This window comes from Flavobacterium lotistagni, from assembly GCF_011392125.1.
GTDB classification, from domain to species: domain Bacteria; phylum Bacteroidota; class Bacteroidia; order Flavobacteriales; family Flavobacteriaceae; genus Flavobacterium; species Flavobacterium lotistagni.
Map to the genome: position 1 here is coordinate 57672 of NZ_JAAJBU010000007.1, position 115343 is coordinate 173014.

Below are 115343 nucleotides of genomic sequence, written 5' to 3' on the forward strand. Positions count from 1 at the left end.
GTCAAAGAAAATCTTGATAAAATCAACAAACCCACAGCGCCTGTAGCCGAGATTAAAATTGGTGCCACAGCTCCTGATTTTACAGCACCAACACCTGATGGAAAAAAAACATCACTAAAGCAAAACCTAGGCAAAGTAACTATCGTTGATTTTTGGGCTTCATGGTGCAAACCGTGCCGTGCCGAAAACCCAAATATGGTGGCGCTCTACAAAGAATTCCATGCAAAAGGTTTGAATATCGTTGGTGTTTCGCTAGACGATGAAGCCTCTAAATGGAAAGAAGCTATTGCCAAGGATGGGCTAACCTGGACACACGTTTCTAACTTAAAAAACTTCGAAGATCCGATTGCTAATACTTATGGCATTCAATTGATACCATCGACATATATTCTTGACGGTTCCGGAAAAGTAATCGCCAAAGATTTACGGGGCGCTGAACTCAAAGCCAAAGTAGCTTCTTTGTTGAAATAATTAGAACTAGCTTTATCATTAATAGAGAAATCTCCAAGCGGGGATTTTTTTATGCTCTTCAATCTCAACTCATTAAAAATTAGTTTAGATTTAAGTGAAAGATTAATTTGCAAACACCAAAACAGTTTCTATATTTGCAAGCGCTTTTTAAGCAAGGGGAGATACTCAAGCGGCCAACGAGGGCAGACTGTAAATCTGCTGGGAGACCTTCGCAGGTTCGAATCCTGCTCTCCCCACAAGTATTTAAAAAAGAAAAAACCACAAACTCGCTTGATGGTTTTTTTTGTTTTAAATGCTTGAGTAAGGGGCCACCCTTACGGATCATGAAATAATCCTGCTACTGAATTTTTGTAAAAACCCGCTTGATGTTTTTTTTGTTTTAAATGCTTGAGTAAGGGGCCACCCTTACGGATCATGAAATAATCCTGCTACTGAATTTTTGTAAAAACCCGCTTGATGTTTTTTTTGTTTTAAATGCTTGAGTAAGGAGCCACCCTTAAAAAAGGATCATTTGAAAAATAATCCTGCATACTAGAATAAATCTTCAACAAAAACCAATTAGGAAACCTTGTAAAATTTCAGCAAACCTAGGCTTGATGGTTTTTTGTTTTAAATGCTTGTACAAGGTTTCCCTTAAAAAGGATCATTTGAAAAATAATCCTGCATACTAAAATAAATCTTCAACAAAAACCAATTAGGAAATCTACCAGAATTTCAGCCTAAAACTAGCTTAACGCATATCTTAAATTTATATCAATTCAAGAATGCAAATCGAATCACAATCTGTCTAAAATCAAATGTTAAAGTCAAATTAAATCCTGAAGTCCACTATATTTAATTGTTACTTTTGGAGCTATTGCCAATACAGGATTTTCTATGCAAAAGCTTTACTTTACGACACTTGTTTCCTTTCTTTTATTCGGTGCTAAAACCTTAGCACAACAACCATCCAAACCCGATGCAGTAGCGATTCACCAACAAATCCAGAAATTGAATTTTTTGGGTTCGGTGCTTTATATTGCGGCACATCCTGACGACGAAAACACAAGACTTATTTCTTATTTATCTAATGAGAAAAAAGCCAGAACCGGTTATTTGTCATTAACTCGAGGCGATGGCGGACAAAACCTTATCGGCCCAGAACTTCGCGAATTGCTTGGAGTCATTCGCACGCAAGAACTCATTGAAGCCAGAAAAATAGACGGCGGTTTGCAATTTTTTTCACGCGCCAACGACTTTGGCTTTTCTAAAAACCCGGATGAAACCTTATCGATTTGGAATAAAGATGAAGTGCTTAGCGATGTGGTTTACGTGATTCGAAAATTCCGCCCAGATGTAATCATCAATCGTTTTGATGCGCGTTCTCCGGGAACTACGCACGGACACCACACTTCTTCGGCCATGCTGAGTTTAGAAGCTTTTGAGAAAACCAACGACCGTAGTGTTTATCCTAGCCAACTTTCTTTAGTAGAGCCTTGGCAACCCAAACGGATTTACTTCAATACATCTTGGTGGTTCTACGGCAGCAAAGAAAAATTTGAAAAAGCCGACAAATCCAACTTGACTGAATTGAGCATTGGGGTTTATTATCCATCTTTAGGAAAATCCAACCAAGAAATTGCTGCACTCTCCAGAAGCCGTCACCAATCGCAAGGCTTTGGCAGCACCGGCACGCGCGGAGAAGAAATGGAATACCTAGAATTTCTCAAAGGCGACGCTCCGAAAGACAAAACCAACTTATTTGAAGGCATTGATACCAGCTGGAATCGGGTGAATGGAGGAAAACCAATTGGCGAACTACTTGCCTTAGTAGAGAGAAATTTCGACTTCAAAAACCCATCAGCGAGTATTCCCGATTTGGTTAGGGCTTATGCAATGATTATGAAACTTGATGATGCGTACTGGAAAAACATCAAATCCGAAGAAATCAAGAAAATTATTGCCCATTGCGCCGGATTGTACCTCGAAGCCGTGGCCAAAGATCAGGAAATAACTATAGGCAACAAACTCTCTTTGAAAATCGAAGCTATTAATCGCAGCCCAATTCCGATGCAACTGCTTAGTTTCAGTACATTTCCGGAAAGCCAAACTGAACAAAAATCCATTAACTTAAAACCAAATATTTCACAAAGTTTGACCACTGAAATTCCTTTGGGTGCGAATCTCAATTATACGCAACCGTATTGGCTCATCGAGAATGGAACTGTTGGCATGTACCGTGTGAACGATCAGAACAAGATTGGCCTTGCTGATATTATTCGTGAGGTTAAAGTGATTTTCAACATTCAAATCGGCGAAGTGGTGATTCCGTTTGAGCGCGAAGTAATTTATAAGATGAATGACGACGTGAGGGGCGAAGTATATCAACCGCTCGATATTGTGCCCGATGTTACTACTTCGATCAGCAATAAAGTAGTTTTGTTCAACGACGGCAAAACCAAAACTATAGCAATAAAAATCAAGGCTGGAAAAGACAAAGTCAAAGGCGAAGTACAACTCGAAATGCCTGACAACTGGAAACATTCCCCAGCATCCATTCCGTTTGAATTGGCATTGAAAGGCGAAGAAAAGACCGTTACTTTTGAAGTTGGTGTGCCCAAAAATGCAGACGAAATTTCAGTCAAATGTATTGCCACCGTTGACGGAAAACGCTTTGACAAAGAACAATTCAGCATCGGTTACGAGCATATTGCCAAACAGCAAGTACTGAAAACTTCCGAGGCGAAATTCCTCAAACTCGACATCAAAACCGGAAAGGAAAAAATCGCATACATCATGGGCGCCGGCGACGAAATTCCGAAATTCCTAAGTGAGATGGGTTACGAAGTATCGATCATCAAACCTGAAGAAATCACGGCCGAAAAATTACAGAATTTCAATGTGGTCATGACAGGAATCCGTGCCTATAACACCATTCAAGCGTTGGCTTTCAAACAGCAAATTTTGTTCGATTTCGTTAAGGCAGGACACACAATGATTGCACAATACAACACCTTAGACGATTTCGTTACACCGAACATAGCGCCTTACCCGATGAAAATTTCGCGCGACAGGGTCACCGAGGAGAACGCCCCAGTGACTTTTTTAGCGCCGGAACATGCTGTGTTGAACATCCCAAATAAAATCACGTCCAAAGATTTTGAAGGCTGGAAACAAGAGCAAGGTTTGTATTATCCGAGCGAATGGGACGCAGCTTTCACCCCAATAATTGCTGCCAATGACAAAGGTGAAACGCCCAAAAAAGGCGCTATCTTGATCGCTAAACACGGAAAAGGCCATTATATTTACACCGGTTTGAGCTTTTTTAGGGAATTGCCCGAAGGCGTTTCTGGCGCTTACCGTTTGATGGCCAATCTGATTTCATTAAAATAACCGTTATGAACACACGCAGCAGTTGGAAAAAAAGTTACACTTGGGTTTTGGTTGCCAACGCCATCTACATCCTGCTTTTTTGTTTAATCATGCTTATTTTCTCTTAGTATGCAACAGTTAGATTGGATTGTACTTTCGGCCACCTTACTCTTTATCGTGTTCTACGGCGTCTGGAAAACCAAAGGCAGCCAGAATGTAGAAGATTATATTTTGGGCAACAACCAAACGCCTTGGTATGTGGTTGGGCTTTCGGTGATGGCAACACAAGCCAGCGCGATTACTTTTTTGTCTACACCCGGACAAGCTTATCACGACGGTATGGGTTTCGTGCAATTTTACTTCGGTTTGCCACTGGCGATGGTCGTGATTTCTTTTACGTTCATTCCGATTTATCACAGGCTCAAAGTTTTTACGGCTTATGAGTATTTGGAGGAACGTTTTGACTTAAAAACCAGATCGTTGGCTTCTATTTTATTTCTGATTCAGCGCGGCCTCGGAACTGGTCTGACCATTTACGCCCCTGCCATTATTTTATCTGCTTTATTGGGTTGGAACCTGACTATCATGAACATCGTCATCGGTGTACTGGTGATTATTTACACTTTTGCCGGCGGAACTAAAGCCGTGAACGTGACGCAGAAACAGCAGATGTTCGTTATCATGACCGGAATGTTTGCGACATTTTTTCTGATTTTGCACTTGTTGCCCAACGACATGACTTTTAGTAACGCCTTGCACATAGCAGGTGCCAACCATAAAATGGATATTGTAGATTTCTCGATCGACCCGGAAACACGTTACACCTTCTGGAGCGGAATCACCGGAGGTTTCTTTTTGGCGCTTTCGTATTTCGGAACCGATCAATCTCAAGTAGGGCGGTATCTTTCGGGCAAATCGATTCGGGAAAGCCAAATGGGCTTAATCATGAACGGATTCTTGAAAGTGCCGATGCAGTTTTTTATCCTGCTCATTGGCGTGATGGTTTTTGTGTTTTTTCAGTTCAATCCGGTGCCGCTGAATTTCAATCCGAACAATCGCATCGTCGTTGAAAATTCTCCTTACAAAGCCGAGTACGAAGCCATTGAAAACAAACTCAGCAAATTATCGGAAGAGAAAAAAGAAATCAACCTGATTTACATCGATCACTTAAACCAAAACTACGACAACCCGATTTTACGCAAAGAACTCGTCGCGATTTCAAGCAAAGAAAACGATTTAAGAGACCAAGCGCGTGAAGTCATTGCCAAGGCCGACCCAAAGGCCGAAACCAACGACAAAGATTATGTGTTTATCCATTTCATCTTGAATTATCTGCCCAAAGGTTTGATCGGATTGTTGCTCGCGGTGATTTTATCGGCAGCGATGTCATCAACAGCTTCAGGGCTTAACGCCTTAGCTTCGACCACAGCAATTGATATTTACAAACGCAATGTCGGCCCAGGAAAAACCGAAAAACACTTCGTCAACGCGACACAATTCTTCACTTTACTTTGGGGTGTGATTGCAATTTTGTTTGCTTGTGTCGGAACACTTTTTGAAAACCTGATCCAACTCGTGAATATCGTCGGTTCTATTTTTTATGGCACTGTGCTCGGGATTTTCTTGGTTGGTTTTTACATCAAATTTGTGCAAGCCAAAGCTATTTTTTGGGGTGCGGTCGTGAGCCAATTGTTGATTTTTTATATCTATTATCTGGATATTGTGAGTTTTCTCTGGCTCAATTTCATCGGCGCACTGCTCACGGTTTGTCTTTCGATGATTTTACAAATCAGTTTTGGTAAGAAAGAAATTCAGGAATAAAAAAATCCGCTTCGGTTAGGAAACGGATTCTTAAGAGTTCAAAATGATGGATTATTTCTTGCTCCACTCGGCAATACTGTCGTTATTCATTTTTACGTAATCGTCGTTTTTGGCAGCAGTAGCAGCGGCTAAGGAAATTTTTGCGGTTTCTATAGCACCTTTTTTATCTCCTAATTTAGCTTGTATCAAAGACTTTTGGCGCGTGTACCAAAACGGTTTGTCTTTGTTCATGTCAATGGCTTTGTTGACATATTCCAAAGCTTTGTTCAAATCGCCGTTTGACTGATAGAAATACTGGGCTGAAGCAAAATAATCCCCTGAAGTCGGACCGGCCATTACTTTTTCAATACTGGCCATGGCCGTTTTCTGTGTTGGCACTTCAAACTTGAGCGATACAAGGGTTTTATCCCAAGACAATTCTAAATAACCGAAATTATTGTCTAATCCGTTCACTCCGATGGTTAGTGTTTCAACAACGTTGTTCAACATTTTGGCATCAACATTTGTAGAAAGTGCTACTTTGTTGACATTCCAATTCTCTGGTGTTCCCCAGTTGTCGGTGTCGGTGTAGAAGATCACTTCCCACATATCGACTTTGGGTGTAGTAAACAAGGCGTATTTTCCTTTTTTGAGCGTTTGCCCGTTAATTACTACGTCATCAGAAAAAGTGACCATGGTGTTTTGGTTGGCACCGGTACGCCAGAGTTTTCCGTAAGGCACTAAGTCTCCGAAAACGGTTCTTCCCTTTTTACTCGGACGAGAATATTCAACGGTTACTTCAGTAAGCCCGACCATTTGCGTCAAAGTAGATTTCGGGCTTGGCGCAGGCGTTTTCACTTGGGCCGAAACATTCAAGGCAGTGCAAGCGACTACCAAGGCTAAAATAATTTTCTTCATAGGGTTTTGTGTTTTAGTTTCTTCAAAAGTAAGGATTCGAACCCGCAATTCTGTTAAGGATTCCTTAATTGAAAATATTTTTTGTTTAACTTATAAAACAAAAGATTAAACATTATATTTACAGTCAAATTGCAATTATGAAAGTTTACACCAAATCTTGTGTTCAAAATCTGCCCATCAGCCGTGAACAAGCTTGGGAATTTCTATCTGATCCTAAAAACTTAAAAACAATTACTCCAGATTATATGGGCTTTGAGATAGTTTCCGGCGCAGACAGAAAAATATTTCCCGGACAAATCATTCAATATACTGTAACCCCACTTTTAGGAATAAAAATGCCTTGGGTAACTGAAATTTCCCATGTAATTCCCGGTGAATACTTCGTGGATGAACAACGCTACGGTCCTTATTCGTTCTGGCACCACAAACATTTCTTAAAAGATATTCCTGGCGGAGTAGCCATGGAAGACATTATTGACTACAAATTACCGATGGGTGCTATTGGCCAACTCGTGCATCCGTTTTTGGTGCAGAAAAAACTCGATGAAATTTTTGAATTCCGTCGTAAAAAACTGATTGAACTTTTTGGTAACTGGCAATAAATTCTAGTAATGACAACAATATTCTGGTTCCGACGCGATCTAAGACTGGCAGACAATAAAGGCTTATTCGAAGCTTTGAAGAACAATCAGGCTGTTTTGCCGATTTTCATTTTCGACTCCAAAATTTTGGAACAATTGCCTAAAAGTGATGCCCGTGTCGGGTTTATTCAGGAATTGCTCTCGGGAATTCAATCGGAACTGCAAGCGGTTGGTAAATCTTTGGCGGTATTTTATGGTGAACCTTTGGAGATTTTTAAAAAATTAGTCGCCGAAAACCAAGTAGAAGCTTTATACGCCAACCGCGATTACGAACCTTATGCAAGGCAGCGCGACAAAGCGGTTTACGAGTTTTTGCAATCAAAGAATATCGAGTTCAAAAGCTTCAAAGACCAAGTGATTTTCGAGAAAAACGAAGTGATTAAAGACGATGGCTTGCCTTATGTGGTTTACACGCCTTACTCCAGAAAATGGAAAGAGAACTTCAAAAAAACGAAGCTCGAATCTTATCCTTCGGAGACTTTACTTCGGCACATTCAAGCGCACACCTACCCTTTTTTAAGTTTGAATGACATTGGTTTTGAGAAATCGCAAATTAAAGTGATGCCTTACGACGTTTCCGAAAATCTGATTCGAAACTATGAAGCCACCCGGAACTTTCCGGCGCAAGACAAAACTTCTTACCTGAGCGTACATTTGCGTTTTGGTTCGGTGAGCATTCGGAAAATCGTGGAGAAAGCCATGGCCCAGAAAAACGAAACCTTCTGGAACGAACTCATTTGGCGGGAATTCTTCATGCAGATTCTATGGCATTTCCCGCAGACCGTTACCCGAAGTTTCCGCCCGAAATATGACGCCATTCAATGGAACAACAACGAAGCCGATTTCAAGAAGTGGTGTAAAGGTCAAACCGGTTATCCGTTTGTAGATGCGGGCATGCGGCAGCTCAATGCGACAGGTTATATGCACAACCGAGTGCGGATGATTGTGGCGAGTTTCCTTTGCAAACATTTGCTAATCGATTGGCGATGGGGCGAAGCTTACTTTGCACTTAAACTGCTCGATTACGAACAAGCCAGCAATATCGGCAACTGGCAATGGGCAGCCGGAAGCGGTGTAGATGCTGCGCCGTATTTCAGGATTTTCAACCCGACCGAGCAAATCAAGAAGTTTGACAAAGATTTGAAATACATCAAGAAATGGGTTCCTGAACTTGAAACTTCGCATTATCCGGAACCGATTGTCGAGCATAAGTTCGCACGGGAACGTTGCTTGAAAGTTTACAAAGAAGCTGTGGCGTGACTCCTCTTTAAATTAGGGAAACTCACCTGCCCATCTTTCTTATCACTTCAAAATTCAGTTCGTCAAAATGATGAATCACACGGTCGGCCAAAGACAAATCTTGCAGTTTGGAATTCACGCTCACATATGCCACACAATAAATCCCGGCGGCATTCGCAGCTTTGATACCGTTGGTGCTGTCTTCGATCACGATGCAGTTTTCGACAGGAGTTTGTGAAAGCCGGGCCGCTTCTTCAAAAATGGCCGGATGCGGTTTAGACCTCGGAAAATCTTCGCCCGAAACAATATGCGAGAAATATTGATGCAGTTTGAACCTATTGAAAATCCTTTCGATAGTGACGCGAGCCGATGAAGAAGCCAAAACCAGTTGCATGCCTTTTTCGTGAAGTTCTTTGATGAGCGCTGCTACGCCGTCGAGCAAATACAAATCTTCTTTGGCATCGAACGCGTCGTTGAACAAGTTGCGCTTGGTTTCGACAAGATGCAAAACTTCATCCTCCAATTGGTACAATTCCTTGAGTTTTTCATAGATGTTCTTGGTGGAGTTGCCTGTAAAGGAAGCATACAATTCTGGGGAAACCTCAATTTGAAGTTCCTTGAAATGCTGGTTGTAGGCGAAATGATGCACCGGTTCGGTATCGACAATAACGCCGTCCATATCGAAAATGACTGTCTTAATCATAAGGATATTTGAATTTGGAGTGACTGACCCGAGCGAGTTTTGCGATGCGAATTGTATGGAGCGCAGCGGAATAAGTGCCTTAGATGGTTAGTCATTAGATTCCTCGGTCTTTGGTTTGAGTAAATAACGGATTACGGCTTCCGCAGCGTGCAATCCGAACAAGGCCGGCATATAACTGTTGGTGCCGTAAAACGACTTTTTGAAGTTCGAACCGTCGGTCATTCTCAGACTTGATTCGTCTTGGATTTCTGAGGAAAAAACCACTTTGAGTTTATCGATTTTCACCGCGCGCAGTTTCTTTTTCATCGCTTTGGCCATAAAACAATTTTGGGTGTTGCCAATATTGGCGACTTTGACCTTGCTGGCTTCCATTTTTCCTCCGGCGCCCATACTGGAGATAATTTTTACTCTTTTGCGTTTGGCCGCGATAATCAAATTGAGTTTCGGCGTGAGGCTGTCGATGCAATCCATCACGTAATCGTACTCGGGCGAAACAAGTTCAAAAGCGCGTTCGGGTGAAAGAAATTCTTTGATTCGGGTGAGTTGCAATTCGGGGTTGATGTCGAGCAAACGGTCACCCACAATATCGATTTTGGGTTTCCCGACCGTAGAATGCAAGGCCGGTAATTGACGGTTGATGTTCGTGATATCGACCACATCGCCATCAACAATGGTCATTTTTCCGACACCGGCGCGTGCGATGAATTCGGCTGCAAACGAGCCAACGCCGCCTACTCCTACAATCAAGACGTTGGCGTTTTTTAATCGGTCTAAACCTTCTTTTTTAAAGAGCAATTCTGCCCTTTCTGTCCATGCTGCCATGTGATTATAAATTGATTTTTGATTTGAATACTTGATTAAAATTACTGCGAACCGTTTGTTTCAACAATTCGATTTCCATGTTTTTGTATTTTGCGGCGAGCCCATAAACCTCTCGGATGCTTTCTTCGACCGTATCGGTTTCAAGGAAAAAACGGTCGTTCGGCACACTTGTAAAAACGGTTTCCAATTCTGAATTTCTAAGCAAATATTTCCCGAACGAAATGTAAAAACCGTTATCGAGCAACTGTTTTGCGGTTTCGCTATTTTTTGAAAATCCATGAATGACCATCGGAACGGAAATCTGCAATCTCTTTTTAGTTTCGATGACTTCTTGAAACGCGGCCACGCAATGCAATATTACCGGCTTTTGGTATTGCTCGGCCAAATGCAATTGTTTTTCAAAAACTACTGTTTGTAACTGAAACGGAGTTTCGATGCGTTTGTCGAGTCCGCACTCGCCGACAGCTAAGCAATTTTCTAGTTCGAGTTTGCTTTCCAGAATTTTAAAATCTTCTTCCAAACGGCTTTCAACGATATACCACGGATGGATTCCGATCGAATAATGCGGAATCACAGCGTCGAACTCATGTGGATACTGGTTCACGATTTCCAGAATATCATGACGGTCGGTGAATTGGTGCGTATGTAAATTGAGGTAATCCATCTAGTCGTGAAACTTTTTGACGCCCGCCAAAATGGCTACACCTAAGTCGTTTTCGAGCGGTACAATCGGACACGAGTACTTATGATTGTAGGCGCAATACGGATTATAAGCCGTGTTGAAATCAATTAAAACCGTATCAGATTTCGGGAAACGCATATCGATATAACGCCCGCCGATATAACTTTCCTTACCACAAGTCAGATCAGAAAAAGGCAGGAAAAGATAATCTTCATAGCCCGGTTTTTTAGCCAGTTCGACGTTCTGATATACATTGAGTTTTAGTTTCTTACCGTCGAGCTCGAAATGCAATTCGCCGTACTTGACATACTCCGGAAGCCGCGTCGTGGAAGTTTTCATTTTGAACGGTTTCTCGTTTTGGGCCTTGACAAATTGCGCTAGTACCGCATATTTCTGAGCAATCGGATAGAAATCTAATCCTTTGAACTGCTTTAAATCTTCTTCGGTGAGCGGGCTTTCTTTCGGATCGGCATATTCCTGGTTGAGTTTTTTCTGTGCGGCTTCGGCATCGGCCACCGTCCATTTGGGTTGGGCCATTGCGCCAAAAGCAAGCCACATCAAAATCACCGTGATGGATTTTCTCATTGTTAATTTTTCCACAAAAATAAGGTAAAAGTTCATTGGTGGTCTACCGCACTCGTCACAAAGTTTTACCTTTACGGCGTTCGAAACGCTATGATTAAAAAAGCTTCCCAAAAGTATATCGATAATTTCAGAGGATTTCGCCGCGAGGTCTGGATCCTGGCGATGATTACCTTTATCAACCGCGCCGGTACGATGGTGCTGCCGTTTTTATCGAAATACCTCAAAGAAGATTTGGGCTTTAGCTACAGCCAAGTCGGTTGGGTGATGGTTTGCTTTGGTTTGGGCTCGATGCTGGGTTCGTGGCTCGGCGGGAAACTTACAGATAAAATTGGGTTTTACCGCATCATGGTGTTCAGCTTGTTTACCAGCGGATTGGCCTTTTTCGTGTTGCAATTCATCACTTCATTTTGGGGTTTGTGTATCGGCATGTTTTTAATCATGGTGATTGCCGATATGTTCCGACCGGCCATGTTTGTGTCACTGACTGCTTATGCCAAACCGGAAAACAGAACCCGAGCGCTCACTTTGGTAAGGCTTGCCGTGAACTTAGGCTTTGCTGCTGGCCCGGCACTCGGCGGATTAATTATTATGGGCATCGGTTATAAAGGTTTATTTTGGGCCGATGGCGCGACTTGTATCTTGTCGATTCTGATTTTTGCTTTGTTGGTCAAGGAAAAGAAAAAACCGAAAGATGACACCACCAACACAGCCAATCAAACCGTTCCGGACTCGGTTTTCAAAGACAAGATTTTCTGGATTTTCCTGTTTGTTTGTTTCGCGACTTCGATGATATTCTTCCAGATTTTCACGACTTTGCCGCTGTACCATCACGAGCAGTTTGGCTTGACCGAATTCCAGACCGGACTGATCATGACGCTCAACGGTTTGCTGATTTTCTTTCTCGAGATGCCGATTGTAACCATTTTCGAGCGCAAGCTAGTACCGCGATTGCAAATCATTCTTTGGGGCTCGCTGATGATGTCGCTGAGTTTCTTCACTTTGCTATTTGATAGTTGGGCCGGAATTTTATTGGTCAGCATTGTTTTCATTACTTTTGGCGAGATGTTCATTTTTCCGTTTTCGAATTCGTTCGCAATGAGCCGTGCACCCAAAGGCCACGAAGGCAGATACATGGCACTGTTCACGATGAGTTTTTCGCTGGCGCATATTTCGAGCTCGAAAACCGGAATGGAAATGATTAGCCATTTTGGTTATCAGGCCAATTGGTTGTTCATGGGTTGCCTAGGAATTGTAGCGGTAGTTTGTTGTATTTGGTTGCAGAAACTCTTGCAGCGCGAGCAAAATCTATAAACTATTTCTGAGACTTTTTTTGATTTCGATTAGCGGCTTGTTTGTCGTTATAAGTTGTAGGATGATTTCCTGACGCAACACCTCAATAGGTCGATTGAAATAGTTGGCCCAAGCTTCAGTGGTCAACAAGTTTCTGATTTCTTTGATGATTTTAGCAGTTTCTGGCGCAGTTCGCAGTTGGTATTCGGCTTTGAAATCTTTGCTGTCTTTGTGCGCATAATGGACGTTCTGATTCTCGTCGACGGTGATGAAATAGAGTTTTTCGGTATCGTTATCGGGATAAAACCATTCCCATTGTGCAAAGCCCAAGCGCGTTCTCGATACTTTATTATGGTTGGAGCTCTGCAACCGCCACTTACAATTGGCCGCACGGCCCCAATGGTTTGACAAACGATAAACACCTTCTGATGTGAAGTAATAGCTACTGCCAGATGGGCTTTGGTAGTCTGGCTTCAAACCTTCGATAGCTTGCAGATTCTTTTCTTGGAACACACAAAAAGTGTGGCGGTGGAAATTGTGGCGATTATAAATTTTGGAAGCCATAAATAGCGTAGCTTTGAAATCTTCAATAAAACAAAAGTACGATGGCCAAAGGAATTTACACCGGAATGATAGAAAAAGATGAAAACGGAAACTATTTCTGTGGCCCTTACCTGCTCGATTACAAAAAAGTAAGCAGCGCTTTTAGCTTGGGTGAAAAAATTACTATCAAGTCTGTCATTACCAATCCGAGTGATAAATCTTTTGCCGCTTATTCACAGAAATCAAGTGATTTTGCCAAGGCCAACAATAAAGGCGGCATCGAAAAGCAGTAAACTAACTGTTTGATTTTCAATTTAAACAATTGTCTTACCTCAAATTACTTCCTTAAATTTTAGTTAAATAACGAATTTTATAGTTGTATAACTAAAAATATAGTTGTAGGTTTGGATGGAGTTTTTGTTAGAGAGAATTTGTTCCTAATTTCCGGTTTTTTGCGTTAGGGATAGTAGTGAAAAGCCCGGAGTGAGGGACGAACGAGGACTTGTAACGGATAGCCCGGCCGCAGGCAACGCCCAACTATTTAAAAAAAAACAGATTATGCAAAAATTGACCAATAAAGAAGAAGAAATCATGCACATTTTGTGGAAGCTCGAAAAGGCTTTCGTGAAGGAAGTGATGGCCGAAATTCATGACGAGCAACCGCATTACAACACGCTTTCGACGATTATCCGCAACCTTGAAGAAAAGGGTTTTGTGGCGCACAACGCTTTCGGGAACACGCACCAATATTATCCGGTGGTACGCAAGGAAGATTATCGCAAAAAGTTTATGACCAACGCGATTGAGACTTATTTCAATAGTTCGTACAAAAATATGGTGTCGCATTTCGCCCAGGAAGAAAAGATTTCTGCCGAGGAATTGCGCGAGATCCTGTCGATGATTGAAAACGGAAACCCAAAAAAATAATCGTATGGAAAACTTGTTTCTCTACCTTTTGAAAGCCAGCGGACTCTTGGTAATGTTCTTTATGGCATACCATTTTTTGTTGCGCCGGGAAACTTTCTTCAGCGCCAACAGGTGGTTTTTACTGGCGGGTTTAGTGACTTCGGTAGTTTTGCCGCTAATCACGTTTAAGAAAATCATTTGGGTGGAAGCGCAACCTGAAATGTATACCTATTCAGGGAATATTCCGATGCAGACCATAGCTGAACCACAAGGGTTTGAAATCAATTGGTATTGGGTTTTTGCCGGTGTATATGCGCTGGGAATGTTGGTGTTACTGTTGCGGTTTTTGTTCGATTTCAAGAACCTAAGGTCAGTGTTAAAAGGGAAAACCATCACGCAGCAGGCCGATTTCAAATTGATTGACGTGGATGAAAAAGTAGCGCCTTTCTCCTACTTCAACTACATCGTTTACAATTCGGATTTGTTTGATCAGGCCGAGTTGGCCCATATCCTCGCTCATGAAAAAGTACATTGCGAGCAACGCCATTCGATTGATGTGCTGATTGCGCGGATTTTCTGTATTGCGTTTTGGTATAACCCGTTCATTTGGCTGTACAAAAAGGCGATGTTGCAAAACCTGGAATTTATTGCAGACAATGAAGCCCTAAAACAAATTGAAGACAAAAAATCGTATCAGATCACGTTGTTAAAAGCTACTACACACCAGAATTGTGTAGCCATTACTAATCCTTTTTATCAATCATTAATCAAAAAACGAATCGTTATGTTAAACAAAAATCAATCGAAAAAATGGAATTCGTGGAAGTATGCCTTAATCGTTCCTGTATTAGCTGCGTTCTTACTTTATTTTCAAGTGAATGTGATTGCCCAAGAAAAACAAGGCGCGCCTTTCAATTTCAATCGTGATGGTTTATCGGTGACCATCGATAAAAACACCACCGACCAAGAACTCAAAGCCGCTTCGGAAAAAGCGAAATCAGAAGGTGTTACGCTTAAATTCTCTAAAGTAAAAAGAAACAGTGCCGGGGAAATTACCGGAATCAAAGCAGTTTATAAAGACAAAGCGGGCAACAGCGGTACTTCGCAAACCAGCGGCGACGAACCCATCAAACCAATGCGTTTCTTTAAAGACGATAACGGACAAATTGGTTTTGGAAATGCCAAACAAATTCGAATTATTAAAAAAGGCAACCACACCTCGGATGACGAAGGCGAAGATATTGAAATCCACACTATTGTAGCCGAAGCGCCTGAAGCTCCGGAACCGCCAGAAGCAGTAGAACCTACCGAAGCACCAGAAGCACCAGAAGCGCCTGAATTACCAAGTGACAAGCACATTATCATCAAAAAAATCAAAGACAAAAACGGAAAAATATCGATCACAGTAAATGGTGAAACGATGGATCTTGATGTCGATAAAATCGTAAATGATGCTTTGGCTGATACGAATTTCAGTTTCAACTTTTCTTCGGATGATACGGATGAGGAAATCGCTGAAGAAATGAAAAAGGCCAAAATCCACATCGAGAAAATACGCCCGCAAATGGAACGCGCCAAACGCGACATGGAAAGAAGAAAACCCGAAATGGAAGAAGCCCGCAGGCAAATGGAGGAAGCACGACGCGATATGGAAGATGCGCGCCAGGAAATGGAAAACGCCAGAAAAGAAATGGAACAAGCCAGAAAAGACCTCGAAATGCAGAAAGCGCAATTGAAGCAATCAAAGAAAAAGTAAAACCAATAATTTCATTTTTGCGTCTTGGTGTCTTGGCGAGAACAATCTCAAGAAGATTTCAAGGCGCAATCTTTATAAAAAGGATTACTTACTTTTGAAAGATGAAAAGTATATTTCAAATCCTAGCTAAAATCAACAAACTGCTTTTGCCAAGTTTCACCAAACAGCGCCTCGATGTCAGCAAAGCAAAAAAATGGCAGTTGGCCTTGATGGCTTGGCGGTATTATGTGACCACAAGGGCTTTGGATTAGCGCCGCACCAACCCACTTGAGCAAAATCTCGAAAAACGGTAATGAACTGTGTTTCGGGATTTTTTTATTTGCGACTGTTTCGTGGTCTGATGTTCTCTTGAAAAACACAATCGCTTGTTTATAATACTCTTACGTGGTTTGTTTGGTTTTTATTATTGGTATTGTTCGGTTCAGCTTTTCGCGAAGCACATTTTATCAGCACTAAAATTTCATTCGACTACAGTAAACTTCCATACATCGAAATTTAATGAACTCCGAATGCACAGGGCTGTAAGTTTGCCCCATAAAATTTAAATATCATGAAAATAACAATTGTAGGAAGTGGATACGTTGGGCTGGTTACTGGAGCCTGTTTTTCAGAAGTAGGCATTGATGTTCAATGTGTTGATGTTGATCAAGTGAAGATTGACAACTTAAAAAAAGGAATTATTCCCATCTATGAACCTGGTTTAGAAAAAATGATCACCAGAAACATGGAAAAAGGCAGGTTACAGTTTACGACAAACCTATCGGATGCGCTCCAAGGTTCTGATGTGGTATTTATCTCTGTAGGAACACCGCCTGATGAAGACGGAAGTGCGGATTTAAAATACGTATTGCAAGTGGCACGCGATTGCGGAAAACACATGAACGATTATACGCTGGTCGTTACCAAAAGTACTGTTCCCGTTGGCACTTCGAGCAAAGTCAGAGCAGCCATAGCAGAAGAACTGGCGAAAAGACAAGTAAACCTTCCGTTTGATGTGGCCTCGAATCCGGAATTTCTTAAAGAAGGTGCCGCCATTGATGATTTTCTAAAGCCCGACAGAATCGTCGTCGGAACCGAAAGCTCCAGAGCCAAAGAATTGCTCACCAATTTATACAAACCATTTACGCTGAACGGACATCCGATTATTTTTATGGATATTGTTTCTGCCGAAATGACCAAGTATGCAGCCAATGCGATGCTTGCTACTAAAATCAGCTTCATTAACGACATTGCTAATCTTTGTGAAATTGTTGGAGCAGACATCAATAATGTCAGAAAAGGAATCGGTTCTGATGCCCGAATTGGGAACAAATTTATTTATCCCGGAATTGGTTATGGCGGATCATGCTTTCCGAAAGATGTGCAAGCCTTGATTAGAACAGCCAAAGAAAACAACTATGATTTGCAAGTTTTAAAAGCGGTAGAAGCAGTCAATCAGAAGCAGAAATCAGTACTGTTCAATAAAATCCTGAATTACTATAACGGCGATTTGAAAGGAAAAACCATAGCCATTTGGGGATTGTCGTTTAAACCTCAAACCGATGATATGCGGGAAGCGCCATCATTGGCAATCATTACGCAACTTCTCAAAGCCGGCGCCCAAGTAAAAGCTTACGATCCGGTGGCGATTTCAGAAGCCCAGCATTATTTCGGAAATACCATCTCTTATTATACCGACCAATACGAAGCTTTGATTGATGCCGATTGTTTGGCTGTATTAACCGAATGGCCTGAATTTAAAATTCCAAACTTCAACATCATTAGCAAATTACTCAATACAACTGCCATTTTTGACGGTAGGAATATTTACGATGCGAGAGAAATGAAGAAAAACGGTTTCGAGTACTTCTGTATCGGCGTTCAAACGACAGCACCTGTTTTAGAACCTCAGTTCGATGTTGCTGCACTAAACTAAAACAGTAAGTCTTAAATAAATCCAATCTCGAACATCATGAAGAAAAAAATATTAGTCGTAGATGACGAACGCACTACTTGTGCCTTGTTAGAAAATTTCTTGTCAACCGATTACGAAGTAGTCACTAAAAATTCAGGAATCGAAGCGCTATTTTGGCTTGAAAATAACCTGCCTGACTTAATCATCAGCGATATTCAAATGGCTGAAATGAATGGCTTTGAATTCTTGAAAGAAGTGCGATTGATGGGTTTTACCAAACATACGCCGGTGGTATTACTTTCGGGCAACAAAGAAAGTAAAGAACGCATTAAAGGTTATCAATTGGGTGCGCAAGACTACTTGATGAAGCCTTTCAACCCTGAAGAATTAAAGGAAATTACTCGTAAAAATTTATTTCCAATTCACTACGCCAATACTTGGTAAACCACTGAATTACTTGATTCAACTCAAATCTAGCCACATGACCATACTTTACATAGGAAAATCGGCTGAAACTTATCAGCAGTGTGCCGAAAACAAAGATTGCAATCTCATCGCCGTAACCAATAGCATTGAGTGTTTACAACTGCTGGAGCGCAAAAATGAAATCGATGTGATTGTCTGTTCTTATCATTTGCCGGGCAACACAGGATTGTATTTGTTTGACGTTTTGAATAACAAAGCGCTGTTGAATAACAAACCTTTTATTTTGGTTTCAGATGAATATAACAGTTCGCTTTTTGAAGAGGCGTTTGCCAAAGGCATCAAAGATTATTTTGTTGCTTCGAGCACACCGGTTTCGCAAATCATCGAAAGAGCGCAATCATTGCACAAACTAAAAATTTTAAGTACAGCCGAAGCCGAGCCGTCAGTTGCTCAAGAAAACTACCGATTGCCAATCTCTAAAAGGATTTTCGACATTTTGTTTGCCTCATCGGTGTTGATTTTTATCGCGCCCGTAATGCTCATCATCATGCTGGCCATCAGGCTCGAGTCTAAAGGAAAAGTCTATTATATTTCAAAACGAGTAGGCAGAAAAACGTTTGATTTTTACAAACTTCGCTCGATGCGTTCTGGGTCGGATGCCTTGATCAAAGAACTAGCACAAGATAACAATCAGTACAGCAAAGCCAAAGCAATTCCGACGATTGACTTCGACGCGCCTTGCCCAAAATGCAGCCAATTACCGGCAGGAAACAGTTGTTCGCCAGAGCTTCATTTTGACGGAAAAGCCATTTGTGATTATTGGTACAACACCCAAAAAAATGAAATCGAAAAAATGAATTCGACTTTTATAAAAATTGCCAACGACCCAAGAATCACCAGAATCGGAAAATTAATCAGAAATACCAGTATTGACGAACTACCGCAACTGATTAACGTTATCAAAGGCGATATGTCTATCGTGGGAAATCGGCCGCTTCCGGTATACGAAGCAGAATTACTCACCAAAGACACTATGTCTAAAAGGTTTTTAGCGCCTGCCGGAATCACGGGTTTATGGCAAGTAGAATTAAGAGGACGAGGCGGCGAAATGTCTGAAGAAGAACGCATGCGCCTTGACAATGAATATGCCGACCATTTTACCGGGAACAACTATTCCTTCTGGTACGACATCAAATTGATCTTAAGAACTTTTCCCGGATTAATACAAAAAAGTACGGTGTAATTCAAAAAATAAAATCAATGAAAACTATTTTTAAAACAGCCATAATTCTATCTCTAATATTCTTTCAGATGGCTGAGATGAAGGCGCAGAACGTTACTGAAACCCAACTAAAATCGTCGCATACAAAATTAGCGCTTCCGAGTCTAAAAGTTATAATCGATTCTGCGATAGCCCATAACGGCATGCTGAATTATCGAAAATTAGAAATCGATGCCAAGGATTGTAACTTAAAAAGCAAGCGACAATATTGGACCAGAAACTTCGGTGTACAAGCCGATACCGGATACGGAACTTTCAATAATCTATCCTCTATTAACGGTGATAATTCGACGGTAAACTTGGCCAGTAATACCCAGCAAGTGAATTACAATGTGGGGCTTTATTTGAAAATTCCTGTTTTTGATGTGATCAATCGCAAATCACAAATCAAACAAGCCAAATCAGAACTGGAACAAGCCAAAAGTTTGGCAAAATCACAAGAAGACGAACTCAGAGAAATAGTAATACGTAGTTACGAAGAGTTGTTGCTAAAAGAAAATGTTTTAGCGCTGCGAGCTTCCAATCTGGGCAATGCGAAAGTCAATATGGAAATGGTTGAAAAAGAGTTTAGAAACGGTTTGATTCCGATTTCAGAATATGTGCGCATCTCGGATATGACTTCCAGAATCGCCGCCGAATTTGAACAAGCCAAATCAGAATTTTTGGTTTCAAAAAGACTGCTGGAGAATTTAGCGGGTTTCGAAATTAATTAGCATGCAAACTCAAACTGGTAGATCTTTAAGGGGTTAATTTTTTACTGGTCAGTTCTATATGCTTCAAGAAAGGTTTATTTGCGAATAAGCCTTTTTTTGTTGGATATCGCCACAGCTGCAAAAGCAAATAATCCGGGCACAAAACATTTGCGCTTAGTCAGCATTAAATTTCCATTCACCGACAGATAGCTTCAATCCAACGAAATATAAACTATTTAGGCTGACACGGTTGGTAATTTTGGCCTGTAATTATAGCGGTTTGCTCAAAATGTCGCTTTCAACAAAGTAGAAAATAAATACGAAAACACTAAGAACGAGAATATGAAACTCATCGAATTCATCAAACTAATTTTAAAGCACAAGGTCGCTTTTATTGTGATTCCGATCTTTGTCGGTATACTCGCCATTCTGTTGACTTGTAACCCGAAGTACAGTTACTATTCTGAAACGAAACTCTATACAGGGCTTGCAACTGGGTCGTCGGTCGAAATGGACAAATCGTTCAACTATTTTGCGACCAATATCGCGTTTGATAACCTCATTAACATTATCAACTCAAGAGAAACCCAAGAAGAAGTAGCCATTCGCTTATTGAGCCAACATTTACTGCTCGATAAGCCCAATAGCAAGTTCATCTCCGACAAAACTTTTGAGGAAATAAAAGCGGATATGCCACCGGAAATCTACCGTTATGTTGTAAAATCGAGCAGTAGCCTCGACACCATTCCTTACACTGCCGAAGATGAAGCGGCCGTCAACACGCTACCGGAAAATGTCAGCAGGGCAGCTTACGAACAAACCGTGGCCAATTTGATGAAATTGATGAAGAGCAACAATACCAATTTCGTGTATTCTTTGTTGAACTTCGAACATCCTTATTATTCGTTAGAAGCGATTTCAAAAATAAAAGCGGTCCGTATTTCTACCAGTGATTTGGTGCAATTGAGTTATGAAACCGAAGATCCGGGCGTTTGTCAGCAAACCTTGGCGATTTTTAATGAAGTCTGCATCCGAAAATATAAAAACCTTAAAGAAAGCGGTTCTGATGCGGTAATCAAGTACTTTGAAGTGCAACTCAATAATTCCGAAAATAAATTAAAAACTATAGAAGATCAGCTATTGGCGTTCAACCAGAACAATGGCATTATCAATTATTACGAGCAAAGTAAAGCCGTGGCCAATGTCAAGGAAGACATGGATGTGGAATACAATAAAAAAAGAGCCGAACTGGCCGGTTCTGTGGCTTCTGCAAAAAAATTGGAACAAAAATTAGAAGTACAGGAATTGGTGCAAGAAAAAAGCAATCAGATTCTTGAAAACAAAAAACGCCTCGGAGAATTGAACTATGAAATTGTCATGAATGAAGCCAAATCTGACGATGCTGAAAAATCTCCAAACATTGAAGCGCTCAAAAAACAAGCAGCACAACTGCACAACGAAATTAAATCGAGTGTAGCAAAACTATATACTTTTCAAAACTCAGTAGAAGGCGTGTCTACCGCGAAAATATTACCCGAATGGATGGATAAAATGGTTGAATCTGAAAACCTGAAAGCCAAACTGGAAGTAATGAACAAACGCAATGCAGAGTTCGGACAACAATATGCCAAATATGCTCCTGCCGGCGCCATTCTCAAAAAAATCGAACGACAAATCAATGTGGCCGAACAAGAATATTTAGAAATTCTGCATGGTCTGAATTTGGCCAAATTAAAGTTTCAGGATTCGCAACTCTCGAGTAATCTCAAAGCGGTTGATCCGCCATATTTTCCATTAAAACCGATTCCTTCAAAACGAAAAATAATCGTTGTGGCGCTGGTTCTGTTTAGTGTTATTCTTCTGTTGGGAAGTTTACTCGTGATGGAATTCTTTGACAATACCTTAAAAAATGTAGCCCGCGCAGAAGACAAACTAAAAACTCCGGCTTTGGGAATGCTCGCTAAAGTATTCAGAACCAACAACGAAGTTGATCTTCATGGCATTCAAGACCGACTCATGGAACTCATTATTCAAAATCTGAATCACGCGCTCAAAACACAGCAGCCGTCTGACAGAACGAAAATCATCACAATATTCAGCACCCAAAAAAACGAAGGAAAAACCGTCATCGCCACCAATATTGCCAAGAAACTCAAGGCAGCCGGAAAATCATTGCTCGTGCTCAACCACTGCGATGTTTTAAAACCCAGAACAGGCTCTGAAAAATATCCTTTATTGAGTCGTGTGCTCGGTTATGAAGATCCGCGAATCGACTACGATCATCCTTTTTTAGTCAATCCTGCTGATTATTTAGAGGCTTCCGAGTATTTGAATTATGAAGTGAACCAACAATTTTACAGTTCAAACCACTATGATGAACTCACGATTAAAGGCAAAAACGCTCCGAAAAAACCGCTTGATTATGTAATCATAGAATTGCCTAACATCTTAGATACCAATTATCCGGCAGATTTAATTGCCGCCTCTGATTTGGTTGTTCTGGTTTGCCGATCGAACAGATTATGGTCAAAGGCAGACGAAAATTTATTGAACAATATCAAAGAGCTTACTGCGTCAAAACTTCAGTTCATCATTAATGGCGTGGCCTTGGAAGAAGTAGAATCGCTCTTGGGCGAATTGCCTAAAAAACGATCGAAAGCTCGCAGCAAAATCAAAGACATTGTTCGTTTTCAGTTCCATTTAAAAAATCACATCTAATCGTGCTTATTTCCATCAAAAAAATACTCAAAGAAGACAACTTCTTGTCCTTGGCCGGAAACCTTGTGATTGCTGTTTTCGGACTTGGCGGATTTGCCTTGTTGGCCAGAACTTTAAATCCGGAGCAGTTTGCGCAATGGGTCATCTTTATTTCCGGCGGATCGATGGTAGAAATGGTGCGTTTTGGAATCACCAATAATGCGTTGGTTCGATTTCTATCCGGCGCCTCTGAAGAGGAAAGCGAACAATTAATCGGGTCAAATGTGCTCATCAGCTTGGTAAGCACAGCCGGCATTGCCGCAATTATGATGGCCTGCAACTTTATTTTTGAAGAAGCAATTTCAAGCTCTGTTTATGCCTTATTCTTTACTTGGTATCCGCTGTTGGCTTTTGTAAATCTTCCGTGGAATAATGCAATGATTGTATTGCAAGCCAAAATGGAATATGGTAAAATACTGGGCATTAAAACTTTAAATAGCGGATTATTCTTCTTGTTCTTGATTCTCAACAAGCTAGTGTTCAATGTGACTATCGTACAATTGATATGGGTTTTGATAATTATCAACTTAATCTCAACAGTCATTTGCATTTGTGAAGGTTGGGACGGATTAATATTCATCCGAAAAGCCAATAAAGCTACCAATACCACTTTACTGAACTTCGGAAAATACAGCACTTTTACCTTAATCGGCACCAACTTACTCAGAAACGCCGACTTGCTGATTATCAGTATCAGTCCACTCGGTAGCGCGGCCGTTGCATTGTTCAGTATTCCGCTCAAATTGACCGAATTGCAACAAATTCCTTTAAGAAGTTTTGCAGCTACGGCTTTTCCAAAAATGTCGAAAGCCAGTTTAAATGGAAATGTGGGCGAAGTTCGAAAGCTTTTTTACGACTACTGTGGTGCATTGACTTATTTATTTGCCTTGATGTCATTGACCACTTTTGTATTTGCCGAGCAGTTTGTGATTCTCATTTCAGGATTTCAGTACTTAAACTCTGAAGCCTTTGACATTGTAACACTGGTGCGGCTTTTTTCAATCTATGGATTATTATTACCGATTGACCGCATGACCGGAATTGGTTTAGACAGTGTGAATAAACCGCACATCAACGCCGTAAAAGTAATTATCATGCTGGCGATTAATATCATGGGCGATTTAGTGGCGGTTTTCATTTTTAAATCGCTTGCTGCAGTGGCCATAGCTACACTTTTGTTTACAACCGCAGGAATTGTGGTGGGCGCTTATTGCATCAACAAAGAGTTCGATTTTTCAATCATCGAAATTTTTAAAAGTGGCAACCGATTTTACGCCAATATCTGGAACCAGTTCAACCAAACATTCAGAGGTCTTAAGTTTCTAAAAGATTAGTAATGAACTCATTTAACAACCCAACTGATCCTTTTGAGGCTAATTCAGGTTCGCATCGTTTGGCCAATCGCAATGTTTTTGGAGCGTTTTTCATCAGTATCATTCTGGTGACGCTACTGGTGAGCAAAACCGAAATAATGGGTTTGGTCGGGGTTATTGGGCTGCTTTTTACCTTGGGATTGCTTTACGCTATTTTTACCAAGCCAAAGTTGGGAATCATTCTATTGCTGTTCTTGGGCTTTTTTGTTACCGGGTTGGCCCGATATGTTCCACTAACTTGGGGACTGGCTATTGACGGGTTAATTGTATTAATATATTTGGCTTTGTTCTTTAAGGGCTTCGCTCAGAAAATTCCGTGGCATTTGGCAAAATCGCCCCTTACGCTTGTAGTATCCATCTGGATGGGATATATCTTACTACAAATCGGAAACCCTGAAGCACAAAGTAAAGAAGCCTGGTTTTATGCGATGCGCGGTGTGGCTTTGTATCAGTGGCTTTGTATTCCCTTACTTTTTGTGTTGTTCAATAAGGAAAAAGACTTAAATACCTTTTTTGTTGTTTGGGGGCTGCTTTCATTGCTCGGAACATTGAAAGGTTTTATGCAGTTCAAGTTTGGTGTAGATCCGTTCGAACAAAGATGGCTCGATCAAGGCGGCGCAGAAACGCATGTTCTGTTTGGCAAGCTCAGAGTTTTCTCGTTTTATTCAGATGCCGGGCAATTTGGTGCTTCCCAAGGACATGCCGGAGTAGTATTCGGTATTTTAGCGTTATTCAAAAAAGGAAACTTCAAACTCAAATCTTTTTTTATACTCGTTGCCTTAGCCGGGTTTTTCGGAATGATCATCTCCGGAACCCGTGGCGCTATAGCGGTTCCTGCGCTCGGTGGAATTATGTTCCTGATTCTTAAAAAAAATGCCAAAGTGCTTATTACCGGAGGAATTCTTGGCTTGGCCGTCTATGTGTTTTTTGCCCATACAACCATCGGCCAGGGAAATGCTGAAATACGCAGAATGAGAACCGCTTTTGATCCGAACGAAGCTTCCTTACAAGTACGATTAGAAAATCAGAAAAAGCTAAAAGGTTATTTAGCTACTCGCCCATTTGGAGGCGGTGTCGGAGCTACCGGCAATTGGGGACAACGTTTTACGCCCACCACCTTCTTAGCCAACACCGCGACCGATAGCTGGTATGTGATGATATGGGCAGATACCGGCGCTGTCGGACTTGTCTATTACCTGATAATGCTATTCTTCATTTTGGGTACTGGCGCCTATCACGTCATGTATAAACTAAAAGACGAGTGGCTGAAAGCTCGAATCGCGGCTTTAACCTGCGGCATGGCCGGAATCATGATGGCCTCCTACGGGAACGGCGTCTTCGGACAAATGCCAACCGGTATCCTGATGTACGTGGGTATGGTTTTTATGTTCATCGCTCCCAAAATAGAGCAGCAAAAAACGTCCATTCAACTACACTAACCTGCCATCGGTCGAAATATCGCCTATTCACGAATTTGCTCACCGTACGTTTGTACCGTAAAAATTTATTATTATGAACTATCGAAACCTCAACGACTTAAACACTACTATTCTTAAAAAGCTTCACTTAATTCCTAGAGACTTTGATCTTGTGGTCGGAATCCCTAGAAGCGGTATGTTGCCAGCAAATCTATTGGCATTATACCTGAATCTGCCTTACACCGATATTCATTCTTTTATCAAAGGTTACAGCTACAAGTCTGGCGCAAGAAAACAGTTTTTCAGCGACAATGAGTATAAGAAAATTTTGGTTGTGGATGACAGTATCGCGTCTGGTTCTGCCTTACTGGAAAGCAAAAAAGATTTAGCGCATTTAGAATCAAAATACGACATTAAATACTGTGTCATTTATTATACGCCCGAAAAAGGTGACTTAGCGGATTATGCTTTGGAGGCGGTTCCGACACCAAGATATTTTCAGTGGAATATTTTCAACCACACCACCTTAGAAAAAGCCTGTTTTGATATTGATGGCGTGCTTTGTGTTGATCCGACCGATCAGCAAAATGACGACGGAGTTTTATATCAGTCATTCTTGCTTAATGCCGCTCCGCTTTATATTCCCGGCTGTAAAATCGGGACTATTGTTACCTCCAGACTCGAAAAATACCGCACAGAAACCGAAACTTGGTTGGCCCAAAACGGAGTGGTTTACGACAAATTGGTGATGCTGGATTTGCCCGATATGCAGGCCAGGCAAAAAGCAAACAACCATGCCGGACACAAAGCAAAGGAATACCAAAACAGCCAATACACTTTATTTGTCGAAAGCGATTTAGGACAAGCCAAAGAAATCAATCGCCTTACGAAAAAGCCTGTTTTCTGTACCCAGAATTTTGAGATGGTCTATGATGCAGAATCATTGGTATACAACCTCAAAAGTGGCAAACACCTTCCGTTTTTACGCCGATTCGCTTTAACCGTGAGAGACGGAATTCGAAACAGCAAAAAGCGACTAGAACAAAAGTCAATCGCAAAAACCGCCGCAACTGTCAATTAATTTTTTTTCCGGAAATCAATATTAAAAACCTTTAATTCAAAAGATTATGCATGCGATAGAACTTTTTTTAAGCGGAATCGAGTACAGTGTTTATCTGTATTTTACCCTGTCGTGTTTGTATGTGCTGGTGTTTTCAATCGCAGGGCATTTCTATAAAAAAAATCGCAGCGTTAACGCCAAAGCACCATCCAAAATTGCGGTGTTGATTCCGGCTTACAAAGAAGATGCTGTAATTGTTGAAGTTGCAAAATCAGCACTCAAACAAAATTACAACTCAGAAAAATTCGATGTCGTAGTTATAGCCGATTCGTTAAAAGAATCTACCGTCAAAATGTTGCAATCATTGCCCATCATTTTGATTGAAGTTTCGTTTGAAGAAAGCACCAAAGCTAAAGCCCTCAATCAAGCGATGGCTGAGCTCCAAAAAGTGTATGATTATGCCGTGATTCTCGATGCCGACAATATCATGAAAGCTGATTTTCTAACCAAGATGAATGATGCTTTTGCGCAAGGTTATCAAGTGGTGCAAGGACACAGAAAAGCAAAAAACCAAAACACCTCGTTTGCCATTCTGGATGCTGCCAGCGAAGAAATCAACAATCACATTTTTAGAAAAGGCCACAGAACACTTGGTTTTTCATCAGGGCTTATTGGCTCGGGAATGGGCTTTGACTATACGCTATTCAAAACTATGATGGCTTCCGTAAATGCGGTTGGCGGTTTTGATAAAGAACTGGAATTCAGGTTTGCAAAAAATAACATCCTCATCGAATACTTAGATGATGCGGTCGTGCTGGATGAAAAAATTCAAAAATCGGCTGACTTTTCGCATCAGAGAAGACGATGGTTGTCGACGCAATTTATTTACCTTGAAAAATACTTTCTAACAGGTTTTAAAGAACTCTTGCTTCAAAGGAACTTTAACTTCTTCGATAAGTTATTGCAAATGGTTATTCCGCCGAGAATTCTGCTTTTAGGACTGACGCTTTTAATAGCGTTGTACTACGGCATGTTGGTGTTTGTATTTCAACTTAACTCCACCGTTTTGGCCTACGCATGGTTCGGGAACGTTATCATTACCGTTGTCGCTTTCTTATTAGCACTGCCCAAAACATTCTACAACGCAAACACTTTAAAGGCACTTTTTTCTTTACCGTTGGCATTTTCAAGAATGGCGCTCCTACTCTTTAGACTCAGAGGAGCTAACAAGAAATTCATTCACACGGCGCACGGCACCATCCAAAACTAAAAATCATGAGAATAGGTATAGAAGCCCAGCGATTGTTTCGTCCGCACAAACATGGCATGGACCGCGTGGCACTTGAATTAATTTTGAACCTTCAAGTGATTGACAAAGAAAACGACTATTTCATTTTCGTAAAACCAGATCAAGACCAATCGGTCATTCAGCCTACGGCAAATTTTAAAATTGTAGAAATTCCGGGCGGTTTTTATCCGTGGTGGGAACAGTTCAAATTGCCCAAAGTTGCCCAAGCTTATCAGTGCGACTTGCTGCATTGTACCAGTAATACAGCTCCCAATTTTGGAAAAACTCCTTTAATTACAACACTTCACGACATTATTTATATGGAAGGAAGTTGGTTGAAGTTATTGCTCAATAAGGCATCGTTGTATCAAAAATTCGGTAATTTATATCGAAGAATCATCGTTTCAAAAGTTGTAAAGAACAGCCGTCGCCTGATTACAGTTTCTCATTTTGAAAAAGACAACATCAGCCGTTTTTTCAACCTCAACCACAAACCGATTCAGACAATTCACAACGGTGTAAATCAAAATTTTACGGCTACCCTTGCGGCCGATCAGTTGCTCAAAGTAAAAAAGGCTTATCAGCTTCCTGAAGACTATCTTTTACATATCGCGAATACTGATCCGAGAAAAAACACAAGAGGCGTATTACTGGCATTTGACCATTATCGAAAAGAAGTAAATGCCTCGTACAAACTTGTAATTCTAGGCATTAAAGAAGCCGACCTGGCAACCATTTTAAACGATATCAACGCTGCTCATCTTCGCCAGCATATTGTCTTAACTGGATATGTTTCAGATGAAGATTTACCTGCCATCTATCAGCTCTCAAAGCTGTTTTTGTTTCCGTCTTTGCGCGAAGGATTTGGTATTCCGATTATTGAGGCGATGGCTTGTGGCGTTCCGGTGATTACTTCGAATACTTCTTCTATGCCCGAAGTTGCCGGCAACGCAGCTCACCTGATCAACCCAGAGAAGCCGGAAGAGATTTGCGATGGAATCATCAAAATCACAACGGATGCTAGTTACAAAAACGAACTGGTGCAAAGAGGTTTACTTCAAAGTAAAAAATTCTCGTGGAATAACATGGCACATCAAGTTTTAGAACAATACAAACAACTCTATCAAGAAATTAAAAGCTAAAGTGATGATCAAAGGAAAAGACATTGTCATTATTGGGATCCAACCCTGGGACATTAAAATAGGAAGCAACTGCAAAAATATTGCGCTTGAATTTGCAAAACACAACCGCGTGCTTTACGTAAATCCGCCGATGGATCGCAGCACCAGCCTCAAACAACGAGAAGATGAAAGAATCCAAAAACGCCTGCGGATTGCTGTTGGAGAAAGTTCGGATATAGAAAAAATAAGCGATAATCTTTGGAATCTTTACCCAAAAACCATCGTTGAATCGATCAATTGGATTGGCTCTCACCGAATCTTCAAAATGCTCAACAAGCGCAATGCGAGATTATTATCAAAAGACATCCAATCAGCGGTTGCGCGACTCGGATTTTCAGATTTCATTCTTTTTAATGACAGTTCGATGTTCCTTGGGCTTCATTTAAAGGAAATGCTTCGTCCAGAGGTTTATGTGTATTATATGCGTGATTATCTCGTAAAAGTGCCGTACTGGCAAAAACACGGAGAGCGCATCGAGCCCGAAGTAGTAAAGAAGGCCGATGTGCTCACCACCAACTCAGATTTTTTTGCAGATTTCGGGTTACAACTCAATCCGCACAGCTATATGGTTGGGCAAGGTTGTGATGTTTCTCATTTTAGCGATCCTGACAATTCAATAAAAGTACCGGATGCATTAACTGATATTCCTTCTCCGATTATTGGTTATGTAGGTTCATTAACCTCATTAAGGCTAGATATTGGGCTTTTGGAACACATAGCCAACCAAAAGAAAGATTGGAGCATTGTTTTAGTTGGGCCGGAAGACGAGGATTTTAAAAAATCAGATTTGCACCACATGCCCAACGTTTATTTTCTGGGAAGCAAACCCGAAGCCCAACTGCCCAATTACGTCAAGGGTTTTGATGTGGCTATCAATCCGCAAATTACCAATCATCTTACTATAGGCAACTATCCTAGAAAAATCGATGAATATCTAGCGTTAGGAAAGCCTATCGTAGCCACCAAAACGAAAGCCATGAAGATGTTTGAAAATTGTGTTTATCTGGGCGAAAGCCATGAAGATTACCTCAATTTAATAGAAAAAGCGTTGGGCGAAAACTCTCAGGAACTCATAAAAAAGAGAATCGAAGTGGCGCAAAGCCATACCTGGACCAACAACGTTACAGCTATTTATAATGCGATTCAACAAGCCACCGAAGACAAAATAAAATGGAACTGAAAGAAAAAATAAAATCGAATCAGAAGCTCAAAAAACTGGTGCATTGGTCTATTCTGATTCCGAATCAAACCCGGCCGCGATTGTGGATCAAGTATTTCGTGAATCCGTTTTACCACAAAAAAGGAAAAGGCGCGCTCATCAGACCAAGAACCCGCCTAGACGTGGTGCCTTGGAACAAATTCGAATTGGGCGCTCATTCTACGATTGAAGATTTCTCAGCCATCAACAATGGTGTAGGCCCAGTAATTATTGGCGACCGAACAAAAATCGGCTTGAGCAATACCATCATCGGGCCCGTCACGATTGGAAATGATATTCGTTTGGCTCAAAACATCACCTTGTCAGGATTGAATCACAACTATGAAGACATCAGCATTCCTATTCACCAGCAAGGCGTTACTACAGCGCCGATTCACATTGAAGACCACAGCTGGATTGGAGCCAACGTGGTTGTGGTTGCCGGCGTAACTATTGGTAAACACGCTATTGTAGCTGCTGGAAGTGTGGTTACTAAAGATATTCCTCCGTATTGCGTTGCAGTTGGCAATCCGGCGAGAGTAATCAAACAATACAACTTTGAAAACAATACTTGGGAAAAAATCAAACACTAAAACGATGGAATTAAAACTACTTTTTTGGATATTACTTTTTACGGTATTCTACACTTACATAGGTTATGGCATGCTACTTTTTGTCATTATCAAAATCAGAAGGTTTTTCAAGATCGGCACAACCGAAACCGTTGACGAAAGCTACGAGCCCGAAGTAACTTTGTTTATCGCGGCTTACAATGAAAAAGATTATGTAGCTGCTAAAATGAAAAACACAGCAGAGCTGGAATATCCGAAAGAGAAATTAAAAATCGTTTGGGTTACTGATGGTTCTGACGACGGCACTCCAGAAATGCTCTCAAACTATCCGAATACAACAGTGCATCATTTAGCAGCCAGAAACGGAAAAATTGGAGCCATGAACAGAGGAATGGCTTTCGTCAATACGCCAATCGTAGTTTTTAGCGATGCGAATACAATGCTCGGAAAAGAATCTATCAAACGCATTGTCAGGTTATTCAGCAATGACAAAGTTGGTTGTGTTTCGGGTGAAAAACGAATTTTTAACCAAGACCGCGACGTGGCCTCCGGTGCCGGAGAAGGGCTTTACTGGAAATACGAATCGGCGCTAAAAAAATGGGATGCCGAATTGTACTCTGTGGTAGGTGCTGCCGGAGAATTGTTTGCCATCAGAACGCCTTTATACCGCCACGTTGAAAAAGATACCTTACTCGATGATTTCATGATTTCGTTGCGAGTAGCTCAAGAAGGTTATACCATTCAGTACGATCCGGAAGCCTTTGCCATAGAAACCGCCTCAGCCAATGTAAAAGAAGAGTTAAAACGCAAAATAAGAATTTCGGCAGGCGGTATCCAATCAGTGGTTCGGTTGCGGTCGTTGTTGAATGTTTTCAAATACGGTACCTTGTCATTTCAATACATTTCACATCGGGTTCTTCGCTGGACGTTGGCTCCGCTTTGCTTGCTAATATTAATCCCGACTTCGTTCATTTTAGTTTACCAACAAGGTTTTCTTAAGGTAAGATTGTATCCTATTTTATTTTGGCTACAGCTTTTATTTTACGGTGCTGCGTTGTTGGGTTGGTTTTTAGAAAACAGAGCAACCCGAATAAAAGCACTCTTTGTTCCGTATTATTTCTTCATTATGAATCTTTCTGTGGTCATGGGTTTTGTGCGTTACATCAGAAACAACCAATCTGTGAATTGGGAGCGCGCCAAAAGAGCGGTTTAGGTTTTAGTCATCAACAATACTCATTCGTCAAAAATTGAAAACAGGAATCATCATCATTTGCTACAACAATGAACACCACATTGATCAGGATCTTTGCGTCGGGTATATAAAAAAAATTAAAGAGGTGCAATTCTGTTTGGTGAACAACAGCAGTAAAGACAATACCTACGAACTCTTGAAAGACATTAGTGAAAAATGCGCCAACGTTGCTGTAGTAGACATCAAAAAATACAAAAGCAGTAAATCAGCGGTGAAGGCCGGAGCTCGATTTATGTTCAACGAATACAATTTAAAACAGCTCGGATTTGTTACCACCAACACCTTTTCTAAGTTTGAAAATTTAGGCGCTTTACTCCAGTTTATTCAAAAGCACCAACTGGATATTTTAGGTTATAACGAGAAAATTTTAGCTATGAAAGAAACAAAACCTACCTTTTTCCAAAGCTTATTTCCTGTAGTAGATTATCTGGCAAAAACCAATGAACAGACTGAAATCGCAGCGACACAATATTAACCGCAGCAAAGTAGAATTACAATAAGTTGAGTCGCTTCATCAATTCGGGTCGGTTGGCGCGGCTTACCGGAATCACATCTTTGCCAATCAAAACACTATTGTCTTCGATGTCGATGATTTTTTTGGTATTGATAATAAACGAACGATGCACTTTTAAAAACAAATCTTTGGGCAATTTGTCTTCGATTTTTTTGACTGTCGAATGCACGACGTAGTTTTTGCCTTCGGTTTTAATGTGGATATAATCGCCTTTGGCCTCAACGATATTTACTGCAGCAAATTCAATTTTAATCAAACGACGATCAATGTTGATGTAAAATTCGTTGGCGTTGTCTTCAGCTACTGTTTTATTCGCACTTGTAGAGGCTACGGTCAACTGCTTTGCATTGGCTTTTTGAATGGCTTTCTGGAAGCGATCTTCTGTAATGGGTTTTACTAAATAATCTACGATGCACTCGTACTCAAAGGCTTCGATGGCGAAGTTCTTATCCGAAGTTACTAAGATGACTTTCGGCGGATTTTTGATGGTTTGGATAAAATCGAAACCGGTAAAATCGGGCATGTGAATGTCAAGAAAAATCAAATCAACCGGATGCTGATTCAAATATTTAATCGCCTGCATGGCATTCGAACACTCTTGGACTAATGTCAATTGAGGCGTATTCTCAACCATTTGTCCGATAATCGCTCTTGCCATTTCTTCGTCATCGATAACAATGCAATTCATACCTTAAATCAAAAAATTATAATTCCTGAACAAACTGCTGCATCACATTGAGAATGGTTTCAAAATCAGATTGCAACACCGTACTATTATCTTTCAATTGTATTTCAAATTGTTCAGCAATATAATAACTTTTATCAAGACCCAGCAGGGAAATTTTATGTTTCAATTTATGCACAGACGCAGCCGCCTTCGCCCAATCATTATGATGCATTTGGTTTTGATACAAGGCGATTTCTTCGGGCAATTCTTTTTTTAAAATGGCAATCATTTTGGCTTTAAATTCTGCATTATCGCCTGAAAGTTGTTCGATATAGTGGTTGTTGGGTTGTTCCATTAGTTTTTTGGAAAAGTGAAATAAAAAGTGGTACCGACGTTTTCTTGGCTTTCGAGCCAAATTTTACCGTGATAAATATCAATGATTTTCTTTACAATCGAAAGCCCGATGCCCGATGACGGATCGTTGCTGTGCAATTTCGAGAACACGTCAAAGATTTTATTTTGGTGTTGTGCTGCGATGCCGATGCCGTTGTCTTTGATGTAAAACTGCATTTCTGTTTCGGTTTCCGAGCTGCCGATTTCAATGATGCCGGCACTTTTGTCGTTGTATTTTATCGCATTCTGAATAAGGTTCTGAAACAACTGATTGAACCGAAATTGATTGCCAAAAACCTTAGGCAAGGTATTGTTTATTTTGAGCGTAATGTGCTCAGGAACATGAATCGTACGCACCACTTCGTCAATTAAAATGTTTAAATCGATCACTCGGTCTTCAACTTCTTGCTTTTCGACAGACGAATACACCAAAATCCCTTTGATGAGTGAATCCATTTTTTCAACGTTGGATAAAATAGTGTGCATCGATTTCTTATTCTCTTCGGTCATCATCTCGGCGTTGTCTTCCATAAACCAGTTGATTAAGGTATCAATGCTTCGCAAAGGCGCTTTCAAATCGTGCGAAACCATGTGCGCATATTCATTTAAGGCCTGATTTTGCTTTTCGAGGTTGACCAATAATTCTTCACGTTGCTTGTTGATTTTAATAATTTCAGCGGCTTGTTGCTTGATGTATTCTGAAGATTTTAGCTTATTGGTATTTGAAAATTTATCAACTTCAAGGTTCATCGAGTTTAAAATCGATTCCAGATTTCTGTTGATATCTTTCAGACTTTCCGATTCTTCGCGCAGTTTTTGGTTGGCGGCATAGAGCTCATCCGAACTGATTTTCATGGCGCGTTGCAACATTGCAATTTGCTCCTCATAATTTTCATACGAATTGTCGACAGCTTTAAAAAACAAGTCAATGTTGTTCAGACCGGTGTCTAAATGCTTGGCAATTTGTCTTTTTAATAAGGAGTTCATTATTCGCTGATTAAGGTTAAGGTCATCGTTTGGTTGTGCAATTCACAAGCGGTCTGGCCATGAAATGGAGCCATTTCGCCATAGGAATAAAAACCAGTGATGGCAGTTTGTTTTCCGATGATTTCTTGCACTTGTTCAATTTCTTCTTCGACCCTTTGGTTCATGACCAATTTTCTTCCGATGCAACTGACCAACAAGGCCAATTGTGGAGGCGAATTTCTTTGTTCCATTGCAATTTCAGCAGCACGTTGAGCGCCGGCGGCAATACCATCTACCGAAGCCATCATGAGTTGCACCCGCGAATTGACCGGAACATCGCCGGCCAGTAACATCGAATTATTGTCGTCATGGATATTTAAAATCGTGCGTACGACCGGTTCGCTTTTGCCTTCAGGCGTAACATTCAACGGATATAACAGCGAAGCTTGGGGCAATTCGCTGGCTTTATCACCCAAATAATTTTTGTATAAATCGAGTGCCGGTTGGTCGTCGATCTCGAAAAGTATATTCGATTTTGACCTTGTGATTTTGCGTTCGGGGCCAAACGGAATCCAGCCGCCAAAACTGGCAAAACTAATCTCTAAGGTTTCGCCGTAAAAACCAATCAAAACCACTTCGCCTTCTTTCGGATTTTCTTTGTACGACGCTAAGGTTTTCAGGAATCTGGCGTCATCGCCACACATCCCGCCGGTAATCGAAACCGAATTGGTGAGTTCTTTTTCAAGGCCATCAATCAACGAACTGCCATTGACCATACTGCCTTCAGAAATTACAAACAAATGTTTCAAATTGGCTTTGGGAATCTTATTGTACAGGGCTTCACCGAGTGGTTTTGCTTTTTTATCGAAGTTTAAAATGTTCTCAGTCACGATTTCAAAACTGCTTTTTTCAAACTCAATCGCGGTTACTACAATAGAACCATCGTGTACTTGGTTTTGAATGATTTCACCCGAAGTAGAGCCAAAAACCAGATGTTCGTAGGGAAATTGCGCGCGGATATCGGCGATTACTTCGTCTTGTTCCAACAGAAATCGATTGGCAAAAACCAACACTAATGGATTGTTTAAAACGGTATTCTCTTGAACGAATTTCCAAGGTTGGTTGGCTACTTTTGATGCTTGAACGATTCTCATAATGCAACGAGTTATTTTTTTAGTTTTATGAAGAACGTGGCGCCGCGATTTATTTCGCTTTCAATCCAGATTTCGCCTTGATACAAGTCTATGATTTTTTTTACAATAGACAATCCAAGTCCGGTTGATTTATCGCTCGTTCCTAGTGATTGGAATATTTTGAATATTTTTTCCTGATTGCTTTTGGCGATTCCCGGGCCGTTATCTTTTACCGAAAAAATGTAGTGCTCAGCCGTGAATTGGCAATCTATTTCAACTTTTCCGCTGGGTTTATCAATGTAATTTACGGCATTGCTGATAATATTTTGAAACAATTGTTGGATCCTGAAACGATCAGCTTTGATCACTGGCAAATTATTTTTGATAGTAACGGTGATATGCGACGGAATGTGAATAATATTGATGATGTTCTGAACGATTTCTTGGGTGTTGATGTTTTCTGTTGCTACATCTGCTTTGTCAATTTTGGCGTAGGTAAGAATGCCTTCAATCAGGTAATCCATTTTCTCTACTTTGTTTTCCATCATGCTCAAATACTGCAACGTCTTGGTGCTAAATTCTTTGTCGTTGTCTTCTTTAATCCAAGTCAGTAAAGAATGAATGCTTCGCAAAGGCGATTTTAAATCGTGTGAAACAATTGCGGCGTAATCTTCGAGTTCTTTGTTGCTCTTGGCCAAGCTATCCATCAAGAATTCCCGTTGTTGCTCTAACTCTTTTTTCTTGGTGATGTTTTCCTCGATGGCGAAGAATTTTACGATTTCATTTTTCTTGTTGTACAAAGCCTGCCCTTGGATACTGACCCAATATTTTTCTCCAGACTTTGAATAATTGACGATTTCGCAATTAAAAGGCAACCCTTTTTGGATTCGGTCTTTCAAATAGGCAACCGTTTCTGGGCTGGTTTCCGGGCCTTGCAAAAGATGCCCTGGTTTCTTTCCTTTTATTTCCTCCATCGAGAAACCGGAAATTTGCAAGAAGCTTGTATTGGCCCATTCAATCACACCTTTGTTATCAGTAATGACCACAGCATTGATGTTCTTTTCAGCAATCAGTGACAACATGGTTAATTGTTCTTCTTGCACTTTTTGCTGGGTGATATCCAGGTGTATTCCGATAGAACCTATGTGATTTCCGTTTAGATCGTAATTAGGCGCTCCGCTGATGAGCCAACTTCTTTTTTCTGCATTTTTATTGAGTATTTTTACTTCATAAGAATCGGTAACGCCCTGTTTTCGCGTATCCATTTTTTCGCGAATAATTGCTTGGCTTTCGGAAGGCATCAACAATTCTGCAGCCTTTTTACCCAATAACTCTTCCGAAGAATAGCCGCTCATTTCATTAAAACTGTTGTTCGACAAAGTAATCACATCATTCAAATCAACTTCGAGTAAGCCCAGATTCATGTTGGCGATAATATTCTGGTATTTGGCTTTCTCTATTTCGAGGCTATCGTCGTAGCGCTTTTTAAGAGAAATATCTTCAAGCATTGCGAAGTACTGTTTCACTTGACCGTGTTGGTCAAAAATGGGTTGCCCTTTGGTTCTCGACCAGAAATGGCTTCCGTCTTTTTTACCGTGAATGAGCTCTACTTCAAAGGGTTCACCATTATAAAATGGCGTGAGCATCTTCGGAAAGTCTTCTTTGTTGGTATGCTCGCAAAGTCCAATTTCGATGGGTGTTTTTCCCAATATATATTCTTTCGGATAACCGGTTAGATGGGTGTAGGCATCGTTACTCCAGAAAATCTTACCATCGGGATACGTAAAAACGATTCCGTTTTCGTTAGAACTGGCTACCAGAGACAAACGCTCTAATTCGGCACTATTTCTTTTTTGTTCAGTAATGTCGCGCCCGTAGATATTGATGTATTTTTCGTCTTTGAGGCTTTTGCAGACAAACGAATAATCTTTTGAGCCTGATTGGGCTTCGAAGATAAAGCGCTCTTGTTCAACGTCGATCTTTGGGCTAATGATTTTGAAAAAAGTGGCTGCATCGTATTCTTTGCCTTCGTAAATAAAAGACAAGAGCATTTCAGCGGCGGGGTTTCTTTTGAGTAAATTTCCCTCAAAATCTATTCGAATCAGAGGATCAGGATTTTGTGTCGGAAACAGGGCAATATCGTGAATTTCTTTGTTGGCTTTCTTGAGATCGTTCTTTTGTTGGTTGATGGTCAACAACGTTTCTTTGAGTTCTTTGGCGGATATTTCCTGATTTTTCAGTACGTGAAGTAAATCTAAAAGCGGATCGTGAATCGCGAAATCATTGATGGTCAGATTTTTTTCAACCACCTCATTCATCGAGTTAAACCAAGGTGAACCTACAAATAACAATTGTTTGTTGAGCAGCTCGAACTGCCCTCTTAGTGAAACGTCATCAACATTGCTTTCAATTACTACCAATTGATTACTAAAATGCAATAACTCCTCAAATGTATTGGTTTCGGCATGAGGTCTTTTTAGGTTAAAAAACGCTTTAAAAGAAACATTCGGCTTTAAATAAGGGCAAATTTTTGCAATACTTTTTCCGAATCCTACAATTTGAAAATCAGAGTCGATTAGAATAAAATAAGGGAATAATCTATTGAAAGATGCTTCTTGAAACTTAAATTCTAATCCGTCCATGCTTACCAGCTTACTTTAAATATCTCGTGCGTACTACCTTCGTTTCGAGTTTGCATCAATTCGATGGTGACCGGCGTATCATACATTTTTCCGAGCCCTTGAAGCAATCCTCTTACAAATTCTTGTAAACCTTGGCGCTTGGAAAAATAATGCAACTGAATACTGTTTTCGGTCACGTCGCTAATTTTAAATTCCGGAGGCGTTAGTTTCGGATAAATCAGCATCACCCGATTGTGGAAGTTGGGTAAATTTAATAAAAATTCTTTCAGGTTATTCCCGCCAGATTGCATCAAGCCAGTATATTTTTCTGAGGTTGTTTTGATGACCCACCATTCGCCAAAAGCAATTAAGACCTCACCAACGGTCATGTTCATTTCTTCTGAAACGGCTACGGCTAACTTAAATGTTACGTCATCATCGTAGGGTTCGCTACTGATAAAAAAGTCAATATCGATGCCACTACGCTCTTTAATCACTTCCCATTTTTCTTCACCAAAATTGGCTATGACCAAATCTTCGATGGCTTTGTTGACAATTCCGTACATACTATTTATTGAGAAATTAATTCATTCGCGCTCCAGTACTCCAACATTTTTCGGATGCGGTCAATATAATCTTCATACTTCAAAGGCTTTAATACATAGCCTGCAATCCCGATTTTGTAACATTCCATAACGTCTTTATGATTATTAGAAGTAGTCAAAATAATCGATGGAATATACTTTAAATAGTCGTCGTTCTTTAAAATCTGTAAAAATTCGATGCCGTTAATGCGCGGCATGTTCAAATCTAAGATAATAATGTCGGGAATGGTTTCTTTTTCTTTTAATATCGATAACGCTTCTTCACCGTTGTTGGCTTCAATAATCTTGTGATTCATGTTTAAAGTACTGAGTACTCTGTTGAATTTCATCACTTCGATCGCGTCGTCTTCGATAAGCAGTATATTTAATGATCTCGGCATTTTGTTTAAGTATAGGTCCTCTAAGTTCAAAACTAGGTCGAACCGCCTTTGCGGCCGTTTTTTTTCGTTAAATACCGCTTAAGTGTAGACGAATGGTAGAAAAGTGTAGACGAACAAAACATAAGTGCAGAATCTACCGACTGTTTAAATTGTTAAAGACAGAAGAATTTGTGGTTTAGATATCCAAAGTGAGCTCCGTAGTGGTAATGGAAATCTTTAGTCAGTGATGATTTTGTTATTGAAATCGACTGGATTACATATCCAGAATGAGCTCCGTAGTGGTAATGAAAAGTCTTCAATCTTCGATTGAAGCTTTTTTTATTTTAAAATTTTTTGATGTTGAGCGAGCTCAACATCAAAAAATTTTAAAATAAAAAAACCCGCACTCTCGTGCGGGCTTTCCATTCTTAAGTGACCTCGACTGGATTCAAACCAGTAACCTTCTGAGCCGTAATCAGATGCGCTATTCAGTTGCGCCACGAGGCCTTAATGCGGGTGCAAATATAGGCATTAATCATGCATATGCAAATCTAAATTGAAATAAATTTACTTTTTTTGTTGTGCTGACTATTCGCCGAAAACTTAGGACAATCTCTTTGCTTTGAAACAAATCATTCGAAATACTTTCCTTATAAAGCATGGAACTCACTGCAATTGAAAGTATTTTATTGATTTCTAGTTTTTTGCTATTAAGCAATATCTTGAATTTTCAAAACCTACCGCTTAACTTGAGAAAATGATCGAATTTCAATCTTTTCATCAAGACTATTTTTCTTCATCAAAGCTGAACTTTCGCAACTGAGGAGACTTAAAAAAAGTAATCGCCACTACACCCAAAGTCAAACATCCATCGATAACTTTAGTACTTCAGGCAAAAATAAGACGATTCAGCCAACAGTTGTTAAAACCAGATATTCTGCATCTCGCCAATCGAATCAAACATAGTATTCCGGTACCCAAAAAGGCAATTTATAAATCCGTTGAATGAAACTATCCGGGCTGTCTTGGATAAATATTTCGCTAAAAAAAATTAAAACAGACTAGGTTTTTCAGAAAATGGCTTAATTTCGAACCCGATTTGCAGTTGCAAGAATGTTGTTGATTTATGCCAGAATATTTCCTCAATCAGGAATTTACCAATGTTCATTACCCTACTGATGCTTTTCATTTAAAGGAATTTGAACAGTGCCGTTTTCGGAATTGCAATTTTACTTCATGCAATTTTATCGGAACGACTTTTATTGATTGCCAATTTGAAAATTGTAACTTTAACGGAGCCAAAATCAATCATACCGCTTTTAGAACGGCTCAGTTTTTAGATTGCCAAATCAGAGAGGTGAATTTTGCAATGTGCGATAAGTTAATTTTTGAAATCGGTTTTACTAATTGCACACTAGATTTTTCGAAGTTTTACGCCTTAAAAATAAAAGGAACAGTTTTCAAAAATTGCAGTTTAATTGGCGTTGATTTCATGTCTGCCGATTTGACTTCTGCCGAATTTGAGAATTGTGATTTGTACCGCAGCGAGTTTGATCTGGCCAATGTTTCAAAAGTCAATTTCAAGACGAGTTACAATTATAGTATCAACCCAGAAAAAACAAAAATCAAGAAAGCAGTTTTTGATTTAAAACAAGTAAAAGGTTTGTTATCCCATCATCAAATTATCATCAAATAATAGTGAAGCAAATAAGTTTTGTAAGATTTTTATATATTAAAAAATTTATTAAAAAATTTTAGAGCTAAATAATGTACGTAATTTATTATTTTTAATATTTTTGAACCACTTATCGGTTTCCCAAAATTTTTTCAACCTACAACCTACATTAAAAGCCTTTAGTTGGAAGCCAAACACTAAATGTTTATTTATTTTTTCAATAAAAATGGTTAGATTTTATCCAAACGAAGAGTTTAAAGAAATTATAGTGCCTGTACCTCAAAAACTGCGTTATGCCGTTTCAAACAGAGGTAGGCTGGTTAGTTTTACAGACCGCATCGAAAATGGCAACCTGATCAAAGGAGGCCGATCTGATGGTTATGCCACTTTGCGATATCGCGCCACCGAAAATGGAAAAACCAAAAGCAAAGTATTATTTCTGTATAAAATAGTCGCTGAGTTTTTTCTACCCAAACCGCTAGAAGGACAAGATTGCGTGATTCACCTAGATTATGTTCGCGATAATGACGATGTAAAAAACTTACGCTGGGTGACTTATGCCGAACGTATCGCCCACGGAAAGAAAAGTCCGCACGTAATTAGAGCCAGACGCGAACTAATTGAGCACAACATCAAATCAGATGGAAGTAAACTCACCGCTACAACAGTTATTCGTATTAAGAAAATGCTCAAAAACCCTAAAGGAAGAACTAGAAACAGCATGATTGCTAAACAATTCGGTATTAGTGCAACACATTTGAAACGCATTGAAACCGGGGAAAATTGGGGCCACATTGTGGTGTAAACTTAGAGCTTTTTTTCCATGGTGTAATCTTCCATGAGATAGCCATCGCCAATCGGAATGTCGATTTCTCCGGTTTTTTGGTAACCGTTTTTCAGATAAAACTCATAAGCCGTGTTGTACCGATTCACATTCAACGACACGGCTTTTGATTGGTTCTCAAGGGCCAAACGCTCAACATAGGCTATCAACGTTTTTCCAGCGCCTTTTCCTTGGGCAGAAGGTAATATATATAATTTGTGCAATTTTGTAATAGCTTGCAGATGATCATGCTCACAAGCAGCAAAACCCAAACATCCTGTATCGTCTTTTAGCAGTAGAAACTGATGTCCTTTTTTTAGATTTTCAGACAAAGTTTCATCTGAATATATTTTACCCAACATAAAAGACAATTGGGCTTCAGACAAAATATTACTGTAAGTAACCGGCCAGGTTTGATAGGCAATCTCACGAATAAGCGTAAAATCTTTATTGGTGGCATGAACAATCTGATTCATAACAAGTTCTGCATTAACCATGCACTGTTTGACTTTTGCCGTATTTCTGAATCACAGAGGCTTCAAAGTCGAGCCATTCGCGCCAACGCTTTTCTACATCGATGCCTTGCCCGTATTTGCGTGCGTAACCAATAAAAGTAGTATAGTGCCCGGCCTCGCTTTCCATGAGTTCGCGGTAAAATTTAGAAAGCTCTTCGTCTTTGATGTTTTCTGAAAGCACTTTAAAACGTTCGCAACTGCGCGCTTCAATCATCGCCGAGAATAACATTCTTTCGACAAAACCGGAAACCCGACTACCTGTGTTACTGCGTTTCATGTATTGCGCCAACTCGCCTACGTATTCATCTTTGCGTTCGCGGCCCAGTTTGTATCCGCGTTTCTTGATGATCTCGTGCACCATTTCGAAATGCTCGATTTCTTCCTTAGCCAAAGCCAACATATCGGTCACCAAATCGGGATACTCGGAGTTGATGGTAACAATCGTAATGGCATTAGATGCAGCTTTTTGTTCGCACCAAGCGTGGTCGGTAAGGATTTCTTCAATATCGGTTTCTACGATATCTACCCAGCGCGGGTCGGTCGGAAGTTGTAATCTGAAAGTGGACATAGTGGCTTTATGTTGAATGTTGTATGTTGAATATAAGTGTCGTCAAAATTACATTTTTTAGGGAAATAACCGACAATGAATAGTTGACAGTTCACGGTTAACAGTTTAAAGTTCTTTTCGGAAAGTTGAGCTATAGTTTTTAAATCCAGTTTTTGGAATTTAGTTCTTTTAACCTTGTAATTCCACTGAAAAAGCTGAAAGCTAAAAGCTAAAAGCTGACAGCTCGTTTACGGAAAGTTGAGCTATAGTTTTTAAATCCAGTTTTTGGAATTTAGTTCTTTTAACCTTGTAATTCCACTGAAAAAGCTAAAAGCTGACAGCTCGTTTACGGAAAGTTGAGCTATAGTTTTTAAATCCAGTTTTTGGAATTTAGTTCTTTTATCCTTGTAATTCCACTGAAAAAGCTAAAAGCTGACAGCTGAAAGCTAATCACCATTAATTCCAAAATTCCACCACAACCCTAGCCCTGATGGCAGCGGCATCCTTTTACGGCGCGCAGCAGAGTAAAAGATATAGCGTACAGCAGGTTCCCGGCTTCTGAAACCATTCAACATTCAACATTTAACACAACTAATCTTTCACCCTATTTTTTTCAGTATCGGCTCCGTTGGCATTGTATTGTTGTTTGATTGGCAAAGATTTTCCGAAACTGTAAGTGAAAGTCAAAGCCGCAAAACGCGAATCGGGGCGGTTCCTCCAATTGGCATCGGTGAGTTTGATGTTGCGGATAATACCGTTATTGAGGTTCGAATAGAAAATATCATTGACCGAAAACTTCAAACTGCCTTTACTTTTGAGGATTTTCTTCTGCACGCCCATATTGATATTCGAGCGCGAAAGGAGCACAAATTGCGAGGAAACAATATCGGTGTGATAAGTGCCACTGAGCTCGGCCGACCAATCGTTCTTGAACTTGAAAGTATTATTCATCTGGAAGAACCAAAAACTACCCGACGCATCGAGTGTTTCGGTATAGAGTTGACTTTTGAACCGCGAATGTGTTACTTCGGTGTATGCGGTTGCCGTCCACCATTTGTTGAACGGAATGGTCGCATTGACGTTACAACTAAAGAATTCGCTGCGGCCAATATTGCCCGGCCGGCTGTAATAAATCTGATCGGTGATTTCGATGGTTTCGTTGATTTCGTCGCTGCTACGACCATAACTGAAAGTAGTCGAGAGATATTCCTTATAGCGATAAGATAATTCGTAATTATCTGCAAACGACGGATTCAAATAAGGATTTCCCGAATAAAAAGTAAACTTATCCAGCGGGCTCACAAACGGGTTCAAATCTTGAAAATACGGACGATTGATGCGTTTGCCGTAATTCACTACAAGCTGATGGTTGCCGATGGAATCCATTTTATACTGCACATAAACCGTAGGAAACAAGTTGGTGTAATTCCGTGAAAAACGCGACGAAGGCTTCACCACATTGCCCAGTTGGTTGCCTTTAGAATCAGTATTCTCCACACGCAAACCCAATTGAAAACTAAATCGCTTCAGATTGGTATTATAGTTCAGGTAAGCGGCATTGATGGTTTCGTCGTATTTGAAATGATTGCTGGTGTCGTAATTCGGAACTTCGGCGTCACCAACAATATCGCGGTAATCGGCAATGTTGTCGGTTTTAGAGAAACTCACTTTATAACCGGCCTCGAATGAGCCTTTTTTTAACGGGTGAGTATAATCAGTTTTGAACGAATAAATATCTATATCGGTAGGCAAATCGCCTCGCAAAGCATCCTGACTGCTCAAGGAATTATCAGGTTGGTAAACAAAATTATTGAACTGCTGACGGGTTTGGGTGTCGTAATTTAGATAATCTAAGTCAACAGTAATGCGACGACCAATCGAATCGATATCATGACGGTAATTCAGGTTGAGGCCCAGATTGCGGAATTTTTCGTTTTCGCGGTTGTTGGCGATGATGGTCGAATCTACAATATTGGTTGCATCAGTAAGCACCGAACGTACATCGGATTTCTGTCGGCTCGATTTCAGGATGCCGCTCACACTGAGGCCAAAAGTAGTTTTGTCTGAATAATAATAATCCATGCCGACTTTGGCGTTGCCGGTATTGGCGCTGGTTCTGAGGAAACTATCTTGGTAAAAAAGGCTTTTAGTACTGCCGTCAGGATTTTTGAACCTTCTGAAAATAAACAAATCGTTCAGCGGATTCTGGTTGGCATAGCCCAAATTGCCATAAACACGGTATTTTTCATCCACGTAATTCAGATTCAACCCTTGGCGGAACTGTGACCGTTTTCCTTGCGAAAACCTAGAAGTGACATTGCCGTTAAAGCCACGAGTTTTTGATTTTTTGGTGACGATATTGATGACACCGGCACCACCTGCCGCATCGTACTTGGCCGGCGGATTGGTCATGAGTTCTATTTTGTCGAGCGTGCTGGCCGGAAGTGATTTCAGGTAAGCCTCGAGTTCAGCTCCGGAAAGATAAGTCGGCTTGTCGTCGATGAAAACCTGAACACCACTTTTGCCTTTGAAAGTGATTGTGCCATTTTGATCGACGAGAATGCCCGGCGATTTCTCTAAAACATCTACGGCATCGCCACCGGCGGTTGTAATGAGCGCGTCAACATTGACAACGGTTCTATCGATTTTATTTTCGACGAACGGCTTCCTTTTTTGAACGACCACTTCGTTGAGCAATTTGGTTTCATTTTTTTCCAATCGGACCGTCGGCAACTCCAATTGTTGGTCATTCGCTAGCGCAATGGTTTGGCTTTGAAAAGGTTTGAACTGGGCCTGGTCAATAACCACAAGATAATTTCCCGCTTGCAAGTTCAGAAATTCAAAACGCCCGTCACTTTCGAGAAATTGGCTTTTGACCACTGAGAAATCTTCTGCTTTTTGCAAAACGACTAAAACCGATGAAGTAGCTTCTGGGGTTTCGAACTTTCCGGAAATCTTGGCTTGTTGGGCGTGAACAAAACTAATACAGAGCCAGCTTATCAATAGTAACCAGTTTTTCATCAGTTAGGATTTTAACGTTGGGACAGTAGTAGCCAATTTCAAGCTTATGTTACCGACGAAAACAAAAAACCCACGCGAACTGGCATGGGTAAAGGCATAATGAATCTATTTTTATCGCTGGTAAAGAATCGGATTTAGCGGCGTATTGATAACTTGATCAATCTCTGCACCCGGACACCAAGTTTTCCAATCATTGTGTTGGCCTGAATTACTTGGCGCTTTCAAACGCATGTCTTTGTCCATATAAATAACAGTCATGACTTTTCTGGTTTGATCCGATGCATTGGCTCCGGCACGGTGAAAAATCCAGCCCGAATGAAAACTAACCTCGCCTAAATCAAACGGTTCAATCACATGCTCAAAATCGTTGATTCTTAAATACTCTTTAATTTGGTTTTCACTTTCATCGCTAATCGATAATTCCCTACCTGCTAAAATACTTTGACTTTTGGCGGCAAATTCAAGTGGCCCCATTGCTAAAAGCGTAGCTTGAAGCGGAATCCAGACTGTGATTGTTTTGTCTGATGACAGCGGCCAATAATGCTGATCGGCATGCCACGGTGTAATGCCACCGCCTACTTCTTTAAAAAGCGCTTGATCGTGGTATAATCTGACGCCTTGGGTTTGCATCAAATCGGCTGCGATTTTGGCCAGTCTTTTACTGAACACCAATTTCTGGATAACGTCGCTGTTTTCCCAAAGGTTGAACAACTGTAGGAAAGCCTTTCCATAGGTATTTCGTTGCTCAATGGGTGCAACATGCGCGCTCAATGCTGCCACTTTCTTGCTGATTTCGTTATTGAAATAATCAACAATCTCGGAAGGCAAAACCTTTTTCAGTTTGATGTAACAGTTTTCCTGATAGAACTGAATTTGTTCTGATGTCAATTCAAATGGCAGATCTAAAACCGATAAATCCATAAAACTGTCAACTGTTAACTATAAACCGTTAACTAAAAAACAAACATCGCTCGTTCGCCCATCATTTCGTTGACCTGATCAGCCACTTCTTCAATAATGGCTTCGTTGGTATGGTTCATCAGCACGCGGTCGATAAGTTCAACAATGGTTTCCATATCACTTTCTACCAAACCGCGCGTAGTAATGGCCGGTGTTCCGACACGGATTCCTGAAGTAACGAATGGTGATTTGTCATCAAAAGGCACCATGTTCTTATTAACTGTAATTTCTGCTTTCACTAGTGCGTTTTCAGCTTCTTTTCCGGTAATGCCTTTATTTCTTAAATCGATAAGCATCATGTGGTTGTCGGTGCCGCCTGAAATCAAATCGTAACCTCGTTTGACGAAAGCCGCTGCCATTGCCTTGGCATTTTTCTGTACTTGCATCGCGTAATGGAAAAACTCATCGGTCAAGCATTCGCCAAAAGCCACCGCTTTAGCCGCAATAATGTGCATCAGCGGACCACCTTGATTTCCTGGAAAAACAGCCATATCAAGCAAGTTCGACATCATTTTGATTTCGCCTTTCGGTGTAGTCAATCCCCACGGATTTTCGAAATCTTTGCCCATCATGATCATTCCGCCTCTCGGGCCTCGCAAAGTTTTGTGTGTAGTAGTAGTGACAATATGACAATGTGGAATCGGGTCGTTCATCAAGCCTTTGGCAATCAATCCGGCCGGGTGCGAAATATCGGCGAGCAACAATGCGCCAACACTATCGGCAATTTGGCGGAAACGCGCGAAATCCATATCACGGCAATAAGCAGAAGCTCCGGCGATGATCATCTTTGGCATTTCACGGGTAGCGATTTCCTGAATCTTGTCGTAATCGAATTGGCCGGTTTCTCTTTCAACACCGTAAAATACTGGCGTATACAAACGGCCTGAGAAATTCACCGGAGAACCATGAGTTAAGTGCCCGCCATGCGACAAATCAAAACCTAGGATTTTATCGCCGGGTTTCAAACAAGCGGCATATACCGCAGTATTGGCCTGAGAACCAGAGTGCGGCTGTACGTTGACATACTCGGCACCGAACAAGGCTTTGGCGCGATCAATGGCGATTTGCTCTACCACGTCGACTACTTCACAACCGCCGTAATAACGCTTGCCCGGATACCCTTCAGCGTATTTATTAGTTAGGCAAGAACCTGCAGCTTCCATCACTTGGTCTGAGACAAAATTCTCTGAGGCAATAAGTTCTATTCCGTGGATTTGGCGGTCTTGTTCTTCAAGGATTAAATCGAAAATTTGTTGGTCGTGTCGCATGGTATCTTTTTTAGTTAAAAACAGTCCAAAATTACGAAAAGGGTTTGTTAAATTGGCATATAATGATATATTTGGAAACTGAATTTTCAACAAACAATCAACATCAAAACATGCCAATAACTGCAAACGATCCGAAGAAAAAATCCTGGCTAGAGGTACCCGAACAAACTGATTTCCCGATTCAAAATATTCCTTTCGGAGTGTTTATTACCAAAGACGATGTGATTACCATCGGCACCCGAATCGGTAACTACGCCATTGATCTCGGCGCGTTGCAACAACTCAACTATTTTGACGGCATAGAACTCACTGACGACATGTTCATGCAAGACACACTGAACGATTTCATTTCAGACGGAAAGAAAACTTGGCGTTTGGTGCGCAACCGAATCAGCGATATTTTCGACAGTAACAACCCGCAATTGCGTGATAATGCCGCACATCGTGAAGTAGTGATCTGCCCAATTGAAGACGTAGAGATGCAACTTCCAGTTTTGATTGGCGATTATACTGATTTCTATTCGAGCAAAGAACACGCGACCAATGTCGGGATGATGTTCCGCGATCCGGCCAATGCGCTGTTGCCGAACTGGCTGCATATACCGGTAGGCTACCACGGCAGAAGTTCTACAATTGTGCCTTCCGGAATTCCGGTACACCGACCGATGGGACAGATTTTACCCAATGGCGAAAACACTCCGGTATTTGGGCCCTCACGCTCGATAGATTTTGAACTCGAAATGGGTTTTATTACCACCGATGCCAACATTATGGGCGAAAATATTCCGGTGCATGAAGCCGAAGATTATATTTTTGGAATGGTACTGCTCAATGATTGGAGCGCGCGCGATATACAAAAGTGGGAATATGTGCCGCTCGGGCCGTTCTTGGCAAAGAATTTCGCCACTTCAATTTCACCCTGGATTGTAACCATGGATGCTTTAGAGCCCTTTAGAACCAAAGGCCCGAAACAAGATCCGAACCCGCTGCCGTATTTACAACAGAAAGGCAAACACGCCTACGATATTCATTTGGAAGTTTCAATAGAACCTGAAAATTCTGAAGCAGTTGTGGTTTCGAACTCGAATTTCAAATACATGTATTGGTCGATGAGCCAGCAGTTGGCACACCACACTTCTAACGGTTGCCGCGTGAATTCTGGCGATATGATGGGTTCAGGAACCATTTCCGGGCCCACACCAAACAGTTACGGATCAATGCTCGAGCTGACTTGGAATGGTAAGAATCCGATTAAAATGAAAGACAGCACCGAGCGCAAGTTCATTAACGACAATGACACCGTGATTATGAAAGGCTACTGCCAAAACAAAGAAGTGCGCATTGGTTTTGGAGAAGTTTGCAGTAAGTTGTTGCCGCCTTTTGTGAGAAAATAATTTACAGCCATGGTTGTAGAAATCCAACAGTATAACGATAAGTTAGAACCAGAATACCAAGCTATTGGTAATAAGCTAGCTCAAAAAATCAATCAGGAATTACCGGAAGCAGAAAGTAAAATTTGGCACGCGCATCCGGTTTGGTTTTTAGACGGAAATCCGGTTGTGGGTTACAGCCAGCAAAAAAAAGGAATTCGTTTGATGTTTTGGAGCGGCGCCGATTTTGACGAAACAGCATTGAACGTGAAAGGCGAAAAATTCAAAGATGCTTCGGTTTTCTATCATCATGCTTCTGAAATTGACTTAGATGCCTTAGCCCGTTGGCTCGAAAAATCAAGAGCAATTCAATGGGATTATAAAAACATCGTCAAACGCAAAGGCCAACTCGAACGATTGAAATAAACGCCAATCTAGCACTACTACCCTAGCCCTGATAGCAGCGACAGCCCGCAGCAAAGCGAGGACTACAGCGAATAGCAGGTTCCCGGCTTCTAAAAAAACAAACGCATGAAAAAAATTACTTTCCTCTTTTTTATTTCTCTTTTTATTTCTTGTGGCGTCAAGCAAACCCGCACGATGGTAGCTTCGGGCGATTATGACGAGGCGATTTACAAGGCGGCAGACAAACTCCGTAGCAACAAAGACGCGAAAGGCAAACAAGATTACATTTATTTGCTCGAAGAAGCTTTTGCTAAAGCCAAAGAACGTGATATGAGGGAAATTGCCGGTTGGGGCTGGTTCCGCGATCCGAATCCGGGGAATTTGGAGAACATTTACAATGCTTATGTACGTTTAAATGAAAGACAGGAACTCGTGAGGCCGCTGTTGCCCTTGCGTTTGATTAAGGAAAACCGCGAGGCCCAATTTGCGATGGAAGATTATTCGGAGCAGATTTCCAACAGCAGAACCGCTTTGTCTAAATATTTATACTTGAATGCTGTGGCTGCTTTAATGTCGGGCGATAAGTTGAAATGCCGCCGTGCTTATGACGATTTGGTGTATTTGAATCAGATCAATCCGGGTTTTAAAGACGTGAGCAAACTCATTAACGACGCCAAATTCAAAGGCACTGATTTCGTAATTGTGAGTACCAAGAACCAAACTAACGTCATTGTTCCGAAACGTTTGCATGACGATTTGATGGATTTTAGCACGTTCGGACTCAACCAAAAATGGACGGTTTACCACAGCAACAAACAAAAAGGAGTGAATTATGATTACGGAATTGAAGTGAATTTCCGCGACATCAACATTTCGCCGGAACGCATCAATGAGAGGGAATTCCAGAAAGAGAAAGTCATTAAAGACGGCGTGAAGAAACTACTCGATGCCCGAGGCCGCGAAGTGAAAGACAGTTTGGGCCGCCCGATTTATGTAGACAATATGAAAACCGTGCGCATTGCTATTTACGAATCTACCCAACACAAAGCCGTGCAAGTCGCTGCGAAAGTGGATTATTTTGATTTTAAAAACAATCAGTTGCTACAGAGTTTTCCGTTGGCGAGCGAGTTTGTTTTCCAGCATGTTTTTGCCAGATACCAAGGCGATCGACGGGCTTGCGAGAATGATTATCTGCCGAATTTCGACCGACGCCAAGTGCCGTTTCCAAGCAACGAGCAAATGGTCTATGATTGTGGCGAAGATTTGAAAAACAAGCTCAAAGACATCATCAGCCGCAACGCGATTGTGCGGTAATTAAGCTTTCCGTTCCCCAATCTGCTGGCGCCACATTGCATAATACAACCCTTTTTCGTCAAGCAAATCTTGGTGCTTGCCTTGCTCGATGATGTGGCCTTGCTCTAGCACAAAAATCTTGTCGGCGTGCATAATCGTTGACAATCGGTGCGCAATGAGAATCGTAATTTGGTCTTGTTTCGAAGAAATGTTCCGGATTGTCTGAGTAATTTCTTCTTCTGTGATGGAGTCCAAGGCTGAAGTCGCTTCGTCGAACAACAACAATCTTGGATTTCTCAACAACGCTCTAGCAATCGACAAACGCTGTTTCTCGCCGCCGGAAACTTTGATGCCGCCCTCACCTATTGTCGTGTTGATGCCGTCTTTGGCGCGCGCGAGTAAGTTCTGACAAGCCGCTTGTTGCAACACATTATTGATTTCTTCATCGGTAGCATTAGGTTTCACAAACAATAAGTTGTCTTTAATCGTACCGGAAAACAATTGAGCGTCTTGAGTAACAAACCCGAGTTGTTGACGCAATTCAGTTAGGTTGATTTCGTTGGCATTCTTCTCGTTGTAAAAAATAGCACCTTCTTCGGGTTGGTATAAACCTACCAGCATTTTTACCAGTGTGGTTTTTCCGCTACCCGATGGCCCGACAAAAGCGATCGTTTCACCGGCTTGGGCTTCGAATGAAATATCCTTTACGGCATACGTCGAGGCACTTTGATGGCGGAATGAAATATTCGAAAATTTCAAATGATGAATTGACCCAATTATTTGCGGATGCGCCGGAATGGCTTCACTTTTCGAATGCATCAAATCAGAGAAATTGTCCATCGAGACTTTGGTTTCGTTGTAAGTTGCAATCACATTCCCAAGTTCCTGCAATGGATTGAATAGGAAAAACGAGAAGAACATCAGCGTAATCACATCGCCGGGTTTGATAATGTCGCGGAAAATGAACATATAGAGCGAAAACACCAAACAAGTTCTCATGAAATGCACGGTCGTTCCCTGAATGAAACTCAACGAGCGGATAAATCGTACTTTTTTGAGTTCGAGCCCGAGGATTTTAATGGTTGTAGTATTGAGTCGGTTGACTTCTTGATCGGTAAGACCGAGGCTTTTTACCAGTTCAATGTTGCGTAAAGATTCCGTAGTAGCACCAGCCAAAGCAGTAGTTTCGCGCAGAATTTCTTTGGAAACCACCTTGATTTTCTTTCCTAAAAATGAACTCACTACCGCCACGACCGGAATCGTTGCCAAGAAAATCGGCCCAAGCAACCAATGGATATTCACCGCATAAACCACCACGAAAACAATTCCAATGACGGTTTGAAACACCATCGAAATGGATAAGGTAATGAACTTCTCGCAATCGGTTTTTACTTTCTGGAGTTTGCCTAAAGTTTCGCCGCTGCGTTGGTCTTCGAAATCCTGAAAAGGCAATTGCAAAGCTTTTTGAATTCCGTCGGTATACATGCTGGCACCGGTTCTTTGAATGATGATATTGGTGAAATAGTCTTGAAAGTTTTTGGCTATACGAGAGAGCATTGCGGCTCCCAAAGATAGTCCAAGCCAGAACAGCACCGCACGCACAAAACGGCCGTAATCATTGTGAAAATTAGCAACACCCACACCGCATTGGTTGAGTAGTTTCCCGATAATAATCGAATCACAGAGCGAGAAACATTGGTTGACGGCTGCCAGAAAAAGCGCGAGAAACAATAAGGATTTATGGGCGCGAACGTAAGAATAAAGTAGCTTCATGGAAGTTTTGGAAAATGAAGCCCAAAATTACTACTATTTGCGATTTGGCTTTGCAGGTTGTGAAGATTTTAAGATTTAATCACATCTTGCTGACTTTTGATTTGCCTTATTGAATTAAAATCTTTTTACTAGCCAAAGTCTTTTGTGCTTGATCAAGTAACTGAATTTCATAAACGCCACGTGGCAATTGGCTCACATCGATTTTATCTGAAAATGCAGCGTGATACACTTTTTTACCTTCCATACTGATGAGCGAAATAAAACCATCATGGCGTGCCGAATTCACAAAAAGCTGCTGACTTGCCGGAATAGGATAAACTGAAAATTCAAATCGATTGAAACCCGAAACTGCCAAAGCATCAGGGTTTTTAAGTTCGATAATACGGTCGTCTCCAGCCACAGGTGTTCCAGTGTAATCTTTATTCGAAGTGCATACAAAAACGCGTCCGTCGGGAATGACCAAAACATCACGCAATCTGCCATAAGTATTGGCAATAATCACATTTTGCTGCACGATTTGAGTGCCGTCGTCATTGAGTTTGAGCTGCAGAAGTTGCTTGCCTTTGAGTACCGAAACCAACAAAGAATTGTTCCATTCGGGAATCGCCTCGCTTTGGTATAAATCCATGCCTGCCGGAGCAATTGAGGGCGACCAACTCCAAATCGGCTGGGCAACATTATTGGCATTGCAGAAAGCAATCTCGGCTGTGGTATTGCAAACGCCCTCTACGGTGGGCCAACCGTAATTGCGGTTCATCTCGATAATATTCACCTCATCATTGGCGCTGGTGCCGTGCTCTGAACTGTACAATTTTCCGTTTGCAAAGCACATACCTTGCGGATTCCGATGTCCAAACGACCATATATAACTACCGGCAATTGGGTTGTCTGCGGGAATGCTTCCATCGAGATTCATCCGTAACACTTTACCATTGATGGAAGTCAGGTTCTGTGCTACAGCCGGTGTGGAATAAGTATCGCCCAAGCAAATGAACAGTTTATCATCGAGAATCACCATGCGCGAGCCGTTGTGAGAAACCCCGGAGGGAATGGCACCGAGAATAATCGTAGGGTTGATTAAGGTATTATTGACCGAATCATATTCGTAACGAACAATCTTTGAAGTCGTATTGGTGTTGGCGTAATGCACATAGAGGTAATGATTGGTGTTAAAATCCGGATGCAGAATCATCGAATGCAAGCCAACGCTGAACCCAAAAAGCGATACGTCGGAAATGGCGAACACCTGTTGCATTTCGTAAGTATCGGGATTCATGCGCTTGATATTGCCGGCGAGTTCGGTAAACCAAATCCAGCCGTCGGGTCCGTAAACCATATCCCAAGGAACACTCAGGTTGGAAGCTACAATGGTTTTTTGGATGGTCGTTGCACCGAAAGTTTCCTGCGCAACAATAGAAAAGTTGATGCCCAAGGCCAACAGTGAAATGAGTACTTTGTTTTTCATGGTTTGTTTAGTTTGGTTGGTTTTAGGTAGATTTCAAACGTTTTGAATTTAAGGGTAATACTTTGAAAATCAAACGTTCGAAAATAAGTAAAATAAAGCTACTGACAAGAAAAAAATAATTGGAAACCAATCGCTGAAAGTATATTGAGTTGAAAATTAACATTCCTATTCATAGGGTTTTCTCTCTTCGGCTTGTTATGGAAACATTACTTAACCTTTCAATTCAAAACTATGAAAAACTTAAAATTAATTTTGGCGTCGGCAACTTTTTGCTTCGCTTTATTCTCGTGCTCGGGCGATGACAGCAACAGCAATGCAACATCGAGCAACGTGCAAATCAGCGCGCGGGCCACTTACACCCCAACAGCAGGTCGTTTGGCAGATGTTATCGAACTCACTAGCTTTAAAGTCAACATCCGCGAAATTGAATTTGAGGTAGCCGACAACACCGGAAACCACCACCACCACGAGCACAACGGCCATGATAACGGCCACCATGACGGCGATGACGACCATTACTTTTACAACAGCGATGATTCGACCGAACTGCAAGGCCCATGGGAATTTGAATTGCTGAACCAAACCATGCCGCTGACGACTTTGACAGTTCCCAACGGAACTTATGAGGAAGTCGAATTCAAGATGAGTCCAAGCCTTGATAGCGCTTCATCGATTTACAACAAAACGGTACAAATCAACGGAACCATCAACGGAACGCCTTTCGTGTTCTGGCACAATCTGAACGAAAAATTTGAGATTGACTATGAAGATAACGGACAAGATTTAGTAATTACCAACGGCAGTTATGACGTGGTTTTTAATTTCGACCTCAACGCCATCCTGAGCCATGTTAATTTGAGTGCTGCAGTTGACGGCGATGGCGATGGCACCATCGAAATTGGCCCGGATGACACCGACGGCAATAACGCCTTGGCCACCCAATTGCACCAGCATATCGGCGGTGGATGCCACATTCACCACGGACCACACCATTAACCCAACAATCAATTATATCGTCCAAATAGAGAGCCGTTAGCAATAGCGGCCTTTTTTTATACTTCAAAGTGAACGCTAATACTTCGATAAGATTTCTATTTTTGCGTTAGTTCGTTAACGACTATGAATTCCAAAAACAAAAATACGCTGGCTCATCTTGAGGCCTTAGCCCAACTGATGGATTCGAAATTCCGTGTTCCGGGTACTTCGATGCGTTTCGGTCTAGATGCCATTATCGGATTGATTCCCGGCGCAGGCGATATGGCCGGATTGATGGTTTCGAGTTATATCGTTTTGGTTTTAGCCTTGAACGGCGCTAGTAGTTATGTAATTGCCCGAATTACGCTCAATGTTTTGGTCGACACTGCCATAGGAGCCATTCCGGTGTTGGGCGATATTTTCGACTTTATATTCAAATCGAACCAACGCAATATGAAATTGGTCCGCGAGCATTACACCCAAAACAAACACCAAGGCAGCGCATGGAAAGTGATCATTCCGTTACTTCTATTGATACTGGTTGTAGTTCTATCGTTAATTTGGCTAATTTTTAGTTTGTGTTCTTGGCTGCTGCATCAAATCTTGTAAAGAACTGGAATGTGAACAGCAAATTTTAAAAACAAGACATTGCAACAGTTTCACAAAGAATTCTGCGTAAATTTAGATCATCTAAAATCAACATCATGAACAATTTATTCCGCGGATTACTGGCTGGTTATGGCGCAAAAAAATTAGGAGGCGGCTGCTTAAGTACCATTTTTATTTTTGTGGTTTTGTGGCTATTGCTAGGCAAATGCAGTTAGTTGTAGAATTTCACAATCATCAAAACCACTAGGCTGTACATTTTATTTACTGTATGTATTCGGATGGTTTACATCAATAGACTTAATTCTATCAAAAAATCTTCTGGCATCTATAAGTAAAACCAACTGTAACACACTCAGATTTCGTTCAACTAACGCAAATCATCGTCAATTTCCAGTTATGAAAATCAAAATTATTTTCTTGGTTACAACACTTGCCTTACTACAGATTAGTTGTTCCTCATCTAAAAACAATTATCAAATCACAAAAAAATACCAGCCCGACGATGAAAAACTGTATCGCGAAATTGTAGCTGCCGATTCGATTTTCTTCAACGCTTACAATACCTGCGAGAAAAACCTTGATACTTATGCCGCCTATTTTTTAGACGATATTGAATTCTATCACGACAAAGGCGGTTTGATGACTTCTAAACCCGAACTGGTTCAAGCCACTAAAAAGAATGTCTGCGGAAAAGTGACGCGCGAGTTGGTCAAAGGCAGCATTGAGGTCTATCCGATCAAAAATTTCGGAGCTATTGAAATGGGTTTACACCAATTCCATAACAGTGCTGAGCCGGATGCTGTTTCAAAACCTGCCCGTTTTATGATAGTTTGGAAATTTGAAGCACAACAATGGAAAATTTCGCGCGTGGTGAGTTTGCATTAACTCTATCTGAAAATGAGCAAATAACTTATTTTATGGCTCAAGAAATCGATCTAAAATTGTTGCATCAATGGCGCCATGCGAAACATTGTAAAGACATTTTCCATTTTTAATCAGTAACAATTGCGGCGATTGATGAATCACTTCGAACCGATGAGCAATCTCATTTGAAATATCGCGATGGGCTAACAAATCCAGAAAGTAACAAGCAATTTGCTGGTCTAATCTGAACTGTTTTTCGAAATCCTTTAAAGCCATTTTACTGATGGCGCAACGTGTACTGTGTTTGAAAATCAAGATGGGTTGCTGGCTTGAAGCCGTGATTATTTCATCTATTTGACTCAAACTCGTCAGATTAATCCAATTGAATTTTGATACTGAGTGCTTTTGGTTTTCGGAATTGCTAAAGAAATTGGAAAATAGGCTCATATTGTCTGGTTATAAGTCAACTTGTCGTTAGTCAACACTGAATTTCAGACACTTTGTCTTGATTTGAGTCGTGGAATAACAATTGACAATCGGCAACAAAATTACTTTAAAAACACAACTAAAACCCCAAAAAAAATGAACATCAACAAATTAACCATCAAATCTCAGGAAGCCTTACAGCAATCGCAACAATTGACGCAAAGCCTCTCTCACCAACAAATTGAGAACGAGCATCTTTTCAAAGCGATACTCGAAGTCGACGAAAACGTAACTCCTTTTCTACTCAAAAAACTCAATGTCAACCTAGCGTTATTACAACAAATTCTAGAGAGCACTTTGCAAAGTTTTCCAAAAGTTTCTGGAGCCGATGTAATGCTTTCCAGAACGACAAACGCTACACTAAATGACGCTGAAACCATCGCTAAGAAAATGAACGACGAATTCGTTTCGATCGAACATTTGGTGCTGGCCATTTTCTCATCCAAAAGTAAAATCGCGCAGATGCTCAAAGACCAAGGCGTAACAGAAAAAGCACTCCAAACCGCAATTGAAGAGCTGCGCAAAGGTGAACGTGTGACTTCTGCATCTGCCGAAGAAACTTATAACGCCTTAAACAAATACGCGAAAAACTTGAACGAACTCGCCAAAACCGGAAAACTTGACCCAGTAATTGGCCGCGATGAAGAAATCCGAAGGGTTTTGCAAATTTTAACCCGACGCACAAAAAACAACCCAATGCTCGTGGGCGAACCCGGCGTGGGTAAAACCGCCATTGCAGAAGGCTTGGCTCACAGAATCGTCGATGGCGACGTACCGGAAAACCTCAAAGACAAAATCATTTTTTCGCTCGATATGGGTGCATTGATCGCAGGAGCGAAATACAAAGGCGAATTTGAAGAACGTTTGAAATCGGTTGTGAAAGAAGTCACTGCAGCCGAGGGCGACATCGTATTGTTTATTGACGAAATTCATACGCTCGTTGGTGCCGGCGGAGGCGAAGGCGCGATGGATGCGGCAAACATTCTGAAACCGGCTTTGGCTCGAGGTGAATTGCGCGCCATTGGTGCTACTACGCTCGATGAATACCAAAAATATTTCGAAAAAGACAAAGCACTGGAAAGACGTTTCCAAAAAGTCATGGTCGAAGAACCCGATACCGAAAGCGCGATTTCGATTCTGCGAGGCATCAAGGAAAAATACGAAACACATCATAAAGTACAAATCAAAGACGAAGCAATTATCGCGGCAGTAGAACTTTCTCAACGCTACATCACCAACCGATTTTTGCCCGATAAAGCGATTGACTTAATGGACGAAGCCGCTTCTAAACTGCGAATGGAAATCAACTCCAAACCAGAAGAACTCGACGTGCTCGACCGAAAAATCATGCAGCTAGAAATCGAGATTGAAGCCATCAAACGCGAAAAAGACGAAAGCAAACTCAAAGGTTTGGGCTTAGAATTGGCCAACCTCAAGGAAAGCCGCAACGAAATTTACACGAAATGGAAATCGGAGAAAGACGTCGTAGATAACATTCAGGCGGTAAAAACAGAAATCGAAGACTTTAAATACGAAGCCGAACGGGCCGAACGCGATGGCGATTACGGAAAAGTAGCCGAAATTCGGTACGGTAAAATCAAGGAAGCCCAAGAACGTTTAGATAATTTACAGAAGCAACTCATTGAAAACCAATCCGGTTCTTCGCTAATAAAAGAAGAAGTCACTCGCGAAGACATTGCCGAAGTGGTCGCCAAATGGACCGGAATTCCGGTGACGAAAATGTTGCAGGGCGAAAGAGAGAAATTGCTCAAGCTGGAAGCCGAATTACACAAGCGCGTCGTCGGACAAGAAGATGCTATCGTAGCCATTAGTGATGCTGTTCGCAGAAGTCGCGCCGGTTTACAAGACATGAAAAAACCGGTGGGAACTTTCCTTTTCTTGGGAACGACCGGTGTGGGAAAAACCGAATTGGCCAAAGCATTAGCCGAATACCTGTTCGACGATGAAAACTCGATGACCCGAATCGATATGAGCGAATATCAGGAACGTCATAGTGTAAGCCGTTTGGTTGGCGCGCCTCCGGGTTATGTTGGTTACGATGAAGGCGGTCAACTCACCGAAGCCGTGCGCAGAAAACCTTACTCAGTAGTTTTGCTCGACGAAATCGAAAAAGCGCATCCGGATACTTTCAACATTTTGCTACAAGTACTAGACGAAGGACGATTGACCGATAACAAAGGCCGCTTAGCAGATTTCAAGAATACGATCATCATCATGACCTCGAACATGGGCAGTCACATCATTCAAGAGAAATTCGAGAACATTAAAGGTGGAATCGATGCGGCTACCGAAGCAGCTAAAGTTGAAATTCTGGGCTTGCTCAAACAAACAGTTCGTCCGGAATTCATCAACCGCATTGACGAAATCGTGATGTTTACGCCTTTGACCCATGAAAATATCGTTCAAATTGTCGGATTACAACTCAAAGCTGTAACAAAAATGCTCGCCCAACAAGGCATCACTATGGACGCAACACCGGAAGCCATCGAGTATTTATCAGAGAAAGGCTACGATCCGCAGTTTGGTGCGCGGCCTGTCAAAAGAGTCATTCAGCGCGAAGTTTTGAACGAACTTTCCAAAGAAATCTTGGCCGGAAAAATCACTACAGACAGCATCGTTTTAATTGATGCTTTTGCCGGAAAACTAGTCTTTAGGAACCAAGCCGAACTCGTGAAATAAAATGAATTCTTTCATTAACCGGATTTCACAGATTGTCAGAGATTTCAGTAATCGGAGCCAATCTGTGGAATCCGTGTTTTTTTGTTGGATAAAAACCAATTGTTTGGATTAATTCTCTATTTTTGGAATCGTCAAAACTCAAAACATGAAACAATTACTAATGCTTTTTTTGCTGGGCTTTTCTATTCAAGCCATGGCTCAAGATGCTTCAACCGCTGCACCGACTCCCACTTCAACAGAGAAAACTTATCGCTCAACCGAAGTAGATTTGAAGCCACAAGTCAAAGACGGAAACTATACTTTATCCATGTTTATCAGCGAGAATTTCAAATTTCCGCCGGCAATTAAAAATAAGAAAATTACCATTTTTTCAAGTTTCATCATCGAAACCGATGGCACTATGAATGAAATCAAAGCGTTTCATATCAATGTCAAAGATTACATCGTTACCGACAAAGTAAAAATTGCAACCCAAGATCAAAAAATTGAAGAAGCCGACCAAATCGAAACCATGAAAGGCGAAACGGTACGCGTGCTCAAACTGTTCAAGAAAACTTGGGAACCTGCCGTAAAAGATGGCAAACCAGTGCGTTGTCTATACAATTACCCAATTCATTTCAATATCGAATAACTCGGTTCATGCTTCGGGCCATCAAAAAATACAAAGAGAGTATCAGCTACGGAATTAGTTTAGCGATGCTCTTTTTTTTATTGCGTTGGCTCGAAATCCGGTTGCTGATTTTTGAACACCAGTTTGAAATTTACGCCAGTATCATTGCCGTTTTGTTCACCATTTTAGGCATTTGGATCGCCAATAAAATCACTTCGCCAAAAGTAAAAACAATCATTGTTGAAAAAGAAATACACCGAATCCAGCACGAATTTGTACTGAATGAAAACAACCTGAACTTATACAAAATCAGCAAACGCGAACTCGAAGTATTATCGCTTATCGCTGCTGGAAAAAGCAATCAGGAAATCGCAACTGAACTTTACGTATCAATAAGTACAGTCAAAACACACATCGCGAATTTGTTTGAAAAGCTCAATGCCAAACGCCGCACCCAAGCCATTGAAGCCGCCAAAAAACTACAGCTACTGCCCTAGTACTTTGGTTTGATTTTTAGAAAATCATCCTTAAGTATGACCTTCGAACGCCTACAAAAATTGAATTTTGTGCCACTAATTTAAATTCACGTTTATGAAAAAAATCATTATTACCTACGGATTCATTGCCGGTGTGATAGTTACGGCTTTCATGCTTGTCAGTACCTTGTTGCACTTTAACAACCCAGATTCTCAACCGTCGATGATTATTGGGTTTACCGGAATGTTCATCGCTTTTACCTTTGTTTTTCTGGGTATTAAGAACTTTCGCGACAAACAAAACCAAGGCGTCATTAGCTTAGGGCAAGCATTGAAAATCGGCGCCCTGATTAGCCTTATTGCTTCTACTTGTTACGTCGGTGTTTGGCTGATTGAATATTATTGTTTCTTTCCTGACTTTATGGAGAAATATACCGCAATAGAACTAAAAAATGCCCAACAAAGCGGTCTGTCGGGAGCTGAATTATTGGCCAAAAAAGAAGAACTTAAAATGTATGCCCAATGGTATAAAAGCCCGGTTATGGTAATCCTGATGACTTACGTAGAAATTCTGCCGCTAGGCTTGATTATTGCGCTCATCAGTGCTTTGATTCTTAAGAAGAAGAAGCCAGCTACACTAGCCTAACAACCTCAATCTTATACAATGATGAAACCTAAAAATACTGTACTGATTTTATTGATTATTGTCAATTCGATGGTTTTGCTCGGACAGCTTTGGCCGGAAGGTGCGCCACCATTTGCCCGATTGATCAACATTGTTTTTCTATTGAGCAGCATGACTTTTTTTATCCTTACTTTGAAAAAAAATAAGAATCTCAATTAGTAAAAAATGATACTTAAAAAACAAAACCCAAATTCCTACATCAATCAATAGGAATTTGGGTTTTTGACATTATAACTGTTTACTATTTCTCGCGAGTCAGTGTAATTTCGCCACCTTGAATCAGCTTAACTTCTGATTTGTCTTCGTTGAATTGAATTTCGATTCCGTAGGCTTCGTATTTGAAACGGTCTTTGCCAGAAGGCAACATATAAATTGCGCCTTGTCCGCTGGCGACTGCTTTGAGCATACTGTTCTCTTCACTAAAAACAATCTTGAGCGGAAACTGTTTGCTAGAGAAAGTGCCCAAATAAGGATCGAGAATGACATCTTTTTCAATTTCGCCTTTCGCAGCAGTCCAAGTGTTGTTGGTCACGTTATAATCTGGGAAATGGTGGTTTGGGTCTAAGGTGATGCTTTCGATTTCTTCTGTGGTTCCGGATTTTAAATCCCAAGTGGTGTTGCGCATCCAAACTTCTACCGGCAACTTTATTTCTGAGGTTTTACCACTTTTGGTTTTGATTTGCAAAACAACAGGCATGGCCATTTTCTCTAAGTTGTCGATGGTAATTATCGCGCCTTTAGACGGATCGTTCTTGAGGTATTTTACTTTGCGAATGCCTTGATCCAAACGCCAGTTGTTAATGAACCAACCTCGCCAAAACCAACTCAAATCTTCACCTGCAGCATTTTCTATTGTTCTAAAAAAATCATCTGGTGTCGGATGTTTGAACGCCCAACGGGATATATAAGTACGGAAAGCATAATCAAAACGTTCTGGACCTAAAATTTGATCACGCAACATGCTAAGGCCAAGACCCGGTTTGTAGTAACACAAAAGTCCGATGCTTTCTTCTTTCATTGCATCGGGTGTACTGTAAATCGTCTCCAAATTAGGGTCGGTTAAAAAGATACTGTTGTTGTTCATGTTCTCAGGTGCCGCTTTATATTCGCCGTTATTGAAATCCTGCGAACTCAACGAATTGATGAATGTATTGAAGCCTTCGTCCATCCATGCAAAAATACGCTCATTCGAACCCACAATCATCGGAAACCAACTGTGCCCAAACTCATGATCAGTTACACCCCAAAGATCGCGTCCTTTAGAAGTATATTCGCAGAAAACAATTCCGGGATATTCCATTCCGCCTTCATTTCCGGCCACGTTGGTAGCGGCAGGATAAGGATATTCGAACCAGCGTTTAGAGTAGTTTTCAATAGTAGCTTTGGTATACTCAGTCGAACGGCCCCAAGCATCGTTGCCATTGCTCTCTACCGGATAAGCCGAAATGGCCAATGATTTTTTACCGCTTGGCAAATTGATTCGGGCAGCATCTACAATAAAAGCCGCCGAGGAAGCCCATGAAACATCACGCGCATTTTTGATTTTAAAACGCCAAGTAAGTGTTGGTTTTCCCAAAGGTCGTGATGCCGTGTTGGCAACTTCTTCAGCAGAACGAATCATGACTGTTTTTTCGCTTTGTTTGGCAGCGGCCCAGCGTTTTTGTTGTTCGGCGGTATAAACCTCGGCAGTATTCTGTAATTCCCCAGAACAAACCACGATATGGCTAGAAGGCGCTGTAATAGCTACATCGAAATCGCCATATTCTAGGTAAAACTCTGCGCCGATATACGGATTGGTGTTCCAGCCACGAACATCATCATAGACGCACATTCTCGGATACCATTGCGCAATGGTGAAAATTTTTCCGTTCTTGGTATCTAAAACGCCTGTTCGGTCAGAGCCATACTTAGGCGAAATATAGGAAAACGAAATTTTGATTTTAATACTGCCGCCGTTGGCCTTGACTTCTTGAGGCAATTGCAATTGCATTCTGGTATCAGAAATCACAAACGGAATTTGTTTCTCGGCAGGCTTTCCGTTGGCTGCGGTCAGCATCGTGACTGATTTGATTTTGAAACCGCCATCTAATGTTTCCCCTTTAGCTCCGCCTCTACTGCCCGTAAGCGAAATAATTGCATTGCCACGAGAATCCGCTTTGAAAGCATTTTGGTCAAGGTGCATCCATAAAAACGGCAAAGCATCTGGGCTGTTGTTGGTGTAGGTCAAGGTTTCGGTTCCTTGAATCTCGTTGGTGGTTTCGTTGAGTTGCGCAGTGAGTTGATAATCGGCGCGGTTTTGCCAATATTTTGGGCCGGGTTGGCCGCTGGCAGATCGGGTTTCAGTACCGTTTTTGGTGTAAAATCCCGGAGCAAAAGTATCGTGATAATCGTATTTGGATGCTGGTGCCTGTTGGGCCAGAGCCGATAGAGAATGAAAAACTAAAACCAGCAATAGACAAGCTTTTAGAACAGAACGATGCATAAATGTAGATTTTAAAATTGAACGACCATCAGTCTTGGATATTCTTTTTTGTTACAGCAGATATCCTAATCGAGATGCATTTTTTCGTGTGAATTGGAATCTTTGCTTTTTGGATTACCAACTACACCATCATTGGATTGTTCCATTTCATTTGTAGTTGCCTCAACTTCTTCGATGGTTTTTCGAGACGAACTAGATCTTGCTGTAATTAATTCAAGGACTTTATTGATGAAAAAAGCTCCAAAAATCGAACAAATTAAAACGATGATTAAACTAAACATAGACGTGTAATGATAGCACTAATTGCAGTGATTGACGGTCAAAAAAAATAAAAGAAAGTTATGATTTATCTATTGTTAAGGAATTTTAACAACTTTGTTTTTAAATACAAAATGAACAACCTAACGCTTAATGACTTTTACTGTCTTGATTTGTCGTTCTTTACGAATGGTAAGCAAGTAAGTTCCTGGTTCAAGGCTTGAAAAATCTTGTTGCTGTATATCTTTACCTTCAAAAATGCGTTGCCCTTTTAGGTCTGCTAGCCAAAAGTCTGCAGTATTCATTTCAAGATTAAAATGCAATTGATTAGAAAACGGATTCGGATAAACCGCCAAATCGTCTATAGAATCATTCTGCGTCACCGCCAAATTTCCGATAATAATAACAAACGAATACATATCGGTAAACGAAGCGTTACTGGCCGTGAGCTGAACAGTATAAACCCCATCGGCGGCAAAAATGTGCGTGGGGTATTCTTCGGTGCTGGTGTTACTGGCGCCACTACCCGGATCGCCAAAATCCCAAATGAACGTAGTGGCGTTAGTACTTAAATTCTGGAAAAACACTTCTTCACCAGCGGCCGGATTGACAGGCGCATGAGTGAAAAACGCTGTAGTAGCGAAATCGCGTTGTTGGTCTAAATAAGTTACCTCGGTAGTAACCCAACTACCGGTATCGTTGCTTTGGGTGACGATCATGATCGGTTGTTTTTGCGAAGGATCTAGCCATTTGAATTCGCGTGTAGTAGTAATTGTTCTCGGCAAACCAGTTCCCAAAAGTGCAATAGAATCGTTAGAAACTAGAGTGGTTTTCATTCGCAAAACATTGTTGTAGGTTCCGTATGGTGTTACCAAACTGCCCCAACCGTCAACTTCATTTGTGCGTTGTAAAGTATTTTCTTGGTACAGCAAAGTCGGTACGTTAATGCTGTAAGACGAATTATCGCTGTCGGTATTGCCAAACTGGATCGGAAAACGGTAAATGATGTCGGCATCGGTATATTGATTGGTAATCGGAATTTGAGTGCCATTGTAATTAATGTTGTAAGCACTTCCAACTTGACGCAAATCGGTCGTGGATTTCTTGAAGTAATCATTCGCTGCATCAATACCGACAACTTGTCCCGGCAAATTAAGTGTCGGTGTTTCATTAGTTGTAGACGACAAATTGGTGTTGTTACTATTGAAAATAAAAGGCCAAAGAAAACCCGTTGAAATCGGGCTGCGAAATTGCATTTGGGTTTGCGAAGTTCCTGTCAAGGTTGAAAAATTCCAGTTGAAATTGGCTCCGGTAGTTTCGTAATCTAGAGTCAGTTCGCTTGCAGAGGTGTTGTAAAATATATCCCCAACTACAGCATAATCAGTAGAATTGTATGTAGCTTGACCTCTCGCTTGAAGGGCTGCCAAAGCTAAAAAAGCCAAATAAATTTTTCTCATGATTGTGGTTTTAAAGATTGCAGAAAATTCAAATAAGCAGCACCTCTTTGTAGTGACAAATAATCGAAAACAAGCAAAATCAAAGCCTGAACAATCAACGCCAAACCAATGCCTTTACCTAAACTCATTGATCCGGAAAGCATCCATAAAATCAGGCCTAAAACGATAAAGCCAATTTCAACCTTCCAGAAAATTGCATACTCTTTCAGAAGCAACTCCATTCTCGGAATTTCGTACCGATGGATCTGTTCAAAATCTTTCTGAACAAAGTAACTCACCGAGATTCGATCCATATCACAGCGGGCATACAAAGTCATCCCCGAAATGAGTTCTACCAAACCCAAAGCCAGCAGAACATAGGCCATTCCGTTAAAATAAGAATGCCCTTTGGTTAAGAAAAAAATGGCCAACGCCAGAGAAACAAAACCTAATGCTGTAAAATAAATACTGTCTTTTTTCTGGGCTTTGAAATAATCGTGAACTGCATCTACCATGAGGTTGTAAAAAATTTGAAAAACAAATGTAAAGAATAGAATTTAATTTCAGCCGCAACAGATTCAGTTAATTTATTCAGGAAAACACAACAAATCAACGATAGCCAAAAGCGCCTCATAAAAAATTAACTTTACAATATCTTTAAGAACTCGCCGTTGTTAAAATGACTATCATTGCGATGGCTAAAACCACTGAAAAATACCGGAAAATATGGACCAAATCAAAATACTCTGGGTCGATGACGAAATCGATTTGCTCAAACCGCACATTTTATTTTTAGAGAAAAAAGACTATCGCGTGACCACTTGCAACAATGGCCGCGATGCCGTAGACATCTTCGAACAAGGCAATTTCGACATTGTGTTCCTCGACGAAAACATGCCTGGAATGAGTGGTCTCGAAACCTTGTCAGAAATCAAGGAAAAAAAATCGTCGACGCCGGTGATCATGATTACCAAAAGCGAGGAAGAGTATATTATGGAGGAAGCCATCGGTTCTAAAATCGCCGATTATTTGATTAAACCCGTGAACCCGAACCAAATTTTGCTGAGCATCAAAAAAAACCTCGACCATTCACGCTTGATCTCTGAAAAAACGACACTCGACTACCAGAAAGAATTCCGCAAAATTGCGATGGAAATGGCCATGGTCAACTCGTATGAAGAATGGATTGAATGTTATCGGAAACTACTGTTTTGGGAACTCGAACTCGAAAACATCCAAGACCAAAGCATGATCGAAATTCTTGAGTCGCAGAAAGTTGAAGCCAATATGCAGTTCGGGAAATTCATCGAAAAAAACTATAAAGATTGGTATGTGCCCAAAGCTGATAAGCCGATTCTCTCGCACAATTTGTTCCGCGAATTGGTGGTGCCTGAAATCACCAAAAAAGACCGTCCGATTTTGTTTGTGGTCATCGACAACTTGCGATACGACCAGTGGAAAGCTATTGAATATGTGGTCGCCAACCATTACAAACTCGAGAAAGAAGTGCCTTACTACGCGATTCTTCCAACGGCGACCCAATATGCCCGAAACGCTATTTTTTCAGGATTAACGCCACTGGAAATGGAAAAGCAATTTCCGCAATACTGGAAAAACGACGTCGATGAAGGCGGAAAGAATTTACATGAAGCAGAATTTCTAACCGCGCACCTTAAACGACTGGGTTTGAATATCAAACAGGAATATTTTAAAATCACAAATTTAGCCAACGGAAAAAAACTAGCTGAGAATTTCCGCGCTTTGAAAGACAACGATTTGGTCACCGTAGTGTATAATTTCGTCGATATGCTTTCCCACGCCAAAACAGAAATGGATGTGGTCAAAGAACTCGCCTCAGACGATAAAGCTTATCGCTCGCTCACTTTAAGTTGGTTCCGGAATTCGCCGCTGCTGGAAATCATTCAGCAAGCACAAAAACTCGGTTTCAAACTCATTATCACTACCGATCACGGCACCATTAACGTGAAAAATCCGTCGAAAGTAATTGGCGATAAAAACACGAGTTTAAACCTGCGCTACAAAACCGGCCGAAGCCTCACTTACGAAGACCGCGATGTGTATGCCATTCGAGACCCGAAATCAGTAGGGTTGCCGGCTATCAACATGAGCAGTTCTTACATTTTTGCCAAGAACGACTACTTTCTGGCTTATGTGAACAACTACAATCATTACGTGAGTTATTACCGCAACACTTACCAGCATGGCGGCATTTCACTTGAGGAAATGATTGTGCCTTTGTTGGTTTTTAATCCGAGGTAAATGATCGATTATCAATTTCAGGAGCCGGGAACCTGCTCTACGCTGTAGTCCTCGCTATGCTCCGGGCTGCCGCTGCGATCAGGGCTAGGCCTGTCGGGAAACCGGATGCAATTCCAACAACCAACAACTATCCACCATTGTGTTGAAAAATACCTTAATAAGCCAACTTTAGCTTTTAAAAAACCGATAGATTTTGAACTAATTTTGACGGCGATACAATTGCAAACTCAAAATGAAAATCATATTTTCTCTCGATGAAATCCACTTGGCGGCCCAACAAATCATCGATAGCAGCCCTAAAAAAGTCATGCTGTTCTACGGTGAAATGGGCGCCGGAAAAACCACGCTAATCAAAGCGATTGCACGAAAATTGGGCGTTCACGACACCACCAGCAGCCCGACCTTTTCGTTGGTCAACGAGTACCTGAGCGACACCGACGACTTGGTGTATCACTTCGATATGTACCGACTCAAAAACGAGAACGAAGCCTACGACATGGGCATGGACGAATACCTTTATTCTGACCACTGGTGCCTGATTGAATGGCCCGAGAAAATCCCGACTTTGATTCCGCACGACCACAGCACGATTAAAATAAAAGCCTTGCCCGACGGCCAGCGCGAAGTAGAATTGCGATAAAATCAGTGGCCTAGCCTGAAAAAGTTGGCGGGTTTGAACCTTTTTTATAATTTAGACCGAAATTAGCAAACCGGCACCATGGCGTTAACTCCGTTTACCAAGCAGCAACTGCTTCCGCAAGAAGAAAAACTTGAAATCGCAAAACACAAAAGCGAACTGTTTATAGGTATTCCCAAGGAAACCAGTTACCAAGAACGACGGATTTGTCTCACACCCGATGCTGTCAATTCGCTTACTTCACATGGGCACCGCGTCATGCTCGAAGCCGGAGCCGGGCTCAGCGCCAGTTACACCGACAAAGAATACAGCGATGCCGGAGCCGAAATCACCAACGATACTAAAAAAGTTTTAAGCTGCCCTATTCTACTCAAAGTCGAACCGCTCACCCGAGAGGAAATTAAAATGGTCAATCCTGAAACTATTGTTATTTCGGCCATCCAACTCAAAACCCGCAAAAAAGAATACTTCGACGTACTCATGAAAAAGAAAGTCACCGCTTTGGCTTTCGAATATATCAAAGACGAAGATGGTTCGTATCCGGCAGTGAAATCCTTGAGCGAAATAGCAGGAACGGCCTCGATGCTCATTTCCTCTGAACTGATGATCAACAACCAATTCGGAAAAGGCTTGCTTTTTGGCAATATCACCGGAGTGCCACCTACAGAAGTCGTCATTTTAGGCGCAGGAACAGTGGGCGAATTTGCCGCTAAAACCGCTACTGCCTTAGGTGCGAACGTAAAGGTTTTTGATAATTCCATCACAAAATTAAGACGGCTACAAAACAATTTGACCCAACGCATCTTTACTTCAACCATCCAACCCAAAGCGCTACTAAAAGCGTTACGCCGTTGTGATGTGGCTATCGGAGCCATGCGCGGCAAAGAACGTTGTCCGGTAGTGGTCACTGAAAACATGGTCGAACACATGAAAAAAGGAGCCGTAATTGTCGATGTTAGTATTGATACCGGCGGTTGTTTCGAAACTTCTGAAGTCACTACGCACGAAGTTCCCACTTTCATCAAACACGACGTCATTCATTACTGTGTGCCCAACATTCCGTCGCGTTATTCCAAAACCGCTTCTTTATCCATCAGCAATATCATTACACCATACCTGATTCAAATTGCCGAAGATGGCGGCATCGAAAGCGCTATTCGTTGCAACAAAGGCCTTAAAAACGGAGTATATCTTTACCATGGCATTCTGACCAACAAAGCCATAGGCGATTGGTTTGACCTGCCCGACAGCGACATCAATTTAATTGTATTTTAAGCAAACTTTGCCATACATTTGCGGCCGAAACTTTAGCTTCAAATTCAAATGAGATTACGCCACCGCTTTGCCTATTATTTAGTCGGATTTACTTTAGGACTTTTCTTTATTACAGCGATGTTTATCGGAAAAGATACCCGTTGCAATTATTTTCCCAATGCGCGCGTGTTGAACAATTTGCGCAACAAACCCTTTGAGTATTCAGCAAAAGCCCAAGAAATTCTCGCCCAAAACTGGATAGACAGCACCGACATCAAAAATACCTTGACTTATGGCGACGTCGACTTCGACCGCAGCAACATTGAAGTAGGCAACGGAAAACGCTACATCATTGAAGGGAAAACAACTAAAAACCAACCCATTACACTGGAAGTAATCAACTACGAGAACAAAGCCGTGCTGACTAATATTAGTAAGTTGGGGCAAAAATAATGGCGAAATATTGCCGCCGCACCAAATTTAATTTCTGTCTCCGATAAGGAAAATTATTGTTTATATTTGAAAAATCAAGAGTCAATTTTGAGTCTCTAATATTCATTACAATAATTGCTATGGCGAAAAATTACGCTTTTTGGATATTGATTTTACTAGGCTGTTGGACTGTTAAGGCACAAAACCTCATCAACAACGGAGACTTTGAAAGCGGCAGCAACGGCGTGGGTTTCAATATCAACAGTTCTTTTTACAACGAAATTACGGCTCCATTTTCAGGCAATACCCAACCGGGCAATTATGCGGTAACAAATAATCCGCAGCCGATGAACACCAACTTTTTCATTTCTGGTGGCGATCATACTTCAGGAACCGGAAAAATGCTCGTCGTTGATGCTACCTCTACTGGCGGCGCCCAACGTTTCTGGCGAGCGGGTAGTAATGGCGGCGGGGTTTGCGGGCTTACTGTAGGGGTGAATTACACTTTTAGTTTTTGGGTGAAATCAGTTTCAACACAAGTTTCCGGCCCAGCGACTCAAGCTGATTTTGGTTACCAGGTAATTGGCGCGAGCAATTTTACCCTTATTTCGGGAAGCAACACGGCGCCTTTACCGGCACAAGGTTGGCAGCAAATCGTTCATACCTTCACCGCAACCAATAACTGTGTCAACATCGAAATCTGGGACAACAATACCGCAGCAATAGGTAACGATTTTGCCGTGGATGATTTTTCGCTGACTGGTCCGCCGCAGCCTTTTACATTAAATTATTCCGTTGTCAATCCTTCGTGTTTGGCGATAGCAGACGGAAGTATCGTTGGTTACGGTTCTGGCGGAAATCCTCCGTATGTTTATACTTTAAGCGGTCCGAACGGCAATCAAATCAATGGCACGGGAATTTTCACGGGTTTGGCTACCGGAACTTATTCATTAAATATTTTAGAAGGCGCTGACGGAGAAATCACTATCAACAACATTATACTGTCTTTTCCGCCTGGGCTAACGGTAAGCAATCCGGTTTCGATTTGCCCTAACGCAAGCACCACTTTGACCGTTAGCGGTGGCTCAAGTTATACTTGGTCTTCAGTTCCGTTTGATGATTCGTTGGTGACCAATGTCCAGAATCCGACGGTTTCGCCCGATCAGACCACTACTTACACCGTGGTTTCTTCAAGTATTAACAGCCGCAATTTGGTTTACAACGGAGATTTTTCTTTAGGAAATGTTGGCTTTGTGACTGATTATAACTACTTAAATCCCGTGAATCCAAACGGTGCGCAAAGAGCTTACGGTATCACTACCAATGCGAATTTATGGTCGAATTTTTTCTCTAATTGTACCGATCATACCATCGGAACAGGAAATATGCTTATCGTGGACGGATCGAATATCAATGCCGGAAATGACCGCGTTTGGTGCCAAACTATTCCGGTAATCCCGAACCAGAATTACACCTTTAATTATTGGGTACAAACCGTAGCTTTACCTTCGGTAGCGAATTTAGCAACAGTAATTAATGGACAAACTCTAGCTACACAGACTGCTCCGTCTACCACCTGTAATTGGCAACTGCGTTCTTACACCTGGAATTCAGGCACCAACACTATGGCGCAAATTTGTATCTACAACCGCAATACAGAAGCTACTGGAAATGATTTTGCGCTCGACGATATTAGTTTCACCCCACCTCCAACCACTTGTAATTTATCGGCATCGGTAGTGGTCACGGTCAGTAACGGAACCATACCTGATTTCCCTACTACTCTAAGTCTTTGTCAAGGTGCTCTGGTTCCGTCATTGGAAACAACATCGCCGAACGGAATCTCTGGAACTTGGACGCCTAGTACCATTGACAATAACACTTCCGGCACTTATGAATTTCAGCCTAATGCCAACCAATGCGCAACCAACTTAACTTTGCAAGTAACCGTAAACGAACCCGTTGTTCCCACTTTCAATATCACTAACCCGATTTGCGAAGGAACCACCACCAGTCCGTTACCCACAATTTCGCTAAATAATATTGCGGGTGTATGGACACCGGAATTCGACAATACACAAACTACGTTATACACTTTCAATCCAGCACCAGACCAATGTGGTGGCAGCGCCTTCTTTGAATTGTCTGTAGATCCGCCAGTGGTTCCAACTTTCTCCCCTATAGGCGCATTTTGTAAAGGAAAAGTCATTAACGATCCGTTGCCGCAGTTTTCTACGAATGGCATTTCGGGAAGCTGGACGCCCATTTTCAATACGGAACAAACCACTACTTATACTTTCACCCCTGATGCCGGACAATGTGCCACCACTACTACTCTAGAAGTGGTTATTGTGGAATCGAACTTGACCCCTACTTTTAATTTCGGCCCAAATATAACTACTTGCTTCAGACCGATTGAGGAAGTGCCACCGGCTTTATTGCCCGAAATATCAGACAATGGTATTCCTGGATATTGGACACCGGCTAGTATTAACTATTCGCTTCTCGGGGTTTCTGAATATGTTTTTACACCGATCGTAAATACTTGCGCCTCTAATTTTGTATTGAGCGTCAATGTGGTTGAAGCACCTGATTTTATTGTTAATTCGGGTTGTGTAGGTGATGATTTTGTATTGAGTGTTACCGTATTCGAAATCAAGGAAAACAGTAATTTCACTTGGTACAATGAGCAGAATGAAATCATTGGAAATCAAGCCTCGGTTATCATCACTGAGAAAGGAAAATACAAAGTCGTGAAAGAAACCAACGGCTGTGTCAAAGAAAAAATCATTGATGTGTCGAGTGTGTATTGCAAAATCCCGAAAGGCATTTCTCCGAATGATGACACACTTAACGACTATTTCGACCTGACCAATTTAAACGTGAAACAACTTCAGATTTACAACCGTTACGGCACGGAAGTCTATTCAAAAACGGGTTACAAAAAAGAATGGGACGGAAAAACCAACAGCGGAAAAACCTTACCCGACGGTACTTACTATTATGTAATCGATTTTGAAAACGCACCAACAAAAACCGGCTGGGTTTACATCAACAAATAATCAAACGAAATGAAAAACACGTTCAAAGCCATCGCCATTTTACTGATTCTTTTCAGCCTCGACGCCCAAGCCCAGCAAGATCCACACTATACGCAATATATGTACAACATGAACGTGATTAACCCGGCCTATGCGGGCTCTAAAGAGAATCTTTCTTTTGGATTGCTTTACCGCAAGCAATGGGTAGATATCGAAGATGCTCCGGCGACGTTCTCGTTTTCAGGATCAACTCCAGTGGGTAAAAATGTCGGAATCGGTCTTTCGGTGATTTCCGATAAGATTGGGCCGGTGGAGGAAAACAATGTGTATGGTGATTTCTCTTACACACTGAATTTGGGTGGTGAGCACCGTTTGGCTTTCGGTTTGAAGGCTGGAGCGACTTTCCATAAAGTAGGTTTGTTCAGCGAAATCGGAGACGGAAATGTTCCGGATTTGAACGACCCGGCTTTTCAGGAAAACACCAGCAATACGTTTTTGAACATCGGCTCTGGGGTTTTCTATTACACCCAGAAATACTATGTGGCGTTCTCGGTGCCAAATATTCTCAAATCGACGCATTTGGATTATAACGGAAGAAAATTCGGAGATGAAACCTCACACTATTTCTTGACCGGAGGTTACGTTTTCGATTTGAGCGAGAACACCAAATTCAAGCCTTTTGCGATGGTCAAATCAGCTTTTGGCGCGCCGGTTTCTTATGATATCTCGACCAACTTCTTGTTCAATCAAAAGTTCGAAGTCGGTGCTACTTACCGCAAGGAAGACAGTTTTGGCGCCATGGTCAATTATGCGATTAGTCCGAACCTCAGAATCGGCTATGCGTATGACCACATCATCTCGGATTTGAAAGTTACCACACCATCTTCACACGAAGTTATTTTGTTATTCGATCTGAACTTCCCGAAAAAAGTATCACAATCACCTAGATATTTCTAAAACCAACCTTTCATGAAAAAAACCATCATCGCTTTTAGTTTTTCCCTGTTCAGTTACGGACTGTTGGCTCAAAATTCCGTAACCCAAAAGGCCGACCAATATTTTAATCAATATGAATATGTTAGTGCCGCTGAAGCCTATCTGAAGTTGGTTGAAAACGGCAAGGCAGACGGTTACGTTTATAAACAACTTGCCGACAGTTATTTCAATATGTTCAATACTACCGAAGCTGCAAAATGGTACGCGAAAGCCACCCAAACCAAACAAGATGCGGAAACCTATTACCGCTATGCACAAATGCTCAAAGCCAACGGCAAATACGAAGAAGCGAACAAACAAATGCAAAAATTTGCAGACCAAGCCCCGAACGACCAAAGGGCCAAAGCTTTTAAAGAAAATCCGAATTATGTTCCGAAGCTTTTTGATCTTTCTAAGCTTTATGAAGTCAAAACCGGAAGTTTCAATTCAGACAAATCTGACTTCGGTGCCTTACTGAACAACAATCAGCTGTACTTTACCAGTTCGCGCAATAATTCCCGCAAAGATTACGGTTGGAACAAAGAGCCTTTCTTAGATTTATACCAAGCAGATTTCAACGCAGACCAAACCATCGCCAATGTGCGCAACATCACTGAACTCAATTCTAAATACCACGACGGCCCGGCAACATTGAGTGCTGACGGTAATACGATGTATTTTGCGAGCGACAGTTTCCGCGAATCTTCGTTTGAGAAAGACAGCAAAAACAAACTCAAACTAGGTAGAAACAACTTGTTCGTGACAACAAAATCAGGCGGTAGCTGGGGCAAACCAGTTTCATTACCTTTTAACAGCAGCGAATACTCTACCAGTAACCCGAGTTTAAGCCGCGATGGTAAAACACTTTACTTTTCGTCTAATATGCCCGGAAGCTTGGGTGGTGTCGATATCTGGAAAGTAGCCGTCAATGCCGATGGAAGCTACGGAAAACCTGAGAATCTGGGAGCCAAAATAAATACCGAAGGCAACGAGAGTTTCCCATTTATCGCCGATGACAACACTACACTTTTTTATGCTTCGAGCGGAAAACCCGGACTTGGTGGTTTAGACATTTTTCAGGCCGATTTGAGCAAAGGCTCCGAAGCAGTCAATCTCGGAAAACCCATCAATACTGAAAAAGATGACTTTGCTTTCACCTTCGACAAAAGCCAAAACATCGGATTTCTCTCAAGTAACCGCGATGGCAACGATGACATTTTTGAAGTTCATACCATTTGCAATGTCGATGTAGTGACGGTAGTGACCAATGCTAAAACCGGAGCGATTCTGGCCAACGCCAACGTTTCGATATTAGATGATAAAAAGAATGTCATCGCCACACAAACCAGCAACGATAAAGGCGAAGTAACTTACAAAGTAGATTGTAACAAAGCCTACGCAATTATGGCAGCCAAAGACGGTTTTGAAAGCAACTCATTCGAAGTAGCCAAAAGCAAAGGCGGAACCTTCAATGTGAGCGCGCCGCTTCAACCGATTGATGTGATTGTCACCGAAACCGAGATTGTGCTCAAACCGATTTTCTTCGAATACAATAAAAGTAATATCACCCAAGAAGGCGCTTTCGAGCTAGATAAATTGGTGCAAGTGATGAAAAACAACGAAAAACTGGTGATTCTTGCCAAAGCACACACCGATAATCGAGGCAGCGATACCTATAACCTAAGTCTGTCTGACCGTCGGGCCAAAGCTACTGCGCAGTATGTAATTTCCAAAGGAATTGCTGCCCACCGAATTTCAGGCAAAGGAATGGGCGAAACCGAGCCGAAAATTGATTGCAAGGAAAATTGCACAGAAGAAGACCACGCTGCCAACCGCCGTTCAGAATTTTTGATTGTGAAATAGAATCATCTTTTAGAAAAGAGAAATATTGCTTCTAAAATATATTGATTTAGAGATAATTATACTATTTTTACGCACCACAAGTTAAAATTACATCATGAGAAAACTATTACTACTGGTCGCTGTATTACTTTTTATCAACAGTTTTGGTCAAAATCCGTTATGGAATAAAGTTTCGGAGGAAGCAATAAAATCGTCAGTGAAGATGGAACGTGCTTCTATGCCATCAAAGTTTGAATTGTATTCGTTGAATTTAGACTTGCTTAAATCTCTTTTATTGAAAGCTCCGTTAGATGCTGACAGTACAGTTTCGAATCTCATGATTGCTTTTCCAAATCCAAAAGGAGAATTGAGTGAATATCGAATTTATGAAGCTCCAATTATGGAGAAAGGATTGGCAGATAAATTTCCAGATTTAAAAACATACACAGGAAAAAATATTAAGAATCCTGCTGAAACTATTCGATTTAGTATTACTGTTTTTGGTTTACATGTCATGTCGCTATCGGGTGAAAACGGCACTTTTTATATTGATACCTATTCTAAAGATTTGAAGAATTATATTGTTTACAAAAAACAAGACGTAAATCCGAGTAAATCATTTCAGTGTGGCGTAACAGACAATTCACCTGAAGAATTTAGATTAATTCAAGACCAAATTGAAAAACCAATCCAATACCGAACCAGCGATGGCTTTTTCAGAACCTATCGGCTTGCTATGGCTTGTACTATTGAATTTGCAGCGTTCCATATCAATGCCGCAGGATTGGCCAGTGGTACTTTAAGTCAGAAGAAAGCGGCGGTTTTATCGGCAATGGTGGTTACTATGGCTCGCGTTAATGGTGTTTTCGAAAACGATATGGCCTTAAGAATGAATTTAGTTGCCAACAATGATTTGATTGTTTTTGTTGAATCAGATAGTTTCGACAATTCGAATTCCAGCACGTTAATTAACCAAAGTCAGACCGTTATTGATGCTGCTATAGGTTCATCAAATTATGATATCGGTCATACTGTAAGTACCGGTGGCGGCGGACTTGCGCAATTGAATTCTCCTTGTGGAGGCAGTAAAGCCAGAGGAATTACCGGTCAAGGTTCGCCAGTCGGAGATCCGTTTGATATTGATTATGTAGCACACGAAATGGGTCACCAATGGGGCGCAAATCATACCCAAAATAATGCGTGCAATAGAAATTCTACTACCGCAGTAGAACCGGGAAGTGCTTCAACTATAATGGGATATGCCGGAATTTGTGCACCAAATGTTCAAAATAATTCTGACGCTTATTTTCATACCATCAGTATTTCTGAAATGACAACCTTTATTTCTGGAACCGGAGGAACCTGTGCGGTAGCAGTTGCTAATGGAAATGCGGCTCCAACTGCAAATGCAGGAATTGATTACACGATACCAAAAGGAACAGCGTTTATTTTAAAAGGAGCCGGTTCAGACACCAACGGAGATACTTTAACCTATTGTTGGGAACAAACGAACAACCAAACCAGTACCCAACCGCCTACTCAAACCGCTACTACTGGACCGAATTTTAGATCGATAACGCCATCAACTTCACCGAACCGATATATGCCGCCACTGGCTAGTGTAGTTGCCAATGTTTTGAACCCAACCTGGGAAGTAGTGCCAACTGTGGCTAGAACAATGAATTTTACTTTAACCGTAAGAGACAATAGAACTCCAAATGGCGGACAAAACACAACCGACGATATGGTTCTTACCGTTGCCAATGTAGGTCCGTTTTTAGTGACTAGTCCGAATACTGCGGTATCTTATGTTGGAAATACTTCGCAAACCATTACTTGGGATGTTGCAGGCACTACGGCAAATGGTATTAATTGTGCCAATGTGGATATCCTTTTATCGACCAATGGCGGGCTTACTTTTCCAATAACTTTAGTGGCCGGAACTCCGAATGATGGTACTCAAGCGGTTACTATTCCGAATGTGGCCGGCACTACCAATCGCATCATGATTGCAGGTTCAAATCATATTTTTTATGATGTTTCCAACACTAACTTTACCATTACTGCGGGAACTGCAGACACTACCGCTCCTACACCACCAACACTTGCGGCTTCAAACACTACAAATAACGCAACACTATTAAGTTGGTCAGGAGCCACCGATAACATTGCAGTGGCTAGTTATGTTATTTATAGAAATGGAGTACAAATTGGCACATCGACTGCCACCACTTTCACTGTTACTGGTTTGAGTGCATCAACCAACTATTCTTTTACAGTAAAAGCCCGAGACGCCGATGGGAATCTTTCCGTTGACAGCAATTCGGTCAGCGTAACGACGCTTGCCAATGACAGCACTCCGCCTACTGCTCCTGTTTTAACCAACAGCCTAACAGGCATTACGTCAACTTTTCTCTCTTGGACTGGAGCCACTGATAATGTTGGAGTTGTGAGTTATGACGTGTATCGAAATGGTGTGTTTTTAGTTAACAGAACCACCACCACTTATTTGGTTACAGGCCTAACTGCCGCTACCGCCTACACCTTTTTTGTCAGAGCAAAAGATGCCGCAGGAAATGTTTCTTCAAATAGCAATGTAGTAAATGTTACTACCCAAGCTCCTGATGTTACTCCGCCTTCTGCTCCAACTTTAAGTGCTTCCTCTACAACTTCTAACTCGACAGTACTTTCGTGGTCGGGTGCCACCGATAATGTTGCGATTACTGCATACGATGTTTATCAAGGGGCAACGCTGATCGGAACTACTGCGTCAACAACATACACCGTTACCGGATTGAGCCCGTTGACTTCCTATTCTTTTTCAGTAAAAGCAAGAGATGAAGCCGGAAATGTTTCTGTTTCAAGCAATGTAGTTTCAATAACCACCGCAGCATTTACTTACTGTACTTCGCAAGGAAACAGCGTAGCAGACGAGCTAATTGGCAACGTAACCATTGGAACCATCAACAATACTTCGACTGGCGGAACAGGATATACCGATTTCACTAATCTTTCGACCAATCTTACTTTAGGAAGTACCCCAACGATTTCGATTACACCAACCTGGACCGGAACCGTTTATCCTGAAGGTTACGCTGTTTATATTGATTACAATCGCGACGGAGATTTTACCGATGCTGGCGAAACTGTCTACACCAGAGCTGCTTCGACGACCACACCTATTACCGGCACTTTCACCGTTCCGCTTACAGCTACCTTGGGTACAACTAGAATGCGTGTTTCGTTAAAATACAATGGCGTTCCAACGGCTTGTGAAACTTTTTCTTACGGACAAGTAGAAGATTATACAGTGGTCATTGTGCCTTCGAATACTACTTTAAACCTCAAACTATTTATCGCCGATTACTACGACAATTCTATTGATGAAATGAAAGCGGTTAAATCCAATCAAGGCGTTGGATCAAGTGCAACAGACGTAGATGACATCACTGTTGAATTAAGAAATGCGTCAACATTTGCCACCGACTTCACAACCACTGCAGTTTTACAAACAAACGGAACCGCGGTAGTTACTTTCCCTGCTTTATCTGGTTCGTATTATATTGCGGTCAAGCACCGATCAGCTATACAAACATGGAGCGGTTCGGCAATCACATTCAGTACTTCGAGTGTAAGTTATGATTTTACCAATCAAGCCAACAAGGCCTTTGGTTCGAACATGACACAACTCGAAAGTGGTGTTTGGGGTTTTTATAACGGCGACATCAATCAAGATGAAGTAATTGACAACTCAGATTCTGACACCTTTTTCGTCGACATCGAAAATTCTAATTTTGGTTACTTGAATACCGATTTAAATGGAGATGGCGTAGTTGACAATTCTGATTTAGACAATTTTTATATCAACATTGAAAACTCGGTGTATTCGAATCATCCATAGCAACTCACGCGATTGATAATCTTTTGTTAATTCTGGTTCAAAGCTAGTCAGCGATTTTGTAGCATTATTTCAGATGAATTACATTTGGCGCCAAATGTTAACTTATGAGCCGATTCAAAGAAAACGATTTACCGAAGTCAAAAATCACGGCCAGTTCGCTACAAAAAGCGACTTTAATATTTCAGTTTTCAGCAGCACACCGATGGAAGTTTTTCCTCGGTTTGTTTTTTTTACTGCTGACCGGAGCCACAGCCCTAGCGTTTCCTAAGCTCATGGGCATGTTGGTGGATTGCGTCAAAAACCACGATACAAAACTGGCCAACAACATCGCTTTGGGTTTGGTCGGTATTTTATTTTTGCAATCGTTTTTTTCCTTTTTCAGGCTTTCCCTTTTTGTCAATTTCACCGAAAACACTTTGGCCAACCTACGATTAGCACTCTACGGAAACCTAATCAAATTGCCGATGTCGTTCTTCTCACAAAAGCGCGTGGGCGAACTCAATAGTCGCATCAGCGCGGATATTTCACAAATTCAAGACACACTTACCTCTACTATTGCAGAATTCTTGCGCCAATTTATTTTGATTATTGGAGGAATTATTCTTTTGGCTAGTGAGAGTTTTAAACTCACTTTACTCATGCTGGCGGTGGTGCCATTAGTAGCTGTAGCGGCAGTTATCTTCGGGAGATTTATTCGCAAATATTCCAAAAAAGTACAAGATCAAGTTGCCGAAAGCCAAGTCATTGTTGAAGAAACTCTGCAAGGCATCAGCATCGTCAAAGCCTTTGCCAATGAAGCTTACGAAATTGCGCGCTACACCACCAAAGTGCGCGAAGTGGTTAGTCTGGCCATCAAAGGCGGACAATATCGCGGCTATTTTGCTTCGTTCATCATCTTTTGCTTGTTCGGTTCGATTGTAGCCGTGGTTTGGTATGGTGTACAATTAAGCATCAGCAGAGAAATGAGTGTCGGGCAACTAATTTCGTTCGTATTGTATTCAACTTTTGTAGGTGCTTCTTTTGGCGGAATTGCTGAGCTTTATGCCCAAATTCAAAAAGCCATCGGAGCCACCGAGCGCGTATTTGAATTGCTTGAAGAAACCCCGGAAAAAATTGGACAAACCGAACAAGAATACAAAATCAATGGAAATGTTAGCTTCCAAAAGGTGGCTTTCAGTTATCCGTCGCGCAAAGAAGTTCAGGTATTAAAAGACGTGAGTTTCGAGGCCAAGCACGGTCAAAAAATAGCCATCGTCGGTCCGAGTGGCGTTGGAAAATCAACCATTGCTTCGCTGCTTTTGAAGTTTTATGACATCGATGGTGGAAGCATTCAAATTGACGGCAAAGACATCGGTGATTATCCGTTAGAAGTTTTGCGCGGACACATGAGCATTGTTCCACAAGATGTAATTTTGTTTGGCGGAACGATTCGCGAGAACATTGCCTACGGAAAACCTGGCGCCACCGATGCCGAAATTATCAAAGCTGCCCAACAAGCCAACGCGCTAAATTTCATTGAAAGTTTCCCTGAAAAAATGGAAACCATTGTGGGCGAACGCGGCATCAAACTCTCGGGCGGTCAACGCCAACGCATTGCGATTGCGCGCGCGCTGCTCAAAAATCCGAGTATCCTAATTTTGGACGAAGCTACCTCTTCACTCGACAGCGAAAGTGAAAAACTAGTGCAAGAAGCGCTAGAAATATTGATGGAAGGTCGCACGAGCATCATCATCGCACATCGACTTTCAACGATTCGTTCAGCGGATTCGATTATTGTTCTCGACCAAGGAAAAATTACCGAACAAGGCACACACGCTCAATTAATGGAAATTGAAAACGGGACATATAAAAACCTGAGCCAGCTTCAGTTTAGCCATACATAAAATGACATCTATGAATAAAATTACGCTTATTTTGTTATTGGGAATTTCATTTATTTCAGTAGCGCAAACCAAAAACTCAAAGCCTTTTGTATTGGGTTACACCGACGAGCTGGAATCAAAAATTTTATCCGAGAAGCGAACCATCAATATTTATTTGCCCGAAGGATACAAAGCCAACGACACCATTCATTATCCGGTGATTTACTTGCTCGATGGCGGCGCTGATGAAGATTTTATCCACACGGTCGGATTGGTGCAATACAATACTTTCTCGTGGATTGACCGTATTCCGCAATCGATAGTCGTGGGCATTGCCAATACGGATCGCAAGCGTGATTTCACTTTCCCGACTTTGGTGGAAGTAGAAAAAAAACGATTTCCCACCACTGGCGGCTCGCAAAACTTTATGGACTTCATAGAAAAAGAACTCCAGCCTTTTATCCGAAGTAAATACAAAGGCACTGCGCAAAGTACCATCATCGGACAATCATTAGGTGGATTGTTGGCCACAGAAATATTACTGACACGGCCTGCCTTATTCAATCGCTACATCATCATTAGCCCAAGTTTATGGTGGAACGACGGCAGTATTTTAAAACAAGATTCACAGATTTTAAAAGAAACTTTTCCCCAAAATACAAAAGTTTATATTGGTGTGGGAAAAGAAGGTTTAGCAACTAGTAAAAATCCGCATGTGATGGAAGTTGATGCCAATATCCTAGCCGAGAAACTCCTACAATCCAAAAACAAAAACCTGAAAGTGTATTTCGATTATATGCCTGAAGAAGACCACGCGACTTCATCACATCCAGCTATGTTTAATGCCTTTAGGTTGTTGTATCCGAAGAAAGATTAAACACGAATTCCACGAATTAATTAGTGTAAATTAGTGGAATTTGTGTTTATTTTCTGCATCTGTAAATCTTTGCAACCCGAGTTTATTTTCCCCTTCTGCGGTCGCGTTCGGTTTTTAGCAAAGTGAGTTCGCGGCTGGTTTGTCCGGCTACTGAAGTATTTTCTTCGGCGCGGCGAATCAAGTAAGGCATCACATCGCGCACCGGTCCGAAAGGAAGATACTTTGCTACATTATAACCGGCTGCTGCCAAATTATAGCTGATATTGTCACTCATGCCATAAAGTTGCCCGAACCAAATGCGCGGATCGTTTTTAGCAATGCGTTTCTCTTGCATGAGTTGCATCAGTTTATACGAACTTTCTTCGTTATGCGTTCCGGCAAAAATGGCCATGGTATCGAGGTGTTCTACCATATAATGCACCGAAGCGTCGTAATTGATATCGGTCGCTTCCTTCGAAACACAAATTGGTGACGGATGACCTTTTTCCTCAGCGCGCGCGTTTTCCTTTTCCATATATGCGCCACGCACGAGTTTCATTCCGATGAAAAACCCTTCTGCTTTTGCTACTTCGTGTAGTTTCTTCAGATAATCCAAACGGTCCCAACGGTACATTTGCAAAGTGTTGAAAACAATCGCTTTCTGCTTGTTGTAACGGCGCATCATTTCGGTGACGAGCTCATCGGCAGCATCTTGCATCCAGCTTTCCTCGGCATCAATCAAAAGCGCGACATCTTTAGCGTGGGCTTCTTTACAAACCATATCAAAGCGGTTCACGACTTTTTCCCATTCTATTTGTTCAGCATCATTTAATTTTTCACCGGAACCGAGTTTTTCATACAAATCCAACCTACCGAAACCCGTGGGCTTAAAAACCGCAAACGGAATCGCCTGACGTTCTTTAGCGAACTCAATCGTTTTTAAAGTCATTTCAAGAGCGGCATCAAACTGCGCTTCTTCTTCTTTTCCTTCCACGGAATAATCCAAAACAGACGAAACGCCTTTGGTATACATTTTATCCACTACCGGTAAACAATCGTCTTCATTTACCCCACCACAAAAATGGTCGAAAACTGTCGCGCGGATCAAACCCTCTACCGGCAAATGCGCTTTGATCGCAAAGTTGGTCACGGCAGTACCAATGCGCACTAGCGGCTGACTATCGATGAGTTTGAACAGGAAATAAGCGCGGTCTAATTCGGTATCACTTTTCAGGGCAAAGGCGACTTGGGTGTCATTGAAGATTTTTTCCATGGTAGTTTTGATAATAGGACAAATATAACGACTACGGATTAAAATCTAATCAAAAATTGCCGTATTTTGCGCCCGAAAATTACACAATCCTTTATGTCTGTCCTTCAAGCCAATGGCTATCCGATTTATTTCAACGCGCAAGGTTACGAAGCTTTGAACGCGCATTTGGCGGCCTCGAAATACTCTTCAATCTTTATTCTCACCGACAGCCATTCCAACGAATATTGCTTGGGGAAATTCTTGCCTTTTCTGGCTACGGAAATTGCTATCGAAATCATCGAATTCGAATCCGGAGAAAGTTCCAAAACTATCGAAACCTGCGTGGAAATCTGGAACGTGCTGACCGAACTCGGCGCCGACCGAAAAAGCGTCATTATCAATCTGGGTGGCGGCGTGGTCACTGATTTAGGCGGATTTGTCGCAAGCACTTTCAAACGCGGGATTGATTTCATTCATGTTCCAACCACTTTATTGGCGATGGTCGATGCCTCGGTAGGCGGAAAAAACGGCGTGGATTTGGGCGTACTGAAAAACCAAATCGGCGTAATCAATGTGCCGCAAATGGTGCTGATTGATTCAGATTATCTCGATACTTTACCGCAAAACGAAATGCGTTCTGGTTTGGCGGAAATGCTCAAACACGGCTTGATTTACGATAAAGATTACTGGGAAAAATTTCTTGATTTAAAACAACTCGACGCTCAAGATTTGAATGCGCTGATTTACCGCTCGATCGAAATCAAGAACGAAATCGTAAAGCAAGACCCAACCGAAAACGGCATCAGAAAAGCACTGAATTTCGGGCATACTTTGGGCCATGCGATTGAGAGTCATTTCCTTGAAAACCCTAACAAAAACAACTTGCTGCATGGCGAGGCAATTGCCGCCGGAATGGTTCTGGAAAGTTATTTGTCTTGGAAAAAAGGTTGGATTTCCGAGGCCGATTACCGCCAAATCAAAGACACTATTTCGGGTATCTTTGAACCGATTATTTTTGAACAAGTAGACATTGAACCTATTTTGGATTTGTTGATACACGACAAAAAAAACGAATACGGAACGGTGCAATTCGCGCTCATTGAAGCCATCGGTCAAATCAAAATCGACCAAACGGCTGAAAAAGAATTGATCCTTGCTGCCTTTCAAGATTATCAAGCCTAGTACCTGTTAGGATATCGACCCCATTTCCCTGGGTCAATTACCCTATTTTCAAACCCTTAAAATAATCTGGAAATCTTGACATTTTTTTAATCAAAACGATTGCACAAGAAATATTTTATTTTTTACATTTGCCCTGATGAATAACAACAACCATAACGCCCACGCAGCCTTTGCTGGCAGCGAAAACCACAAATCTTTCCGCAAGATATTGAAGGGCGTTTTGACACCCAATTCGGTTTCGGTTTGGGAAGTGTTCTCCCTCACCAGCTCATTCAACGAAAAATTGCCGATCATTTACGCGAATATCAGGGTTTGAATTTTAGATTCGAAACGGACCACTAGTTCATTTTTAATCTAAAAACCACAGCCTTTCAATGAATACCAAATATTTCGACCTGATCAACCAAACCTATTATTTCCCACAAGCAGAATTCACGCTCAACAAAGACAACCTGTTATTCCACAACATCGATTTGATGAAACTCGTGGAGCAATACGGAACACCGCTGAAATTCACTTACTTGCCGCAAATTTCTAGCAACATCAAACGCGCCAAGAATTGGTTCCGTAATGCGATGGAAAAAAACAAGTACGAAGGGAAATACTACTACTGTTACTGCACCAAAAGCTCGCATTTTTCCTATATCATGAACGAGGCGTTCAAGAACAATATCCATATTGAAACGTCTTCTGCGTTCGATATCAATATTGTCGAAAACCTGCTTTCGGAAGGCAAAATCAGCAAAAGCACTTACGTGATCTGCAACGGTTTCAAACGCGACCAATATGTGGAAAACATCGCGCGCTTGATCAACAATGGGCACAAGAACACCATTCCAATCATCGACAATTACGAAGAACTCGATTTGTTGCAAGCCGAAATCAAAGGCAAGTTCAAAATCGGCATCCGGATTGCCGCCGAAGAAGAACCGAAATTTGAATTCTATACTTCGCGTTTGGGCATTGGATATAAGAATATCGTTCAGTTTTACCGCAAGCAAATTCAGGAAAACCCGAATCTCGAGCTCAAGATGCTGCACTTTTTCATCAACACGGGCATCAACGATACGGCTTACTACTGGAACGAGCTCGTAAAATGTATCAAAGTATACATCGCGCTCAAAAGAGAATGCCCGACACTCGACGGACTCAACATTGGCGGCGGTTTCCCGATCAAGAATTCACTCGCTTTCGAATACGATTACCAATACATGATCGACGAGATCATCAACCAAATTAAAATCGCCTGCGACGAGGAAGAAGTAGAAGTACCGAACATTTTCACTGAATTCGGTTCGTTTACCGTGGGCGAAAGCGGCGGCGCGATTTATCAAATTCTCTATCAGAAACAACAAAACGACCGCGAAAAGTGGAACATGATCGACTCGTCTTTCATCACCACTTTACCCGATACTTGGGCCATCAACAAGCGTTTCATCATGCTGGCCATCAACCGCTGGAACGACACCTACGAGCGCGTTTTGCTTGGCGGCTTGACCTGCGACAGCGACGACTATTACAACTCCGAGCAGAACATGAACGCCATCTACCTGCCCAAGTACAACAAGGAAAAACCTTTGTACATCGGCTTTTTCAATACCGGCGCCTATCAGGAAACCATTGGCGGCTACGGCGGATTGCACCACTGCCTGATTCCACAGCCGCGCCACATCTTGATCGACCGCGACGAAAACGGCATTTTGGCGACCGAGATTTTCTCTGAGCAACAAACTTCAGAAGAAGTGCTCAACATATTAGGATATAATAAAAAATAATTTATTTTTGAAAATGATTTTCAGGAGCTGATTCCTGCTGTACGCTTATATCTTTCGCGCTGAACGCCAGCGCAAAAGGATAACCGCTTCCATCAGGGCTAGGGCTACAGAATCACAAACCACATTATTATGAGTAAAGGACCCATCAGTCAATTTATCGAGAAACACTATTTGCACTTCAATGCCGCCGCACTGGTTGACGCTGCTAAAGGATACGAAGCCCATTTGCTCGACAACGGCAAAATGCTGATTTCATTGGCCGGCGCCATGAGTACCGCCGAATTGGGCAAATCATTGGCTGAGATGATCCGTCAAGACAAAGTACACATTATTTCGTGTACCGGCGCCAACCTCGAGGAAGACATCATGAACCTCGTGGCCCACAATTCCTATAAGCGCGTGCCGAACTACCGCGATTTGAGCCCACAAGAAGAATGGGATTTACTCGAAAACCACTACAACCGCGTTACCGATACTTGCATTCCTGAAGAAGAAGCTTTCCGCAGATTGCAATCGCATTTATACGATATTTGGAACAATGCCGACTCGAAAGGCGAGCGTTATTTTCCGCACGAGTTCATGTACCAAATGATCAATTCCGGCGTTCTGAAACAATATTACGAGATCGACCCGAAAGATTCCTGGATGGTCGCCGCCGCAGAAAAAAACCTGCCGATAGTCGTTCCAGGTTGGGAAGACAGCACCATGGGAAATATTTTCGCATCGTATTGCATCAAAGGTGAATTCAAGCCCACAACCATGAAAAGCGGGATTGAATACATGATGTGGTTGGCCGATTGGTACACTAAAAACTGCGAAGGAAAAGGAATCGGTTTCTTCCAGATTGGTGGTGGTATCGCCGGAGATTTCCCTATTTGCGTCGTGCCGATGTTGTACCAAGATATGGAAATGCACGATGTGCCGTTCTGGAGTTATTTCTGCCAGATTTCAGATTCGACTACCAGTTACGGTTCTTATTCCGGCGCTGTGCCGAACGAAAAGATTACTTGGGGAAAACTCGATATCCATACTCCAAAATTCATTGTTGAATCCGATGCTACAATTGTAGCCCCACTAATTTTTGCTTACCTACTTGATTTATAATAAACTATGAGAAGAATTATTGTTGATTACTCTAAACTGACCAACGAAATCCTTACCTTATTGGTGGAAAAATTCCCTGACGGCTACGATGACTCGAACATCATCCGCTTCCGCAACGCCCACAACGAATTGATTGAAGCCGTAGAAGTGCGCACTGAAGACACGATTTATTTAGTAAAAGTGAGCACCAAACTCGCGAGCCGACTCGAAAAATTTGAAGAAGACGACGATCTAGACGATATCGTAGAACCAATCGATGTGATCAAAGGCATTGATATCGACGACGAAGACGCGCCTTCGGAAGATGATGATGAGGAAGAAGTAGATATCACTAAAGATCCGGGCGGCTCAGACGATGATGGCGATGACGACGACGATGATGAGGACGATGAAGATGATATCGCCGACGACGAAGATGACGACGACGACGAATAAAGAAAAACAAATTATAAATACAACTAAGGAACTTTCGGGTTCCTTTTTTTATCGCTGCACATGATTAGTTCCTTTCCGCCTATTACTAGCCCTAATGCGCAAATCCTGATTTTAGGCACAATGCCCGGCGCGATGTCTTTACAACAACAGGAATATTACGCGCACAAGCAGAACCAATTTTGGAAAATTCTCTTTACGGTTTTTTCAGATGGCATTGTTCCTGAGAATTTTGAGTTTAAAGTCCAACTTATCAAAGAGAACCGAATCGTCCTTTGGGATGTACTGGCAAACTGCGAGCGCGAAGGCAGCCTCGATGTCAATATCAAAAACCATCAGGAGAACGACATTCCGGGTTTGTTGCAGGAATTTCCGGGCATCAGAAAAATCTTGTTCAATGGCAAAGAAAGCCACCGGTATTTCATGAAGAAATTTGGAAACTTAGATGGCATTGAATTCCACGTCATGCCCTCCACAAGCCCAGCCAACACAGTCAAGTTTGAAGAAAAACTAAAGTCCTGGTGCGAAGCACTGATTTAAATTCTTTAAACAACGACTTCCTACAGCGAAGCGGTCTTAAAGCAAAGCGGTCCTACAGCGAAGCGGTCCTCTCAAAGATACCGCTCCACAAAAACCCGCTGGTGGTGGTTCTGATGCCCAATAATCACAAAGCCCAAAGCCCTAACCGACATCGGATGATTGGAAGCGGTGCCTACTTGCAATAAATCTTCCTCAGAAAAACTCTTGAACAATGACAAAGTGGCTTGCCTCACCACGGCCAATTCGGTAAGTAAATCCTGAATGCTACGTGTGTTGGCTCGGGCTTCATCCACATAAACATTCTCGTCGAAACTAGGTAAAGGGGTTTTGTCTTTTCTCGCAAACCGTAACGCCCGATAGGCAAAAATCCGTTCGGCATCAATCAAATGCAATAGAATATCTTTGATTGTCCATTTACCTTCGGCGTAACGATAATCAAATTTGTCCATCGGGATGTTTTGCACGAATTTAATCAATCGATGTACAGATATTTCGAGTTCTTCTATTAGGTTGTATTCGTTGGAAACCGCTGCAATGTATGGCGCGTAGTGTACTGCGTATTCCGTGTTTGGTAATTGATTGACTTTCATTAGTTAAAGTTTTACGCCGAATTCCGGCTGGCATTAATATTTCCGAATAACGAACGGGTGACTAATTTCTGGTAGGTTTCGATTAGTTGGGTATCGGCATTCTCTTGTTTTTGCAACTGACTGATTCGAAGCAGCGCGTACTGCTGAATAGCCAATAACGGCTTGACAATATTCTCACGCATCGCTATGGAAGCCTTGCCGTCGGGATAATTTTCCATAAGTTCGCTATGACCCGCTATTTTAAGTAGTAATCGTTTAGTTTCAAGGTATTCGTTGTAAATAATTTGCCAAAAAGCACCAAATCCCGGATCGTCTTTTAAGTAAGCCGTCAGCGGAAAGAATGATTTTGCCAAAGACATCATACTGTTTTCGAGTAAAGTCCTGAAAAAAAGCGAATCGCGATACAAATGCTGCACTTGTGTCCAACGACCTGATTGCTCAAAATGCTTTAACGCACTGCCAACGCCAAAAAATCCAGGCACATTTTGTTTGAGTTGGCTCCACGAACCGACAAACGGAATCGCTCGCAGTTCTGAAAAATCTAGCGTATCGGAATTGCTTCTTTTACTCGGGCGGCTGCCAATATTGGTTTTCGCATAATAATTTAAGGTACTAATCTGCTCTAGATAAGGAATGAACTTCGGATGCTTCTTGAAATTAGAATATCGCTGATACCCGATTTGCGCCAATTCATCCAATATCGATTTCTGGCTTTCGGTCAACGTCGCTTGCGTTTGGTCAAACAGTTGGTTGCTCACGCCCGCACTGAGTAAATTTTCTAAATTGTACCGGCAAGAATCCGGCGTTCCGAAATTGGAACTGATGGTTTGCCCTTGCACAGTGACTTGAATTTCACAATTTTCGATAGAACGCCCTAATGAAGCATAAAACTGGTGCGTTTTCCCGCCGCCGCGCGCAGGTGGTCCGCCACGACCGTCAAAGAAAATTACTTTAATACCGTATTTTCTGGACACCGAAGTGATATTTTCTTTTGCTTTATAAATACTCCAGTTGGCCATCAGGTAGCCGCCGTCTTTGGTGCCATCAGAAAAACCGAGCATCACTGTTTGTTGGTTACCCCGACTTTGCAAATGCTTTTTATAAATCGGATTGTTGTACAATTGCTCCATAATTTCCGGGGCATTTTGCAAATCATCGATTACTTCAAAAAGCGGCACGATGTCAAGTGTTGGATGTTCCCAATCACAGCTTTGCGCCAAAGCCAAAACCTGCATCACATGCCAAGCGCTTTCGCAATTGCTAATGATGTAACGATTGCAAGCAGGCTCGCCATTCTTATTTTGTATGGTTTTCATCGCATAGAGAGATTCGATGGTCGCGCGGGTAAGGCTACCAAAATTGTCTGCGATTAACTTGGGATAATTTTGCTGAAACAGCTTCATTTTCTCAGTGATCGATTTCGACTGGAAATTCTCATCAACTTTAAACAAATCGGCGAAAACGGCATCGTGAATCTTACTGTTCTGACGCAAATCGAGCGAAGCAAAGTGAAACCCGAACAACTTGACCTTATTGATCAAATCGTTGATCTCATCCAAATACAGGGATTGGTGTTCTTCGATAATAATTTCCCTGATTTGATGCAGTTGTTTTTCAAAAGCAGCTACGGTAATAAAAATAGCCCCTTCGGAATAAAACACCGAGCGATAAATCTTCTGCTCTAAATCGGCAATCAGAACATCAACTTTATTGAAAGTCAGTTTGCGTTTGAGATTGCGAATATCCTTGTAATAATTTTTCAAAATAGACGAGCGCAAACGTTCAGCTACTTGAAGCGTAATCTCCGTAGTAACAAACGGATTGCCATCGCGGTCGCCACCGGGCCAAAAACCTAAATTGAAAATCGGGTTCTTGAGTTCCGCACCGGCAAAAACATTCTTTTGAATATACGAAAGCATGGCACCACAAGTTTGGTAAAAAACGTTTTCAAGGTACCAAGTCAAACTTACCGCCTCGTCGAATGGTGTTGGTTTTTGCTTTTTGATGAAAGGCGTTTTGCCCAACTGCGAGAGCAATTCTTTAATCTTGACCAAATCGTCTTGACGAATCGCGGCCGTTAAATCGGTGATAATGCCCAGCACAGAACCCGGATAAAACTGCGTCGGATGCGCTGTAAGCACCGTTCTGACTTTGAACTCGTTTAAAAAATCCCGAAAAGCCTCGGCCTTACCTTGACCGTCAGCCGTTTCTTTACTGTCGCGCAAAGAGCCTTTTCCTTCCAGGTTATTGACAATCGGAAAGGCGGCATCTTCAATCGCGTCAAACAACACAATCTGACGCTCAATATATTGGATAAAACGAAACAACAAACCGATTTTATGATGCTCGTCGGCATTGTCCAAATATTTTTGATTGAAGAAATTTACAATCTCAATTGGTGTTTCTTGCCGTTGGAAGCCCTTTTCGCAAACTTCGGAAAACAGTGGCAAGAGCACGCCGGTATTGTCAATCGCATCGAAAGGCAAAGTCAAAAACACGCTGTTGTAAACGTGATATTTCGATAACACATTCTGATGGAACCGTTCGATTTTGGTCAGCGTATACATGATAAGATGAATTTGAGCAAAAGTTAACACGAATTCCGCGAATTTACACCAATTCGTCTTCTATATTTTTGGAACTAGTGCCAAATAAAAAACCCCAAGGATTACTTGAGGTTTTAAATATCGTGATTGAAAAGTTTACATGTTCTTGAAAATCGTGTGCATTAGACGCTTTTTGTCGTTGATGCTTTCTTCGAGTGAAATCATGGTTTCGGTGCGGTAAACGCCTTCGATGTCGTCGATCATGAAGATGACTTCTTTGGCGTGCTTGGTGTCTTTCGCACGGATTTTACAGAAAATGTTGAATTTCCCTGTTGTAACCGAAGCCACAGTAATGTATGGAATTTCGTTGATGCGCTCCAAAACGAATTTGGTTTGTGAAGTATTGTTCAGAAAAACCCCAATGTAGGCAATGAACGAATAACCCAATTTGTCATAGTCGAGCACTAACGACGAACCCATAATGATACCGGCGTCTTCCATTTTCTTGACGCGCACGTGCACGGTGCCCGCGGAAATCAGTAACTTTTTGGCAATGTCAGTAAACGGAATTCTGGTATTGTCAATCAACATGTCTAAGATCTGGTGATCTACTTCATCTAATCGAAACTTGCTCATAAATATTGCTAGTGTTATGTTTTGGCTAAATGTAAAAAGAACAGTTGAATTATTCGCTACAAATCCAGAAAATTATTAACTATTTATCCGGCCATTAACAATTTTAATGTTTTTATCTAACCAAAAATCTGCTTTTACATCTAATTTCGGAATATTGTCAGTTGAATCTGAATAAACTGCTCCTTGAGCATCAAATACAACATGCCCAAAATAATTTTCTAAATCTCCAATCTGGGCAAAATATCCGTTAAAGCAAAGCTGGCCGTTAATCAACTCTTCTTTAAATTGAACGGCGAAATTCGTATTTTTTTCAATACCATCATAATTTATCTTGACATTTTTATAAACAATATCAAAAAAAACGACCTTATTTTGAGGAATTTTCAAGTAATCATCCGTTTTATTATGAACTACAACGTTTTCGTTAAGGAATTGTAAAGACGCAAGAAGCGCAATAAATATATATTTCCGTGTTGCTTCGCGCTGATAGTCTTCTTGAAAATGTCCGGCCTCAAACAAAATCGTCGGTGCGCCAAACGATTGGAAAGTATCGCCGACGCAATTCAAATTAAACGCATCGTCAAAACGCCCGACTTGCCCGGGAATGAATTGTTGCAAAACTTCGTTCATAGCAACAATTACCGCTATGGCTTTTTCACGAGTTGCATTTATCTCGCGTTGTAGGTTAAAAGCTGGTGCCAAAAAAGAAACGGTGGCAGGTAAATTCGAATCGCCAACGCCATAAATCGTGCGCTGGTCGTGCAAGTTGAAACAATAATGCGGCTGAAACTCCTCAAAACATTGGCGCAACAACCTGCTTTCGGGCTGTGATAAATTCTGTGCGTCGCGGTTCAAATCTATACCGTTAGCGTTCTCACGTGTATAAGCTTCGGAACCGTCAGGGTTGAGCATGGGCAGAATCATCAAGGTAAAATGCGACAACCATCGTTGGGCCAATGCTTCATCGCTATGCAAAAATTGCAACAAATCGAATACAGCTTTGGTCGTCGTGCTTTCGTTACCATGCATTTGCGACCACATTAAAATGCGCGTATTGCCCTGACCTATTTTATACCTATATAAAGGTTGCCCTAAAACAGAGCTTTCTACGATATCGAGTTGGCCGTCCGTATTCCATTGCTGTAATAAAGGTTCGATGTTGTTCAGTGTGATATAACGGCCTGACAATGTCTTTTCCTGATATTCTTCGGCTAAAAATTGATAATTCATGCTAATGATAAATAATTATGGGCGATACTCGAAACTGTTCTCCGGAATTTTTCCTTTGACGCCAGCAAAATGGGGCAAAAGAATTTTCATATCGGCTTCGTAGTTGCCCGTGGGATAAAAAGGCTGCCCAATTCGCACTTGTTTATTTTGGAAATCGAAAGCCACCGGAATAATAGGAACTTGGGCTTTGACTGCAATATAATAAAAGCCGGTCTTGAGTTCGCTGACTTTCTTTCTTGTTCCTTCAGGAGAAATGGCCATGCGAAAAACGGTTTTGTTTCGAAAAATTTCAGCAATCGCATCTACTCTGTTCAAACCTCCGGTGCGGTCAAGCGGTGTGCCGCCCATCCATCGGAAATACCAGCCAAACGGAAATCGGAACAACTCTTTCTTGCCCACATAATGCATCTCTAAACCCAGAATACCTCTGGTAAAAAGTCCCAAATAGAAATCGTGCCAGCTCGTGTGTGGCATCACCATGAGCACGCATTTTTTAATTTCAGGCGAAACCGTCCCGATTATCTTCCAACCCATCAAACGAAAGAAAATGAACCGATAGAGGCTTTGTTTCATAAGGAAATTGTTGATTACATTCTGGGCAAGTGCTGTAAAATTAACATTTATCTGCTATTTTTGAGAAAAATAATTACAAATGCTGCGCAAGGTACTTAGCTATTTTATTCCGATGCGGGTTTACCGACGAAATTCTGCGCTGAGTAAATCAATTGAAATCAACTGGAACAACGGGCAATTGGTACTCGATTCGCAAAACACGAATTATTCCTACGGCAGCTTGCAGCGGGTGCTTCGAATCGGACTCAAAAAAATCGGCTTCGAGAAAATCAAACCGATGCAAAACCTCTTGGTATTGGGCGTGGCCGGCGGTAGCGTGATTAAAACTCTGGTAGATGAAATCGGTTGTAAAGGCCAAATTACCGGCGTTGAAATCGATTCAGAAGTGATTCAAGTAGCGAATGAGTATTTTCAACTGAACCAAATTGAAAACTTAAAACTAGTGATTGACGACGCTTTCGAATTTGTCTTGAAAACCAAACAAACCTACGACTTGATTATCATTGATGTTTTTCAGGATACGCACATGCCAAATTTTCTGTTCGAGAAATTTTTCATTCGTCGCATTGCCGATTTAGTAAAACCTTCTGGGTTCATCTTATTCAACACTATGACGCTCAACGAAAAACACAACCACCGCAATAATGACTATATTTCGGAGTTTAAACAATTGCCTTTTAAAGTGTTCACCATTCCAAGAATCGAACAGCACAACGAGTTGATTGTGGTTCAAAAAAATAATCCTTGATGCCTAGAAAATCTTTCGTATTATTAATCTCGGTTTTACTCTTGGTAGCCTTCGCTCCTATTAAGGAAAGTAAAACCACGCAAGCTGGAATCAAAATGCAAGATTTCGTCATCGCCATTTCCAAATATGCACGTAGCATCGACTCTAGTTTTATCGTGATTCCGCAAAATGGGCCCGAACTCGCTTTCGAGAAAATGAACCCATCGGGAAAGTTCCGGACGGATTATCTCAAGGCCATCGACGGAATTGCCGTAGAAGATCTTTTCTACAACGAAAAACTCAAGACTGATACTTATCGGCTCAACATGCTGCGGAAAATCAAGACCGAGAAACAAGTGCTTTTCTCCGATTTTATCACTGATGATGCTGCTATAGACAAAGTGAAAACCCTCAACGACAAAGAAGGATTTTTACTTTATCCGCGAGTGAAAACCAACGAGCATTACCGTGAAATTCCGACGAAAATTCCGGGCGAAAATGCCAACGATATTCTCAAACTTAGCGATGCGAAAAATTATCTTTATCTAATCAATCCGGTCGATTCTAGAACCAAACACCTTTTGCTAACTACACTGGCTGCTACAAATTACGATTTAATTACCATTGATTTGTTTTTCAACGACCGACTGCTCACTGCGCAAGACCTCGCCAAAATCAAGACCAAAGCCAACGGCGGCAAACGGCTCGTGATTGCTTATGTGAATATCGGAGCGGCAGAAAACTGGCGGTATTATTGGCAACGCAGCTGGCAAATTGGCAACCCTACTTGGATTAAAAAAAAGTATGCCGGTTATGAAGACGAATTCTATGTGCAGTTTTGGCACGATGACTGGCGGAAAATCATATACGGGAACGAAGATTCCTACGTCAAGAAAATCATTGATGCTGGTTTCGACGGTGCTTTTCTAGACAATGTGGAAGGTTATTATTTCCTATACAATAAGTAGCCTTTAGCTGATTTCCATCATAGAATCGCTGGTAATTTTAACTTAACTTCGCCAAAACAAATGGTTTAACGATGTTTAAAAAATTCGTCCGTATTCTCAGAAAATTATTGCTAGGAAACGTCTCTAGGCTTCCAAAGGCTCGGCTCAACCCGATTCAGAAAAGAATCCTGAACCTGAAATCGATTTGGAACAACGACCACCAAGACGACAACGGCATCGAGAAAATTGTTCGTTTGTTTTTATCCTCATCACAACTGCTCTTTCCGGGAATCTACATCAAATACCTAGCAGCCAAAAAAGGCGAAGAATACCAAGATTTGGCTATGGATTGTTATATCCTGCTCAAAGTGACTTTCCCGATTGTTATTTTGTGGAACCATTGGCAGCAAGAGCTGTGGGCGCTGGGTTTGATGCTTTACGTGTTACTGGAAACCGTGATGTATATCCCAACTTTGATTTTTGCTTCGGATTTAATTTCCAGACCGCGTTCTTACAAACGGTCTATCTTGTTGTTGTTCCTAAATTATATGGAAGTGGTTTTCGCCTACGCGGTGTTGTATTCGCACGGCAATTACCTCAACAAGCCTTTAACCAATACACTAGATGCTGTTTATTTCAGCATCATTACTTCGTCTTCAATTGGTTATGGCGATTTGCATCCGGTGACGGCGACGGGAAAATTATTGGTTTCCTCCCAAGCCTTAATGTTTTTGTTTTTTGTGGTTTTGTTTCTGAATTTCTTCTCTACTCAGATTAAAAGCAAAGGGTATTTTGACCATGAAAACAAAGAGTAAAACACGAATTGCACGAATTTTCACGAATCAACAATCGTGAAATCCTTGGAGTAAAAAAGAATTTTACAGCATTTTCCGGGCGCGCTCCAAATCCTCTGGCGTGTCGATGCCGATACTTACGTGCGAAGTTTCTACCATACGGATGCGTTTGCCAAATTCTAGGTAACGCAACTGCTCTAGTTTTTCTGAAGCTTCCAACGACTTCATCGGTAAATGGTAAAAATCAATCAGCGCTTGTTTGCGAAAAGCATAAATCCCGATGTGCTGAAAATAATGCACCCCCACATTCACTTCGCGCGGATAAGGAATCACCGAACGCGAAAAATAAAGTGCCATACCGTTCTGATCCACGACCACTTTCACATTGTTTGGGTTGTTGATGGCTTCAGGGTCTTGAATTTCGCGCATCAGTGAAGCCAAATCGATTTTTTTATCTGGGTCATTTTTGAAAACTTCGATCACTTTCGCCAGTGATTCGCGGTCAATGAAAGGTTCGTCGCCTTGCACGTTGACTACAATATCCACATCGAGATTTTCGACGGCTTCGGCAATTCGGTCGCTGCCTGATTCGTGCTCTTTTTGGCTCATGATGGCTTTCCCGCCAGCGGACACAATCTCGTTAAAAATCAAATCTGAATCGGTTACCACAAAAACGTCGTTAAACAACTTGGTATTAACCGCTGCGTCGTAGGTTCTGGCAATAACGGTTTTGCCGCCTAAATCCTGCATCAGTTTAGCAGGAAAACGGGTCGAGGCATAACGGGCGGGAATCACAGCGATGATTTTCATTGCAAAGGTGCTAAGGTTCTGAGCGGCTAAGATAGTGAGGTTTTTGTTTTTTGAAGCTATTTCCTGCTGTACGCTATATCTTTTTAAACCTGCCGGGTTTCTATAACCCGGCAGGTTTAAAAAGGATGCCGCTGCCATCAGGGCTAGGAAGTGCTTAGTGCTTTAGTTGGTTCAGATTTAAACCAGTCGTTTCAGTAAATCAAGTAATAAATGTAAAACCTTTGTGATTGTTATAAAATCAACTCATATCAACAGCAAGCAGTTAAAAAAGTAGAACAGCAATAAGACGCAAACCGTCCTCAAAAAAACTCAGGAACTCAGGCACTAAGGAACTAAGGTACTCAAAAAAGAACAACAGCAATAAGCCGCAACCCGTCCTCAAAAAAACTCAGGAACTCAGGCACTAAGGAACTAAGGCACTCAAAAAAGAACAACAGCAATAAGCCACAAACCGTCCTCAAAAAAACTCAGGAACTCAGGCACTAAGGAACTAAGGTACTCAAAAAAAAACAACAGCAATAAGCCGCAACCCGTCCTCAAAAAAACTCAGGAACTCAGGCACTAAGGAACTAAGGTACTCAAAAAAGAACAACAGCAATAAGACGTAACCCGTCCTCAAAAAAACTCAGAAACTCAGGCACTAAGGAACTAAGGCACTCAAAAAAAACCAACCCCAATTGTTTTTTTGTTAGATTTGTAAACCACTCTAACACAACCAAAATGAAAACAAAACTACTTTTCCTTTTTTCAGGCATTTTAATGCTTACTTCTGCCTATTCGCAAACCATCTCGATTTACAACAATATCCTTTTTTATGATGGCTATGCCAGTATCGTTAGTGAACCTGTTCCCGATGGTTTTACGCGGCTCAGAAACGATTTGTATACCACAAAATTATCTGATGAACAACTCGGTGCTATTGGTAGTACATTACAGCTCAATGTCACGATTAGTGCAGCTTGCGACAATTATGACAGAATTGGAAACGTCAATCTGGTGTTGGTTCCCAAAGGCGACCTTTCGTACGATACCAACACCGCACAAAAAATTGAATTGGGGCGTTTCATCACACCGTTCATGAATAAAAATATTTCGCCCACGTCGGTTCCGTATGTCTTCAATATCGATAATGTGGCTAAAATTTTAAAAGACAGCGCGATGAATCTGGCCTACGATTTTTGGGTAGAACTGGAAGTTTTCGGTGTGCCTTATGCCGCACAAACCCAAGTAGCCGGTTGCAGCGGAAGAATCGATGTGTTTTACGGCACGCTAGATTTTGTTACCAACACCGAAACCGCGGCGACTAGCGATACCTTTTTGGCAAGCTTGAATTTCAAAAAAAACCTCAACAATTATGAAGAAGGCGCTACTGATGTTATTGGGCAAACCGTTCGAACCATCAACTATACCTTGCCACAGAACATTAACAACGCACAGTATTACCTGATTACCTCCAACCATGGTGCCAACGCCGGCGGCGAAGAATACAACCGAAGATTCCATTACATATACCACGATGGTGCTCAAATTATTAGTTACCGTCCGGGAGAACCTACCTGTGAACCGTACCGTATTTACAATACCCAACCCAACGGTATTTACGGCCCGACGCCCAGAACTAATGCGCAATGGCAATCTTTCAGCAATTGGTGCCCCGGGTCAGTTATTCCGATTAGAACACTCAATTTAGGCAATTTAACTTCAGGTGACCATTCGTTCAAAATTACGGTGCCCACTGCCCGATTCGTGGACGCGCAAGGCTATATTCCGGTATCGGTTTACTTGCAAGGTGAAAACACCAATCTTGGGCAAACGGCTTTTGAAGCGTACAGTTATGATTTGTACCCGAATCCAAGTTCAGGTGTAATGAATGTAAGTGCTTCCGAAGCCATAAAATCATTTGAACTATGCGACGCGCAAGGAAGAATATTGAAGACTGGAAACAACCCAAGCTCATTGCTAAGGCTAGATTTGTCTGACCAATCCAGCGGCGTTTATTTCTTGAAAATGCATTTCGAAAAAGGAACGCACATTGAAAAAGTGGTAAAAGAATAACTTTGCCAAGGTTCTAGAAAACTCAGGCACTAAGGCACTCAGCTACTCAGGCACTTAAAAAAATCATCGAATAGAAAAAAATTTACAACCTACACCAAAACGAACTCAGGCACTAAGGCACTCAGCTACTCAGGCACTTAAAAAAAACTCTCATCCTTAAACCCAATCAAATACAACTGGTCTTTGGCCCGAGTTACTGCGGTATACAACCAGCGAATATACTCGCGGTCAATAATTCCGTCAGGCAAATAGGGCTGTTCGATAAAAACCGTTTTCCATTGGCCGCCTTGTGATTTGTGGCAAGTGATCGCATAAGAGAATTTCACCTGCAGCGCATTGAAATACTCGTTTTCCTTGGTTTTCTGCAAGCGTTTGTATTTGGTGGTTTCGTCTTGGTAATCTTCCATCACGGCTTCATACAAACGGTTGGATTCTTCATAGGTCAATGAGGGCGATTCGCTGGTAATCGTGTCGAGTAATAGCACCGTTTCAAAAGGCCGTTGCTCGGGATAATCGACCATGCGGATTTTCACATTGGCGAACTTGAACCCGTAAAGCTCTTTGATGTTGAACACTTGCATCACTTCGATAATGTCGCCATTGGCAATAAATCCGGCTGCATCGTTTTCCTTGAGCCAATGGTAATTGTTCTTCACGACCATCAAATAATCGCCGGCAGAAAGATCACTTTCTTTGTCGAGAATCCTTGAACGAATTTGTTGATTGTAGGCATTGGCGCGTTTGTTCGAGCGTACGATGAACGCAGTTTCTTCTATGCTGTAATTGCTGTACGCCGAAAAAATCGCATCCTGAATATCATAACCATCTACCAACCGCACAATGTCGTTGAAGCCTTTGAGCTGGAACTGGAAACGCTCATAAAACTCTTCACGCAAAACTTCGCGCAATTCGGTCGCATTGTACAGAATTCCAGAATTTTCTTCTTGCCGCATCACTTCATCAAGTTCTATGTGATAAATTTCTTTCTGATAGTGCAAACCCAAACCGTCAATATCAAGCGCAGGTGAAAGCGACAAATTCACCGGTGGCAACTGCGCCGTATCGCCGAGTAGAATCATTTTGCAGTTCGCGCCGCTGTAGATATAAGAAATCAAATCGTCGAGCAGCGAGCCGTTTTCGTACAACTTCGAATCTTGGTTCACATCAGAGATCATCGAAGCTTCATCGACAATGAAAATCGTGTCTTTGTGTTGGTTGGGTTTGAGCGTAAAACTCATACCGCCACCGGAATTCTTCTTTGGAAAATAGATTTTCTTATGAATGGTGAAAGCAGGTTTGTGCGAATAATTGGCAATCACTTTCGCCGCGCGACCGGTTGGGGCAAGCAGAACATATTTCTTACGAATATCAACCAAATGATTAACAATCGTAGCAATCACTGTGGTTTTTCCAGTTCCTGCGTAACCTTTCAAGACGAAGATTTCCTGCTTGTTATCGTTAGTTATAAATTCCGAAACCATCTGAAAGAAAATATCCTGTTTCTCGGTGGGTTGAAAAGGAAAGTTTCTTTTTAAGATGCTGTAAAATGATGCGGAATTCATGGTGGATTTTTCTCGATGCAAAGTACGTGATTTTTGAATTGGGTTTAACTTGTATTAGAGAAATTGTACCGACTTGGGATGAAACGGAATCTTACCGGTATGCCCTAGCCCTGATCGCAGCATGGTGCCGCGCACCGCGAAGAGCAGGTTCCCGGCTTCTAAAAAAATAAAAAAACATTCTAAAAAAATCGTAAGTTTGCGCAGGCCTGACTCAAACGGCCAATTGCTTATGTTAGTGAATGCCGCGAATATTACCGAGAAAACTTACCGCAAGCTGACCGCGATAGTTTCGGCCAATGCGATGGTTTTGAGTACGGTCGACACGCTGAACCACCAAGTGCTTAACCTAGAGGAACTTGAACTGGAAAGTACCGGATCGTTGGAAAACGCCCTGAACAACAACGCTGTTTTTCAAGAACGTTATGACCAAGTGGTAGTACTTCACCAGAACAACCTTTCGACTTTTGTGCCCGCGCCGCTGTTCAACGAGCAATATATTGGCAGTTATTTGCAATACAACACCAAGGTATTCGAAACCGATGCTTTTGCGTATGATGCTTTGCAGACTTATTCAATGAATACCGTGTATGTGCCGCAGACCAACGTAAACGAAACATTTGAGAAGCATTTCAAGTCAATCAGCTTCAAGCACATACACACCATTTTGGTGTCGCGCTTGCTCGATTTGTCTAAGAACGTTGACGATAAAAGAATGTTCGTGCACTTAGCGAAAACCCATTTCGAAATTGTGATTGTGCAGAACCAACATTTGTTGTTGTTCAACTCGTTTGATTATAAAACACCCGAGGATTTGATTTACTATATCCTTTTTACGGCCGAGCAACTCAATATGAACCCCGAGAGTTTCCGGTTGGAGTTTCTGGGCGATATTTCGGAAAGCGATGCATTCTACCAAATAGTATATAAGTATGTACGGAATGTTTCCTTGTTTGATCTTTCTGACTTGACTTTGAATAACGAACTTTCTACGGCTGAGAACCTCAAGCATTTCATTTTGTTGCAATCGTGAGAATCATTTCAGGCAAATTCAAAGGCCGACGCATCACGGCACCCAAAAATCTTCCCGTTCGGCCCACGACCGACATGAGCAAAGAAGCTCTGTTCAACGTGCTCAACAACCATTTCAATTTTAGCGAACTTACTGTTTTAGACTTATTTTCTGGAACGGGCAACATCAGTTATGAGTTTGCCTCGCGCGGCAGTGAAGATATTACCTGTGTGGATGCCGATTTTGGCTGTGTGAAGTTCATCAAGCAAATCGCTGCCGAGTTCGATTTCAATATTGCTGCCATCAAAAGCGATGTGCTATCGTTTATTGAAAAGTCGAACCGTTCGTATGATTTGATTTTCGCCGATCCGCCGTATGGTTTCGAGCAAACGACTTTTGAAAAAATCGTACTGGGTGTTTTCAAAAACAATTTATTGGCCGAAGACGGCATGATGGTCATCGAACATTCCAAATACACCAAACTCGAGCATTTAGAGCATTTCTCGTTCAAGAAAAGTTATGGTGGTTCGATTTTCAGTTTTTTTGAATTCGCGACTGAAGCGACCGAATCGGAAGAAGAATAGTGCTACTTAGCACAATGCCCTAGCCCTGATAGCAGCGGCATCCTTTTATGGAGTGCAACGGAATAAAAGATATAGCGGAAAGCAGGTTCCCGGCTCCTAAAAATACTCAGGCACTCAGGCACTAAGCCGCTCAGGCACTCAAAAAAAAGCAGGCCTATAAGCCGGATTCTGTACTTCGAAAACGAAGCCCTTATCATTTATCTAGGCAACCAATTGCTCGATTGCTCCATCTTTCTACCCTTCGACAACGGACGGGACGCCCTTAAGAGCCGATATACTTGAAATTTCACCGCATAGAGTTTACCTGGTTTCACTACAGCCGAACTGTACTTGCTTTCTGTTGCACTGGTCCTCGCCTTCTGGCGGACGGGCGTTACCCGCTATGCTTCCCTGTGGTGTCCGGACTTTCCTCTGGGCATTGCTGCTCAGCGATAAGGCGGCCTGCGCGGCAAATGTAGCTGTATTATTTTGAATTTTAAATTTTAAATGTTGAATGAGAAGCTGTTTCCTGCTCTACGCTCTAATCTTTTGTGTCGAACACCGCCACAAAAGGATAACCGCTGCGATCAGGGCTAGGGCTGTTCACCCAGAAGTAGTTTTGTTCTAAATACTAACATTTAGGGGTGAGCTGTGGAAAACTTTTCCCCAAATCCGCGTAGAACCAAATCCGTGCATCAAACAAATCCACTATATTTGTTGACCAATAAAAAACGATGGAACAATTTGTAGTATCGGCGCGTAAATACCGTCCGCAGACCTTTAAGGATGTGGTCGGGCAACAAGCCATTACCAACACTTTGCTCAATGCCATCGAAACCAACCATCTCGCTTCTGCGCTGCTGTTCACCGGCCCGCGTGGTGTGGGAAAAACGACTTGTGCCAGAATTCTTGCACGCAAAATCAACCAGCCGGGTTATGACGACCCAAATGAAGATTTTGCTTTCAACGTGTTTGAACTCGATGCTGCCTCAAACAACTCAGTAGATGACATTCGTAACCTGATTGACCAAGTGCGCATTCCGCCACAAACCGGGCAGTATAAAGTGTATATCATTGACGAGGTGCACATGCTTTCTTCGGCGGCTTTCAATGCTTTTTTGAAAACTCTGGAAGAACCGCCCAAGCACGCCATCTTCATTTTGGCCACGACCGAAAAACACAAAATCATCCCGACGATTCTCTCGCGTTGCCAGATATTCGATTTCAAAAGAATCACCGTTAAAGATGCCAAAGAACACTTGGCCGAAGTAGCCCAAAGCCAAGGCGTGACTTTCGAAGACGATGCGCTACATATCATTGCTCAAAAAGCAGACGGTGCAATGCGTGATGCCCTTTCGATTTTCGACCGAGTGGTTTCCTATTGCGGCACTAACCTCACGCGCCAAGCCGTAACGGAAAACCTCAGCGTGCTCGATTATGAAACCTACATCAGCGTTACGGACTTAATCTTGCAAAACAAAATACCGGATTTATTAATCGCCTACAACGACATTCTTTCCAAAGGGTTCGACGGGCATCATTTTATTGCCGGATTGGCTTCGCATTTCAGGGATTTGCTGGTCAGCAAAACACCATCTACTTTATCACTGCTCGAAGTGGGTGAAAATGTTCAGAAACTTTACGCTGAGCAATCACAGAAAACTTCCACTTCTTTCCTCTTGCAAGGCATCGACATCGCCAATGATTGTGATTTGAAATTCAAATCGTCCCAAAACCAACGCTTGCTTGTCGAACTTTGCTTAATGCAATTGGCCTCTATCACTTTCGATGGAGAAAAAAAAAAGCTGACTACTATATAATTCCGCCCAAACATTTCTACGGCCGCGTGATGGAATTGCCTGTCGAAGCGCCCGAAATAATCGAAGTGGTTGCTGTTCCAACTCAGGAAAACCAACCTGTTCCGGTAGCAGAAAAAGTCAACATTACCGCACCGGAAATTTCCAAGCCAACTATTTCAAATGAGCCTAAAATCTCGGCACTATCACTTTCTAGTATCAGAGCCAAAAGGGAATTGGAACAAACCGTAAAGCCTATTTCCAAAGAACAAGTGCAACTTCCCACGGAGCCGTTCAACGAAACCGACATGCTGCTGTATTGGAACAAATACGCGCAAAAACTCGGCGATAAAGGCCAGAAAATCATGGAATCGTTGCTGCTGATTAATGATCCTGTTTTAAATGGAACTGCCATTACTTTGGAACTTCCTAACGAAGGTTCGAAAATCGATTTTGAAACCGAAAAAAATGGATTGTTGGGCTATCTCAAAGGCCATTTACACAACCACGATATTACGATTGAAGTGATTGTGAACGAAGCCGTTCAAACTAAAAAAACATACAGCAATCAAGACCGTTATAACCGTTTGCACGAAATCAATCCGGCAATAGAAGTCTTGCGCAGTACCTTCGGGCTCGATATCAATAATTAGTCGATTATTTTCTCGATGCGCTTGTCGGGAATGAGCCACATCAGCGCTACTAAAATATAAATCGCACCTGCCAACCATTCGCTGTAAAAAGAAAAAGCAATGCCGATGATATAGAGTATTGGCGAGGAAATGCCTTTTAAATCTTTCCCAATCGCTTTTTTGAGTATCGAATTTTCGCCTTGACTTTTGATGATAATGGTTTGCAATATATAGTAAGCCATGCCAGCCATCAGCAACATAAAACCATAAAGCGCCATCGGTAATTTGGCAAAATGGGTCTCGCCAATCCAGCCTGTGGATACCGGAACTAGCGACAGCCAAAACAAGAGATGTAAGTTTGCCCAAAGGATTTTCCCGTTAACTTTCGTGAGGCTGTGCAGCATGTGGTGGTGGTTGTTCCAGTAAATTCCGATGTAGATAAAACTCAGAACATAGCTCAGGAAAATCGGAAATATCTTTTGTAAAGTGGCAAAATCATGACCTTCCGGCACTTTGATTTCCAATACCATAATCGTCAGGATGATGGCTAAAACACCATCGGAAAAAGCCTCAAGCCGGTTTTTGTTCATAAAGCCAAATTTTGATTTTTAAATATATTAGAATTTTACGCCTCTGCGCCTTTACGAGAAATAAATACTTCCCGCAAAGGCGCAGAGGCGCTAAGAAAAAAGGCGTCAATTATATTTTTCCGTAGTACATCGCTTTGATGATTCCATCAGACAATCCAATCTTTGGAACAAAAATCCTCTTGGCACCACTCCATTTCATCGCATTGAGATAAATTTTGGTGGCCAGTACGATTACATCGGCGCGGTCAGGGTTCAGACCCAGTTCCGAAACACGCTGCTCGTAGGTCATCGCATTCAAGAAGTTGTATCTTTTCAAAACATATTGGTAAGACAGCGGTTTGTCTTGCTGCTTGCCCGACATCTTGAAAAGTTTGTTGATGTTTCCGCCGGAACCAATCAGAATCACGTCTTGAAATTCTTTGGTATGGGTTTTAATCCAGATTGCTATTTCTTCCCAAACTGCTTCGTTGACCATTTCGTTGAGCAAACGCACGGTTCCGATTTTGAATGACTTTGAAGCAATCATTTTCGAATCAGAGAACAAAGAAAATTCAGTGCTACCACCGCCAACATCGACATATAAATAAGTATTTTCGGTTTGCAGCAAATGGTGCAAATCGGTCGAGGCGATAATCGCGGCTTCGGTTTTGCCATCGATGATTTCGATTTTGATATCGGCTTGTTCTTCAATGATTCGAATGACTTCTTCGCGGTTGTCGGCTTCACGCATGGCAGAAGTAGCCAATGCAGTATATTTCTCGACCTTATGGATTTTCATCAGCAGCTTGTAGGCTTTCATCGCATCTACCATCCGACTGATGTTCTCCTGAGAAATCTCACCCATGGTAAACGAATCTTGCCCCAAACGAATTGGCAAACGAACCAGAGCGCTTTTACTAAAATGTGTCGGCTGGCCTTGTTCTTCTACGACGTTGGCCACCAGCAATCGCATCGCATTGGAGCCGATATCGATTGCTGCATATTTCTTAATACTAATCATTTAGGCAATTGGGGTGTTTTCTGAGGCTAATAAAGTAGAGTTCTCTTGCGTCGCTTCGTATTGTTGGCGGTAATAATTATAGGTTTCGAGTTGGGCGCGGAAAACCGGATTATCGCCGCGCACCCTGTATTTATTGTCGAGCAGTTCCGAGTGAAAACGCGCTTTGACGTTTCCTTGCCAACCGATATCGAAAACGTCAATGAGTTCTTTTTTGATGCCTTCATCGTAAATCGGACACGATACTTCTACCCTGCCGTCTAGGTTTCGAGTCATGAAATCAGCCGAGGAAATATAAACATCGGGTTCGCCTTTATTGGCAAAAATGTAAACCCGCATGTGCTCGAGGTAATTGTCTACGATACTAATGGCCTCAATGTTTTCGCTCATGCCCGGAACGCCCGGAACCAGAGAACAAATACCACGCACCTGCAATTGGATTTTCACACCGGCACGGCTGGCTTCGTAGAGTTTGTCGATCATGTCAAAATCCGAGAGGCTGTTCATCTTAAGTTTCATGTATGCTGGCTCGCCCATTTGTGCATGGTGGATTTCGCGGTCGATGAGTTTGTAGAATTTGCTTCGGGTATAATGCGGCGAAACAATCAAGTGCTTGTATCGGTAAACCCTGAAATTGACATCGAAGAAATCGAATACTTTATTGATGTCTTTCAAGATTTGGTCGTGGCTCGTAAACAAAGTCACATCAGTATAAACTTTGGCGGTCGACTCGTTGAAATTTCCGGTCGAGACAAAACCGTAACGCTGTAGTTTTCCGTCTTCCTGAACCCTTTCAATCACGCAGATTTTGCTGTGGACTTTCAAGCCTTTGATTCCGAAAATCAAGTTGATGCCTTCGGTCTGCATTTGTTCGGCGTAGGAAATATTACTGGCTTCGTCAAAACGCGCCTGCAATTCAATTTGAACGGTGACTTTCTTACCGTTCTTAGCAGCATTAATCAGTGAGCTAATGATTTGCGAGTTTTTGGCTAAACGGTACAAGGTAATCTTAATCGTGGTGACTTTTGGGTCGAGAGCCGCTTCCCGCAAAAACTTAATCAGATAGGAAAACGACTGATACGGTGCATTGATTAAGTAATCTTTCTTATGAATTTTCTCTAGCATACTGCCTTCAAGGCTCAAACCGCAAACCGGCAAAGGCTCGTTGGTTTTGTAGAGAAGATCATATCGGCCCAAATTCGGGAAGTTCATATAGTCGCGGCGGTTGTGGTATCGTCCGCCGGGAATAATACTGTCGCTCTGATGGATGTGCATCTTAGACAAGAAAAACTTCAAAGTGTCTTTCCCGATTTGCTGGTCGTAAACAAAACGAACCGGTTCGCCGATGCGGCGGTCTTTAACGCTGGTCGCGATTTTCTCCATCATACTTTTGCTCAAATCGCTATCAATTTCGAGCTGGGCATCGCGCGTAATTTTAATCATGTGCGCCGAAACACTTTCATAATCGAAAATATTGAAGATGTTGTGCAGGTTGTAGCGAATCACATCATCAAGGAAAATAATATGGTGCTTGTCATCAATGGAAGGTAACACCACAAAACGATTAATGGTATTTGGGATTTCGATAACCGCGTAGGTAATTTGTTTTTTGGCTTTGGTTTCCTCTTCATCGTGTGGTTTGGGTTTCATCACGAGTTTGACCGCAAGATAACCGGCCGTATCTTTCAGCAGCGGGAATTCTGCCAAATCGTTCAAGATGATGGTTACTAGCGCCGGGCTTACTTTCTGAATGAAGAAATCTTTGATAAACTCTTTGTGTTGCTCGGCAATTTCATGCTCATCGACCATAAAGATGTTTTCGGCCTCGAGTTTTTTCTCGATGATGCTCAGGATGCGTAAACTTTCAGATTGTTGCTGGATGACGATTTGCGTAATTTCTTTGAGCAATTGGTCGGCACTAACACCGCCAAGAAGTTTCTCGCCTGAAATTCCTGAAAGGCTCAATCGACGTATGGCAGCGAAACGAACCCGGAAAAATTCATCTAAATTGTTGGAAAAAATTCCTAAAAAACGAAGCCTGTCTAATAGTGGAACGGCATCATCACCGGCTTCCTGAAGTACTCTTGCATTAAAAGCCAACCAGCTTTTTTCTCGATCAATATATCTGTTCTCCGACATAAATCTATTTTAAATCCCTAGGGAAAATGGTTTTTAGCGTTTTACCGCTCTGGATTTGCTGCCAATCATCGGTATCTAATTGAAGAAAAACGAAACCGGAAGTCGGCACATTGTCTGTAAATGCGTGCCCAAATTTATTAACAAAATTCGTAATAGCCTCGTTGTGCCCAAAAAGAATAATAGAATCATAACAATTGTCGAAGCTGCGAACGATTTGCTCGAGTCGACTTTCATCGAAAGTGTACAATTCAGGCCGAAAACTGATTTCGTGCAACGGATAATTGTATTGCTGGGCAAAAATCTGCGCGGTTTCTGAAGCACGGCGGGCATTGCTACTGAAAATCTTATAAGCTTTTGGAATAAAACTCAAACTGTGTTGTGCCACCAACTTAGCGTCTTTGATGCCGCGAGATTCAAGTGCGCGATCGATGTCAGCAGTCGGGCTGTCCCAACTAGACTTGGCGTGGCGAATGAGAATTAGGTTTTTCATAACAGAAAATTTACGCCCAAGGTACCGATTTTTATCCATCGCCTCAAAGATTTTAACGCAGTAACTATTGAGTATCAAATGAGAGAAAGTAGTAAAACAAGTGATTAAAATTGTAATCTATTTCTTTAAATATATTTTAATTAGTGCATTTTATCGATATTTACTGTATTTTATCGATGTTTTTTTTGGTTAGCAATTTTATTAAAATTAGTTTTGAGTTGTTAAAAACAAAACATTGAGACCGATTAAACACCAATACAATCAGTTGCATTGTATCCATTGGCTTGCTATGGGTATTATTTTCTTTTGTGTGGTGACGGCTCAAGCTCAAGTTCGCGTGCCTTATCAAGTGCGCACCTCGCAGTATTCGTCGACCAAAAAAGTTTACAGTCTTCATGGCGATTTTACCTTTATCGGGAATACCAACCTCACTTTACTAAATTACGAGCCGCAAACCAATAACAACAATAGTTTGATGCGCTATGTGGACATCGACAACGATACAGCCACTTGGAACTCTTCGTCTGCGGATTTAGTCTTCGCCCCTGAAAATAACGCCTCAGCTACTTGCGCTTCAATTGTTTATGCCGGATTGTACTGGACCGGAAAAAGCGCACCCGACAACAGTACCGATTCTAGCAACGAGTTCACAGTGAGTAAAATCATCAACGGAACCACCACCACCAAAACCTTCAACAAACGAAAAATAAAACTTAAAGGGCCGAACGCCAGCAATTACAGCGAATTCATTGCACGCGAAGATGCCATTTACTATCCGAACCATTCCGACGCTTTTATTTATTCAGCTTACACCGAAGTCACTGATTATGTTCGACAACACGGCATCGGAACTTATCTTGCAGCCGATATTGCGCTAGTCGAAGGAAACGGCGGCGGCACCGGATATTCGGGCGGTTGGGGCATGGTGGTAATTTATGAAAACGCCCAAATGAAACATCGTGACATTTCTGTTTTTGACGGACATGCGTTTGTTTTGAATTCGAATAACAACGGCTACCTACTAGAAGTGAACGGTTTCCATACGGTTCAAAGCGGAAATGTCGGTGCCAAATTGGGCATCATGGCCAGCGAAGGTGATATCGGGCTTGATGGTGATTATTTTCAAATCCAGCGCAATAGTGATTCAGAATTTGTGGCTTTGGAGCATGAAGGCAATAGTGCGGACAACTTCTTTAATTCATCAATCAGTAACGGAAATGTTCTTAGAAATCCGAACTTGAGCAACAATACCGGAATCGATCTCGCGCTATTTGATATTCCTAATCCGGCGAATTCGGTCATCGGCAACCACCAATCGTCGGTGCGTTTCAGGTACGGAACCAACTATGATACTTATGCGATTTTTGCCATCGTTCTGGCTGTTGATTCCTATGTGCCGGAAATAGAAAACGAAATTAGCGTAACTCAAATCAACCAATTGCCCTTTGCTGCGCTGACTGCCTTGCCCGGCAATGAAATTAATTTCAAGGTAACTATCAAAAATCCCGGAAACGAGCCTATCAACAATTATAAAATAGCGATTCCATTACCTTATAATGCAAGTTATGTAGCTTCAAGTGCTACTGGAAATTTGCTCTACAACGGCCCGGCACCAACCGAAATTGGTTTTGATGCTTCACTCGGAAACAACGGAACGATTTACTGGAATTTCGGAACGTTGCCCGTTGCTTCAAGTTCAGCTACTGTTCTTGCTACATTAGAATTCAAGCTGCGGGCAACCGACAATTGTTCGATTTTAAAACAACCCGATTGCGCAAACGTGGTAATTCTAGATGGATATGCATGCGGAACAGGCGCCATCAGCGGAATTGACTTACCGAACAGCCCTTTTATTTTGGGCCATAGCACTGCTGGAAGTTGCGCCGGAAATCCGATTCTTGGGCCATTGAAAATCATCATCAACGCCACGGATTTTCTGAACAGCCATTGTCAATACACTGCCTCGATTAGAAATTTCACCTTTTGTAATACCAATAATACTGTTGACTTTTCTCAAATAGCCCGACAATTTCCCGAAGGAACTTTTTTCTATAATTCCTATCCGGTTACGCAAAGTACGGTGCAGTATTCCACACAAATTCCGTTTGAGGCAATCACTGGAGAAAGTGTAACTTATTATGCCGTTAATCAAAATCAAGACGGCGCTTGCATTATTCCTTTTACAATAACCAAATGCATGACTATTTCTGCCCACCACGACCAAGGTAATACCATCAACGGAAACCTCGGCGGCGTGGCGGTACAAAATGTTTTAAGCAACGATTTTCTGAACGGTCATACCGCTTTAGCTACAGCAGTGACCACTAGTTTGGTTGGAGTTTCACCTCTCGGAATTTCGCTCAACGGCAATCAAGTGCTGGTGGCTGCCGGTACGCCTTCGGGAAATTATCAGCTTACTTATCAGATTTGTGCTGTCAATGAGCCCAACATCTGCGCTACTGCAACAATAAGTGTTTCGGTCAATACCACCGAAATCATTGCCGAAAACGACCAATACCAACGTGATTGCTCCACGACAGGTATTTTGGGTAACGTTTTAAGCAACGATACCCTAAACGGCAACTCCGTTCTGGCCAGTCAAGTTACTATCAGTCTGGAAGTTTCATCCGACCCTAAAATTTTGCTGAATACGCAAACCGGTCAAATCAGTATTGCCGCCGGAATTAAAGCTGGTCGATATCGTTTGCGGTACAAAATCAGTACTAACGGTAATCTCAATATTTCTGATTCAGCCGAGGTAGTTATAGATATTATTGACCAGACTGCTCCACCAGTACCTTTATTAAACGATATCATCCGGTATTGTGAAGCCAATCTAACCGTACCAACTACTACTGACGAATGCTCGGGAACCATTCTCGCCACCACATCAGATTCCTTATATTATGATCAACCCGGAAATTACATCGTGCATTGGAATTTTATTGATGAAAGCGGCAACCAATCTTCAGCCCAGCAAAATGTGACGGTAAAATCTAGTGAAGCGATTGAACCCGGTTTTGGTTACGTCGACTGTAACCTTGACAACGACTTCAGTTTAAACATCGACCTGAACAGCTATTTGCCGGAAGGAATGGACCACAACGGAAGCTGGAGTTCCGAATCGCTGACACCTAATTTGCACGGCTCTGTTTTTAGCCCTTACCTGGCGCCAACCGGGAATTACAATTTCAAATACTTTAATCTGCAAGGCGATTGCAGGCAAAATATTGAAGTGAATATCGAAGTCAACAACGATTGCTTGGTAGAACCTGCCTGTAGTTTAATAGTTAACAATGCTTTCTCACCCAACAACGATGGCATCAACGACACCTTTATTATAGGTAATATTGATCAAACGTATTGTTTCCCTAAAAATACCGTAGAAATATACAACCGTTGGGGCGTTCTGGTTTTCAAAACGCAACAATACGACAACAACACTCGGGTATTTAAAGGCTACTCGCAAGGGCGCACTACGATTAACGAATCTGAGCAGCTGCCCAGCGGAACTTACTTCTATGTCATCAACTACACTAACGACAAAGGAGAAGATTTAGAACAAAACGGCTATTTGTATTTAGCCTTATAAGGTTTTCTCTAAAGGTAACCCACTGAATATTAGCGATTTTTTTAACATTTTGGTTTCTTACGGGAAGCCTGAAAATGTGAACTATATTCAGAAAAAAGCAAAGTCTGTTATCAAAAAATGTCATTTTAACGAGTTTTCTGGTTATTGGTAGAAAAAATGATTGTAAAATTATTTATGTGGGTAATTTAGCCCATGATAATTTTAAGTGATTTCCCCGATCTACTCAAAAGCATCAACCTACAACTTAGTGTATAATTTAATTAATGTTATGGAAGCTATTGCCCCTTATCAATTCATTAACCATTCAAGCAACGCCCTGTTGTTTGGAAAACTCCAAATTTTATTTATGAAAAGACTACTACTATTGTTAGTACTAGCGCTATTTTGCGTTGGTGCTAATGCGCAGGAAGTGAGAGCCATTTCGGGTTCTCAACTGATAGAAGTGAACGCCTATGTGGCGAACTTGAGAGCTTCAGAAGTAAGTGCTAGAAATGCGGTTTCTAATGCAAACCGTTTGGAGCACCTCTTGAAAGAAGTGCAACCCGCTGTTTATTATTTGGCTGGCGAAGTGAAAACTTACGGCGATAATCCCACGGCGCTTTACACCAATTCAAGTGCGTTGAATTCGATAAGCTCGGCTGCTTTTGACAGAGCCTCGATTGAAATCGTGACAATCCATTTAAGTGAGCCAGCAGATTTGAGCCGATTGCTCGATTTGTCTGTTTTTTCGAATTTCCCTAATCTGAAATACATCTACATCATGTCTAATCAAGAAACCACCGGAACCAATATCTCGAATTTGGTTCGCGGCAACAACGCCAGTTTGGGTGTTTTCTACAAAATAGACAAAGGTGCTTAATTGCCTCAATTCAAAAGAAATCATTATGAAAAAAGTTTACTTTACCCCAAAAAGTAATAACCTGTTTTGCGGTTATTTTTTACAGATTTTCTTGCTTTTGGCTGTGGCTTTGACCACTCAGGCGCAAGTGAGAGTACCTTTTACGCAAAGAACTTCTCAATACACTCCTACTAAAAAAATCTACAACGTCAAGGGTGATTTTACCATGATTGGAAACACCAACCTGACCTTGCAGAATTATGGTGACAACACTGCCAACAGTAATAACCAAATGGTATATGTGGATGTAGACGGAAACAGCAACAATGGTGTTGATGGAAAACGTACATTCAACTCATCGAGTGCCACCTTGTCTTTTTCTACAGAGAACGGTGCTGTTCCTAGTTGTTCGAACATCATCTACGCAGGATTGTACTGGACCGGTCGTTCCTCTGACGGAAACTCCAGTTCCAACAGTTTTAGCGTAACCAAAAATAACGTAACCAAAACTTTTGACAAGAGAAACATCTCATTGAAAGGACCAAATTCAAGCACTTACACCCAATTCACAGCTAGTGCGAATGACATATACTATCCAACCTCCTCAGATGGATATATGTATTCAGCTTACAAAGAAGTAACTGATTACGTTCGCGCCAATGGTATCGGTGAATATACAGCTGCAGATATTGCCTTAGTAGAAGGTGATGGTGGTGATATTGGTTTTTATGGCGGATGGTCATTGATTGTTGTTTACGAAAACACGAAAATGAAATACCGCGACGTAACAATTTTCGACGGACATGCT

At 41.7% G+C, this 115343-nt stretch carries 100 protein-coding genes, 2 tRNA genes and 1 other RNA gene (2 of these 103 cut by a window edge); 64 read left to right on the top strand and 39 right to left on the bottom strand.

The genetic code is table 11. From position 1 onward, the window contains the following. The 4 genes from G4D82_RS09185 to G4D82_RS09200 all read left to right on the top strand — a co-directional run. Positions 1-471: the final stretch of a TlpA disulfide reductase family protein gene (locus G4D82_RS09185; protein WP_166336885.1), read on the top strand. Its footprint begins 672 nt before the window's first position; the window shows 471 of its 1143 coding nt (coding positions 673-1143); its start codon lies off the left edge, out of view; the stop codon is at positions 469-471. Between the two features lie 155 nt (positions 472-626). Then, a tRNA-Tyr gene (locus tag G4D82_RS09190) sits at positions 627-707 on the top strand. Between the two features lie 640 nt (positions 708-1347). After that, on the top strand, positions 1348-3843 hold the full coding sequence (locus tag G4D82_RS09195) for a PIG-L family deacetylase (protein WP_166336887.1): 2496 nt from the start codon (positions 1348-1350) through the stop codon (positions 3841-3843). A gap of 108 nt (positions 3844-3951) precedes the next feature. Next, a complete protein-coding gene (locus G4D82_RS09200; RefSeq protein WP_166336889.1) occupies positions 3952-5643 on the top strand; it encodes a sodium:solute symporter in 1692 nt (563 codons plus the stop codon). A gap of 51 nt (positions 5644-5694) precedes the next feature. Here G4D82_RS09200 and G4D82_RS09205 read toward each other — a convergent pair whose 3' ends face one another. Then, positions 5695-6540: a DUF2911 domain-containing protein gene (locus G4D82_RS09205; RefSeq protein ID WP_166336891.1), complete on the bottom strand. Its 846-nt coding sequence runs from the start codon at positions 6538-6540 to the stop codon at positions 5695-5697. A gap of 137 nt (positions 6541-6677) precedes the next feature. Here G4D82_RS09205 and G4D82_RS09210 point away from each other — a divergent pair, with 137 nt between their 5' ends. Next, positions 6678-7142 carry an SRPBCC family protein gene (locus tag G4D82_RS09210; RefSeq protein ID WP_166336893.1) on the top strand — a complete coding sequence of 155 codons (465 nt, stop codon included), beginning with the start codon at positions 6678-6680 and terminating at the stop codon, positions 7140-7142. A gap of 9 nt (positions 7143-7151) precedes the next feature. Beyond that, the gene (locus G4D82_RS09215) at positions 7152-8441 is read left to right on the top strand and encodes a cryptochrome/photolyase family protein (protein ID WP_166336895.1); all 1290 of its coding nucleotides are present in this window, start codon (positions 7152-7154) and stop codon (positions 8439-8441) included. 22 nt (positions 8442-8463) lie between these two features. On the opposite strand, the gene G4D82_RS09220 is transcribed toward G4D82_RS09215, so the two are convergent. From G4D82_RS09220 to G4D82_RS09235, 4 genes are all read right to left on the bottom strand, one after another. Beyond that, positions 8464-9123: an HAD family hydrolase gene (locus G4D82_RS09220; protein ID WP_166336897.1), complete on the bottom strand. Its 660-nt coding sequence runs from the start codon at positions 9121-9123 to the stop codon at positions 8464-8466. A gap of 87 nt (positions 9124-9210) precedes the next feature. After that, positions 9211-9945 carry a tRNA threonylcarbamoyladenosine dehydratase gene (locus G4D82_RS09225; RefSeq protein ID WP_166336899.1) on the bottom strand — a complete coding sequence of 245 codons (735 nt, stop codon included), beginning with the start codon at positions 9943-9945 and terminating at the stop codon, positions 9211-9213. 4 nt (positions 9946-9949) lie between these two features. Beyond that, on the bottom strand, positions 9950-10609 hold the full coding sequence (locus G4D82_RS09230) for a TatD family hydrolase (RefSeq protein ID WP_166336901.1): 660 nt from the start codon (positions 10607-10609) through the stop codon (positions 9950-9952). Continuing rightward, on the bottom strand, positions 10610-11212 hold the full coding sequence (locus G4D82_RS09235) for a DUF1684 domain-containing protein (protein ID WP_166336903.1): 603 nt from the start codon (positions 11210-11212) through the stop codon (positions 10610-10612). Positions 11213-11302: 90 nt separating this feature from the next. Between G4D82_RS09235 and G4D82_RS09240 the strand changes: the two genes are divergently transcribed. Then, the gene (locus G4D82_RS09240) at positions 11303-12523 is read left to right on the top strand and encodes an MDR family MFS transporter (RefSeq protein WP_166336905.1); all 1221 of its coding nucleotides are present in this window, start codon (positions 11303-11305) and stop codon (positions 12521-12523) included. Here G4D82_RS09240 and G4D82_RS09245 read toward each other — a convergent pair. Next, on the bottom strand, positions 12518-13066 hold the full coding sequence (locus G4D82_RS09245; RefSeq protein WP_207788152.1) for a hypothetical protein: 549 nt from the start codon (positions 13064-13066) through the stop codon (positions 12518-12520). The genes G4D82_RS09240 and G4D82_RS09245 overlap by 6 nt on opposite strands. A 41-nt stretch (positions 13067-13107) precedes the next feature. On the opposite strand from G4D82_RS09245, the gene G4D82_RS09250 reads away from it, so the two are divergent. From G4D82_RS09250 to G4D82_RS09335, 18 genes are all read left to right on the top strand, one after another. Further along, the gene (locus tag G4D82_RS09250; protein ID WP_166336907.1) at positions 13108-13338 is read left to right on the top strand and encodes a hypothetical protein; all 231 of its coding nucleotides are present in this window, start codon (positions 13108-13110) and stop codon (positions 13336-13338) included. Positions 13339-13603: 265 nt separating this feature from the next. Beyond that, positions 13604-13972 (top strand): BlaI/MecI/CopY family transcriptional regulator, encoded by a 369-nt coding sequence (locus G4D82_RS09255; protein WP_166336909.1) that lies wholly within the window; start codon positions 13604-13606, stop codon positions 13970-13972. 4 nt (positions 13973-13976) lie between these two features. Further along, complete coding sequence (locus G4D82_RS09260; protein WP_166336911.1) at positions 13977-15707, top strand: M56 family metallopeptidase; 1731 nt, start codon at positions 13977-13979, stop codon at positions 15705-15707. A 110-nt stretch (positions 15708-15817) separates the two neighbouring features. Continuing rightward, on the top strand, positions 15818-15958 hold the full coding sequence (locus tag G4D82_RS09265) for an SsrA-binding protein (RefSeq protein WP_166337053.1): 141 nt from the start codon (positions 15818-15820) through the stop codon (positions 15956-15958). 299 nt (positions 15959-16257) lie between these two features. Then, positions 16258-17622, top strand: coding sequence for a UDP-glucose dehydrogenase family protein (locus G4D82_RS09270; RefSeq protein ID WP_166336913.1), 1365 nt, complete (start codon positions 16258-16260; stop codon positions 17620-17622). 36 nt (positions 17623-17658) lie between these two features. After that, positions 17659-18045 (top strand): response regulator, encoded by a 387-nt coding sequence (locus G4D82_RS09275; RefSeq protein ID WP_166336915.1) that lies wholly within the window; start codon positions 17659-17661, stop codon positions 18043-18045. Between the two features lie 37 nt (positions 18046-18082). Next, positions 18083-19270 (top strand): sugar transferase, encoded by a 1188-nt coding sequence (locus tag G4D82_RS14460; RefSeq protein WP_166336917.1) that lies wholly within the window; start codon positions 18083-18085, stop codon positions 19268-19270. 17 nt (positions 19271-19287) lie between these two features. Beyond that, complete coding sequence (locus G4D82_RS09285) at positions 19288-20022, top strand: TolC family protein (protein WP_166336918.1); 735 nt, start codon at positions 19288-19290, stop codon at positions 20020-20022. A gap of 321 nt (positions 20023-20343) precedes the next feature. Then, positions 20344-22719 carry a GumC family protein gene (locus G4D82_RS09290; RefSeq protein ID WP_166336920.1) on the top strand — a complete coding sequence of 792 codons (2376 nt, stop codon included), beginning with the start codon at positions 20344-20346 and terminating at the stop codon, positions 22717-22719. 2 nt (positions 22720-22721) lie between these two features. Next, a complete protein-coding gene (locus G4D82_RS09295) occupies positions 22722-24092 on the top strand; it encodes a lipopolysaccharide biosynthesis protein (RefSeq protein WP_166336922.1) in 1371 nt (456 codons plus the stop codon). A 2-nt stretch (positions 24093-24094) separates the two neighbouring features. Next, positions 24095-25570, top strand: coding sequence for an O-antigen ligase family protein (locus tag G4D82_RS09300; protein WP_166336924.1), 1476 nt, complete (start codon positions 24095-24097; stop codon positions 25568-25570). A gap of 73 nt (positions 25571-25643) precedes the next feature. Beyond that, positions 25644-26630 carry a phosphoribosyltransferase family protein gene (locus G4D82_RS09305; RefSeq protein WP_166336926.1) on the top strand — a complete coding sequence of 329 codons (987 nt, stop codon included), beginning with the start codon at positions 25644-25646 and terminating at the stop codon, positions 26628-26630. A gap of 46 nt (positions 26631-26676) precedes the next feature. After that, entirely contained in the window at positions 26677-27879 is a 1203-nt protein-coding gene (locus G4D82_RS09310) for a glycosyltransferase (RefSeq protein ID WP_166336928.1), read from the top strand. 5 nt (positions 27880-27884) lie between these two features. Further along, positions 27885-29039 carry a glycosyltransferase family 4 protein gene (locus G4D82_RS09315; RefSeq protein WP_166336930.1) on the top strand — a complete coding sequence of 385 codons (1155 nt, stop codon included), beginning with the start codon at positions 27885-27887 and terminating at the stop codon, positions 29037-29039. A gap of 4 nt (positions 29040-29043) precedes the next feature. Further along, positions 29044-30258 carry a glycosyltransferase gene (locus G4D82_RS09320; RefSeq protein WP_166336932.1) on the top strand — a complete coding sequence of 405 codons (1215 nt, stop codon included), beginning with the start codon at positions 29044-29046 and terminating at the stop codon, positions 30256-30258. Beyond that, on the top strand, positions 30249-30869 hold the full coding sequence (locus G4D82_RS09325; RefSeq protein ID WP_166336934.1) for an acyltransferase: 621 nt from the start codon (positions 30249-30251) through the stop codon (positions 30867-30869). The genes G4D82_RS09320 and G4D82_RS09325 overlap by 10 nt, the downstream gene beginning before the upstream one ends. A 4-nt stretch (positions 30870-30873) precedes the next feature. Beyond that, a complete protein-coding gene (locus G4D82_RS09330) occupies positions 30874-32061 on the top strand; it encodes a glycosyltransferase family 2 protein (RefSeq protein WP_166336936.1) in 1188 nt (395 codons plus the stop codon). Between the two features lie 34 nt (positions 32062-32095). Then, positions 32096-32575 (top strand): glycosyltransferase, encoded by a 480-nt coding sequence (locus G4D82_RS09335; RefSeq protein WP_166336938.1) that lies wholly within the window; start codon positions 32096-32098, stop codon positions 32573-32575. A 16-nt stretch (positions 32576-32591) separates the two neighbouring features. Here the strand turns inward: G4D82_RS09335 and G4D82_RS09340 are convergent, their stop codons facing one another. From G4D82_RS09340 to G4D82_RS09375, 8 genes are all read right to left on the bottom strand, one after another. Continuing rightward, a complete protein-coding gene (locus tag G4D82_RS09340) occupies positions 32592-33302 on the bottom strand; it encodes a LytR/AlgR family response regulator transcription factor (RefSeq protein WP_166336940.1) in 711 nt (236 codons plus the stop codon). Between the two features lie 16 nt (positions 33303-33318). Further along, positions 33319-33636 (bottom strand): Hpt domain-containing protein, encoded by a 318-nt coding sequence (locus G4D82_RS09345; RefSeq protein WP_166336942.1) that lies wholly within the window; start codon positions 33634-33636, stop codon positions 33319-33321. Next, positions 33636-34661, bottom strand: coding sequence for a sensor histidine kinase (locus G4D82_RS09350; RefSeq protein ID WP_166336944.1), 1026 nt, complete (start codon positions 34659-34661; stop codon positions 33636-33638). The genes G4D82_RS09345 and G4D82_RS09350 overlap by 1 nt, the downstream gene beginning before the upstream one ends. Then, positions 34661-35794: an FIST signal transduction protein gene (locus G4D82_RS09355; RefSeq protein WP_166336946.1), complete on the bottom strand. Its 1134-nt coding sequence runs from the start codon at positions 35792-35794 to the stop codon at positions 34661-34663. The genes G4D82_RS09350 and G4D82_RS09355 overlap by 1 nt, the downstream gene beginning before the upstream one ends. An 11-nt stretch (positions 35795-35805) precedes the next feature. Continuing rightward, positions 35806-38415, bottom strand: coding sequence for a PAS domain S-box protein (locus tag G4D82_RS09360; protein ID WP_166336948.1), 2610 nt, complete (start codon positions 38413-38415; stop codon positions 35806-35808). A 2-nt stretch (positions 38416-38417) separates the two neighbouring features. Continuing rightward, on the bottom strand, positions 38418-38960 hold the full coding sequence (locus G4D82_RS09365; RefSeq protein WP_166336950.1) for a heme NO-binding domain-containing protein: 543 nt from the start codon (positions 38958-38960) through the stop codon (positions 38418-38420). A gap of 5 nt (positions 38961-38965) precedes the next feature. Then, positions 38966-39379: a response regulator gene (locus G4D82_RS09370; protein WP_166336952.1), complete on the bottom strand. Its 414-nt coding sequence runs from the start codon at positions 39377-39379 to the stop codon at positions 38966-38968. A 412-nt stretch (positions 39380-39791) separates the two neighbouring features. Beyond that, positions 39792-39865, bottom strand: a tRNA-Arg gene (locus tag G4D82_RS09375). A 619-nt stretch (positions 39866-40484) separates the two neighbouring features. Here G4D82_RS09375 and G4D82_RS09380 point away from each other — a divergent pair. Together G4D82_RS09380 and G4D82_RS09385 are read left to right on the top strand one after the other, a co-directional pair. Then, positions 40485-41054, top strand: a complete 570-nt coding sequence (locus G4D82_RS09380; protein WP_166336954.1) for a pentapeptide repeat-containing protein — start codon at positions 40485-40487, stop codon at positions 41052-41054. Between the two features lie 205 nt (positions 41055-41259). Continuing rightward, on the top strand, positions 41260-41838 hold the full coding sequence (locus G4D82_RS09385; RefSeq protein ID WP_207788154.1) for an NUMOD4 domain-containing protein: 579 nt from the start codon (positions 41260-41262) through the stop codon (positions 41836-41838). 2 nt (positions 41839-41840) lie between these two features. Here G4D82_RS09385 and G4D82_RS09390 read toward each other — a convergent pair whose 3' ends face one another. The 5 genes from G4D82_RS09390 to G4D82_RS09410 form a co-directional block, all read right to left on the bottom strand. Then, positions 41841-42332, bottom strand: coding sequence for a GNAT family N-acetyltransferase (locus G4D82_RS09390; protein ID WP_166336956.1), 492 nt, complete (start codon positions 42330-42332; stop codon positions 41841-41843). Between the two features lie 13 nt (positions 42333-42345). Continuing rightward, the gene (gene miaE / locus G4D82_RS09395) at positions 42346-42939 is read right to left on the bottom strand and encodes a tRNA-(ms[2]io[6]A)-hydroxylase (RefSeq protein ID WP_166336958.1); all 594 of its coding nucleotides are present in this window, start codon (positions 42937-42939) and stop codon (positions 42346-42348) included. A gap of 570 nt (positions 42940-43509) precedes the next feature. Further along, positions 43510-45939, bottom strand: a complete 2430-nt coding sequence (locus G4D82_RS09400) for an outer membrane beta-barrel protein (protein WP_166336960.1) — start codon at positions 45937-45939, stop codon at positions 43510-43512. A 111-nt stretch (positions 45940-46050) separates the two neighbouring features. Continuing rightward, positions 46051-46860: a phytanoyl-CoA dioxygenase family protein gene (locus G4D82_RS09405; protein ID WP_166336962.1), complete on the bottom strand. Its 810-nt coding sequence runs from the start codon at positions 46858-46860 to the stop codon at positions 46051-46053. 32 nt (positions 46861-46892) lie between these two features. Next, positions 46893-48167, bottom strand: a complete 1275-nt coding sequence (locus tag G4D82_RS09410) for a serine hydroxymethyltransferase (RefSeq protein ID WP_166336964.1) — start codon at positions 48165-48167, stop codon at positions 46893-46895. 110 nt (positions 48168-48277) lie between these two features. On the opposite strand from G4D82_RS09410, the gene fahA reads away from it, so the two are divergent. The 3 genes from fahA (at position 48278) to G4D82_RS09425 (ending at position 51256) form a co-directional block, all read left to right on the top strand. Continuing rightward, a complete protein-coding gene (gene fahA, locus G4D82_RS09415; RefSeq protein WP_166336966.1) occupies positions 48278-49561 on the top strand; it encodes a fumarylacetoacetase in 1284 nt (427 codons plus the stop codon). Between the two features lie 9 nt (positions 49562-49570). Then, positions 49571-49963 carry a DUF1801 domain-containing protein gene (locus G4D82_RS09420; RefSeq protein WP_166336968.1) on the top strand — a complete coding sequence of 131 codons (393 nt, stop codon included), beginning with the start codon at positions 49571-49573 and terminating at the stop codon, positions 49961-49963. A gap of 105 nt (positions 49964-50068) precedes the next feature. Then, on the top strand, positions 50069-51256 hold the full coding sequence (locus G4D82_RS09425) for a hypothetical protein (protein ID WP_166336970.1): 1188 nt from the start codon (positions 50069-50071) through the stop codon (positions 51254-51256). Here the strand turns inward: G4D82_RS09425 and G4D82_RS09430 are convergent, their stop codons facing one another. Both G4D82_RS09430 and G4D82_RS09435 read right to left on the bottom strand, forming a co-directional pair. Beyond that, on the bottom strand, positions 51257-53008 hold the full coding sequence (locus tag G4D82_RS09430) for an ABC transporter ATP-binding protein (protein WP_166336972.1): 1752 nt from the start codon (positions 53006-53008) through the stop codon (positions 51257-51259). Between the two features lie 106 nt (positions 53009-53114). After that, complete coding sequence (locus G4D82_RS09435; protein ID WP_166336974.1) at positions 53115-54473, bottom strand: PQQ-dependent sugar dehydrogenase; 1359 nt, start codon at positions 54471-54473, stop codon at positions 53115-53117. A gap of 231 nt (positions 54474-54704) precedes the next feature. On the opposite strand from G4D82_RS09435, the gene G4D82_RS09440 reads away from it, so the two are divergent. The 3 genes from G4D82_RS09440 (at position 54705) to G4D82_RS09450 (ending at position 56942) form a co-directional block, all read left to right on the top strand. Continuing rightward, the gene (locus tag G4D82_RS09440; protein ID WP_166336976.1) at positions 54705-55469 is read left to right on the top strand and encodes a hypothetical protein; all 765 of its coding nucleotides are present in this window, start codon (positions 54705-54707) and stop codon (positions 55467-55469) included. A 123-nt stretch (positions 55470-55592) separates the two neighbouring features. After that, positions 55593-56057, top strand: a complete 465-nt coding sequence (locus G4D82_RS09445; RefSeq protein WP_166336978.1) for a DUF4112 domain-containing protein — start codon at positions 55593-55595, stop codon at positions 56055-56057. A gap of 396 nt (positions 56058-56453) precedes the next feature. After that, positions 56454-56942, top strand: a complete 489-nt coding sequence (locus G4D82_RS09450; protein ID WP_166336980.1) for a nuclear transport factor 2 family protein — start codon at positions 56454-56456, stop codon at positions 56940-56942. 30 nt (positions 56943-56972) lie between these two features. Here G4D82_RS09450 and ytxJ read toward each other — a convergent pair whose 3' ends face one another. After that, positions 56973-57284, bottom strand: coding sequence for a bacillithiol system redox-active protein YtxJ (gene ytxJ, locus G4D82_RS09455; protein ID WP_317167567.1), 312 nt, complete (start codon positions 57282-57284; stop codon positions 56973-56975). Between the two features lie 219 nt (positions 57285-57503). Here ytxJ and clpB point away from each other — a divergent pair, with 219 nt between their 5' ends. From clpB to G4D82_RS09480, 5 genes are all read left to right on the top strand, one after another. Then, positions 57504-60107, top strand: a complete 2604-nt coding sequence (gene clpB / locus G4D82_RS09460) for an ATP-dependent chaperone ClpB (RefSeq protein ID WP_166336984.1) — start codon at positions 57504-57506, stop codon at positions 60105-60107. 145 nt (positions 60108-60252) lie between these two features. Next, positions 60253-60738, top strand: coding sequence for an energy transducer TonB (locus G4D82_RS09465; RefSeq protein ID WP_166336986.1), 486 nt, complete (start codon positions 60253-60255; stop codon positions 60736-60738). 8 nt (positions 60739-60746) lie between these two features. Continuing rightward, entirely contained in the window at positions 60747-61214 is a 468-nt protein-coding gene (locus G4D82_RS14500; RefSeq protein ID WP_166336988.1) for a helix-turn-helix transcriptional regulator, read from the top strand. 94 nt (positions 61215-61308) lie between these two features. Next, positions 61309-61839: a DUF4199 domain-containing protein gene (locus tag G4D82_RS09475; RefSeq protein ID WP_166336990.1), complete on the top strand. Its 531-nt coding sequence runs from the start codon at positions 61309-61311 to the stop codon at positions 61837-61839. A gap of 18 nt (positions 61840-61857) precedes the next feature. Continuing rightward, the gene (locus G4D82_RS09480; protein WP_166336992.1) at positions 61858-62037 is read left to right on the top strand and encodes a hypothetical protein; all 180 of its coding nucleotides are present in this window, start codon (positions 61858-61860) and stop codon (positions 62035-62037) included. A gap of 82 nt (positions 62038-62119) precedes the next feature. Here G4D82_RS09480 and G4D82_RS09485 read toward each other — a convergent pair whose 3' ends face one another. The 4 genes from G4D82_RS09485 to G4D82_RS09500 form a co-directional block, all read right to left on the bottom strand. Next, positions 62120-64360: a M1 family metallopeptidase gene (locus G4D82_RS09485; protein WP_166336994.1), complete on the bottom strand. Its 2241-nt coding sequence runs from the start codon at positions 64358-64360 to the stop codon at positions 62120-62122. A 65-nt stretch (positions 64361-64425) separates the two neighbouring features. Beyond that, positions 64426-64641: a hypothetical protein gene (locus G4D82_RS09490; RefSeq protein WP_166336996.1), complete on the bottom strand. Its 216-nt coding sequence runs from the start codon at positions 64639-64641 to the stop codon at positions 64426-64428. A 120-nt stretch (positions 64642-64761) separates the two neighbouring features. After that, the gene (locus G4D82_RS09495) at positions 64762-66075 is read right to left on the bottom strand and encodes a T9SS type A sorting domain-containing protein (protein ID WP_166336998.1); all 1314 of its coding nucleotides are present in this window, start codon (positions 66073-66075) and stop codon (positions 64762-64764) included. Beyond that, a complete protein-coding gene (locus tag G4D82_RS09500; protein WP_166337000.1) occupies positions 66072-66569 on the bottom strand; it encodes a hypothetical protein in 498 nt (165 codons plus the stop codon). Before G4D82_RS09500 ends, G4D82_RS09495 begins: the two co-directional genes overlap by 4 nt. A 211-nt stretch (positions 66570-66780) precedes the next feature. Here G4D82_RS09500 and porX point away from each other — a divergent pair, with 211 nt between their 5' ends. From porX to G4D82_RS09550, 10 genes are all read left to right on the top strand, one after another. Beyond that, complete coding sequence (porX, locus tag G4D82_RS09505) at positions 66781-68334, top strand: T9SS response regulator signal transducer PorX (RefSeq protein ID WP_166337002.1); 1554 nt, start codon at positions 66781-66783, stop codon at positions 68332-68334. 232 nt (positions 68335-68566) lie between these two features. Further along, positions 68567-68974, top strand: a complete 408-nt coding sequence (gene tsaE, locus G4D82_RS09510; RefSeq protein WP_166337004.1) for a tRNA (adenosine(37)-N6)-threonylcarbamoyltransferase complex ATPase subunit type 1 TsaE — start codon at positions 68567-68569, stop codon at positions 68972-68974. Between the two features lie 78 nt (positions 68975-69052). Next, positions 69053-70246 (top strand): alanine dehydrogenase, encoded by a 1194-nt coding sequence (locus G4D82_RS09515; RefSeq protein ID WP_166337006.1) that lies wholly within the window; start codon positions 69053-69055, stop codon positions 70244-70246. Between the two features lie 48 nt (positions 70247-70294). Next, positions 70295-70678 (top strand): DUF4258 domain-containing protein, encoded by a 384-nt coding sequence (locus G4D82_RS09520; protein WP_166337008.1) that lies wholly within the window; start codon positions 70295-70297, stop codon positions 70676-70678. Positions 70679-70797: 119 nt separating this feature from the next. Then, a complete protein-coding gene (locus G4D82_RS09525) occupies positions 70798-73719 on the top strand; it encodes a gliding motility-associated C-terminal domain-containing protein (protein ID WP_166337010.1) in 2922 nt (973 codons plus the stop codon). A 9-nt stretch (positions 73720-73728) separates the two neighbouring features. Beyond that, the gene (locus G4D82_RS09530) at positions 73729-74655 is read left to right on the top strand and encodes a PorP/SprF family type IX secretion system membrane protein (RefSeq protein ID WP_166337012.1); all 927 of its coding nucleotides are present in this window, start codon (positions 73729-73731) and stop codon (positions 74653-74655) included. 12 nt (positions 74656-74667) lie between these two features. Continuing rightward, positions 74668-76536 carry an OmpA family protein gene (locus G4D82_RS09535; RefSeq protein WP_166337014.1) on the top strand — a complete coding sequence of 623 codons (1869 nt, stop codon included), beginning with the start codon at positions 74668-74670 and terminating at the stop codon, positions 76534-76536. Positions 76537-76630: 94 nt separating this feature from the next. Then, on the top strand, positions 76631-80416 hold the full coding sequence (locus G4D82_RS09540; RefSeq protein WP_235924329.1) for a reprolysin-like metallopeptidase: 3786 nt from the start codon (positions 76631-76633) through the stop codon (positions 80414-80416). A gap of 104 nt (positions 80417-80520) precedes the next feature. Then, complete coding sequence (locus G4D82_RS09545; protein ID WP_166337016.1) at positions 80521-82299, top strand: ABC transporter ATP-binding protein; 1779 nt, start codon at positions 80521-80523, stop codon at positions 82297-82299. 10 nt (positions 82300-82309) lie between these two features. Beyond that, positions 82310-83155, top strand: a complete 846-nt coding sequence (locus G4D82_RS09550) for an alpha/beta hydrolase (RefSeq protein ID WP_166337018.1) — start codon at positions 82310-82312, stop codon at positions 83153-83155. Positions 83156-83237: 82 nt separating this feature from the next. On the opposite strand, the gene G4D82_RS09555 is transcribed toward G4D82_RS09550, so the two are convergent. Continuing rightward, positions 83238-84407 (bottom strand): proline dehydrogenase family protein, encoded by a 1170-nt coding sequence (locus tag G4D82_RS09555; protein WP_166337020.1) that lies wholly within the window; start codon positions 84405-84407, stop codon positions 83238-83240. A gap of 93 nt (positions 84408-84500) precedes the next feature. On the opposite strand from G4D82_RS09555, the gene aroB reads away from it, so the two are divergent. The 5 genes from aroB to G4D82_RS09580 all read left to right on the top strand — a co-directional run bounded on the left by aroB (position 84501) and on the right by G4D82_RS09580 (position 89419). Then, entirely contained in the window at positions 84501-85568 is a 1068-nt protein-coding gene (gene aroB / locus G4D82_RS09560) for a 3-dehydroquinate synthase (protein WP_166337022.1), read from the top strand. Between the two features lie 374 nt (positions 85569-85942). Next, positions 85943-87343 (top strand): type III PLP-dependent enzyme domain-containing protein, encoded by a 1401-nt coding sequence (locus G4D82_RS09565; protein ID WP_166337024.1) that lies wholly within the window; start codon positions 85943-85945, stop codon positions 87341-87343. Positions 87344-87472: 129 nt separating this feature from the next. Further along, positions 87473-88447 (top strand): deoxyhypusine synthase family protein, encoded by a 975-nt coding sequence (locus G4D82_RS09570; protein WP_166337025.1) that lies wholly within the window; start codon positions 87473-87475, stop codon positions 88445-88447. Positions 88448-88453: 6 nt separating this feature from the next. Then, positions 88454-88882, top strand: coding sequence for a DNA primase (locus G4D82_RS09575; RefSeq protein ID WP_166337026.1), 429 nt, complete (start codon positions 88454-88456; stop codon positions 88880-88882). A 60-nt stretch (positions 88883-88942) separates the two neighbouring features. Continuing rightward, a complete protein-coding gene (locus tag G4D82_RS09580) occupies positions 88943-89419 on the top strand; it encodes a DNA-deoxyinosine glycosylase (RefSeq protein ID WP_166337027.1) in 477 nt (158 codons plus the stop codon). 71 nt (positions 89420-89490) lie between these two features. On the opposite strand, the gene G4D82_RS09585 is transcribed toward G4D82_RS09580, so the two are convergent. From G4D82_RS09585 to G4D82_RS09605, 5 genes are all read right to left on the bottom strand, one after another. After that, the gene (locus G4D82_RS09585) at positions 89491-90009 is read right to left on the bottom strand and encodes a DinB family protein (RefSeq protein WP_166337028.1); all 519 of its coding nucleotides are present in this window, start codon (positions 90007-90009) and stop codon (positions 89491-89493) included. 11 nt (positions 90010-90020) lie between these two features. Continuing rightward, entirely contained in the window at positions 90021-92576 is a 2556-nt protein-coding gene (locus G4D82_RS09590; protein ID WP_166337029.1) for a phosphoenolpyruvate carboxylase, read from the bottom strand. Between the two features lie 135 nt (positions 92577-92711). Further along, entirely contained in the window at positions 92712-93191 is a 480-nt protein-coding gene (locus G4D82_RS09595; protein ID WP_166337030.1) for an Lrp/AsnC family transcriptional regulator, read from the bottom strand. A 75-nt stretch (positions 93192-93266) separates the two neighbouring features. Beyond that, on the bottom strand, positions 93267-94421 hold the full coding sequence (locus G4D82_RS09600; protein ID WP_166337031.1) for a M14 family metallopeptidase: 1155 nt from the start codon (positions 94419-94421) through the stop codon (positions 93267-93269). Positions 94422-94436: 15 nt separating this feature from the next. Beyond that, positions 94437-94994 (bottom strand): 1-acyl-sn-glycerol-3-phosphate acyltransferase, encoded by a 558-nt coding sequence (locus G4D82_RS09605; RefSeq protein ID WP_166337032.1) that lies wholly within the window; start codon positions 94992-94994, stop codon positions 94437-94439. A 79-nt stretch (positions 94995-95073) separates the two neighbouring features. Here G4D82_RS09605 and G4D82_RS09610 point away from each other — a divergent pair, with 79 nt between their 5' ends. From G4D82_RS09610 to G4D82_RS09620, 3 genes are all read left to right on the top strand, one after another. Continuing rightward, positions 95074-95742 (top strand): spermidine synthase, encoded by a 669-nt coding sequence (locus tag G4D82_RS09610; RefSeq protein WP_166337033.1) that lies wholly within the window; start codon positions 95074-95076, stop codon positions 95740-95742. Then, positions 95742-96689: an endo alpha-1,4 polygalactosaminidase gene (locus G4D82_RS09615; protein WP_166337034.1), complete on the top strand. Its 948-nt coding sequence runs from the start codon at positions 95742-95744 to the stop codon at positions 96687-96689. Before G4D82_RS09610 ends, G4D82_RS09615 begins: the two co-directional genes overlap by 1 nt. A 71-nt stretch (positions 96690-96760) precedes the next feature. After that, complete coding sequence (locus G4D82_RS09620; RefSeq protein WP_166337035.1) at positions 96761-97483, top strand: potassium channel family protein; 723 nt, start codon at positions 96761-96763, stop codon at positions 97481-97483. A gap of 63 nt (positions 97484-97546) precedes the next feature. Here G4D82_RS09620 and kdsB read toward each other — a convergent pair whose 3' ends face one another. Then, positions 97547-98272, bottom strand: a complete 726-nt coding sequence (kdsB, locus tag G4D82_RS09625) for a 3-deoxy-manno-octulosonate cytidylyltransferase (protein WP_166337036.1) — start codon at positions 98270-98272, stop codon at positions 97547-97549. A 720-nt stretch (positions 98273-98992) separates the two neighbouring features. Between kdsB and G4D82_RS09630 the strand changes: the two genes are divergently transcribed. Continuing rightward, entirely contained in the window at positions 98993-100327 is a 1335-nt protein-coding gene (locus G4D82_RS09630; RefSeq protein ID WP_166337037.1) for a peptide-N-glycosidase F-related protein, read from the top strand. Positions 100328-100464: 137 nt separating this feature from the next. Here G4D82_RS09630 and G4D82_RS09635 read toward each other — a convergent pair whose 3' ends face one another. Then, positions 100465-101889 carry an ATP-dependent DNA helicase gene (locus tag G4D82_RS09635; protein ID WP_166337038.1) on the bottom strand — a complete coding sequence of 475 codons (1425 nt, stop codon included), beginning with the start codon at positions 101887-101889 and terminating at the stop codon, positions 100465-100467. 229 nt (positions 101890-102118) lie between these two features. Here G4D82_RS09635 and G4D82_RS09640 point away from each other — a divergent pair, with 229 nt between their 5' ends. After that, the gene (locus G4D82_RS09640) at positions 102119-102919 is read left to right on the top strand and encodes a DUF3822 family protein (protein ID WP_166337039.1); all 801 of its coding nucleotides are present in this window, start codon (positions 102119-102121) and stop codon (positions 102917-102919) included. Continuing rightward, a complete protein-coding gene (locus G4D82_RS09645) occupies positions 102916-103482 on the top strand; it encodes an RsmD family RNA methyltransferase (RefSeq protein ID WP_166337040.1) in 567 nt (188 codons plus the stop codon). The genes G4D82_RS09640 and G4D82_RS09645 overlap by 4 nt, the downstream gene beginning before the upstream one ends. Before the next feature lie 141 nt (positions 103483-103623). On the opposite strand, the gene rnpB is transcribed toward G4D82_RS09645, so the two are convergent. Next, positions 103624-103930, bottom strand: an RNA gene (rnpB, locus tag G4D82_RS09650) — RNase P RNA component class A. A gap of 265 nt (positions 103931-104195) precedes the next feature. Here rnpB and dnaX point away from each other — a divergent pair. Together dnaX and G4D82_RS14425 are read left to right on the top strand one after the other, a co-directional pair. Beyond that, positions 104196-105281 carry a DNA polymerase III subunit gamma/tau gene (gene dnaX / locus G4D82_RS09655; RefSeq protein WP_166337041.1) on the top strand — a complete coding sequence of 362 codons (1086 nt, stop codon included), beginning with the start codon at positions 104196-104198 and terminating at the stop codon, positions 105279-105281. 29 nt (positions 105282-105310) lie between these two features. Continuing rightward, a complete protein-coding gene (locus G4D82_RS14425) occupies positions 105311-105910 on the top strand; it encodes a DNA polymerase III subunit gamma/tau (RefSeq protein ID WP_235924331.1) in 600 nt (199 codons plus the stop codon). On the opposite strand, the gene G4D82_RS09665 is transcribed toward G4D82_RS14425, so the two are convergent. The 4 genes from G4D82_RS09665 to G4D82_RS09680 form a co-directional block, all read right to left on the bottom strand. Further along, complete coding sequence (locus tag G4D82_RS09665) at positions 105907-106479, bottom strand: TMEM175 family protein (protein WP_166337042.1); 573 nt, start codon at positions 106477-106479, stop codon at positions 105907-105909. The genes G4D82_RS14425 and G4D82_RS09665 overlap by 4 nt on opposite strands. Before the next feature lie 109 nt (positions 106480-106588). Then, positions 106589-107479: a Ppx/GppA phosphatase family protein gene (locus G4D82_RS09670; protein WP_166337043.1), complete on the bottom strand. Its 891-nt coding sequence runs from the start codon at positions 107477-107479 to the stop codon at positions 106589-106591. Next, entirely contained in the window at positions 107480-109615 is a 2136-nt protein-coding gene (gene ppk1 / locus G4D82_RS09675) for a polyphosphate kinase 1 (RefSeq protein WP_166337044.1), read from the bottom strand. A 4-nt stretch (positions 109616-109619) separates the two neighbouring features. After that, positions 109620-110105 (bottom strand): SixA phosphatase family protein, encoded by a 486-nt coding sequence (locus tag G4D82_RS09680; RefSeq protein WP_166337045.1) that lies wholly within the window; start codon positions 110103-110105, stop codon positions 109620-109622. A 235-nt stretch (positions 110106-110340) separates the two neighbouring features. On the opposite strand from G4D82_RS09680, the gene G4D82_RS09685 reads away from it, so the two are divergent. From G4D82_RS09685 to G4D82_RS09695, 3 genes are all read left to right on the top strand, one after another. After that, positions 110341-113697, top strand: coding sequence for a gliding motility-associated C-terminal domain-containing protein (locus tag G4D82_RS09685; protein ID WP_166337046.1), 3357 nt, complete (start codon positions 110341-110343; stop codon positions 113695-113697). 346 nt (positions 113698-114043) lie between these two features. Continuing rightward, positions 114044-114556 carry a hypothetical protein gene (locus G4D82_RS09690; protein ID WP_166337047.1) on the top strand — a complete coding sequence of 171 codons (513 nt, stop codon included), beginning with the start codon at positions 114044-114046 and terminating at the stop codon, positions 114554-114556. Positions 114557-114581: 25 nt separating this feature from the next. After that, positions 114582-115343, top strand: the beginning of a protein-coding gene (locus G4D82_RS09695) for a T9SS type B sorting domain-containing protein (RefSeq protein WP_166337048.1). 4677 nt of this gene lie beyond the right edge of the window; 762 of the gene's 5439 nt are visible here — the first part of the coding sequence; it begins with the start codon at positions 114582-114584; its stop codon lies off the right edge, out of view.

Coding starts and splice junctions, on each gene's coding strand:
- G4D82_RS09195 (WP_166336887.1), top strand. CDS start 1,348: ATGCAAAAGCTTTACTTTACGACACTTGTTTCCTTTCTTTTATTCGGT.
- G4D82_RS09200 (WP_166336889.1), top strand. CDS start 3,952: ATGCAACAGTTAGATTGGATTGTACTTTCGGCCACCTTACTCTTTATC.
- G4D82_RS09205 (WP_166336891.1), bottom strand. CDS start 6,540: ATGAAGAAAATTATTTTAGCCTTGGTAGTCGCTTGCACTGCCTTGAAT.
- G4D82_RS09210 (WP_166336893.1), top strand. CDS start 6,678: ATGAAAGTTTACACCAAATCTTGTGTTCAAAATCTGCCCATCAGCCGT.
- G4D82_RS09215 (WP_166336895.1), top strand. CDS start 7,152: ATGACAACAATATTCTGGTTCCGACGCGATCTAAGACTGGCAGACAAT.
- G4D82_RS09220 (WP_166336897.1), bottom strand. CDS start 9,123: ATGATTAAGACAGTCATTTTCGATATGGACGGCGTTATTGTCGATACC.
- G4D82_RS09225 (WP_166336899.1), bottom strand. CDS start 9,945: ATGGCAGCATGGACAGAAAGGGCAGAATTGCTCTTTAAAAAAGAAGGT.
- G4D82_RS09230 (WP_166336901.1), bottom strand. CDS start 10,609: ATGGATTACCTCAATTTACATACGCACCAATTCACCGACCGTCATGAT.
- G4D82_RS09235 (WP_166336903.1), bottom strand. CDS start 11,212: ATGAGAAAATCCATCACGGTGATTTTGATGTGGCTTGCTTTTGGCGCA.
- G4D82_RS09240 (WP_166336905.1), top strand. CDS start 11,303: ATGATTAAAAAAGCTTCCCAAAAGTATATCGATAATTTCAGAGGATTT.
- G4D82_RS09245 (WP_207788152.1), bottom strand. CDS start 13,066: ATGGCTTCCAAAATTTATAATCGCCACAATTTCCACCGCCACACTTTT.
- G4D82_RS09250 (WP_166336907.1), top strand. CDS start 13,108: ATGGCCAAAGGAATTTACACCGGAATGATAGAAAAAGATGAAAACGGA.
- G4D82_RS09255 (WP_166336909.1), top strand. CDS start 13,604: ATGCAAAAATTGACCAATAAAGAAGAAGAAATCATGCACATTTTGTGG.
- G4D82_RS09260 (WP_166336911.1), top strand. CDS start 13,977: ATGGAAAACTTGTTTCTCTACCTTTTGAAAGCCAGCGGACTCTTGGTA.
- G4D82_RS09270 (WP_166336913.1), top strand. CDS start 16,258: ATGAAAATAACAATTGTAGGAAGTGGATACGTTGGGCTGGTTACTGGA.
- G4D82_RS09275 (WP_166336915.1), top strand. CDS start 17,659: ATGAAGAAAAAAATATTAGTCGTAGATGACGAACGCACTACTTGTGCC.
- G4D82_RS14460 (WP_166336917.1), top strand. CDS start 18,083: ATGACCATACTTTACATAGGAAAATCGGCTGAAACTTATCAGCAGTGT.
- G4D82_RS09285 (WP_166336918.1), top strand. CDS start 19,288: ATGAAAACTATTTTTAAAACAGCCATAATTCTATCTCTAATATTCTTT.
- G4D82_RS09290 (WP_166336920.1), top strand. CDS start 20,344: ATGAAACTCATCGAATTCATCAAACTAATTTTAAAGCACAAGGTCGCT.
- G4D82_RS09300 (WP_166336924.1), top strand. CDS start 24,095: ATGAACTCATTTAACAACCCAACTGATCCTTTTGAGGCTAATTCAGGT.
- G4D82_RS09305 (WP_166336926.1), top strand. CDS start 25,644: ATGAACTATCGAAACCTCAACGACTTAAACACTACTATTCTTAAAAAG.
- G4D82_RS09310 (WP_166336928.1), top strand. CDS start 26,677: ATGCATGCGATAGAACTTTTTTTAAGCGGAATCGAGTACAGTGTTTAT.
- G4D82_RS09315 (WP_166336930.1), top strand. CDS start 27,885: ATGAGAATAGGTATAGAAGCCCAGCGATTGTTTCGTCCGCACAAACAT.
- G4D82_RS09320 (WP_166336932.1), top strand. CDS start 29,044: ATGATCAAAGGAAAAGACATTGTCATTATTGGGATCCAACCCTGGGAC.
- G4D82_RS09325 (WP_166336934.1), top strand. CDS start 30,249: ATGGAACTGAAAGAAAAAATAAAATCGAATCAGAAGCTCAAAAAACTG.
- G4D82_RS09330 (WP_166336936.1), top strand. CDS start 30,874: ATGGAATTAAAACTACTTTTTTGGATATTACTTTTTACGGTATTCTAC.
- G4D82_RS09340 (WP_166336940.1), bottom strand. CDS start 33,302: ATGAATTGCATTGTTATCGATGACGAAGAAATGGCAAGAGCGATTATC.
- G4D82_RS09345 (WP_166336942.1), bottom strand. CDS start 33,636: ATGGAACAACCCAACAACCACTATATCGAACAACTTTCAGGCGATAAT.
- G4D82_RS09350 (WP_166336944.1), bottom strand. CDS start 34,661: ATGAACTCCTTATTAAAAAGACAAATTGCCAAGCATTTAGACACCGGT.
- G4D82_RS09355 (WP_166336946.1), bottom strand. CDS start 35,794: ATGAGAATCGTTCAAGCATCAAAAGTAGCCAACCAACCTTGGAAATTC.
- G4D82_RS09360 (WP_166336948.1), bottom strand. CDS start 38,415: ATGGACGGATTAGAATTTAAGTTTCAAGAAGCATCTTTCAATAGATTA.
- G4D82_RS09365 (WP_166336950.1), bottom strand. CDS start 38,960: ATGTACGGAATTGTCAACAAAGCCATCGAAGATTTGGTCATAGCCAAT.
- G4D82_RS09370 (WP_166336952.1), bottom strand. CDS start 39,379: ATGCCGAGATCATTAAATATACTGCTTATCGAAGACGACGCGATCGAA.
- G4D82_RS09380 (WP_166336954.1), top strand. CDS start 40,485: ATGCCAGAATATTTCCTCAATCAGGAATTTACCAATGTTCATTACCCT.
- G4D82_RS09385 (WP_207788154.1), top strand. CDS start 41,260: ATGGTTAGATTTTATCCAAACGAAGAGTTTAAAGAAATTATAGTGCCT.
- G4D82_RS09390 (WP_166336956.1), bottom strand. CDS start 42,332: ATGAATCAGATTGTTCATGCCACCAATAAAGATTTTACGCTTATTCGT.
- miaE (WP_166336958.1), bottom strand. CDS start 42,939: ATGTCCACTTTCAGATTACAACTTCCGACCGACCCGCGCTGGGTAGAT.
- G4D82_RS09400 (WP_166336960.1), bottom strand. CDS start 45,939: ATGAAAAACTGGTTACTATTGATAAGCTGGCTCTGTATTAGTTTTGTT.
- G4D82_RS09405 (WP_166336962.1), bottom strand. CDS start 46,860: ATGGATTTATCGGTTTTAGATCTGCCATTTGAATTGACATCAGAACAA.
- G4D82_RS09410 (WP_166336964.1), bottom strand. CDS start 48,167: ATGCGACACGACCAACAAATTTTCGATTTAATCCTTGAAGAACAAGAC.
- fahA (WP_166336966.1), top strand. CDS start 48,278: ATGCCAATAACTGCAAACGATCCGAAGAAAAAATCCTGGCTAGAGGTA.
- G4D82_RS09420 (WP_166336968.1), top strand. CDS start 49,571: ATGGTTGTAGAAATCCAACAGTATAACGATAAGTTAGAACCAGAATAC.
- G4D82_RS09425 (WP_166336970.1), top strand. CDS start 50,069: ATGAAAAAAATTACTTTCCTCTTTTTTATTTCTCTTTTTATTTCTTGT.
- G4D82_RS09430 (WP_166336972.1), bottom strand. CDS start 53,008: ATGAAGCTACTTTATTCTTACGTTCGCGCCCATAAATCCTTATTGTTT.
- G4D82_RS09435 (WP_166336974.1), bottom strand. CDS start 54,473: ATGAAAAACAAAGTACTCATTTCACTGTTGGCCTTGGGCATCAACTTT.
- G4D82_RS09440 (WP_166336976.1), top strand. CDS start 54,705: ATGAAAAACTTAAAATTAATTTTGGCGTCGGCAACTTTTTGCTTCGCT.
- G4D82_RS09445 (WP_166336978.1), top strand. CDS start 55,593: ATGAATTCCAAAAACAAAAATACGCTGGCTCATCTTGAGGCCTTAGCC.
- G4D82_RS09450 (WP_166336980.1), top strand. CDS start 56,454: ATGAAAATCAAAATTATTTTCTTGGTTACAACACTTGCCTTACTACAG.
- clpB (WP_166336984.1), top strand. CDS start 57,504: ATGAACATCAACAAATTAACCATCAAATCTCAGGAAGCCTTACAGCAA.
- G4D82_RS09465 (WP_166336986.1), top strand. CDS start 60,253: ATGAAACAATTACTAATGCTTTTTTTGCTGGGCTTTTCTATTCAAGCC.
- G4D82_RS14500 (WP_166336988.1), top strand. CDS start 60,747: ATGCTTCGGGCCATCAAAAAATACAAAGAGAGTATCAGCTACGGAATT.
- G4D82_RS09475 (WP_166336990.1), top strand. CDS start 61,309: ATGAAAAAAATCATTATTACCTACGGATTCATTGCCGGTGTGATAGTT.
- G4D82_RS09480 (WP_166336992.1), top strand. CDS start 61,858: ATGATGAAACCTAAAAATACTGTACTGATTTTATTGATTATTGTCAAT.
- G4D82_RS09485 (WP_166336994.1), bottom strand. CDS start 64,360: ATGCATCGTTCTGTTCTAAAAGCTTGTCTATTGCTGGTTTTAGTTTTT.
- G4D82_RS09490 (WP_166336996.1), bottom strand. CDS start 64,641: ATGTTTAGTTTAATCATCGTTTTAATTTGTTCGATTTTTGGAGCTTTT.
- G4D82_RS09495 (WP_166336998.1), bottom strand. CDS start 66,075: ATGAGAAAAATTTATTTGGCTTTTTTAGCTTTGGCAGCCCTTCAAGCG.
- G4D82_RS09500 (WP_166337000.1), bottom strand. CDS start 66,569: ATGGTAGATGCAGTTCACGATTATTTCAAAGCCCAGAAAAAAGACAGT.
- porX (WP_166337002.1), top strand. CDS start 66,781: ATGGACCAAATCAAAATACTCTGGGTCGATGACGAAATCGATTTGCTC.
- tsaE (WP_166337004.1), top strand. CDS start 68,567: ATGAAAATCATATTTTCTCTCGATGAAATCCACTTGGCGGCCCAACAA.
- G4D82_RS09515 (WP_166337006.1), top strand. CDS start 69,053: ATGGCGTTAACTCCGTTTACCAAGCAGCAACTGCTTCCGCAAGAAGAA.
- G4D82_RS09520 (WP_166337008.1), top strand. CDS start 70,295: ATGAGATTACGCCACCGCTTTGCCTATTATTTAGTCGGATTTACTTTA.
- G4D82_RS09525 (WP_166337010.1), top strand. CDS start 70,798: ATGGCGAAAAATTACGCTTTTTGGATATTGATTTTACTAGGCTGTTGG.
- G4D82_RS09530 (WP_166337012.1), top strand. CDS start 73,729: ATGAAAAACACGTTCAAAGCCATCGCCATTTTACTGATTCTTTTCAGC.
- G4D82_RS09535 (WP_166337014.1), top strand. CDS start 74,668: ATGAAAAAAACCATCATCGCTTTTAGTTTTTCCCTGTTCAGTTACGGA.
- G4D82_RS09540 (WP_235924329.1), top strand. CDS start 76,631: ATGAGAAAACTATTACTACTGGTCGCTGTATTACTTTTTATCAACAGT.
- G4D82_RS09545 (WP_166337016.1), top strand. CDS start 80,521: ATGAGCCGATTCAAAGAAAACGATTTACCGAAGTCAAAAATCACGGCC.
- G4D82_RS09550 (WP_166337018.1), top strand. CDS start 82,310: ATGAATAAAATTACGCTTATTTTGTTATTGGGAATTTCATTTATTTCA.
- G4D82_RS09555 (WP_166337020.1), bottom strand. CDS start 84,407: ATGGAAAAAATCTTCAATGACACCCAAGTCGCCTTTGCCCTGAAAAGT.
- aroB (WP_166337022.1), top strand. CDS start 84,501: ATGTCTGTCCTTCAAGCCAATGGCTATCCGATTTATTTCAACGCGCAA.
- G4D82_RS09565 (WP_166337024.1), top strand. CDS start 85,943: ATGAATACCAAATATTTCGACCTGATCAACCAAACCTATTATTTCCCA.
- G4D82_RS09570 (WP_166337025.1), top strand. CDS start 87,473: ATGAGTAAAGGACCCATCAGTCAATTTATCGAGAAACACTATTTGCAC.
- G4D82_RS09575 (WP_166337026.1), top strand. CDS start 88,454: ATGAGAAGAATTATTGTTGATTACTCTAAACTGACCAACGAAATCCTT.
- G4D82_RS09580 (WP_166337027.1), top strand. CDS start 88,943: ATGATTAGTTCCTTTCCGCCTATTACTAGCCCTAATGCGCAAATCCTG.
- G4D82_RS09585 (WP_166337028.1), bottom strand. CDS start 90,009: ATGAAAGTCAATCAATTACCAAACACGGAATACGCAGTACACTACGCG.
- G4D82_RS09590 (WP_166337029.1), bottom strand. CDS start 92,576: ATGTATACGCTGACCAAAATCGAACGGTTCCATCAGAATGTGTTATCG.
- G4D82_RS09595 (WP_166337030.1), bottom strand. CDS start 93,191: ATGAGCAAGTTTCGATTAGATGAAGTAGATCACCAGATCTTAGACATG.
- G4D82_RS09600 (WP_166337031.1), bottom strand. CDS start 94,421: ATGAATTATCAATTTTTAGCCGAAGAATATCAGGAAAAGACATTGTCA.
- G4D82_RS09605 (WP_166337032.1), bottom strand. CDS start 94,994: ATGAAACAAAGCCTCTATCGGTTCATTTTCTTTCGTTTGATGGGTTGG.
- G4D82_RS09610 (WP_166337033.1), top strand. CDS start 95,074: ATGCTGCGCAAGGTACTTAGCTATTTTATTCCGATGCGGGTTTACCGA.
- G4D82_RS09615 (WP_166337034.1), top strand. CDS start 95,742: ATGCCTAGAAAATCTTTCGTATTATTAATCTCGGTTTTACTCTTGGTA.
- G4D82_RS09620 (WP_166337035.1), top strand. CDS start 96,761: ATGTTTAAAAAATTCGTCCGTATTCTCAGAAAATTATTGCTAGGAAAC.
- kdsB (WP_166337036.1), bottom strand. CDS start 98,272: ATGAAAATCATCGCTGTGATTCCCGCCCGTTATGCCTCGACCCGTTTT.
- G4D82_RS09630 (WP_166337037.1), top strand. CDS start 98,993: ATGAAAACAAAACTACTTTTCCTTTTTTCAGGCATTTTAATGCTTACT.
- G4D82_RS09635 (WP_166337038.1), bottom strand. CDS start 101,889: ATGAATTCCGCATCATTTTACAGCATCTTAAAAAGAAACTTTCCTTTT.
- G4D82_RS09640 (WP_166337039.1), top strand. CDS start 102,119: ATGTTAGTGAATGCCGCGAATATTACCGAGAAAACTTACCGCAAGCTG.
- dnaX (WP_166337041.1), top strand. CDS start 104,196: ATGGAACAATTTGTAGTATCGGCGCGTAAATACCGTCCGCAGACCTTT.
- G4D82_RS14425 (WP_235924331.1), top strand. CDS start 105,311: ATGGAATTGCCTGTCGAAGCGCCCGAAATAATCGAAGTGGTTGCTGTT.
- G4D82_RS09665 (WP_166337042.1), bottom strand. CDS start 106,479: ATGAACAAAAACCGGCTTGAGGCTTTTTCCGATGGTGTTTTAGCCATC.
- G4D82_RS09670 (WP_166337043.1), bottom strand. CDS start 107,479: ATGATTAGTATTAAGAAATATGCAGCAATCGATATCGGCTCCAATGCG.
- ppk1 (WP_166337044.1), bottom strand. CDS start 109,615: ATGTCGGAGAACAGATATATTGATCGAGAAAAAAGCTGGTTGGCTTTT.
- G4D82_RS09680 (WP_166337045.1), bottom strand. CDS start 110,105: ATGAAAAACCTAATTCTCATTCGCCACGCCAAGTCTAGTTGGGACAGC.
- G4D82_RS09690 (WP_166337047.1), top strand. CDS start 114,044: ATGAAAAGACTACTACTATTGTTAGTACTAGCGCTATTTTGCGTTGGT.